Source organism: Plantactinospora endophytica (assembly GCF_016862915.1).
Taxonomy (GTDB): Bacteria; Actinomycetota; Actinomycetes; order Mycobacteriales; family Micromonosporaceae; genus Plantactinospora; species Plantactinospora endophytica.
In genome coordinates, this window is record NZ_BONW01000029.1 from 1 (window position 1) to 83,905 (window position 83,905).

Below are 83,905 nucleotides of genomic sequence, written 5' to 3' on the forward strand. Positions count from 1 at the left end.
AAGGCCGCTCCCGCCGTGAGCCGGTACGTCTCCGATGCGCTTGTCACTGAAGCGATCAGGACGCTTTTGTCGTCCCGGTCGACCGTCGAGCGTCAAGAATACGGACCATTTCCCTTACAGGTAAAGTCGTCGATGGCGCTGGAGTTCGGACCACCATCTTGCTCTCCGTCTCTGATTTGCGGAGCATCTAACTCTTCAGGCCGTGCCGGCGAATGACCATTCCTTCGAGATCGAACCGGGCGCAGCGGGCAACGTCGGCGGTCTTCCGGGCGCGCATCGGGAAGCACCGCCGGCGATCATGCGACGCCTGAGTTATAGGTCCTTTATCAGGACTCAAAGGAGCCATTTCAGCACCTGCTGACTCGCGACGGGCAGGTTGCGCATGACGATCATGTCATCGACCGAGTGTACCGGCACGCTGCCCAGTTCCTGGGCATCCCACAGCTCACGGGTGGGCGGAACGTCGCGGGTCAACGGGCTCTGGATATAGAAGATCCAGTCCCGTCCCTTTGCGTTTGCGAGGATCGGAGCGATGATCGTTCCAATGCCGGCGACCTCGACAGGCTCGTTCTTCCTGAACTCGATCCCCTCAATATCTCGGCTCTGTAGGTCGGCCAGCAGCTTGTCGATCGACTGGTTTACCCGCACGTCGTCGAGGGCCGGCATCGTGCCGTTCAGGACGTACTTCAGCAGTGCCGCACCGATCTTTCGGTCAAGTAGGCCGTGCTCGAATCGGTTACGGAAGCTCCGCAGACACCGATAGCAAGACGCGTCACAGTCCGCAGGGCACTTCTCCAACCGATCGAGCGCCTTCTCGAAGATCGATCGACCGTACCCGTGGACGCGGCGGGTGAACCCGGCGCCGCCGGCCAAGGTGTCGTAGACATAGATCTCAGCTTCCAGACCGTTGTTGCCGGCCTGAGTTAGCGCAGGGCGGTACTCAGCCTGAAGCTCGGTGGCATCGACATCGAGTTCGCCCGTGGCCGCGATGGTGAGGGCTTCGGCAATCGTTCGCAGCGCTACCTGGGTGGACAGCAAATCCGGTCGTAACGTGATCGGCTTCTCGACTTGGAGTCGAACCAGCAGCACGTCGGAGATGAAGTCGGTACCGAGCACCAGGCCGCGCGATGACGCCGACCCTTGACATTCCGGCTCACGCTCATCGGGATATGGCTTGGGATGGGTGCCAGTCACAATGCCGGTCGAGCCCTTCGTGGGCTCGATTAGGCCACAACGGGTGCAATAGTTGTAGCCCTCGCTTCTCGGCCCCGTGTTCGTGACCAGCAGGGTGTCGCGCCGGTAGGTCTGCTCGAGGCGATCCGTGACGTGATCCCAGGCGTCCTCCTCCTCTGGGCCCTCCGCTACCAGTTTAGCTCTCGTTGCGTAACTGTTTGCTGGCGCATCATCTGGGCTCGTGCCGGGGTCATCGCTCACGCGGTGGGCAAACCCGGGTGGACGCATCCAGTTCATCGCCTTGCCGAACTTGCCGACAGCACCGCAGGCCGGGCAGTCACGTTCTTCGCCGCGTTCCGCTTGATCATACGGGAAGTGCTTTGCATAGTGGCAAATCTGACACTCAAAGTAGAGCCATCGGTCACGCCATGCCTGGAAAAGCTCCTTGCGGACAGGTGCATAGATGGCGCCCGAGGTCCACTCCTTATTGTCGATCCATACCACCTTGCCCGGAGCGTATTGACTGAGCGCAATCGGCAGCCCCTGGCTGGGTTCGTAGCGGAACGCTGTGCGGAACGGTTCTGACTTGTCCCGATCGAAGACATGGAATGAGACCACGTCCGTGGGAAAGGCATATCGCGGCAGCACACCTTTGTAGAGCAGTCGGTCGAGCAGATTGGCCCGGCTGCGTTGTTCGGTCGGCAGTTCCGCTCCGTCTCCGGCAAGGCCCCGATCGTCGACCTCCTGTTCGGCAGGCGCCGCGTCTCCCTCTTCGGCCTGCGGAAGGCTGCCATCGTGCTCAAGGTTGAGAGCTGCGTCGATATCGTTCAAGGTTTTGGTGACCAAACCGTCGAGGACAGCCTCACGGCCAATCGGCGTCAGCTCGGACGGTAGCCAAGAGTCGACATCGCGACGCAGAGTTGCTTCGTGCTGCTTCAACCAATCCTCGAAATCAGTGCGGTTGAGAGGCGAGGTTGTCCCGGTGAACCCGCGCACCGTGCCCAGCACCTCGAACAATTGCGGTTGATCCTCGGGATCGATGGCGGGTAGCCGGTCTTGGTTGTAGCGTTGCAGTAGATAGGCGGTCGCGTGGCGTCGCGCAATCTCATCGTTGTCCAGTGTCAGGATCGGGTCGTCGACCTGCCCTCGGATCATGAGGTCGGGGTTGCGAAAGTAGTGGTCGTCGTGGGTGTCGGCGCTGCCAAACGCGATTACGGTCGCCACAGCGTTCCCGCGACGCCCCGCACGACCGGCGCGTTGCTGATAGTTGGCACGTGAGGGCGGCATGTTCCGTAGAGCGACCCCGGAGAGGCTGCCGATGTCGATACCGACCTCCATCGTGGTCGTACACGAGAGTACGTCGATGGCAGCCCGTTCTGGCTCACCCGGCCGTGGCAGGCCTACATTCACATCCTGGAACAGCAACTCGTATTCCTCGGCCCGGGAGAAGACGGCGTCGGACTGCGAAGCGTTGAGCTGTGCGGTGTGCTCGGCCGCGATGATGCTCATTGGTGGGTCGGGCGGCGTCCGCAGGGCGCGAGAGGTACTAGCCCGGTAGTAGCCCTTGCGCGCTTGGAAGACGCCGTCGGTCTCCGGATCGAGGGTGCGAACTTTTTCCGCGCCGCAATTGATGCACCTTTCCGATCCGGGAAATGGCCGTTGCGTGAACCGGCAGCGTTCGCAGTAGCCCCACTGGCCACCGGGCTCCAGCGCGACGTTGCCAGCCAACAGACGGAACTTCTGACCGCTGCGCTCGCAGAACTTGGTCTGGAGGGTCGGGAGCCAGGCTTGCTTGAACGTCTTCTTCGCTGCGGAGGTGCCGAGCCAACGCTCGATCGCCTGGAAACTTCCCGAGTGCGGTTTTACACCACCCTTCTGGCGCCACCATTCCTCGGTCATCGACGGGAACCAAATGCCACGGGCGGGGGTGCCCCACTGCGCCAACCACATGCGTAGCAGTGCAAGCTTCTCCTCATCGGTGGCCGCGATGCCGTCGATACGTGGAAGCTCTGCGAGCAATTCGCCAGTTAAGGTCGTTTTCTCGCGTAGGGATGCCAGCCCAAGCGATGTCAGGCCGTAGTACTTGTCGGTAAGGGCTGAGTACATGGCGCGCAGCAATGCCTGCGGCGGTGCTGCCGTCAGCATAAGAAGTTCCATTGTCGCAGCGAGGTTCCCAGTGAGTGCACCCTTATCGATGGCGCTGCCGACGTCTCGGAGGACGTGGAGTGACTCGGCCTGTCGGAGCTCAGGTCGCAGCCGCACTTTGAGTTCCTTGGCGCCAACCATGACGGCTAGGTAGAGCCGTTCTAGGCTAAACTGCGGCCCGATGCCCGGCTGTGCTACCAGGTCAGTCCATCCTCGAAGGATCAACGGACGAATTACGTCCCGCATCGAGTATGCCTGCAGATTTGGCGCCAAGCGCGCTGCAACTTGACGCGAGTCGGAGAACGCCAAGACCTTGCGACCGCGTAAGGGCGCAAAGTCGGTGTACGGCGCGCTCGGCGGCTGCACCTCGATCTGCCGGGCGACGAGAGCCTGGAACGGCTGGTCGCCCTTGGTCTGGTGATCCTGAACGGACGAACGACCGAAACCGGCAAGTTGGCCACAGACGCCGCACGGTTTGAACTCTCCGTTTGCCTCAGCCTGATCACCACCGTCGTCATCGTCGTCGTCGCTCGTAACCGCCTCGCCGCTCCGTAGCTTCGGGATAAACACGACTCGCCCGCGAGTCGGAGCCTTCGATGGGTTAAGGCAGCCTGTCACGAGGTCGATCTCGGCGACTTGTACCTGACCGGCATTGGGTTCCTCAAGCAGCAAGTCGAGCGCGGATAACTCCGGGATCGAGCCGGCAGTGCTGTGAAAGGCGCCCCCTTGCTCGTGCCAAAGGAACGATGGGTCCGCCAAGTCGTCGGTGTAACCACGGGCATATGCCGAGCCGCAGTGACGGCAGGTGTAGAACTCGAACACCCGAGCGCCGCAGTCGCACGTCGCCTGCGGCTGGGCGTAAAGCTTCCCGATCGGCCCAAACCCAGGTGGCAACGTACTCCGGTTGACGGCGTCGCACTCAGGGTCGAGGCATGCCCAGAGCCCGGGAAGCCCACGGAAAAATGCGTGGATGCGACACGGGAGCAGGCCCGGCTCGTCAGCTGCCCTCCGCGCGGCACTTCCCAGGGCGACGAGCGTCGTCACGGCTCGGTCGGCAACCGATGGCGCAACACCAGGGAAGATCGCCTGACCAAGCTCGCTGACCGGCTGCGCCTTCTGCATGGTCTCGTTGACCAGCAGGCACATCGGTCCGAACGACGTAAGTGCTTCATCGAGCAGCACACCGACGCCGCGATCACGGTCGCGGACTGCTCGGTACGTCAGAAGACCGGTGATCGCCTCGGTGCGTTGTGCGTCGGTCTCGCTGTTGTAGAAGTCGTCGAGCGGAACGGCTGCGAGCGTTTCGGCATCCGTACTGGTGCCCGCGCTGGCGCCAGCCCGGAGTGCCCACTTGCTGGTGACGGTGCGGAAGTCGCTTGCGTCCTTGCCGCTGAGCTGGGCCGCAAAGTCACGGGCATACTCGGGACTCGTGAAGCTAGCACTGGTACAGATCACCTGGAGACGCTCTGCCGGAATCCCTAGCCGAGAGCGGAGTCGACGCAGTAGCAGCGCGACCTCCGCCCCTGCTGCCCCGCGGTAGAGGTGCGCCTCGTCTACGATCAGGAGGAACTTCTCGTCGGGGTTGCCGCCCAGCCACTGGCGAGTGGCATCGAAGATGGGCCGCTCGAGCGGCCGCATCAACATGTACTCCAGCATCGAGTAGTTGGTAATCAGGGCGTCCGGAGGTGCCGTGATTACCTCATGGCGCGTCAACAACTCCGGGTCGTCGGGCTGAGTGACCGCCCGGATAAAGTTTCCATGCTTGTCTTGCCAGCGGGAGCCCTTGGGGCCGTACCATGCTTTGAGGTCCGGCTTGGCGGGCCACTTGCCACGGGCTTCGAGCTTCTGCTTGAGCGCCGCTGCTTGCTCATGCCAGGGCGATGTCGGGTCGCTGGCCTGGTCGATAAGCAGCACATAGAACTCCTCGATCGAGTCGAGGCGCTGTTGGTCCTTCTTCACTTTGCGGACGCCCGGATACAACGTGCGGCTGGTGTAACGCGCGAATCGCGCTGGCCGCCCCGCCCACGCATTGAACTGAGTGGTTACCCGCAGGTCGCCGAGCAGAAGCCGCAGACGACCGAGTTGGTCGTTCACCAGCGCGTTCATCGGATATAGAATCAAGGCGCGGATGGCAGGTGTCTTGAAGGATGATGGTCGATGTGCCGCCTCGGCTGCAAGCTTGGCAAGCATCGGCAAAAGGAACGACTCAGTCTTGCCGGAACCGGTACCGGTCGTGATCGCGAGGCTCATGCCGTCGAGCGAGGCCCACTCCAGCGCCTCAGCTTGATGCGTGTATGGCGGGTCATAGAGCAGCCGGTCGAGATTGCCGACCTTCGTGCTTAGCATTCCGAAGAGTTGGTGTACCACAGGGTCAAGATCCAAATCTGCAAAACGCCGATTCGTCCGGTATCTTGGCGTGCTCTCGATGAACGGCGCCTTGAAAAGCACGCCCTCAGTCTCCAGCAACTGACGACGCTGCTCGATGACTGCGGGGTGCCCGACGTGATACGTCGCCTCGATGTAGTCCCTCAACGCCGTTTGGATCTCAGCGATCGTCTCGGCGATGGTGGGAGCTTCAGACCCCACTTGTTTCCTCCTCTTGAACCATCCACAACATGTCAGCTAGGAACGCCACGACGTCGCCGATTGCGGCATGTGACACCCGATAGGAGAACAGAGCCCCCGGCGTCTTGCCGAGGGAAAGGCCGACCAACTGCATGTAGCGTTCAGCGAATCCAGGCAGCGGCGAGAAGAAGTCGAAGGTGGCGTAAGGCGTCACACCCGGCCGAATTCGGAATCGCTGTGGGGAGCCGCCCAGCGCATCGACGGCGGCTTGGTAGCGCCACGCTTCATCGCGTCCGGGGACGACAGGATTTTCGACCGGCAGTTCGATGAGGCGCTGAGCTACACCCTCCTGGAGGCGGAGCAAGCACCACAGATCGGCACCGTAGGCCTGTGGCCGGCGCGCGATGAAGTCGCGCGTGTCAGAGGACACTGGCGACCGCCAACGCCCCCGGTAGTACCGAACGGACGATGACGGATCGAGGATCGAAAGGGCATCGAGCTGACCGGCCTCGCCCGCGACGTCGAGGCGTGCGCGGTATCGACCGATAAGGTCCGCAGGCGATTCCGATGACGGACTCGCCACCCAGCGGTCCTTCGGAAGGTCCTGAAGTCCGAGCGCCATTAGTCTCAACTTAGCGGTCAATGGATCGAGTTTCAAAATGCGAGCGTGGCCCTCGTATTCGATGTTGAGAGCGAGATCGCCATCGATAAGCGGTGCGTCGAACGGCCGGATGCCCATGAGTAGATAAGTGCCGGAAACCCGCTCAATGTACGACGGAGGAGCTAGGTAGAGCAGGCGAGTTGATCGACCTCTGCCGAGCCGGAGCTCAAGCATATCGCCGGATGCCACCAACAACTCAAGCGCCTCGACGACGTCGTCGCGGCTGAGTTCTTGCCCATGCAGCGGGCGGATCGCGCCAAGTACGGCGTCGACCAGTCGACTGGGACTTGTTGGACACATGAAAGACGCAGCTCGGCGCAGCGATGCCGATACTCCCTCGCGCGACCTGAGATCGACGCTGTGTGCGTCCAACTTCAACATTGTGACGGCGATGCGCGACGCTTCATCGGAAGACAACTTCGTGAGTTTCACTAAAATCCCCGTTGCCCGCCAGCGGCGTCGCTAAGTGCCCGAGTGCCGAGCACCGCGAAGCGTGCCGCCCGGTAGAGGATCGGTGACTGGAGAACGCGATCCAGAACAGATTCCGCCTCCGATGGCTCCCACTCCGTGATTTTGCCCGGGCGGCCGGCGAGCATCAGGAGAAATCGGGACGTCGCTGGTTTGTCGGTGATGCCATGAGCGGCGAGCCTTGGCATGATCACGTGTTCAAAACCGGTCAGCAAACTGTCGGGCGTCAGCCATTTATAGAGACTGGAGGCAATGGTTGACGCGATCGCTTTGTGTGGGCCGAGCACGCCAACGGCGTCCTGCATGGCTTGGAGGTGCTCGGCGGCTTCGCTCGCCGTGGCAAGTCGCCGCTCTAGCCGGGCCCAATGACTGCCACCGATAGAGATACCAATGGATCGAGCGATCGCGTCACCGACGACCTGCTGCTCGTAGGTGGCGAAGATATCGGCCGGGAGATCAGCGCAAAGCCACTGTTGGTGTGCTCGGGCGAGGTGAAGTATTTCATCCGCTGACCGTGAAGGGGACGAAATCGCCGGTTGCGGAGGTAGCCGAAGAACTGCATTGGGGTTCGTCGGCAGGACGACAGCGGCCGTCACATCACCCGCCTTTGCAACTGCGAGGCCACCCCGGGCGGGCACGTCGAACGGTTCAGTCGCCACCTTGGGAACGGAGATCAGCGGCGCCTCGACGTCGAAAAGTTCGACGGTGGTACTTCCCCCATCGGTCCGGTCGACCAGGCTCGCAACGATGTGGTCATCGTGCGACCGCGTGAAGTGCCAGCGAAGTGGCTGAAACCCGCGTTCGCATGTTAGCGTCGCAAACCCGACTCCGTCTTGCCGCACGCTGACGACACATGACTCGGATTGGTCGTATGCATGGCTGAAGCGCCGGTCGGTTCGGATCGACTTCGCCATTGCCTTCCACGAGCCCTCGTCGACAGGCAGGCGGATCGACCGCTTCAATGCGGCCACGACCTTGTCGTCACTGGCACGAAGCTGTATCAGCAACTCAGCGCTGGCTCCCGCCGGACCGTCGATCGTGACGGTTGCGCGCTCATCCCAAAGTTCACTCAACGTCGGACGAGCAGGAGCAGCCAGCATTCGGATGCCCTCACCCACTGACGCACCTTCGCCACGCACCTGCGGATCACGGATCGTGATATCGAGCGAGCCTGCGGCTAGTTTTCGGCCGCCCTCTCCAAGCAGCACAGCACTAAGATCGTGAGTGCCAACGGCAAGGCCCTCTAGTGAGAACAGTAGTTCCATCTCACCGGGCGACCAGTCGAGGAAGTAGGTGGCGCCGTCGACGCTCACTCGGCAGCGTTGGGGGAGGAGATCGGAGCTGACACCGACCATGGCCGGCTCGCCGACGAGCCACTCGACGTCGCCGTCGCCGTCCCAAGCACTTGCGACGACCCCCACCGGGCGGATGTCGACGTGCGACATGACCGTGATACCGCTGTTACGTAGCGCAGCGGCATCGGACTCGCTGATCTGCTCGGGAATCGATAGCTCATATGCGCTGACTCCCTGCACGTCGATTGCGACCTGGGCAGACCAAGGGATGACAGCCGGCGTTGCGGCCTCAGGCCCGACGAGCACATACCGGCGACCAGGATGTACGAGCTTGCCCTTGACCTCAACTGCCAACCCGCCGCCCTGACGGCGGAACAGCCACCAAGGTCCGGGGGTGATGACGCACTGCTCGGCGAGCATACGGTTGGTCTTCTCGTCGCCGCGTTCCAACTGAAGGAACGGCTGGTTAGGCTGCGGCCACTTGGCGAGCCGCACCTCCTGTCCGCTGTAAAGCAAGGCGCTCGGCGGTACAGCCCGGACGGCTCCGTTCACCGTGCCCCGCGATGACCGGAGTTGGTCATACATGGCCGTCTGTCCGGCGGCGAGGGAGGTTAGGTCGGGCAACTCCGCATAGGCGGTCCAAGTAGTCTCGAGCCGCAGATGCAGGAGCGGATCAGTGGCGTGCGACAGGACCTTCATCCTGGTCGGCCCAGTCGTCACGGCACTCCGCTGCTGGAAGCCGCGGACGCGGCTCGCACTTCGTTGGGCCGACTTGAGCCATTGGCGGGCCTGTTGTTCTTCGGACAAGCCTTCGACAATCCGCTCCAGCGTCGATGGCAACAGATAAGGCGTCTGCTCTTCATCGCCTGACAAGAGCGCGGCGGCGACTTGGCCGACGAGCGTCGTGTTCTCGCAGAAAATCCTGAATCTTTCCGTATAAGTCGAGGCGCGATGAGCCAGCCGCGCACCGAGGCTGGCCGGATCACCGAGCAAATCGGACGTAAGCGCGCCTCTGAACTCAAACAACAACTGGGCGAGCTGACGCTGCAAATAGGTCGGCAAGACCGCGTGGGTGATTGGCCACGCGATGATCGTGAAGTTGGACGCGAAGGCCCCAGTTGGAACCGCTCCGCCATACTCGGTGGCGAACCTCTGGAACCAAGTTTTTACCCATGGGCGCTGATCACTGCGCCATCCGGGAGTCGACTGCTCGAAACTTGGCCAATACTCATCGCCCACGTAGCGGTAGCCAGACTCGGCCGCATAGACGACGAACGGGAGCCACCATCGACGGAGGCTTGCGCCGAGGCCCTTCCGCACCTCGAAACGGATGGTCGACGTTAAAAGATCGAGGTCGTCGCCCGACAGGTCGTGTTCCAGCGCGAACACCGGTGAACTTGACTCCAGCTGCTGCCTCGAGTGGTGCAAGTCTCTAAACTGAATGTGAAGCGACTCATGCAGGTATTGCAGTAGTTCGGTGGTGCTACTGGACTCGACGCTATACACAGCTGCACCTCCCTGCAACTATTCCACCCTGCGACATCGGCATGGCAGTGGAGTGGGACTTCCTGGTACGTCTGCGACCACGGGGTGTATGGTTGAGTTGTTAGCGGGCTCTACTTTTGAATCGAAGTATCTCAACGTAAACTAGCGTCAGGCTTTCCCTTCTGATCGTTGAGCATTCCATGCCGACTCGTTCTCGGCCACGCCGGAATGAGTTGCGTTTCGAATGGCAATCAACTCGTCTGTGAGTATCGGGCAAAGCAGCGGGGCGGCGACGGTGGCGAGTTCGGAAAGAAGGTACCGAGTGTTTCCGTTTCCGCCGCCGGTGCAAGAGTCAAAGGAACATCGCACGCTCCGTGAACCATTGCCAATTCGCGCTGTGACGCTGGCGACGAAGCCGTTGCTGAGGAGGGCGGCAATGGCGCTCAGGAAGTCGTCTTGGACGACGTCGGGCCGTTCGGCCGAGGTGTAAGCAACGGTGGCGTCGCCGTTCGATAGGCGCACCTCGGCAACCTCGACCTCCGCGTTTTCTGCTCGCCTCTTTAGTTCTGAAACCGATACTGTTTCGCGAACCGAAGTGCTCTCGGGTAGGTCTATGACCGATCGCGGGGCGAAATGTATGCGATAGCGAGGCGACTGTAACGTAAGAGTGTTTGACGTTATCGACCAGCGCGGAACGTCCTCCATACGGCGCTGCGGGGTCGCGACCACACGGCAAGCTTTGGCGGTTAGGCGATAGGCGCTATGTTGCAGTAGTCTTTGAAGATTGGCGTTGGCTGGGAAGTCGACGAGTTGGCAGAGCCGTTCAGTAGTAAGTCCGAAACCGAGGCCGTGCCAGAAAGTGTCGTCCTCGAGGTCTGGCATTTCAAGAACGAAACGCAGCGCCTCCTCGTCGAGGGTGGCCATCGCACCGGTGGCCCGAGGGAATTCACTCGGAGGAGCGCCTGAGCCAATCCACAGTGCGTGAAGTAGGCGGTTCATCTGGGATGCCCGGTGTGGATCAAGATTGGATTCATTCACGGCCACGGCTGCGCTGGTCGCTTCGTAGGCGGCGTCACGCGCTCCAGAGAAGCCAGCAGCAACCTGGCCGCTAATCTCGCGGGCGCGGCGGGTCGTGATGACCCCACGTCCGCCTTGAAGTATCGCGTGGGTGAGCAGCGCTACGATCGGCGTGGTATCACGTCCTTCAGCGAAGGCCTCTAGTCCATAGGGATTAGTGACGAGAGTGCGGCTTTCTTTAGTACGTTCATGTAGTACGGAGGCGTCTTCGTCCTCCTCTTCACGCATTGGAACCAGCGGCATGAGGATCGGCTGATCGTTGGCGAGGAGGTCGACGTCGCGAAGCAGGTCCCAAATGCGGTACGACGTGCGCAGGTAAATGCGACGATTTTCGTTTTGACCCGGCCACGATAGGATGAGATCCGGCACAAAAGAGTGGTTGAAGTGGTCTGTTGTCTCAATCCTCATTCGACTGTCGGCGGCGCGTAGATTGTCAACAACTGCCGCCTTGATGGCACTGATCCGTTCCCGTGGGCTCTCGCCCACCAAGCCGGTTATGGCGTCATCAAACTGGCTCACATTAGTCCTTTCTCGATGCGAGAGGACACGATCAGAGCACGGTCCTTGTCTGATATGAGGAGTTGTTCCTGTTTCTCGGAAAGAACGACTACCCAGAGGCGATCTGTTAGCTCGTTGACAAGGGATGTATCGATGCACGCCTGTGCCTCGCCTTCGTCTTCGACCCCAAATAGTCGGCGACGGTTAGCAACGCATCCCTTGATGATCGCGTCAGGGTCCCGGAGCTGAGTCCAGCTTTTTATGCGAAACGGGTGCCACGTCAGAAACATGAATTGATTGGCCCAACGAGCGTTTTCCCGCCAGGTGAGGTAGCATTTCGCAAGGAAGTCGTCATAATCGTTGCCGAGGCTGTCGCCAGAATAGTTCTTAACCTCCGCCATGAACGAATGGTTGTCGAAAGGCTTTCCGTAGAGAAATCCCCCGACATCGAAGGAGTAAGGTTCCTGGCCAGCATGCGGCCAACAAAATTCGAGTCGGCCGCCGGCTACTTCGTCCTCGTTGGTCCATGATGCACGAGTCCGAGTGGTCGCGTCGAGCCAGCGCTTGGCGCGCTGCGCCCCGTCAGCACCCTTCTTGTGCATCGCTTCGCCGGGCATGGAGGGAGGTTACCGTGCGACAGGAAGCGACCACAGCTACGGTGGTCCAGCGATGTCGTGCTCGTTGCTCGAGCGCGTGCCGGCCCGCACGCCACCCTGTTCGCCGCGAAGACTGTGGCGACGACAGTGGGAAACATCGGCGTACCGGTCAACGTGTGGACGCGGTCCGCGAAGGTGACCAGCGGCGCGGGTGCATGCTGCGGTGCGGTTCAGCCGCGGGTACCAATGCACGGTACGCGGGCTGCTGACGCTCGTCGCCGGGCTGTCCTCGGACACCGCCGACGTGCACTACCTAGTTGTACTGCCCAGGGTGGTTGGTCGAGATTGTGTGACGACACGATCTGATGTCGTAGGTAGGTGAAGGCCTCCGGTTGTGGAGTGGAGCTGTCTAGGAACCGCTCCGGCAACAGGAGGCCTTCGTGTCACACGCTAACGCCGCTCTGACCCCTTCGCGCACGTCTGCGTCTGGCGCGTCTGATCGTGGATGAGGGCTGGGCGTGCTGCTCGCCGCTGCCGACGAGCCCATGCATGCCGGACGCAAACGAGCCACCGCCATCCTGACGCGCCGCGTCAAGCAGGGTGTCGCCGAGTGGTACGCCTTGGAAGCGATGGAGAAGTCCTGGGACGGCTTCAAGGAACACACCGAGCAGGGCTTCAACATCGGCCGCCCGCCGTACGGCTACCAGGCCGAGAAGATTCCCCACCCGGTGCCGGCTCGCCGCGAGCAGGGCAAGACCAAGACTCGCCTGATCCTGGACGCCATCCGCGCCACCGTCGTCCGCTACATCTACGACCTGTACCTCTACAGCGGGCTGGGACTCCAGCAGATCCGCGACTGGCTCAACGCCAACCCCGATCTGTTCCCCGCCCCGACGCCGCCCGATCCCAAGCGGGCTCTCGGCAGGTGGTCGATCTCCAGCGTGTGGGAGATCCTTCGCAACCCCAAGTACACCGGCTACATGGTGTGGAACCGACGCGGCCGGAAGAGCGTGGGAAACCAGCTCAACCCGCCCAGCGAGTGGATCTGGTCCCCCGAGCCGACCCACGAGCCGATCGTGAGCAGGGACAAGTACCACACCGTGGCCGCTCGCGCGGCGGCCAACGAAGGCTCTCGCCGCCCAGCACTCAGCGGCGAAGAACAGTCCCAGCAACGAAAGTCCCGCGCCGACTACCTCTACCGAGGCCGGCTGCGCTGCGGCATCTGCGACCTCCGCATGGCCGGCAACATCCGCCGCCGCTCCGGCCGCCGCTACTACTTCTGCTACCCCGGCAAGACACGCTCGACCAACATCCCCGCCGAACATCCACCCACCATCTACCTGGCAGAGGACCCCTCCACGAAGCCATCGCCACATGGCTGACCTACACGATCTTCGGTAAGGAAGGACCGCCTCACCTACTGGCGCGAATGCTTCGACGCAGCCAACGACGACCAGAACAACGGCCGCGCCCCGGCAGCCACTCGACTAGCAGAGATCAACAACGACATCGCCGACCTCAACCGGCGATTCCGCCGCCAGGTACTCAACCTGGAAGCCGACGACATCACGCCTGCGGCGAGACGCCAAATCGCCACCCGCATCGGCGAACTCGAAGACATGATCGCTCGCCGGCAGGCCGAAGCCGATCAGACCGAAGCCGAGATCGCAGCCGCGCCACCCGGCCTCGACGAAATCACGGCAGCGCTAAACCGGCTTCCCGAACTGGCCGACACCCTCATCGGTCGGCCGCCCGAGGATCTCCACGCGCTATACGAGGCGTTGAACGTCCAGGTGCGGTACCACCCAGAGGATCGAGTCGCCGACGTAGAGATCACCTTGGCCGACGCGCCGGGGCTAAAACTTCCGCTACCAGCGCCCGCCGACCTACCACAACCGGCGTCGCATATCCGTTTGGTGCCCCCGGCAGGATTCGAACCTGCGACACACGGTTTAGGAAACCGTTGCTCTATCCCCTGAGCTACGAGGGCGTCATGATCCAGGCTAGCTGGCGGCGGCTGTCAGCGTACCGCAGGGAGCCACCAGAATCGTCAGCGCTGGCACCGGCACCAGCGGATCACCGATCCGTACCTGATCAGGGTAGTCGCTGGGAGCAGCGTGCCAGACAGGCAGGTTATCCGGCCCGACCACCCCGAGGCCGGCGCTTGTTACTGGCATCCGCGGTGGCAGAGAAGCTGTGGCTGCGTCCAGCGGAGCGGCTCCTGGGGCGTCGGCCGGGATTCGTACGATTGACGACGGACCTCGCTCCTGCGGCGGCCGACCGCCGATCACGTTGCTGAGAGCATCGGCATCGTGGCCTGCCTTTTTGATGGAGGACTCTGCCAACATGTCGCAAACCGACGCCATCAGCGGCGAACTGCGGTCGATGCGTGCCGGCGTCGACCGGGCCAGGTCGACCGCTACCGCCACCGCACAGGAGGCTGAGCAGGTGGCGACGAGGGCGGCAGCTGCGGGATTCACCGGGATCGTCGCCGGCATGTCGCAGGTACGAGAAGCGATCAGGAACGTCCAGGGTGGCCTGGACAACGTCCACGTCGCAATCGACCAGGCCTCGACCTCCGTCGTCGCGGTACCGAAGGAGGCCTCGCCAGCCGAAGTCATCGAGGCGCTGAATTGTGCGGCAGACAGGGTGGACACCGCGCACGACGGAGTCGGCTCGTCCATCGGCAAGGTCGACGACGCCCGGACCCTCGTCGTCAGGGTGTTGCAGGGTGGCGATCCGGGACCGCTGCTCTCAATGCTCGGGACCATCAAGGAGATCCTGTTGCTGGTCGCGCAGCAGGGCGGCGCGGTCAAGCAGTCACTCGCCTCGGCCGTCCACGACGCACGCCGGACGGGCAGCTCGGGAAACTAGGCCGGGCTGGCGGCAGCTCACCGGCGATGCCACGTTTGACTATCGAATACCGCGTGCCTCTCGCGGGCGACATTCCACTGGATCAGGGGACTGAACTCGCCACATCGGAAGCAACCGAGGCGCTGCCGCGAACAGGCATCAAGAGCTGACGGAGGTTTCGTCTCGAGACGCTGTCGGGATATCTCGTACGACCGGCGGTTTGGATCAGTACGACTCCCGGCCACCAGTCGAGACGGCCACGCCGGCCGTCTCGACGCCGCCCAGGGACCCTGGAACGACTGGTCGGGGTCGGCCGACGCGGCGACGCCGGACCGGCGGTCCCACCGCGAACAGTGTCGACGTCAGGCCGTCACACCGGCTGCCTGGCGCTGCGGGACAGTCCTGCGGCGCGCGCGCTGCCGGTGAGTGCGGCGGCGAAGAGCAGCAGCGCCGCCGGTACGTAGAACAGCCCCAGACCGAGCGAGAACACCAGTACGTAGAGGCCCATCAGCATGGTGGCCAGCCAGGTGACGACGAGACCGGCGGTTTGCCAGCGCCAGGCCACCGCAGCCGCGATGCCGGTGATCGTCACGGGCGGGACGATCGCCACGGCCGCTCCCGACGCACCCCCGTCGTCGAGGAGCAGCGGCAGCGTCGCGATGCTCACCGCCACTGCGGCGGTCAGCGCCGCCAGCAGCAGGGTCAGGGTGCCGTTGCGCAATGGCCGACGCCATAGAGCGAGGCCGATGACGACGGCGAGCAGTACGGCCAGGGTCAGCGCGATGAGCGTCGTGGTCCGCATGGCGACCACCTCCCGAATCTCGGACTCCATCGTGACAGAAGCGGACAGAACAAACTAGTCAACCATTGATGTGCACAACCTGTGGGGATCGAGGCTGATCTCAACAAATGTTGTGTCCAGTCTCCCGGGTGCGCGGAAGACAGCAATGGTGTCCCGGACTTAGTTTTTCCCGACTGTCACAACCAGACCCCCGGGAGGTGAAAGTGTTGATCACAAAAGCGCTCCGTCGCCTGCCCCAGGCAGCCATGGGTATCGGCCTCGGCCTGATCGTGGCGGCGAGCGCACCCACCGCCGTGTTCGCGGAGCAGCAGCAGAGTCCCGCCCCGAACGGAGATCTGACCGTCGAGGTCAGGGACGCCAAGTCGGTGCAGGGCAAGTACGGGCTGGCCGGCTCGCTGGTCGAGTACGACGCGAAGCGTACCGGCACTGACCAGGCCACGGTGACGGTCACGGTCAACGGCGTCGTGCTCACGGCGACCGTGGACTACGCGGCACGGACGGGTTCGTGGAAGGCCGACGGCAAGATCCTCGGCGCCGAGGGCAAGACCGCGCTCGCCGGCATGGAGAAGGCGCTGGCCGGGCAGTTCCGGCCGGGCAAGGCGGTGCTCGGCCCGCACGAGGCGCTGCTGCACCGGGCCGTCAACTACTGGTCCGAGGCCCCGGCCGGGTACGTGCTCACCGGCGACTCCTTCAAGGACGTCAAGGAGTCCGACGTACCCAAGCCGCTCACCGACGCCAAGGGTGCACCGCTGCCGCAGGCAGAGGAGTGCCTCAACCCGGCTACCGGCGAGCAGAGCGCGGCCGCCTGCCAGGAGGCGAACGAGGACGGCATCCTCTACACCGGATGCAGCGGCAGCCACGCTGAATGCCACGACGCCAACGGGCACTGCCACCGGTGCACCGCCGTCGCCGTCGGCAAGTCGGTGAACTGCAAGGGTCGGTGCGGTGGTGGCTGCTGCGTCCCGGACGGGCTCGGCATCTACACCTACGACTGCCTCGACCATGACCAGTGCTGCGGCGACCACGGCGGCTGCCTCAACCCCTGGGACGGCGAATGCGGCGACGAGTACGGGGAAGCCGACGAGGACTTCCTCCTGGGTAGGCAAAACTGTGGTTGGCAATGTTGACCCAGCACGACGACGGGAACTCCTCGCCGGCCGTGACCGGCGGCGAGGAGGGCCCCGTCGCCCAAGAGGAGGCGAAAGCGGAGGGGCCTTCGACGGGTACGGCGGGTCGGGCGTTCCGGTGGACGTTGTCGATGGTCGCGGTGGCGGTGCTGGTCGCCGGCGTGACGATGACAATCGCGAACGCCCGGGTACCGGAGGCACGTGTCGACCCTGGTGACGAGATCGTTGCGACGGTCGACGGTGCGGCCGTCTACGGTCTGGACGTCGGTCCGCACATCCGCACGAAGGCACCGTGGGTGGGTGTCGATCCGCCGGCCGATCCGGTCGACTCGGCGCTGCGCGACGCCGTCATCGTCCGGCTGCTCTCCGCCGAGGCGCGGCGGCAGGGCGTACCGGCCGACGACAACGGCGCGCGGAGCGTGGTGGACGGCCAGTTGAACGTGGCCCTGCTCGACAAGGAGCTGCGGGCACGCGGGCATCACCCGGAGAAGCTCACCCAGCCGGAGGTCCGCGCGTTCTACCAGGCCAATCTGGACCGGCTGTCCCGGTTCCGTGGCGGTACGGTGTCGGCGATCATCCTCACCGACCTCGCACAGGCGCGTGAGGTGCTGGGCAAGGCGGCGACGGCGGACGACCGGACGTTCGCCGAGCTGGTGGCCCAGTACTCGACCGACGTGGCGTCCAAGGCGAAGGCCGGACACGTCGCGGACGTCGACGCGGCGGCCGACGAGGTACCGCTGCCGGTCGCCCGGGTGGTGGTCTCCACCCGGAAGGCCGGCGACGTGGGCCTGGCCGAGACCGACGACGGTCGGTTCTGGGTCATCCGGATGGCGAAGGTCGAACTCCTGCCCGCCCCGTGGAACGCCGCCACGGAACAGCGGGTACGGGAACTGATGGCGAACGAGTGGCGGGGGCAGGTGATCAAGGACCTGGAGGCGCGGCTCCGGCCGGCGGCCGATGTCAGGATCAACCAGGACGCCCTGGACCGGTACCGCGCAGAGGTCGGGGACGAACTGGTGCCGACCGCCCGGGTCACGGCACCTCGCTGACGACCCCTGGCCCGCTGTCCCCATCGGTCACGGTGCGGGTAGCGGGCCAGCCGTCGGCGGCGACGGCGTGCCGGTCCCGTCCACGCCGCCTACCAGCCCGGCCTGGTAGGCGTACACGACGGCCTGGGCGCGGTCCTGAAGGTTCAGCTTGTGCAGCACGTGGTGCATGTGGGTCCGTACGGTGGCCTCCGAGACGCCGAGTTCGGCGGCGATGCGCCGGGTGTTGCGGCCACGGGCCACCATCAGCAGCACTTCCCGCTCGCGCGGGGTCAGCCGGCTGAGCAACTCGGGCGTCCGCTCCGGTACGACGTCCGGCTGACTCGTCAGCAGCCGGAGCCGGGTGGCGAGGCCGGCCGGCAGGAAGACCCCGTCCGCACCCTCCACCACCTGGATCAGCTGTGCCAGGTACCCGATGATGTCGCCCTTCGGCACCACCGCCCGAGCCCCTGCCGACAGTGCCGGAACCGGATCGATGCTCGTCGGGGTGTACGTCACGATCACCTTGGGGGCATGTCCGTTGCCGTTCTGCGCGATGCGTCGGATGACCTCCGCACACCCCCACGGCGGCAGATCACTGTCGACGATGGCCACGTCGGGGCGGAGCCGGGCCGCGAGCGAGACCGCCTGCACCGCGTTCGACGTCTCACCCACCACCCGGATGGTGGCGACCTGGTCGAGAAGCGCGCGGATGCCGGCATTGACGACGGCGAGCCCGTCGCAGATCAGAACGGTGATGGTGTTACCCGAAGAACCCATCGCGAATAACCCCCGTTGTGCCGGTGCGATGCCAGTGGTGTCACCGAGGCGTGCCTGCGGCTCAGCGGCGATCCGTGAAGTCCGCGGTCCGGCGGGCGGGCGGGCCGTCGGATCGTACCCGGGCGAGGTGGTCCAGCCGGGCAGCGTCCGCCTCGGCCAACGGGTGGTGGATCCCGAACCGCTCGTCACCCGGGTCGACGTATTCGTGTCGGTAGTCCATCGCCGAACGCATAGGCCCGCTCCTATCTCTTGTGCTCGCCGCTGGTGACCGTTCGAAACGCTTCGTCGTCGGGTCCGATCCGTCCGCCGTGACGGATCGGGCCGGGCCTCACGCCTCCAGGTGGGTCATGCCGCCGGATGGCGGGATCGAGGTCGGGGTCTGGATCGGGTTCGGGGAGAACATCTCGGGAGCCTCGACATGGGCGGTCAGCATCCGCTCGACCGCCGTGGCCGGACCGGGCGACGGCTGCCGGGTCGGGTCGAGGTGCCGGGTGAGCCGTTCGAGGCAGGCGTTCACCCAGTCACCGGGCGCAGGTCGATGCGCCACGATCCGGAGCGGGTCGCCCGCCGCAGCCACCCCGGCCCAAGCAACGCCGGTTGGTCGATTCGGCGCGCCCCCTGCACCTTGGGGAATCGAGGTCGACCGCCGTCGTACGCCAGTGCTCGAACGTCAGCCGGGACGGGTCGATCGACGCGACGGCCCGGTCGAGGCGATGCTTCAGATATTTCCCGAACATGAGGCGCGGCTGATACATCAGCTCGTCGCAACGCCGGTCGTCGCGGCTGCCACGTAGCCAGTCCGTGAGGTCGCCGGGCGCCCGGGGACCGTTCGACAGTCGATCCGACCGCATGTTCAGGCGGTCCGTGGAATCGAATGCGCAACCCGGCCCCTATTTCCTCGGACAAGTCGACGACCGTCGGGTGAACCAGGATGCCGGGTGGGTACGCGGGTATTTCGTTGACGAACTGCCAGACGCATGACACCCACGTCGGGTCCATCCCGATAACCGCCAGCGTCGTGCCCCCGTTGCCGGTCAAGTTTCGCCTCCCTGCGCTGCTGCTCCACGCAAAGTGCGTCGGCACCCGGCCACGTTGCGGCCCCGCTGAGCACACGAGTGCGCCCAGCAGTCCGTTACGGAGCCACACCATGCAAAGCCGAGGTCAGCGCTGGTGGCCGGCGGCGGGTTGCCGCCCCGGCCGTGCACGCTGGCGACAGGATGCCCGACCCTGCGGGCGACATAGTTCCCGGAGGCTCTCTGCCGCGCTCCTATGTGGCGCGACAGGAGGGATATACGAAGCAACCAACCTCAAACACCCCCGTGTCTGTTGTTGTGCATTCATTTGAGGAATCTGTCGGAGCCCTCGACCAGAGGATCGCAGATTAGGTGCAGTCGATATCAGGATCAGGTGCTCGACACTCGCCATAGCAGATCAACCGACGAGATCGACAGAAGACAGAGTATAGATCGCCATCTGGGCGGTCAACCCCTCGGTATGACTGATCATGAAAGACAGCCATAGGTGCTGGTCGTTGGCTTATTGACCGTAAAGGTCGGGTACGGTGGCGACCGTTCCCGCATGCCCGAACCAGATCCGTGGCGGAGCGGTACGCCGAAGATCGATTCCCCCGGTTCAGCGGGTACACCGGAGGTCAACGCCCGGCCACGAAAGCGTTGACGCCGGTCGACTCGGCGGAGAGTGCCCACAGCCGTGCCGCATCCGCCTCGTCGATCTCGCACCCGACGATGTCGCAGTCCTCGCAGTACAGGCCGCCCCGCCCGGCGAGCAGGGGCGGGGTGGCGGCCCAGACCCGCGTCGCCGCTCCCTGCGCGGCGGTGGTCTGCCAACCGAGCCCGGAGTATCGACCGGTGACGACCGCGAGCCGGCCGGTGAGGTCGATGCCCCGCAGCACCTCGTCGGCGGTGCTTCGAGGGCCGAACCGCGCATTGTCTGCTGTCGCTGCCATCCGGCGAAGCTATTGGCTTGACCGTGGTCGAGGTCAACGCGCGTATGCGCCGCACCGTGCTCGGCATCCCGGCGGAATTCAGCATCGGGCAGGTGGCTCGACGTACCGGCCTGAGCGTGCACACCTTCCGGCTGTACGAGCGTGAAGGGCTGCTCACCGGCCACCTTCGCCGCGATGCCGGTGGCCGTCGTGTTTACCTCGAAGCCGACGTGCAGTGGCTCGACAACTGCACGAAGTTCCGGGCGTCCGGAATGCCGCTGGTCACGATCCGCCGCCTCGCGGAGTTGCTGAGCGAGGGCCTGGGCAACGAGGCGGAACGCCTCGAACTGCTCCGCGAGCACCAGCAAAGGGGCTGGACCGGATCGACAAACTCCACGACTGCCTGGACCTGATCACGAACAAGGTCACCGCGTACGAGGAGGTGGTCCGGCAGGAAACCGCGGACCGCCTCTGGGGCACCCCACCAGCCGACCCCAACCCTAGCCCCGACGGCAGCAGCACAGGCACAGGCAATGTGACTGGCAGCTAACCAGCGCGATGACCGACGTGGGGAGGGCTCCGACGCCGGAACCCTCCCCACTCGGACCGACCGACCGAGACCCCCCCCGGACCAGCCAGCGGCAAACCCGCCCGGACCAGCCGACGGGTAACCCGCCGTGGCCGGCCGACGGGGAACCCGCCCGGACCAGTCGACGGGGAACCGGTCGAGGTCAGCCGACTGGGAACTGATCGAGCCACTCCTGCCAGGCCCGGTGGGCGCCGACCTGGTCTGCCCCGGCGTCGAAGAGGTGGTGGTTGAGGACCAGCGCGCTGCCCCGGTCGGTGCCGGAGTACAGGAACCGGTAGAGCGCGTCGTCGGTGCGTACCCCGAAGTAGGTGGGCAGGCCGGCGAGGTCGACGGTGCCCTCGATCGGCGCCAGCCCGTCGAGGACGAGCCGGGCCGGTGCACCCTCGACGACCTCGCCGGAGATGCCGAACGCCCCGGCCACGGCCGCCCAGACCTGGTCTGGTTCGCCGGCACCGGGCCGGAACGCGGCGACCTGCGCGGCGTGTCGCCCGGGAAAGTGCCGGACGTACGCGGCCAGGGTCCCCAGGTACATGTCCCAGCCGACCTGCATCGCCTCGTACTCGGTCTCCCAGTTGTCGCCGAGCACGCCGCTCTGCACCAGCCGCAGTACCGTACTGCCCTGGTCACGACCCTCGATCAGGTATTCGATGGCCATGAAGCCGCCGTCCGGCCCGGGTTCGGTGCCGTACGCGAACCGCTTGCCGGGCTCCCAGGCCGTCACCGTCGACTCCTCGGTGTGCCCGGCCATGGTGAACGTGTTCCGCCCACCCTCGCGCGGGTCCACCTCGGTCTGGCCCATGAACCAGGAGTCGATGCCGGGGCCGGTGGCGATCGCCGCCCAGACCTGCTCCGGCGTCGCGGCCAGCTCGATCTCCTTGCGCAGCTCGAACTTGTGTCCCACGGTTGGATTCTCCAATTCGCTGACGTGCGGAATCAGCCCGTCGCAACGGGCCTGCGGAAATGTCTCGTCCGCCACGGACGCACGGACGCACGGACGGGCGGGGCGGCGGAAGGTGCGGACGGGCGGAAGGTGCGGACGGCGCGGACGGCGCGGGAGGCGCGGGACCGGTCCGCCCGGGAGTTACCCGGCCGGTGCGGCGCTGCCGGAGTCGGCCGGGACGCTCGGATGCAGCGCGATCACCACGCGGTGGTCACGACCGCCGGACGCGGACTCGTCGTGGTACCTCCCGACCAGCGCCGTCACGGTCGCCGCCAGCTCTTCGGCGAACGCGGCCCGGTCGGCCGCCGAGGCGAACCGCACCTCGGCGTCGACGGCGAACGTCGCGACCCGTTTCCTGGCCCGGTCCGCGCCGGTGATCAGCGTACCCACGTCCTGGACGAGCCGGGCGGCGACGGCGAGCAGCCATCGGGCGGAGAGCCGGTCCGGGGACTGGTCCGGGTTGGGGCGCACGGCGGAGAGCGCGGTCGGGGAGATCACGTACGACGCCGCGGTGGCCCGCATCACCCGCTCGGTGACGTTGCCCTTGCGGCGCTCCTCGACCAGTTCGATCAACCCGTGCTGCTCCAACGCGCGCAGGTGGTAGTTGACTTTCTGTCGGGCCAGGCCGACCCGGGTGGCGAGCATCGTGGCCGATCCAGGCTCGGCCAGCTCGGCGAGCAGCCGCGCCCGGATCGGGTCGAGCGACGCCTCGGCCGCCGCCGGATCCTCGATCACTGCGATGTCGTGCATGGTCCCAGCCTGGCACCGACAACTCTTCTTGTCAAGGAAAGACAGGCTGTCGGTAAGCCGAGCGGCCGCGCGCGACCGGGACGCGACGCTCCCGACGGGGGCGCGGCGTGGTTCTCCCCGAACCGGCGGCACGGCGGGCTGCGACACCGACAACGTCGTCGATCTGGCCGACCTCGATCTGGCCGACCTCGACCGCGTCCCGTTCCAGCCCGTGCAGCGGATCCGGTTCGGCCGCCGCCTACTCGTCGTGGCGCCAGCCGAGCAGCCGCTCCGCCTTCGCACAGTCGAAAAACCCCCGGTTACCCCCGAGGTCGCCACGGATCGGCACGTCCGGATAGTGCCTGCGGCACAACTCCTCGCTCGGGATGCCGCTGGTGGTGCGCGGCGCCACCACGTAGCAGACCTCGTGCCCGGAGAAGTCGGCGGTGAGGGCGAGCAGGAAGGCCCGGGCCGCCGACCGGGCCAGGGTGTACCCCCACAGTTCGCGGGCGGCGAGGTCGGCGTACCGCGCTTCGGGCCGGACCACCGGCCGGGTCGGTCGTACGGCGTGCAGCCGCAGGCTGGCGATGCTCAGGTGGTCGTACCGGCGGGCGAAGCCGTCCGCCTGGACCTCGCCGATCCACTTCGACAGGCTGTACGGGTCCTCGCCGTAACCGGGGTGCCGCTCGTCGACCGGGAAGTAGTCGTAGCGCGGTCTCCGGCTGTACGCGCCGCCGACGGCGTTGACGCTGGAGGCCAGGCAGAGCCGGGAGATGCCGAGTTCGGCGGCGGCCCGCAGCGCGTTGTAGCTGGCGGTGACGTTGAGGTTGTGCACCACGTGGTCGCGCTCGTCCCCCGGCTTCGGGTACGCCGCCAGGTGCACCAGCGCGTCGCAGCCGTCCAGCGCCCGGAGCAGTTCCGGATAGTCGGTCACGTCGGCGCTTCGGCGTACCAGTCCGGCCGGCGGGTCGGTGTCGGCGTGCGGGGCCGACGGCCGATCGATCTCGACCACGGTGTGCCCCTCGGCCAGCGCGTGCGCGACCACCGACCGCCCGACGTGCCCCGCACCACCGGTCACCGCAATACGCATCGCACCATTCTCTGCCCGGGCGGAAAAATCGGCGCGGCTGTCGTTCCGGGCCGGACCCGTTCGTCGTCATGCTGTGCAGCAGGCCGCTGCGCACGACGACAGCGAGGAGAACGGCGTGAAGTACGTGTTCCTGATCTACGGCGACCCGACCGACGACCCGACCGCACCGGAGGCGGTCCAGGCGGAGATCGACGCCTACTGGGCGTACGACAAGCTGCTCGCCGACGCGGGGGCGCTGCTCGACAGCCATGCGTTGCAGGGCACCGAGACGGCGACGACGGTGCGGCTCGGCGGGGGTGGCGAGCGTACCGTCACCGACGGACCGTTCGCGGAGACCCGGGAGATCCTCGCCGGCTACTACCTGGTCGACCTGCCGGACCTGGACGCCGCCATCGGCTGGGCCGCCCGCTGCCCCGGCGCCCTGCGAGGCAAGATCGAGGTTCGGCCGATCCAGGAGTTCGAGGCGCCGTGACCGCAGCGACGACCACCAACAGCCCGACAACCACCAACGGCCCGACAACCACCAACGCCACGACGACCGCGAACAGCACGGCGACCACCAACGCCACGACGACCGCGAACAGCACGGCGACCACCAACGGCACAACGACCGCGAACGGCACGGCACCCGGGAACGGCACGGCACCCGGGAGCGGCACGACACGCGTCACAGGGGCGGCGACCGGGAACAGGGCGGCGACCGGGAAGGGTGGCGGATAGCGGTGTCCGGTGACGAGCGGTCGGCCGTGCACACCGTCGAACGGGTGTTCCGGGAGGAGCACGGCCGGCTGCTCGCCAGCCTGGTCCGGCAGTTCGGCGACCTGGATCTCGCCGAGGAGGTCGCCTCGGACGCGATCGAGGCCGCCCTCCGGCGCTGGCCCGTCCAGGGTGTGCCGAGCCGGCCGGCGGCCTGGCTGCTCACCACCGCCCGGCACCGAGCCGTCGACCGGCTCCGCCGGGACCGTGGCTACGCCGCCCGGCTGGCCGTGATGCAGGCGGAGGCGGTCCGGGACGAGCCGGCGGCAGCCGTTGCGGAGCAGGACGGCGACGTACCGGACGAGCGGCTGCGACTCTTCTTCACCTGCTGCCATCCGGCGCTGCCCGGCGAAGCGCAGATCGCGTTGACCCTGCGCTGCCTGGCCGGGCTCGGTACCGCCGAGGTGGCCCGGGCGTTCCTGGTGCCGGTACCGACGATGGCGCAGCGGATCGGTCGGGCGAAGCGGAAGCTCCGGGCCGCCCGGATTCCGTTCCGGGTGCCGGACGCCGCCGAACTGCCGGCCCGGCTGCCCGGCGTACTCCGGGTGATCTATCTGATCTTCACGGAGGGGTACGCGGCGAGCGCCGGCCCGCGACTCGTCCGGGCCGACCTCGTGGACGAGGCGATCCGGCTGGCCCGACTGCTGCACCGGTTGCTGCCCCGGGAGCCGGAGGTGGCCGGGCTGCTCGCCCTGCTGCTCCTTGTCGACTCCCGCCGGGCCGCCCGGTGCACCGCCGACGGCGCCCTCGTACTCCTCGACGAGCAGGACCGCACGCTCTGGGACCGCGACCTGATCGAGGAGGGACGGCGGCTGGTACCGGCGGCGCTGACCGGCCGACCCGGCCCGTACGCGGTGCAGGCCGCGATCGCCGCGCTGCACGCCGAGGCCATGGACGTGGCCGGTACGGACTGGCCGCAGGTGGTGGCGCTCTACGACGTACTGGCCCGGGTGGCGCCGTCACCGCTGGTGGAGTTGAACCGGGCGGTGGCGGTGGCGATGCGGGACGGTCCGACGGCCGGGTTGCGGCTGCTCGACGTGCTGGACCGGGACGACCGGCTGGCCGGGTACCACCTGTTGCCCGCCGCTCGGGCGGACCTGCTGCGCCGGCTGGGCCGCCGCGAAGAGGCCGCGGTGGCGTACCGCCGGGCCCTCGACCTGGTGGGCAACGAGCCGGAACGGGCGTTCCTGCGCGGACGCCTCGCCGAGATCGCCGCCGAAACCGGCCCACCTGGACCCGGACCCGGACGGCCGGCCGGACCCGCAGCTTCCACCGGACCAGCAGGTTCCGCCGGACCCGACGATCCCGCCGGACGGGATGACTCCGTCGGACCGGAAAATTTCGCCGGGCCGGCCGACCTGTGACGTAGGGTCGGACCTCCGCCGTCTCGCCGACCGGAGAGTCCATGCCGCCCGGACAGCCAACGCCGCCCAGAGAGTCGACGCCGCCCGGAGAGTCGACGCCACCTGCGCCGCCGCTCGCACCGTTGCCCATCCGCACGGACCGCCTGGTCCTGCGGCTGTTCACGCCGGACGACGTCGACGGAATGTATGCGTACCAGGGGTTGGCGAGTGTCGCGCGGTACCTCTACCGGCCGCCCCGGAGCCGGGAGCAGTGCGCGCGGCTCATCACCCGGATCGCCGACGCCACCCGGTGGGAGCGGAAGGGTGACGCACTGGTCCTGGCGGTGCGCCGGCACGACGCACCGGAGATCGTCGGCGAGGTGATCCTCACCCTGGACAACGCCGGCGCGGCCCAGGCCGAGATCGGCTGGGTCCTGCACCCGGCGTACGAGGGCCGGGGCTACGCCACCGAGGCGGCTCGGGCCCTGGCGGCGGTGGCCTTCGACCGGCTCGGCGTGCACCGGCTGTTCGCCCGGCTCGACGTCGAGAACGCCGGGTCGATCCGGGTCTGCGAGCGGCTCGGGATGCGCCGCGAGGCGCACCTGGTCGAGAACGACCGCTACGACGGACGCTGGGGCAGCGAGTACGTCTACGCGGCGCTCGCGCACGAACTCCGCCACTGACCCGCTGCGGAAGAGGCTGACCCGCCCGGGAGAGTTGACCCGCCCGACAAGAAGCTGACCGCCCGGGAAGAAGTTGTCGGAGCCCGCGTACGCACTCCGGCCGGATAGCCGCGATTGGGCACCATCCATCGCGATCGGCGAATACCACTTCAGGCCGGACGATGCCGGCAGGCGTAACCCGTTGTCGAAAAGTTTCGGTGCTGCGTCGCCCCGTACCCACACCGGTACCCATCGCCGTCGAACAGGTCATGACCAGTAGCTGACCCCGGATCCGACGACGGCCGGGCCGCCGGTGACAGCTCAGGCATATCGTCACCGACGTCGATGCGGCTAGAGTGAGCCAGATTGAAGTTTCGGAATCTTTCCGTTAGCCTCCTGAAATCGAGTTCTGTCGATACAGCGGTAAGGTTTGAGTGCCCCGAACGGAGTCCCATGTCCGTGAGACGGGCTAACGCCCCTGCTGGCGCCGTACGTCGTGATCGTCGCTCCGACCACGATGCCCGGCGCCACGCCCACCTCGGCGCCGGGCTTGCCGAGATCGTCCGGGCGCCGGCCGTCCTCGGCCGCTCATCCCCACCACACCGTCCACCGAGCCGGCACCACAGCGGACGGGCGAATCGACGACACCCCACCATCCCTACCCGGATCCGAGAGGCAACAGACCATGAGCAACAAGACCGTCCCTGACCCCAGACGCCTGATGGCGAGACCCGGTCCGCGCGCCGCGCTGGTCTCGCTCGCGGTCGGCGTACTCGCCGCCGGTGCGGCACTCACCTTCGCCTCCTCCGCCAACGCCGCGACGACGCTCGGCGCGTCGGCGGCGGAGCGGGGCGGCCGGTACTTCGGCGCGGCCGTGGCGGCGAACAAGCTCAGCGACAGCGTCTACACGACGGTGCTGAACCGCGAGTTCAACCAGATCACGCCCGAAAACGAAATGAAGATCGACGCGACCGAGCCGCAGCAGAACCAGTTCACGTTCACCAACGCGGACCGGATCGTCAACCACGCCACCAGCCGAGGCTGGAAGGTCCGCGGCCACACTCTGGCCTGGCACTCGCAGCAGCCGGGCTGGATGCAGAACATGTCCGGTAGCGCACTGCGTTCCGCCATGCTCAACCACGTCACCCGGGTCGCCACCTACTACCGAGGCAAGATCGACTCCTGGGACGTGGTGAACGAGGCGTTCGCCGACGGCAACGGCGGTGCCCGCCGCGACTCCAACCTCCAGCGCACCGGCAACGACTGGATCGAGGCCGCCTTCCGGGCCGCCGACGCGGCGGACCCGACCGCCAAGCTCTGCTACAACGACTACAACACCGACAACTGGACCTGGGACAAGACCCAGGCCGTGTACCGGATGGTGCAGGACTTCAAGTCCCGTGGCGTACCGATCGACTGCGTCGGCCTCCAGTCGCACTTCAACAGCGGCTCGCCGTACCCGAGCAACTACCGCACCACGCTCTCCAGCTTCGCGGCACTCGGCGTCGACGTGCAGATCACGGAGCTGGACATCGAGGGTTCCGGCACCACCCAGGCGAACACCTACCGCAACGTGGTGAACGACTGCCTCGCCGTCGCCCGGTGCACCGGCATCACCGTCTGGGGCGTACGGGACTGCGACTCGTGGCGTAGCGGCGGCACCCCGCTGCTCTTCGACTGCAACGGCAACAAGAAGGCGGCGTACGACGCGACGCTGAGCGCGTTGAACAACGGGGTCACCCCGACCAACCCGCCGACCACGCCGCCGACGGGCAACCCGACCAACCCGCCGACGACCGGCCCGCCCACCAACCCGCCGACGCAGGGACCGGGCGGCTGTTCGGCCACGGTGTCGCTGAATTCGTGGAACGGCGGCTTCGTCGCCACCGTACGGGTCACCGCCGGCTCGTCGGGCACCAACGGCTGGTCGGTCGGCATGACGCTGCCCTCCGGCGCGAGCGTCACCAATGCCTGGAGCGCGAACCGCAGTGGCAACAGCGGTGCCGTCACGTTCACGAACGTGAGCTACAACGGCCGGATCGCCGCCGGACAGTCGACCGAGTTCGGCTTCCAGGGCACCGGCAGCGGCAGCGGCATGTCCCCCACCTGTAGCGCGAGCTGACCGACCCACGGCACACCGGTGCGGAGGACCGTTGCGGTCCTCCGCACCCTGCTGTCCGGCTCCGTCCGCCGACCGCGAGGTGGGAAAAGCGGCGGCGGTGGCGTCCGAGGGGTGCAACGATCCCGGGATGCCGATCGACCAACACCTGCTGCTGGCGTTCACCCTGACCACGATCGTCGCCATGGTCACCCCCGGACCGGACATGCTCTTCGTGCTGGGCTGCGGGATGCGCGGCGGCTCCCGGGCCGGACTGCTCGCCACCGCCGGGGTGGCGACGAGCGAGGCCGTACACGTGGCCGTGGCCGCGGTCGGACTGGCCGCGCTCTTCGCGGCGGCCCCGACCGCGTTCGCGGTGGTCCGGATCGTCGGCGCCGCCTACCTGATCTACCTGGGAGTGCAGTTGATCCGGCACCGCCGGGACGCCCAGGCCGAGCTGCCGACCGGGGGCGGGGGGCTGTCCGGCCGCCGGGCGTACCTGAGTGGGCTGTTGACGAACCTGCTCAACCCGAAGATGGTCACCTTCACGATCGCGTTCCTGCCGCAGTTCATCAACCCGGAGCTGGGGCAGGTCTGGCTACAGTTCGTGATCCTCGGCGCCATCCTGGTCGGGTTCGAGTTCCTGGTCGACGGTGCCGTCGGGATCTTCGCCGGCCGGATCGGCGGCTGGCTGCGCCGCCGGGTCGCCGTACGCCGCCGGATCGACGCGGCGACCGGGGGCATCTTCATCGGCCTCGGGGTACGACTCGCCGTCGAACCGTGAGCCGGTCCGGGTCCGGCCCGGCCGTGCCCGGCGGGTTTCCCGCGCTTCCGCCCGGGTAGCTGCCAGGCGAGCGCCGGCTCGCGGGGCACGCTTTCGCCGGCACGGAGAGGAGCCCGGGTGAGGACCGAACCAGGTCGGCCAGGCACGGCCTCGACAGCGGCGCTGCGGGGCGCCGCCCGGGGTGGCGCCGCCGCGATGGCGATGTCCGGCTTCCGGCAGGTGACCACCGGTCTCGGATTGGTCGAACGGGTCCCGCCGGAGGAGGTACTGCGGAAGACCGCACCCGGGCTGTTCCGCCGGATCCCGGTGGACCGCCGGCAGGCCCTGGTCGAGCTGCTGCACTGGGCGTACGGCGCCGGTGGCGGGATGCTCTTCGGCGTGTTGCCCCGGCGGCTCCGCCGGCAGCCCTGGACCGGCCCGGTCTACGGCTTCGCGTTCTGGGCGGTCTTCGAGGCGGGCATCGCACCGCTGCTCGGCGTCGACCAGCGCCGGCACGGCGGTCGCGAACCGCTGGCCCTGCTCGCCGACCACCTGTTGTACGGCGTCGTGGTGGCCGCCTCCCCCTGGCTGCACGCGGACTGAGCCGCCACCCGATCCCCACCGCCTCCACCACATCGAGTCGCCCCCGCTACCGGCGCCCGGTCCCGCCGCTGTCGGCGGCGTCGTGCGGGTGCTGCCCGCTGCCGCCGGGGGTCAGGGCCGGGCGCCGCCGCGCGCACGGCGGCGCCGCCGTCGCCGGAACAGCCACCACGCGGCCAGGCAAATCACCACCAGGGCGGCGAACCCGGCCCCCGCCTCGCCGAGATGGTTCTCCAGCCGTCGCCAGGAGGCGCCGGCCAGGTAGCCGAGCAGCACCACGGCGGTCGCCCAGCCCGCCCCGCCGAGGGCGTTGAAGAGCAGGAACCGGCGGTACGGCATCCGGTTCATCCCGGCCAGCGCCGGCACCAGGGTGCGGAGTACCCCGACCCACCGCCCGAGCAGCACCGCCAGCGGTCCGTGCCGGGCCACGAACCGCTCGGCCCGGGTCCAGCGCTCCTCGCCGATCCAGCGGCCGGGGCGGCTGCGGCGCAGTGGCGGGCCGGTCCAGCGCCCGATTTCGTAGCCGACGCTGTCTCCGGCGATGGCGGCGACGGTCGAGACGACGACCATCGCCGGCAGGCTCACCTGGCCGGTCGCGGCGAGCGCACCGCCCAGCAGCAGTGCGGTCTCGCCGGGCAGGAAGAGCCCGACGAACGCGGCGGATTCGCCGAACGCGAGCGCGCCGACCACCAGCAGCGCGGCCCAGCCGGAGAGGGAGGCGAGGGTGTCGATGACGCCGTCCACCCGGGCCGCCTGTCAGCCGGTACCGGTCGTCGACCGGCGGGCGTCGGGGCCGCACCGGTGGCCCCGGGTCCTGACGGGGGGCACGGGGCGCGGGGCGTGGCGCACCGGGCCGGACCCCGGCCGGCGGCGGGCGGGCGTTCCGGCCGAGGCGAGTCGCACCCGGCCATCGTGCCCGAGGAAATGCCCCGAGATGCCGGAAATGCCCGGACTAGCGCTCCGACCGACCCGCCGAATCGGGGTACCAGCCGACGGCCCGGAGTACGGCCCCGGCGAACCGGCTCAGCGTGAGGGTGCCGAGTTCCGCCCGGTCGAACCAGCCGACGTCGTCGAGTTCGTCGCCGTCCGGCAGCGGTGTCCCGTCGACGATCTCCGCCTGGTAGACGGCGGTCACGTACGCGGCCCGGTCGCCGTGCGGATAGGTCACCTCGAAGTCCGGTCCACCGAGTACGTCGAGTAGCCGGCACAGCCGTACCTCGACCCCGATCTCCTCCCGCGCCTCCCGTACCGCCGCCTCGGCCGGTGACTCGCCCGGCTCGACGGCGCCACCCACCAGTCCCCAGCCGTCGGTGTGCCCACGGTGGCGTACCAGCAGCAGCCGGTCGGCCGGGTCGACCGGCAGCACCGAGGCCGAGGGCAGCAGCAGGAGTTCCGACCCGACGGCGGCACGCAGCCGGGCAACGTACGGCGGCATCGGCATGTACGCCACGGTAGGCGACACCCGGCCCGGGCGCGGTCGGGTCCGGACCGGAGGTACGGACCGGCGGAGGTACGGGCGAGGCCAGGGGTCAGCCGGGCAGGGGCTGGCGGCGGCGCTGGGTTGCCGCGACGGCGGCACCGAGGACGGCGAGTACCGCTCCGGCGCCGACCGCCACGTCGGCCGGGTCGCCGAGCCGGAGCCCGCCGGAGGCGATCGAGACGACCAGGGCGAGGCCGAGCGCCGAGCCGACGTACCGGGCGGTGTTGCTCGCCCCGGAGCCCATCGCCACGTGGTCGGCCGGCACGCTCTCCACCGCCAGCCTGGCCAGCGCGGCGTTCAGCACGCCGCTGCCGACGCCGGCCACGAAGAGCCCCGGCAGCGCCCGCCACCAGGTGCCGGAGGCGGTCAGCCCGAGCAGCGCGAGGTCACCGGCGGCGGCCAGCAGCAGCCCGAGGACGAGTTGCCGCCACAGCGCCCGGCCGGCGCCGAAGCGCCGCATCTGCAACGAGACCACGAACGACGTACCGGCTCAGAGGGCGAAGACCAGTGCGGTGCGCAACGGCCCCAGCCCCATGGTCCGTTGCAGCAGGGTGGGCAGGAAGCTCATCGGGCCGATCACGGCGAGCCCGGTGGCGAGGCCACCGAGGGTGGAGAGCCGGAACATCGGCGAGCGGAACAGCGCCAGTTCCAGCATCGGTTGCCGGCTGCGCCGCTCGACCAGTATGAACGCCCCGAGCAGCAGGACGCCGAGCAGCAGCGGGAGGCCGACTCCGGCACGTAGCCAGCCGGTGCGGGCGGCGGTGAAGGCGACCAGCAGCAGGGTGAGCCCGGACGCCAGGGTCGCGGTGCCGGGCCAGTCGATCCGGCGGGACCGGGCCGACCGCGACTCGGCCAGCAGCCGGGCGCCGAGCAGCACGAGGACCACCGCCGGCACCGCGCCGACGAGGTAGTACACCCGCCAGCCGGCGAGGTCGGTCAGGCCGGCCGAGACGATCGGGCCGAGCGCGATCCCGGCGCCGAGGGTGGCGCCCCACCGGGTGGTGGCCTTCGTCCGGTCCGGTCCGGACCGGAAGGCGTGCCCGAGCAGGCCCAGTCCGGCGGCGATGATCGCGGCACTGGCCATTCCCTGCACCACCCGGGCGGCGGTGAACAGCACCGGGTCCTGGGCGACCGCGCAGCCCAGGCTGCCGACGGCCAGCAGCGCGGTGCCGGCCAGGAAGACCCGCCGCCGGCCGTGGTTGTCGGCCACGCTGCCGGCGACCAGCAGGGTGGCGGCCAGGCCGAGCACGATCCCGTTGAGCAGCCAGACCTGGGCGGTGGGTCCGGCACCGAGGCCGGTCGCCGTCTGCGGCAGCACCGTCATCGGGGCGGTGTAGTTCATCAGGGCCAGCAGCGTGGCGACGCAGACCATGATCAGCGTCGTCGTGTCCCGGGAGCCGGCCCGATTTTCCGGTACGGCCGGAGCCACCGTCGCCATCTCCACCTCCATGGTTGGGCCCGACGCCCATGGTTCAGTCAACGAACCGAAAGACTACCAGCTAGATTCGTTGACCGAACTGACTATCGGATAGCATCGGGGCGTGGCCCTGGGAAAGAACTACGAGCGACAGGACTGCTCGTTCGCCCGCGCGCTGGAGTTGCTCGGCGAGCGTTGGACGCTGCTCCTGGTCCGGGACGCCTTCTACGGCGTACGCCGCTACGCCGACTTCCTCGCCCACCTCGACATTCCCCGGGCCGTACTGGCCGAGCGGCTGCGTACGCTGACCGAGGCCGGCGTACTGGCCCGACAGCGCTACTCGGACAACCCGCCCCGGCACGAGTACGTGCTGACCGCCCGGGGCCGGGAGCTGTGGAGCGTCTTCTTCCCGCTGGTCCAGTGGGGCGACCGGCACCTGTCCACGATCGGTCCCCGACGACTGTTCGCGCACGCCACCTGCGACACCCTGCTCGAACCGACCGGCACCTGCGGCCGGTGCGGCCGGCTCGTGCCACCGGAGGAGATCGAGGTGCGGCCCGGTCCGGGCGCCCAATCCGACCTGCGGGACGACCCGGTCACCCAGGCGCTGCGTACGCCGCGCCGGCTGCTCGAACCGCTGTTCTGAGCCGTCCGGCCGGGTCGGATCGGCGACGAGTCGGCACGACGGGTAGGTATGAAAGGGACTTTGCGGGGCGTGTCCGGCGATAGGCTCGGCGACGTGCGCCCCACCATCCAGGAGAATCCCCGACTGCGCCCGGTGACCGCGATCGACCGGGTCTGCACCGGCGTCACCACCACCGGCGACGGGCGGGTGTTCGTCAGTTTCCCGTCCGCCGACGGGCCCGGGGTCCAGGTCGGGGAGATCATCTCGGACGGCCGGATCGTCCCCTTTCCCGACGCCGCCTGGAACGAGGTCCGCGACCACCTCGACCCCGAGGGCGCCTTCGTGCACGTGAACGGGCTGCGGATCGGGCCGGACGGCAACCTCTGGATCGTCGACGCCGGCAGCCCCGGCCCCGGGCTGCCAGTCGTACCCGGTGGTCCGAGGCTGATCGTCGTGGACCCGGAGTCGGCCACGGTGGTCCGGATCCACGACCTCGGCCCGGCACTGCGGCCGAACAGCTACGTCGACGACGTCCGGTTCAACGGCCGGACGGCCTACCTCACCGATGCCGGCGCACCCGGGCTGATCGTGCTGGACCTGTCGACCGGGGCGTGTCGTCGGGTGCTCGACGGGCACGCCAGCACCGTCGCCCGGCGCCCACTCCGGGCCGACGGCGAGATGCTCCGCGACGCGCACGGCCGGGAGCTGCGCATCCACGCCGACCAGTTGGAGGTCTCGCCGGACGGCCGGTACCTCTACTACCAGCCCGCCTCCGGGCCACTGCACCGGATCGAGACGCGCTGCCTCGACGACCCGGACATCCCGCCGGAGGTCGTCGCCCAGCAGGTCGAGCCGTGGGTGGACACCCCGACCACCGGCGGTACCGCGATCGACGCGGCCGGGATCATCTACCTGAGCGACGTCGACCGGCGACGGATCCTGGCGATCGACCTCGACCGGCGGATCCAGACCCTGGTCGCCGACCCTCGGCTGGTCTGGGGCGACGCGATGTGGCTGGACGGCACCGGCCAGCTCTGGATCCCGGCGGCCCAGCTCAACCGGACCCCGGGACTGGCCGGCGGCAGCTCCAGCGTCGACTACCCGGTGTGGATCTACCGGATGCCGGTCGACGCCGTACCGCCGGCCATCGACCACGCCTGATCCGCTCCGCCGCGCCGACCCCCGGGTACGGGTCGCGCTGACCCCCGTACGGCTGTCACACTGTCCCCCGTCCGGCGGTCACCCTGACCCCCGTTCGGTGGTCGTGTCGTGCCCGCTCGATCCGGCGTCCACACAGGTGGGCGACGCGTGATGACGGAGTTCAATCTGGCATAAACTGGCCGTTATGCCCCTGCTATTCTTCGGCTTCGATGCGTAGGGGCACGGTCCGGTGTCGACGTGGTGCCGTGGCGGCGGGGACGACGGGAGGTGGCACGGATGTCCGTCCCGTCGGCCACCACCCGCCCAGGCTCGGCGACCACCGCCCGCCCCGCCCCGGCCGGTCCGGCGTCGGTCGACAGCGAGCTGCCGGCGGCCAGCGCCCTGGGCTGGGTCTACACCATCTTCCCGGCCCTGCTCCGGCTCACCTGCGGGCTCGCCTGCGCGATACCGGCGCTCGCGGTGCGTACCCCGCCGGTCTCGACGCCGCTGCTGGTCGTCGTGGTGGGCGTGCTGACCGCCTGGTCACTGCTCTTCGCCGCGTTGGTGGTCCGGTGGCGCCGGCCGGCGACCGCGATGGCCGTCGACCTGCTGCTCACCGTCGGCACCTGCCTGCTGATCCGGGACCTGGTCGCCGCCGAGGTGCTGCCCGGCGAGGTGAGCTGGGTGGCGATCCAGTCCAGCACCTCGGTCATCGTCGCCCAGTTCGTCCTACCGGCCGCCCGATCGGTTCCGGCCGGGCTGCTGATCGCCGCCGCGTACGGGATCGGCGCACACCTGGCCGGTGACGACGTCGAGGCGGTCGGCCACGCCGTCACCCTCACCGTGCAGACCGCCAGCGCGGCGGCCCTCGCCGGGGTGGCCCGGCGCAGCAGCCGGCTCGCCGACACCGCGTTCGCCGGCTACCAGGAGACCGCCCGCGCCGCCCTGACCGCGCGGGCGGCCCGGGCCGCGGAGCGCCGGCAGAACCGCGACCTGCACGACACCGTGCTCTCCACGCTCACCGTGGTCGGCCTCGGCGCGGTCGCCGGGCAGTCGCCACTGCTGCGCGAGCGGGCCGCCGCCGACCTGCGTACCCTGGCCGACCTGGCGGCGACGACCGGGCCGGCGGCCGACACCGGGCCGGCGGAGGGTGCCCGGCTGATCGCCCTCGACGAGCGGCTGCGGACCCTGCTCGGCCGGCTGCCCGAGTTGCGGGCCGACGCGGCGCTGGAGCCGTGCACCGTGCCGGCGCCGGTCGCCGAGGCGGTCACCGACAGCACCGGCGAGGCACTGTCCAATGTGCTCCGACACGCGCCGGGGGCCACCACCCACGTCCGGCTGCACCGGACCGGCGACACCGTCGCGGTCGAGGTGGTCGACGACGGGCCCGGCTTCGACCCGGCCACGGTCCCCCGGCACCGGTACGGCCTGCGCGAGTCCGTACACGGCCGGATGGCGACGGTCGGCGGCCGGGCCGAGGTGGAGTCCGCCCCCGGCCGGGGCACCCGGGTCCGGCTGGAGTGGCCGGATGTCCACTGACCTGGCCGGCGGTGCCGAGGGCACGGTCACCGCCACCGTCGAACGGGGTCCCCGAATCGCGGCCGTGGTCATCGCCTTCGGCTGGCACCTGGCCATCAACCTGCCGGCCGTGCTCGGCACCTGGTCGCAGTACCGGCTGCCCTGGGTGGTCGGCGCCGGCTGGCTGGTCTTCACCGCCGTCGGTACCCTCGCCGCGGTCAACCTGCTGCGCGGCGCACCCTCGCCGACCTGGCCGCTGGTCGGGGTACTGCTCCTGGTCGACGTGGCCGTCTTCGCCTGCACCCCGGGGCCACTGGTGTTCGACTCCGCCAACTTCGGCTGGGCGACGCTGGGCTGGTTCGTCGTACTCCTGCTCTGGGGTCGCCGGATCCCGGCGCTGGTCGCGGTGCTGGCGGTCGGCGCGGCGATCGCGCTGGTCGGCGTGCTCGCCCTGCGCGGCGGTGGCGCCGCCGACCTCAGCCGGTACGCGATGGCGGTCTACGGCAACGCCACCCTGCCGATCGCGATGATGATCGCGGTCAACCTGCTCAGCACGCTCGCCGGCAGCACCGCCCGGACGGTGGCCGCCCGGACGGCGATCGAGACCGAGCGGGCCGCCGCCGGCCGGATGCACCAGACCCGCCGGGACCGGCTCGCCGCGCTGGACCGGACCGCCGGGGCGATCCTGACCGAACTCGCGCAGGGGCGGGCCGATCCGGCGGACCCGGCCGTGCAGCGGCGCTGCGCGCTGGAGGCGTCCCGGCTGCGCCGGCTGATCGCCGAGTCGGACGACGTGCCGGATCCGCTGCTGCACGAACTGCGCGCCTGCGTCGACGTGGTGGAACGCAACGGCCTGCCGGTCGACTTCGTGGCCGTCGGTGCGCTGCCCCCGCTGCCGGTGGAGATCCGTCGCCAGCTCGCCGAACCGCTCACCACGACCCTGGCCGCCGCGACCCGGTGGGCCCGGCTGACCGTGGTGGGCCAGCCCGACGAGGTGGTGGTGAGCCTGACCACGCCCGGCACGTCGATGATCATTACTGAGCCGGCCGGCAACACCGGTGACGCCATCGGAAGAGCCGGCGACGACTCCTCCGGTGCCGGGGGCGAGGTCGAGTACGTCTACGAGGAGAACGAGGAACTGGTATGGGTGCAGACCCGGTGGCGGGCGACATGACTCCGGGCGGATCGCGGATCACCGTCGCGATCGTCGACGACCACCCCGTGGTCATCGAGGGAGTCCGCTCGTGGCTGGCCACCGAACCACGGCTGGCGGTGGTGGCGACCGGCGAGGACCCGGACACGGTACTCGCCGCCGCGCGGCCACCGGCCGACGTGGTCCTGCTCGACCTACGGCTGCGCGGCCGGATGGTGCTCGACAAGGTGGCCGAGCTGAGCGGTGCCGGCCGACGGGTGGTGGTCTACTCCGAACACAGCGACTCCGAGACCATCCTGGCCGTACTCGACGCGGGCGCGGTCGCCTTCCTCGCCAAGCACGAGGGCCGGGAGCACTGTGTGGACACCGTACTCGCGGCAGCCAGCGACCGGCCGTACGTGCCACCGGCGCTGGCCGGGGCGATCGTCGGCGACCGGCGCACCGGACGGCCCGTACTGTCCGACAAGGAACGCGAGGCACTGCTGCTCTGGTTCCAGTCGATGTCGAAGGCGTCGGTGGCCCGCCGGATGAACATCAGCGAACACACCGTCAAGCAGTACGTCGACCGGGCCCGGATCAAGTATGCCCGGGCCGGCCGGCCCGCCGCGACCAAGGCGGCCCTGCTCGCCCGGGCCATCGAGGACGGTCTGGTCCGGGCCGACGAGATCGGCAACTGATCGGATTCGGCCAACGGGCGGTGTCCCCGGCGCACGGGCGGCGGCTGCGGCTGCCGGGTTCGCGCGACGGCCGGGCCGTAGATCCAGGGCCGACCGCCCAACGGCCGCCCGCGGGTCAGCCGAGCGTCCGACCCCCCAACAACCGTCGTGACAGCGGACCGGAAGTCCGCCAGCCTAGGAGGTACGACGTCCCGTACCCGGGAGGCCTTTCGCAATGACCGAGAACGCGTCCCCGTTCTTCATCCGGCCCTACCGGTTCGATGACCCGGACCAGGACGACACCTACTTTCCCCGGCTCGACTGGCACCGCCGGCTGGTGCTGGACACCGACGAGCGGGTGCTGTGGCGCGACCGGGTGGACGTCGCCGGGTACCTGCTCGCCGCCGACGCCGGTCCGGACGAGCTGGCCTGGGCGCTGCCCCGGCCGGCCGAGGTGACCGTGACCGACCGACGGCTCGCCTTCGTGTGCGTGGACTGCCAGCTCGGGCCGGCACCCGGGCCGCAGGGCGACCCACGGCACCGCCGCCGGACCGGGCCGCTCGGCAGCCGGGTGGTGACCGGGCAGATCCGCTGGCAGTGGCCGGCCGGGCTGCGCATCCTCCCCACCTGCACCGGCCCGGACGCCGCCCAGGGCAGCGCCGACGAGCGGCTGCTCGTGGTCTGCGACGCGGTACGCGCCACCGGCCGGCCGGCACTCGCGCTCTCCGGCGGCCCGCTCGACTCGCCGCAGAGCGTACGCCGGCTGGCCACCGTGATCCGACGGGCGGTGGCCGGGTTCCGGCTGGCCAATCCGGCCATGGTGGAGCTGGCCCCGCCGGAGTGGGACGCACTGCTCACCCGGGCCGGGCTGGCGCTCTTCGCCGACGCCCTCGCCGACCCCCGGCGCGGTGTCGACCTGCCCGGATCGCTGCCGGTCGAGTTCGCGCACCGGGACGACTACTACCGCCGTTCGCTGCGTCGCCGCAACGCGCCGACGCCGAGCCGGAGTTCGGCGCCGCCCACCGGCAACTCGCCGGCACCGGGTACGGGCGCTTCGACACCGGCCCGGAACCTGTCGCCGTCGGGCCGGAACTCGCCGACACCGGGCCGGACTCCGGCCGTTCCGCCGAACCGCTGGTCCGAGCGGCAGCCCGGCTCGGCCTCCTGACCGCACCCGACGTCGGCCCGGGACCATCCCCCGGGCCTCCTGACCGTGCTCCCGTGCCCGTGCTTCGCGGCGGCGGCGGGTGGCCGGACGACGGCGTTCCGCCGAACCGTTCATCTCCACGCAGAGCGGCAGGTGTCGCTCGGGCATCGGGCGGGTAACCGTGACGCCGAGGTCGACAGGAGGCGGACATGGGCAACGGGGTCGACCGGTCGAACGGGTACGCTGCGCGCTCCGGCCAGTTCCTGGACCGCCTCCCCTGGCTGGTGCGCTGGGCGGTGATAGCCAGCGTCTGCCTGCTGATCGTCACCGCCGGGGCGTACGTCCTCGCGCAGATCGCCACCCGGCTCGGCCCGCTCAGCATCGCGCTCGCCGCGACCCTGTTCCTGGCCGGGCTGCTCGACCCGGTGGCCACCCGGCTGCGCCGATGGCGGCTCCCGCCCGCGCTGGCGGCGCTGCTCACCGTACTGCTGCTGTTGGGGCTGCTCGGCGGTGCCGTACTGCTCATCTGGCGGCTGACCGCCGACCAGTTCTCCGACCTGACCCAGCAGCTCGACCAGGGGCTGGAGCGTACCCGGGACTTCCTCACCGGCACGCTGCCGATCAGCCGGGAGCAGCTCGACCAGTGGACCCGGCAGGCGGTGACCGGGGTGCAGAAGTCGGCGCCGGATCCGATCAGTGGCGCGGCGACCGTCGCGGAGGCGGTCGGTGGACTCCTGCTGGTCCTGGTACTGCTGTTCTTCCTGTTGAAGGACGGCCGCCCGATGTGGCGCTGGGTGCTGGGCTGGGTCGCCGACGGCCCTCGGGAGCGGACTGCGGCGGCCGGGCGGGCCGGCTGGCGGACGTTGGGCGCGTACACCCGGGGCACGATGATGATCGCCGCGATCGACGCGATCGGGATCGGGATAGCGCTGGTGGTGCTCCGGGTTCCGCTGGCGCTGCCGCTGGCGGTGATCACCTTCCTCGGCGGCTTCGTACCGATCATCGGCGCCACCGTGGCCGGCAGCATCGCGGTACTCGTCGCGCTGGCCGCGAAGGGGCCGACGACCGCATTGCTGGTGCTGGCGGCCGTCATCGCCGTACAGCAGTTGGAGGGCAACCTCCTCGAACCGCTGATCATGAAACGGCAGGTGCGGCTGCATCCGGTGGTGGTGCTGCTGGTGGTCACCGCCGGTACGCTGCTCGGCGGCATCGTCGGCGCCTTCGTCGCGGTACCGATCGCCGCAGTCCTCTACAACGTGGTCAGCACGGTGGCAACGGACCGCCGCGACCGGGCCGCCGGCCAGGGCGAACGAGCGGACCAAGGCGACCCAGCGAACCAGGGCAAACCACCGGACCAGGGACCAGCCGGCCAGGGCGGACCGTCCGGCCAGGCGACGGCAGGTCCGCCACCCGCCGACGGGCGCCGGGAGCAGCCGGAGACCTGACGTGTGGTCTCTTCCGGGCCGACGTCTCGGACGGGAGCTCTTCCTGGCCGACGTCTCGGACGGAAGCGGTCAGGGTGTGCCGAGCTGGGTGTGTAGTTCGGCGCCGCTCAGGTCGGCGAGGTAGACCGGGCTGCCCGGCTGGTGCCGACGTCCCTCGGCCAGCCGGCCGGCGTCCACCGGCTCGTAGCCGACCTGTTCGATCAGGTCGGAGACCCGGCGTTTGGCGTCGACGTCGTCGCCGGAGACCGGGATGCCGTAGCGCCGCTGCGCCGAGGACTGCCGGCCGAACTCGCGCAGGTGGTCCCAGCGCATCGTGTTGAACGCCTTCACCACCCGGGCCTGCGGCAGGTGCCGCTGGAGCAGCTCGCTGGAGGTGGTCCGGTCCTGGTCGAGGTCGGGATGGTGGCCGTCCCGCTCCGGGTAGTAGTTCCCGGTGTCGATCACCGTCTTGCCGGCCATCGGGTCGGCGGGCAGTCCGTCGTACCGGCCGACGGGCATGGAGACCACCACGACCTCGCCGAACCGGGCGGCGTCCTCGACAGTCGCCGGACGCGCCCGCTCGCCCAACTCGTCGGCCAGCCCACGCAGGGTGTCCGGGCCCCGCGAGTTGGCCACCGCCACCTCGTGGCCCGCCTTGGCGAACAGCCGGGCCAGTGTCCCGCCGACGTGTCCCGTTCCGACGATGCCGATCCGCACGGTTCTTCCCCTTCCCACCGCCTGGGCCGGGCTACCCGACCGGTCACCGGTCAAACACCCGACCCGCACCCGGGCGCGGACATAGGCTGGCCGGACCCGGGCCGGTCGGGCCGGGGCAGCGGTCCGAGCGGAGGCGACGGGATGACTACCGGGCCCAGGTCGGAGTTCGTCGGCCGGCGTGCGGCGCCGGCGCTGCGGCAGTACCTCGCCGGGTACGTCGGCTACCGGGAAAGCGGGTTACCGCCCGGGCGACACCGGGGCCTGCCGTCGCCGTACCTGACGCTGATCGTCACCCTCGACGACCCGCTGGTGGTGCTCGCCCACCCGGATCCGGCCACGCCCCCCGGGCGGTACGACACGCTGCTCGGCGGCCTGCACACCGCACCCGCGCTGATCGCACATCCCGGCCGGCAGTCCGGGATCCAACTGTTGCTGCACCCGCTCGGCGCCCGGGCCCTGCTCGGCCTGCCGGCCGGGGGACTCGCGCACGCCGACGTGGATGCCGGCACCGTCCTCGGGCCGTTCGCCGCCGAACTCCGGGAACGGCTCGTCGGCACCGACGGCTGGGCCGGGCGGTTCGCACTGCTCGACCGGTTGCTCACCGAGCGGCTCGCCCCGGACACCCGACTCCCGCCCGAACTCCTGCACGCCTGGCGGCGCCTGCTGACCACCGGCGGCGGCGTGCCGGTGGCCGTACTGGCCGAGGAGACCGGCTGGAGTACCCGCTACCTGAGCCGCGCGTTCGGGGTCGAGATCGGGCTGGGTCCGAAGCGGGCCGCCCGGGTGGTGCGGTTCGACCGGGCCCGCCGGCTGCTCCGGCGCCCGCCGGTCGCCGGTCGGCCCGGATGGCTGGCCGAGGTCGCCGCCGCGACCGGCTACTACGACCAGGCGCACCTCGACCGGGACTTCCGGGCCTTCGCCGGCTGCCCGCCCAGCCGCTGGCTCGCCGACGAGGGTGCGGTCGCGCCGGGCGCCGGGCGATCGGAGCGGGTCGCCGAACCGGCCGGGGTCGGCACGTCGACCGGTGCGGCCCGACCGGTTCGCGGGGCGGGCACGTACGGTGCGGGCCGGCCGGGTCGCGGGGGATCGCCAGCGGGGTCAGGGTCAGCGACACCAGCGTCGCCGTCCAGGGTCACATCCATGCCAAAAAAGATCAGCTTCCCCGGGCACGTGACCCGGTCGGCGGACCGGGGCGAGGAGTTCCGAAACGTCCAAGCCGGGGCGGGGACCGGGCCGGCAGACTCGCCGGCATGACAGCGAACTCGCCTCCACCGCCGCAGGTGTGGCCCACCCTGCGGGCCCGGGACGCCCGGAGACTGATCCGGTTCCTCGTCGACGCGTTCGGCTTCGAGGAGGTGGTGGTCAGCGCCGACGGTGACGTCGTACACCACGCCCAGCTCCGCTGGCCGCCGGGCGGCGGCATCATGCTCGGCTCCGTCCGGGACGATCCGGCGGACCGCTGGCCGTTGCGGCCGGGCACCTTCGGCGCGTACGCCGTCGCCGAGGACCTGGACACGTTGTATGCCCGGGCGGTCGCGGCCGGTGCCGAGGTGGTCCAGGAGGTCCGGGACACCGACTACGGGTCGCGCGACTTCCTGGTCCGGGACCCGGAGGGCAACCGGTGGTCGTTCGGCACCTACCGGGGCGAGGCCGCGCCGGCCTGACCTCCAGGGGACGGCGGCACGGGGGCGGCGGCACGGGGGGCCGTCCAGGTGCACGTCGACGGCACCGCCACCCTGCCGGTCTCCAGGTGCGACAGTGCGGCGGAACCCGCTGCGGTCGACGGCGGTCAGATCCGCTCGACGGCCGGGCGGCCGGCCCGGCCGGGACGGTGGTCGCACACCGTCCCGGCCGGCGGCCGTCACGCGGCGCTGTAGGTCAGGCAGCGGTCCAACCGGACGCTGTCGTCGTGGCTCCAGTACTCCACGATCCGGTCGCCGTCGACCCGCAGGATGTCGACGCCGGAGCAGGCCACGATGATCCGATGTGGACAGAGGTTGGCCGGGTCGTCACCGGCCCGGGTGAGCATCCACCGGCCGGCGATCAGGTCGGGGCCGATGATCGGACCGACCTCGACGGCGAGCCGTGCGTCCGGGCAGCCGGCGTGCCGGCCGGACACCCAGGCGACCAGCGCCTGCCGACCCTGGACCTGCTCCGGGGAGCCGCCGGGCACCGGCAGGTGGGCGAGGACCGTGGGCGCGAGGATCTCCTCGACGAGCGAGCGGTCCCCGTTGCGCAGCGCCATCCAGTTCTGCCAGAGCATCGGCCGGGAGTCGACCGGGACCACGACCGAGCTGTGGTTGGTGTTGATGGTCATCGCGAGAGTCCTCCCGTGGGCGGTGAACCGGCCCGGTGCCCGTCGATCGCGTCGGCGGCACCGGGCCGGCCTCGTCACCCACCATTCTCGGCGCTGGTCAGGACAGCATCCTGTCCGCTTTTTTCGACGAATCCGCTCGTCCGGGCAGTTGAAGCCGGGTCGCCGGCACGTCGAGACCACCCCGCCAGGCGGGCTCGATCGACCGGGGCGGCGCGGTCTCGTCGGTGGGCGCCGCCCGGCGCATCCGGTCCAGCCGGAAACCACGTACCTCCTGCCGGAGCCGGCACCAACCGACCAGATACCACTGGCGCCCGGCGCCGAGCAGTTCCACCGGCTCGATCAGCCGGTGCGAGATGGCGCCGTGCCGGTCGACGTACTCGATGGAGAGCACGGTGCGGCTCAACAGCGCGTCGCCGGCGGCCCGGAGCACCTGCCGGGCCGGCGCCGCCACCGGCTCCGGCGCCAACTCCGCCAGCCGGATCCGGCCGGCAGCCTCGCGTACCGCGTCCACTCCGGACGGTGGCATCACGGCAAGGATCTTGTGCAGCACCGAGCGTGCCGCGTCGAGGAACGGGGTGTCGGCCATCGTCTCCAGGGCGACGGCGGCGGCGACCGCCTCCCGAGGGGTGATGTTCACCGGCGGCAGGGTGTAGGCCCGGTCCAGCACGTAGCCGCCACCCCGACCCAACTCGGGGTAGATGGGCACGCCGGACTCCTGTAGGGCGCCGATGTCCCGCCTGATCGTGCGCGCGTCGACCTCGAATCGGTCGGCGAGCCAGCGTGCGCTGCGCGGTCGGGGTGCGACCGCGCGCAACTCCTCCACCAGGGCGTAAAGCCGATCGGTACGGTTCACCTGCCAAAACTACCGGTCAGGTACGACATTTCCGGCCGACCGGCGACCCGCCGCCGACCGGTTCCGGGTCGGTCAGGAGCCGCTGCCGACCAGCCCCGGCGCGTCGGCGAGCCGCAGTACGATGCCGGCCAGTGCCGGAGTCCGGGTGTCCCGGGGATCGGTGAGGATCCCCGCCCAGAACCGGGCGTCCCGGGCGCCCTCCCGGTCACCTGTCTCGTCGTACGCCCGGGCCAACATCTGCAACGTGGCTGCCTGGGCCGACGGCATGCTCATCTCCTCGAACGTCCGGGCGCACCGGCGCAGTACCCCGACCGCCGCCACGGCCCGCCCCTCGCCGATCCAGCTCACCGCCAGGTCCCGGGCCAGCCCGGTGGCCCAGGGCCGGTCACCCAACTGCACCGCCAGGTCGTGGCTCTGCTGGAGCCGGTGCACCGCCTCGGCCCGCCGGCCCAGGCAGACCGCCGCCGAGGCGAGATGCCGCAGCGCGGCCAGCAGGACGTACCGGTCGTTCACCGTACGCAGCAGCGCCACGGCCCGCTCCGCGGCGGCGTACGCCAGCGCCGGCTCGTCACGGAGCAGTCGGGTCACCGCCAGCGCGTTCAGGCAGCGGGCGGTGACAATCTCGGCCGCGCCCAGCTCACCGGCCTCGGCCACCGCCGTCTCGTCCACCGTCAGCGCCTCGTCCAGCCGGCCCAACCCACGGTAGGCGGCGGAGAGCACCGGTGCGGCCAGCAGGGCACCGAGCGGGTCGCCCTCGGCCCGGAACAGCGCGACCGCCCGCTCGGCCGTCGACGCGGCGTCCTCGGCGCGGTTCTGGTAGTCGTACAGCACCGCCTGGTCGCTGAGCAGGCAGGCCAGGCCGTGCCGGTCAGCGAGCCGCTCGTACCGGTCCCGGCCGTCGCGCAGCCGCTCGGCGGCGCCCGCCAGGTCACCCCGGGCCAGCCGCAGCACACCGCTGACGAAGTCGGCCCGGGCGATCGTCCGGTCGTCCCCGATCCGCTCGGCGGCCTGCCGGGCGAGCCGCTGCACCGCCTGCAACTCCGTCCAGTGGCCGTGCACCCAGAGGAACGGGGCGAGCCGCTCGGCGAGGTCGATCGCGGCCCGCTCGGCGGCGCACTCCCCGGCCAGCCCGAGCAGGCCGGTGAGGAAGTCGAGTTCGGCGGTGAACCAGCCCAGCGGGTCGGCGGCGACCCGCTCGGCGGCCCGGGACGGGCGTACCGGCTCGGGCCGCTCCTCCAGGCGGGCCCAGGTCAGGGTGCGGGGCAGCCGGCGGGCGGCGCTGCCGGCCAGCGCGGCGGCGGCCACCACCAGCCGGCGGCGGGTCGCCGCGCGTCGTCGTACCGCCGGGGTTTCCGGTCGGGCGGGCCCGGCCGGTGCGTCCGCCCCGGAGGCCGGCCGGTCCGGGGCGGGCCGGTCGTCGACGACGAGTTCCTCGGCGTAGACCCGGAGCAGGTCGTGCAGGCGGTACCGGGGTTCGCCGCCGTCGGCCGGCCGGGCCACCTCCAGCAGGCTCGCCTCGACCAACTCGTCCAGCACCCGGTCGGCGTCGGCACTGTCCAGCAGTTCGGCCACCGCCCAGGCCGCGAAACTCACCGCGCCGAGCGAGCCGAGCAGGCCGAACGCCTCCCGGGTCGGCGCGGAGAGCGCCTGCACGCTGAGCGCCAGGCTGGCCCGGACCTGCTGGTCACCGGCGGCGAGTTCGTCGAGGCGCTGCCGCTCGTCGTCGAGGCGGTCGGCGAGGATCGCCAGCGGCCAGGACCGGGTGGCCAGCCGGGTGCCGGCGATGCGTACCGCCAGCGGCAGGTTGCCGCAGGCGGCGGCGATCCTGGCCGCCTGACCGGGCTCCTCCGCCACCCGCTCCGGCCCCACCACGTGGGCGAGCAGGGCTCGCGCCTCGTCGTCGGTCAACGGGCCGACCGGCAGGTGCCGGGCGTCGATCAGCCCGCTCAGCCGGCGCCGGCTGGTGGTCAGCACCGCACTGCCCGGCGTACCCGGGATCAGCGGCCGGACCTGGGCGGCGGTCGCGGCGTCGTCGAGCACGACCAGCACCCGCCGGTCCGCGAGCCGGGCCCGGTAGGCCGCGGCCAGCGCGGCGAGGTTCTGCGGCAACGCCGATCCTGGTACGCCGAGCGCCCGGAGCAGGTCGGCCAGGACCGCGGCCGGATCCCGGGGCGCGGCCGAGGCCCCGGCCAGGTGTACGAAGAGTTGCCCGTCGGGAAACCGCTCCCGGATCCGGTGCGCCACCGTCACCGCCAGGGCGCTCTTGCCCACGCCTGGCTGTCCGGAGACCGCCACCACCGGCACGGCGCCGCCGTCCGGCTCCAGCGACCGCTCGATCCGCTCGATGGCACCGGTCCGGCCGACGAAGCCGGACAGGGCCGGCGGCAACTGGCAGACCGGGAACGGCGACCGGGTCTCCGCCGCCGGCCGGTTGCCGGGCCGGGCGACCGAGGGCTCCTCGCCCCGCAGGATCGCCTGGTGCAGCCGGCGCAGCTCGGGCCCCGGCTCGACGCCCAACTCGGTGACAAGGATCTCCCGGGCCCGCTGGTACGCGGCCAGCGCCTCGGCCCGGCGCCCGGCGCGGAAGAGCGCCACCATCAACTGACCGTACGGCCGCTCCCGCATCGGGTGCTCGGTCACCAGTTGGTGCAGCTCGGACAGGACGGTGGCGAGCTCGCCGTCGGCGTCGAGGTCGGCGTCCACGCAGTCCTCCTGCGCACCGATCCGTTCCAGCTCCCACTGGGCGAGTTCGGGCTCCAGCGTCGGCACCGTCAGGTCGGCGAGCGGCCGTCCGCGCCACTGCCGCAGCCCGCGCCGGAACCGCTCGGCCGCCAGCACCGGGTCACCGGCGGCCAGTGCCGCCCGGCCGGTGGCGATCTCCCGCCGGAACACCAGCACGTCGACGTCGTCGGCGCCCACCCGCAGCAGGTAGCCGTCGCTGCGGTGCTCGATCGTCAGGCCGGGCAGCCGCTCCCGCAGCCGGGAGACGTAGGTCTGCAGGTTGGAGGCGTACGAGGCCGGTGGGCGGTCGCCCCAGAGCGTCTCCACCAGCCGGTCGACGGTGACGAGCTGCCCGGCGTTCACCAGCAGCGCGCCCAGCACGGTGCGCTGGTGCCGGCTGCGCAGCACCACCTCGGCACCCGAGTCCGCGCAGACCCGCAGCGGCCCGAGCACCCCGAACTTCACGTGCCGTCTCCCCGAACCCAGCCGGCCAATCACGGACATGAAACCGTACTACGGTGTCTGCCCAGGATGTGGCCGCGTACCGGCCGTCGGGCGGCGCGGCGTCGGGCAATCGTGTGGCAATCGTGTGGCGGGCATCCCCAAGCTGCTAGAGGCCCGTGGGGGGCGGGCCGGTCACGGGGGTCGGCGTTCGGGGGCCCGGCGCCAGTATCTCTGGCACCGGATCGGGCGCCGGGCACCCGGACCATCCGATGTGTACGGCAGGTCGGCTCTCCACCGGCCACCAAGTCCGAAGAAGTTCACGGGAAGTGGGCGTGCCTACCAGTCGCTGGCCAGCGGAGCGATCGTCGGTGCGGCTGCCCTGACCGTTCCGGCCCGGCCGTCCCCACCGCCGGAGTTGACCGGTGCGACTTAGATGATGCCGGCCGACCGTCCGCCGGACGGCCGCGGCCATCCGTTCTCCTTCGAAAGGCAACGATGTCCACATATCCACCGCCGGGCTACGGCCCCGGCGAGCCGCCGCACGACCCCCGGCAGGACACCGGCTACGGCAACCCGCCCGGGTACGGCGCCCCGACGAGTGGCGGATCCGGCTACCCGCCGCAGTCCCCGGGCCCGTACCAGTCGTCGCCGGGCTCCTACCCGTCGTCGCCCGGCCCGTACCAGTCGGCCCCGGGCTCCTACTCGTCGTCGGCCGGCTCGTACCCGCAAGCGTCGGAGCCGTACCCGCAGGCGTCGGGCTACCCGTCGCAGCCGGGCTCACCGGCCGGGCCGGTTGCGCCGGCTTCGTTCGGCGAGCCGGTTCCGCCGAAGAAGAGCAAGGCGCCGCTGATCATCGGGATCGTGCTCGGCGTCGTGCTGCTCTGCTGCGGTGGCGGCACGGCGGCGGTGCTCTGGGCCGGCGACGACGGCGACCCGGCCAACGTGGCCGGCGAGCAGAGCCCGAGCCCCAGCCCGAAGGCGAGCGGCAAGACGACGCCGCCGAAGGGCAAGCCGTCGCCGACGCCCGGCGAGGAGACCATCGAGGGCAACCTCGACCAGTTCAAGAAGGGCGACTGCCTCACCATCGACGAGGCGACCGACGAGGTCGAGGAGTCCAGTTGCGGCGCCAAGGGCGCGCTGAAGGTGCTGCTGCGCAAGGACGGCACCATCAAGGAGTCCGCCTGCGAGTCCACCGACTACACGCAGTACCTCTACCAGGACGGAACCATCGGCACGCTCCAGGACTTCATCCTGTGTGTGGGTCCGGCCCGCTGACGGCGGTGCCGGGGTACGACCCGTGCCCGCGCGGCGGCCCGTGAGGGGGCAGGCCGCCGAAGGTGTACGGGGCACGGCCGGCCGCCCGGCGCGGCGGGCCGACGGAAGCTGACCAACGGGGGGTGCGGTGGTCCGGGGCGGAAGCGCCCGGGGCCACCGCACGGTCGCTTCCTTAGCCGCCAACCAAGCGATTCTTAAGAGTGAACTAAGCCGGCCGCTCGGGCTTGGTATCCGGGCTGCCGAACCGGTACATATTCTTCGTGACTCGTCGTCGGGATGTCGATACGGCCGAGCCGCTCACCGAATGGGTGACCGGCCTGCTGCCAAGGGTGCCGTCCGAGGACCCCTACGACCGGCCGCCGCCCCGGGGGCGGGACCGGGAGGCGTACGACGACGTCGACCGGTACGGCCCGGCCGAGCCGGCACGTACGGACGACGCCTGGTCGAATCCGTCCCGTGGCCGCGAGCCGTCCCGTGGCCGCGAGCCGTGGTCGTACGCCGAGGACGCGCCCGCGTACCGGCCCAACCCGATCAGCGGGGCGACGGAGGCGGCCCGGCACCGGGAGACCGCCGAGGTCGAACCCTACGACCGCAGCGGCCGGCTCTTCTTCCACATCGTCTTCTGGTCGGCGCTGGCCACCAGCGTCTACCTGTGGTGGCTGAACACCCCGGCCGAGTCGATCCGGACCACCGCCGACATCCTGATCGCCGGTGGCCGGCTCACCGGCATGGTCGGCGGGTTCCTGCTGCTCGCCCAGGTGCTGCTGATGAGCCGGGTCGGCTGGCTGGAGCGCTGGATCGGCGCGCACTCGCTGCTGATCTGGCACCGGGAGCTGGGCGCCTTCCTGCTGCTGGCCATCCTGGCGCACGCCGGACTGATCGCGGTCGGCTACAGCAAGCTCACCAACACGCCGGTGGTCGAGGGCACCTGGCGGCTGCTGAGCACGTACGAGGACATGATCAGCGCGACGGTGGCCACCGGCATCCTGGTCGGCATCGCGCTGCTGGCGATCCGGGCGATCCGCCGGCTGATGAACTACGAACTCTGGTACTACCTGCACCTGAGCACCTACCTGGTGCTGCTGTTCAGCTACGGCCACCAGTTCGCCGCCGGCCAGGAGCTCTCCAAGCCCGGCTTCGGGCAGTACTTCTGGGCCGGGCTGTACGTCTTCGTCGTCGCCTGTGTCCTCTGGGGACGGATCATCGCTCCGCTCAAGTTCAACCTGCGGCACCGGCTGCGGGTCGAGGACGTGGTCCCGGAGGCGTTCGAGATGGTCTCCATCTACATCTCCGGCAACCGGCTCGACGAGTTGGACGCCCGGGCCGGGCAGTACTTCCGGTGGCGGTTCCTGACCAAGGGCGCCTGGTGGCAGGCGCACCCGTTCTCGCTCTCGGCGGCGCCGAACGAGCAGTGGCTGCGGCTGACCGTCAAGGTGGTCGGCGACCACACCGAGTCGCTGCAATACCTGGAGCCGGGTACCCGGATCTTCGCCGAGGGGCCGTCCGGGGTGTTCACCGCCGACCGGGCGATCCGGCCCCGGGCCCTGCTGATCGCCGCTGGCAGCGGCATCGCGCCGATCCGGGCGCTGCTGGAGGACCTGCCCGAGCAGACGGTGGTGATCTACCGCTGCCGCAGCGAGGAGGAGTTGCTCTTCCGCGACGAGCTGGACTTCCTGGCCCGGTCCCGCAACGCCCAGGTGTGGTACGTCATCGGTTCCCGCGACGATCCGGCGCCCCGGCACCTGTTCACCGCGAAGGGCATGCGCGAGCTGGTGCCGGACGTACGCCGCCGGGACGTCTACCTCTGCGGGCCGCGTGGTCTGGTCGACGTCTCGATGCGGACGATGCGCAAGCTCCGGGTGCCGCGCCGGCAGATCCACCTCGACCCGTTCGAATTCTGATCCCCCGCACCCCACCCCTACGGAGGTAATTCCCGTGCGTCGCGCCGCCTTCGCCGTCCTCGGCACCGCCATCGGCGCCAGCCTGCTGATCGGTGCCAAGCTCGGCACCTCGTCGACCGCGAACCCCGACACCCAGGTGGCGTTGGAGGAGGAGACCGGCGCGTCGGCCGCCCCCAGCGCCTCCGCCAAGGCCCCGGCCGGCGGGAAGAAGACCACCGCGCCTCCGGCGGCGGCCAAGAAGCCGCCGGCCAAGCCGGCGGGCGGGCTGAAGGACGGCACCTTCGCCGGGGCGACCGCCAACTACGACTACGGCGCCATCAAGGTGACCATCACGGTCGCCGGTGGCAAGGTCACCGACGCCGACGCGACCTACCCCGACGAGGACCCGACCAGCGCCAGCATCAACGAGGGCGCCATTCCGAAGCTGCGCCAGCAGGCCCTCGCCGCGACCAGCGCCAGCAAGGTGAACACGGTCTCCGGGGCGAGCCTGACCAGCGCGGCCTACAAGGCGTCGCTACAGTCGGCGCTCGACAAGGCGAAGGCCTGAGTTCGATGGCCACCGCCGGGCTGCGCCGGGTCGAGCAGATCATGGGTACGCCGATCAGCGTGCATCTCACCGACCCGCTGCCGGCCCGGCGTCTGGCGGCGCTGGCCGACGAGACGTTCGACTGGTTCCGCGAGGTGGACGAGCGGTTCAGCACCTTCAAGGAGCACAGCGAGGTCAACCGGTTCGACCGGGGCGAACTGTCCATCCAGGACTGTTCCGCCGACCTGCGGCTGGTGGTCGAGGCCTGCGCCGACCTGTGGCGGGACACCGACGGCTACTTCGACGCGTACGCGACGGGCCGGTTCGACCCGTCCGGTTACGTCAAGGGCTGGTCGGTGCAGGTCGCCTCGGATCGGCTGCTGGCCGCCGGCTGCGAGTCGCACTGGATCAACGCCGGTGGGGACATCCGGGCCCGGGGCGGTCCCCGGCCCGGTGAACCGTGGCGGATCGGCGTCCGGCACCCGTGGCAGGAGGACAAGATCTGCTGGGTACTCGGCGGCAACGACTTCGCGGTCGCCACCTCCGGCACGTACGAGCGCGGCTTCCACGTGATCGACCCGTACCGGAGCGCGCCAGCCACCGAACTGACCTCGGTCACCGTGGTCGGCACGGACCTCGGCCGCACCGACGCGTACGCGACGGCCGGGGTGGCGATGGGCCAGTCCGGGCTGCGCTGGCTCGCCGACCTGCCGGACCACGAGGTCGGGATCATCACCTCCGACGAGCTGTGCTTCCGCTCGGACGGCTTTCCGGTGCTGCCCACCGAACCGGCGCAGCGCACCTCGGTGACCCGGTCCGACCTGACCGGGCAGCCCGCGCCCCGACTGGGCTGAGCCGCCCTGGGCTGAGCCGCCTGGGCCTCAGATGTGCCCCGGGGCGCTGTCCCCCGACGTCCCGCCGCTCGGCTGGGAGTCACCGAGGAAACGTGACCAGGTTCCGCCGTCGAGCAGTCCGCCGTCCCGGGCGAACAGCCGCACCGTCGCCAGCAGCCCGACGCTGCCGTACAGTGCCGCCGCCAGCCCCGGATCGAGCCCGATCGGCTGGTCGACCGGTTCGCCGTCGGGGCCGATCGGCAGCGGATGCCGACGCCGGGCGTCCCGGAGCGTACGCCCGCCGGAGAGGGTACGCCGGGGCAGAAACCAGCCGGCCAGCCCGACGAACGCCAGCACCACCAGCAGTCCCACCCCGACACCGAGCAGGTCGGCCGCGACCAGCCGGGCGACCATCATCGGCAGGACCAGCACCAGCATCGCCGGCAGCAGGAACCGGCGCCAGGCCGGACGGAGCAGTCCCAACCCGATCAGGCTCTCCCGCTGCTCGGCCAGGGCCTGCCGGACCCGCCGCTTGCCGGCCACCTCCCGGGGCGCCATCGATCCGTAGAGCGCACCGAACAGGGCGCGTTCCAGTGGTTCGCCGTCCGCCGGCATGCTGCCCGTCCGGGCGATCCCGCCGGCGCGGTCGGCGGTCACCCTGCCCCGGCCGTGCAGCAGCACCAGTCCGGCCCGGACGGCACCCCACGCACCACCGTTGAGGTAGCCGAGATCCGTCGTACTCAGGTCGCGTGGCGCTCTCATGTCTCCGAGTATGGGAAACCCACGCACGCCGGCCCGGCGGACGGTTGCCGGCCGGGCGGCGACCACTACCGGCCGGGCGGGAAGTTCAGTCGGGCAGGTGGCCGAGAAACCAGCACGCCGCCTCCTCGGCGACCTGGTCCAGGGTGCCGGGCTCCTCGAACAGGTGGCTGGCGCCGGGCACCACCCGCAGTTCCGCGTGGGCGTCGAGGTCGGCCAGGGCCTGTTCGTTGAGCCGCAGCACCTCGTCGTCCAACCCGCCGACCAGCAGCAGCGTCTCGGCGCGTACCCGACGCAGGTCGGCGCCGGCCAGATCCGGGCGGCCACCCCGGGAGACGACCGCGTACACCTGGTCGGGCCGGTGTGCGGCGGTGGAGAGCGCGGCGGCGGCTCCGGTACTGGCGCCGAAGAGTCCGACCGGCAGCCGTCCGGCCGGCTCCCCGGTCGCCAGCCAGTCGACAATGCCGACGAGTCGCCCGGTGAGCAGGCCGATGTCGAAGCGCAGCTCGCCGGTCCGGTCGTCGACCGCCTCCTCGCCCCGGGTCAGCAGGTCCACCAGCACGGTGGCCAGGGCGCGCCGGTGCAGCGCCTCGGCCACCATCCGGTTGCGCGGGCTGTACCGCGAACTGCCGCTGCCGTGCGCGAACAGCACGATCCCGCGCGCGTCGGCCGGGACGACCAGGTCACCGGCGAGCTGTACGTCTCCGGCCGGAATCGTGGTCTCGGTACTCCGGACGTCCATCCGCCTGCCTCCCCTGGCTGCTCGCGGCGCTTCCCGGCGCGGCGCCCGGCGCCGTGCGTGCCCCATTCGCCGTTCTGTCGGGCTTACCCGGCGGCGCCGGAGTCAACCCCGCACGAGACCGGCCGGCCCGGCGGCCGGGTTTGCCGGTCCGCAGCCGGGGAAGGCCGCGACGTCCGACCAGGCACCGGACGGCGGCAGGCCGACCGGCAGACGAACGTGAGGGACATGATGGCCCGCCACAAATCCGGCAAGGCGAAGTCCGGCCCGGCCCGCGCCGACGAGGCGGAGCAGCAGAATCCCGACCGGAGCGAATGGGCGGACGAGGCCGCCAAGGCCAGGTCGCTCGACGACCCGCGCCGGATGCCACCGCGCGACGCGGTCGGCATGCCGTCCAGCGGCGAACGGTACTCCGAGGACCCGCGCGACCGTTGACCGTCCGGACTCCGCGCCTCGCTCGGCAGAACAGGGTTCAGCCGCCACGCCAACGGCGGAGGCGGCGTCGACGGCGAGCGAGACGTTCGGGAGACCGGGCGGGGCAGCCGAAGACGGCCGCCCCGCCTGGGAACTCACGGTACGACGTCGAAGGCGTCGCGGTTCAGGACCCGGTTGTTGACGTAGAAGCGGTTCAGTTCGTTGCCGCCGCTGCTGTTCTCGAAGGCCGGGATGTAGCAGACGCTCCACCCGTCGGCGCCGACATGACGGACCGGCACCCAGTCGATCTGACAGCCGTCGAAGGTGTACCCCTGCGGCCACCCGCCGGTGTAGGCACCCTGGGACGTGGACTGGAACGGGTACTCGTCACAGCTGTACCCGCCGGGGGGTTGGTGCATGCCGGGGCAGGCGCGGCGGTGGTTCTGCGTCTGGTCGAACTCCTCGGTCGTCCGGTTCAGGGTCCGGGGCATGTTGTAGTGGTTGATCGCCAACTGGAGGTGCCGCAGGTAGCTGCCGTTGGCCGGGCTGGGCCGGTACGCCGGCCGGATCAGCGGGTACACGCAGCCCGGCTCGTTCAGGCCGGGTACCGCGTTGTCGCAGCGGAACCGTGGGCTCGACGCCCCGACCGCGTTGGAGTACTGCGGCGTCCAGGCGACGTTCGCGAACCAGTAGTAGAGCATCATCGAGGCGTCGTGTACCGCACCGGGCGCGGTGGCGGTGGTGCCGGCGTTCAGGATGAAGTTGGCCGACGCTCCCGCGTAGTCGACGAGGCGCGGGCTGCCGCCGGTGAAGCCGCTACAGCCGTACTCGCAGTAGCCCTCGTGCAGGATGAAGGTGCCGATCACCGCTCCGGCGAGGGCGGTGACCCGGACCGTCACGTTGTACCGGGGCCGCCCGTCGATCCCACCGAGGTCGACCATGAAGCTGGTGGTCATCACGATCACGCCGATCGGGGTACCGGACGGGATGTGGTAGACGGTCAGCGTGAGGCCTGCGGTGGCGCAGGCGCCTCTGCGGTCGTACTCCCAGGCGGAGGCGCCGCAGTTGACGGCGAGCGAGTTGTCCTCGGCCGCCGCGGTCGGGGTGGTCCGGGTCAGCGTCTCCATCTCGACGCAGGGCGCCGTACCGGCCCTGCCCCTGGCCGCGCCGGCCGCCCTGCTGAGCGTCGCCGCGCAGCTTTCCGAGGGCTTCTCCGGTGCCAACCTGAGTACGGCGGGGTCGACGGACGGCGGGGCCGCCGCCGCCGGCTGTCCGGGCAGCAGGGCCACGGCGCAGGCCACGGTCGCGGCCAGCGCGAGTAGCCGCCTTCGTACGGTGGAATCGGGCATCTGTCCTCCTCCAGTTCGGTCCCGGCCGCCCTGCGGGGGATGGGACGGCCGGCTGGCCGCAACCTACGGAGTTCCGCTGGACGGCGACTGGAGCCCAACTGGACGGGCCGACCGGCCCGCCGGGGCGGCGCGAATTTTCCACGCCGGATCACCCCGAAATCCACCTGACCAGCACAGTTGATCAGGTAGTCTGACCCCGGTTCCGCCTGGTGGCGCCCCCTCCGCGCCGGTGTGACCGCCGCCGAATCACCTTCGGGTGAACCGGGGACCCAGGTAGGTGGGGTGAGTCCGCAACCGCGGTAGGGACTTGTTCCGTCCCGAACCCGTCAGCTAACTCGGTAGGCGGGCGACGGAGGGACATGCATGACGGGATCCACACGTCGGCGGTTGCCGCTGGCCCTGGCCCTGCTCGCCACGTTCGGCGCGCTCACCGGGGCGGCGCTCCGGCCCGGCGTGGCGGAGGCGAACAGCCCCGCCGTCCTCGGCGACGAGGGCGACACGCCGCTCCTGCGTGACGTGCTCGAATCGACCGGTCGCGGTTACCTACAGGCCAGGAACGCGCTGGCCAACGCCCAGGCCCGGCAGGCGAGGATCGCCGCCGAACTGCGTCGGGTGGAGGGCCGGATCGCGGAGTTGCGACCCCGGGTGGAGCAGGTGGCCCGCGCGGCGTACCGGACCGGCAGGATCGGCCCGGTGCTGGTACTCCTGCACAGCGGTTCGGCCGACGAACTCCTGGAACGGGCCCGTGGGCTGGAGGCGGTGGCGCTGCGGGACAACGACGCGCTGCGCGACCTCGGCCAGGCCCGGCAGCGGGCGGCGCGGGCGAAGCAGGCGCTGGACGCCGAGGTCGCCGAGGAACGCCGGCAACTCGCCATCATGCTGCGGCAGAAGCAGGCCGCCGAGCGGGCGCTGGCCCGGGTCGGCGGCGCCTCCACCGGCGGTTTCGTCGTCGCCAGCTCACCGGTGGCCCGACCCGCGCCGCGCGCGGCCGACGGCTCCTGGCCACCGCAGTCGTGCAGCCAACCCGACCCGACCACCACGGGCTGCGTCACCCCGCGCACCCTGCACGCGTACGGCGAGGCCCGGAGGGCCGGCTTCACCCGGTTCACCGGGTGCTACCGCTCCGGCGGCCCGTACGAGCACCCAAAGGGGCGGGCCTGCGACTTCTCCGCCGAGGCGGGTGGCTTCCACGGTGCCGCCGAGGGGGCCGACCGGACCTACGGCAACAACTTGGCCGCGTACTTCGTCCGCAACGCCGACCGGCTCGGTGTGCTGTACGTGATCTGGTACCGGCAGATCTGGTTGCCGACCACCGGCTGGAAGTCGTACGGCGGAGCACACGGCGACCCGTCCAGTGACCACACCAACCACGTACACCTGTCGCTGATCTAGCCGCGACACCTCGGGCGGCGGTCACCGCGCCGAGGCGTTGCGGCGGTCAGCTCGGTTCGCTCTCCGGGGTACGCCGCACCGGCGCCCGCCCGGCCGGCTGGGCCGGCTGTGGTCCGGCGCGGTGTGCCGGCGGGATCGGCCGGGTCACCGCGTCCAGGCAGGTCACCCGGAGCGTCTCGCCGTGGTGCAGCAACTCCAGCGCGTCGTCCGGCTCGCCGTCGCGCAGCGAGTACGTCGCCTCGTGCGGCCGGACGTCCACCCGCAGGTGCACGCCCCGGTAGCGGAGCGAGAACTCCAGCCGGTCGATCCGGCTCGGCAGCCGGGGTGCGAAAGCGAGCGTCGGGGTGTGGTCGCGCAGCCCGCCGAACCCGGCCACCAGGGCGATCCAGGCGCCGGCCAGCGAGGCGACGTGCACGCCGTCCCGGGTGTTCTGGTTGAGGTCGTGCAGGTCCATCAGGGCCGCCTCGCCCAGATAGTCGTGCGCGAGTTCGAGGTGCCCGGTCTCGGCCGCCAGCACCGCCTGGGTGCAGGCCGACAGCGACGAGTCGCGCACCGTACGCCGCTCGTAGTAGGCGAAGTTCGCCGCCTTCTCCTCGTCGGTGAACGCGTCGCCCCGCCAGTGCATCGCGAGTACCAGGTCGGCCTGCTTGATCACCTGTTTGCGGTACAGGTCGAAGTAGGGGTAGTTGAGCAGCAGCGGGTACTGCTCCGGTGGGGTGCCGGCGAAGTCCCACTCCTGATAGCGGGTGAAGCCCTCCACCTGCGGGTGTACGCCCAGCTCCGGGTCGTACGGGATGTGCATGTCGTGCGCGGCGTCCCGCCACGCGGCCATCTCCTCGTCGTCGACGCCGAGTTTCCACGCCTCCTCGCCGTGCCGGGTCGCGGCGTCGGCGGCGGCCAGCAGGTTCCGCTGGGCCATCAGGTTGGTGTAGACGTTGTCGTTCTTCACCGCCGTGTACTCGTCCGGCCCGGTCACCCCGTCCAGGTGGAACCGGCCGTGCCGGTCGTGGTGCCCGAGCGAGCGCCACAGCCGGGCGGTCTCCACCAGCAGTTCCAGCCCGACCTCGCGTTCGAACTGCTCGTCCTCGGTCGCCTGCACGTACCGGCGTACCGCGTCGGCGATGTCGGCCGCGATGTGGAACCCGGCCGTGCCGGCCGGCCAGTACGCCGAGGTCTCCTGGCCCCGGATGGTCCGCCACGGGAAGGCGGCGCCGTGCAGCCCGAGCGTCCGGGCCCGCTCCTGGGCCAGGTGCAGGGTGGAGTGCCGCCAGCGCAGCGCCGAGGCGACCGCCGACGGCAGGGTGTAGGTAAGCACCGGCAGCACGAAGGTCTCGGTGTCCCAGAAGGCGTGCCCGTCGTAGCCCGGCCCGGTCAGCCCCTTCGCGGCGATCGGCCGCAGCTCGGCCCGGGCGCCGGCCTGGAGCACGTGGAAGAGTCCGAACCGGACCGCCTGCTGCACCTCCGGGTCGCCCTCGACCCGCACGTCGGAGTCGTCCCAGAAGGTGTCGAGATAGCGCCGCTGCTCGGTGCAGAGACCGTCCCAGCCGGAGAACTTCGCGCCGGCCAGCGCCGCCGCCACCTGGTCGCGCAGTGCCGGGCGGGACCGCCGGCTCGACCAGCCGTACGCGACGAACTTCACCACCCGGAGCTGCTCACCCGGCTTGATCACGGAGGTGACAGTGGTCCTGGCCCAGTCCTCGTACGCCTCGGTGCCGACCAGCTTGCGCTCCGGCCCGTGCACCTCGTGGCTCATCGAGACGGCCAGCCGCAGCCCGCTCGCCTTGGTCCGGTGGATCAGCAGCGCGCCGTCGCTGTGCACCAGGTGCTCCTCGGACTGCAACGGCGACTCCAGCACCGCCGCCACCCGGGGGTCCCGGCTCTGCGCCGGCAGTTGCTCGTTGGCGACCAGTTCGGACTGGACGATCAGCCGCATCGGGCCGTCGACCGGCTCCACCCGGTATTCGATCGCGGCCACCGAGCGCTGGGTGAACGAGACCAGCCGGGTCGAGCAGATCCGCACCGTACGCCCGGCCGGGGAGCGCCACTCGACCGACCGTTGCAGGGTGCCGCCGCGCAGGTCGAGCACGCGTTCGTGGCTGAGCAGTTCGCCGTACCGGACGTCGAACGGCTCGTCGTCGACGAGCAGCCGGATCGGCTTGCCGTTGGTGACGTTGACGATCGTCTGGCCGGACTCGGGAAAGCCGTACCCGGCCTCCGCGTAGGGCAGCGGACGCAGCTCGTAGAAGGAGTTCAGGTACGTCCCGGGCAGGCCGTGCGGCTCGCCCTCGTCCAGGTTGCCGCGCAGCCCGATGTGCCCGTTGGAGAGTGCGAAGACCGATTCGGCCTGGGCGAGTACGTCCAGGTCGAGCCGGGTCTCCCGGACGTGCCACGGCTCGACGGGATAGGCCCGTTCCCGGATCATCGGCGCCTCCTCGCAGTCACCGGACCACCCCCGGCCCGGCGTCCGCCGCTCCGGCACCACCCCGGCCGGCCTCCGCCGGTTCGCCGCCGCCGGCCTCGGCACCGCGCGGTTCCGCGTCGCCGAGCAGCTCGGACAGGTCGCGCACCACGATGTCGGCGCCGTGCTCACGTAACGCGTCGGCCTGGCCCACCCGGTCCACCCCGACCACGTAACCGAAGTTGCCGGCCCGGCCCGCCGCCACACCGGCCAGTGCGTCCTCGAAGACCACGGCCTGGTCGGGGCGGACCCCGAGCAGTTCGGCGCCGGCCAGGAAGGTGTCCGGGTGCGGCTTGCCGCGCAGTCCGCGTTGCCGGGCGACGACTCCGTCCACCCTGGCCTCGACCAGCGGTTCGAGCCCGGCGGAGGCGAGCACGTCGCCGGCGTTGGCGCTGGCCGAGACGACGGCTCGGCGCAGTCCGGCCGCCCGCGCCGCGTGCAGGTAGGTCACCGATCCCTGGTACGGCAGCACACCGTCGTCGTGGATCCGCTGGAGCAGGATGACGTTCTTCCGGTTGCCCACCCCGTTGACGGTGTCGGCGCTCGGCGGGTCGTCCGGTTCCCCCTCCGGCAGGGTGATCTGCCGGGAGGCGAGGAACGTGCGTACCCCGTCGGCCCGGGGACGGCCGTCGACGTACCGGTTGTAGTCGTCGCCCGGGTCGTACGGCCGGAACGGCTCACCGGTGCGCTCGGCGCGGCGCCGGAGGAAGTCGTCGAAGGTCTGCGCCCAGGCCGCGTTGTGTACGCGGGCGGTCTGGGTCAGCACGCCGTCGAGGTCGAAGAGACAGGCGGTCACGTGCGCGGGTAGGCCCAACACGCCTATCAACTTAACCGGGGTGATCCCGACCGGCACGGTTTACGCCCCGGCCACGCCGATGCGTCGAAGGGCTTCCCCGGCGACCGTCGCCGCCGGGGAAGCCCCGCGGCTCACCGGTGCTCGGCGTGCCCGTGCCCGCTCGGTGGCCGGCCCGCCCGCTGGCCCGGCTCGACCACCACGAACTGCCCCATCATCCCCTGGTCCTCGTGTAGGAGCAGGTGGCAGTGGAACATGTACGGCATGTTCGGGTCGGCGTGGTCGGCGAACCGGGCGATGATCCGGATCTCCTCGCCGCCGGTGACGAGGATGGTGTCCTTCCAGCCCCGAAGCTCCGGCGGCGGTTGGCGACCGTCCACCGAGAGCACCTGGAACTGCACGTCGTGCACGTGGAAACTGTGCGGCGTGGCGTCCTGCTTCTCGATCTCCCAGATTTCGGTGGCGCCCCGGGTGACCGCGAAGTCGATCCGGTCCAGGTCCATCTTCCGACCGTTGATCTCGCGTCCGTTGAGCCGGAACCGCCGGGTCTCGGTGGCCGTGGCCGGGTCGAGCCGCTCGACCGGTGTCAGCCGGTCCGGCACCTCCGGTGACGGCGCGAGCCGGTTGCCGGCCCGCAGTTCGAGGACGTCGAAGGTGTCGTCGCCGCCGGTGAACCGGCCGCCGAGGAATTCGAGACCCTGGTTCGGCGGATAGCTACGCAGCACCGCCCGCTCGGCCGGCCGCACCGTCACCACGATCTCGGCGCGCTCGCCCGGCGAGAGCCGGATCCGCCCGGTCCGGTGCGGGCGTTCCAGCAGCCCGCCGTCGGTGCCGACGAGGGCGAAGGTGCGGTCGTCGGCGAACCCGAAGTCGTACGTCCGGGCGTTCGAGCCGTTGAGCAGCCGCAGCCGGACCCGTTCGGTGCTGACGTCGAGATACGGTCCGACGGTCCCGTTGACCAGCAGCGTGTCGCCGAGGATGCCGGTACCGCCGATTCCGCCCTGGTCCGTGTCGAGCCGCCCGTCCGACTCGAACTTGCGGTCCTGCACGATCACCGGGATGTCGTCGACGCCGTACCGGCGGGGCAGCGGCAGTCCGGCCGACGGCTCGTCGTCCAGCAGGAACATTCCGGCCATGCCCCGGTAGACGTGCTCGGCGGTCCGGCCGTGCGGGTGCGGGTGGTACCAGAGCGTGGCAGCGGGCTGGTCGACGGTCCAGTGCGGCGACCAGGTCGCGCCGGGCCGGACCATCTGGTGCGGGCCGCCGTCCATCGCCGCCGGCAGGTGCATGCCGTGCCAGTGCACGCTGGTCGGCTCGCCGATCCCGTTGACCACGTTGACCACCACCTGCTCACCGCGGTTGGCCCGCAGCGTCGGGCCGAGGTAGTCGCCGTTGAAGCCCCAGGTGTCGGTCGGCCCGCCCTGGCCGAAGTCACGCCGGCCGGGCTGGGCCCGCAGGTCGAAGACGCGGCGGCCACGGTCGTCGATCCGCGACTGCGCCAGCGGCGGTACGGCGAGCCGGTTGACGAAGTCCACCTTCCCGCTGGTGTCCACGGCGTTGCTGGTCCAGACCCAGGTGCCCACCGCCGTGCCGACCCCGCAGAGCAGCAGCAGCACCGAGCAGACTCCGAGCAGCACCGCGAGCCACCGTCGTGATCCCCCGCCGGCCATTCCGACACCTCCCATAAGTCAGGTCACTACATGTAGCCTGACTTCATATGGGAGCCGCGTCCATGCCGGACGACGGAACTCAGGGGAGGTTCAGGGAGACCCGGACGCACCCTCCGGGGACCGCCCACCGAGCCACCGCTGTTCGACCAGCCGGCGTACCCGTCGGCGAGGACGCTTCGGACCGGGTGGCCGGGTTACCTCGGCTTGCGGGTGTGGCCGGGTTACCTCGGCTTGAGCGTCCAGTGCACCGTCATCTCGGTGGTCGGCGCACCGTCCTCGGTGCCGATCTCGACCGACACCGGGAACTCCGGGCGGTCTCCGGCCTCGAACTCGGCCAGCACCTCGGCGGCCGGCCGACCCAGCCGGGCGGTCGCGCGTACCGCGCCCATCGCCAGCCGCCGGTAGCGGATCTCCGCCCCGGTGGCCAGCGGTACCGCACGCTCGAAGAGCTGCCCGAACGCGGCCAGCACCACCGCACCGGAGGCGGTCTCGCCGAGCGTGAACAGCGCTCCGGCGTGCGGGCCGCCGACGTGGTTGTGCGTCGGCGGCGAGTCGGGCAGCCGGACGACGGCCCGCATTCCGTCGGCGCCGTCCGGCGTCACCTCGACGAGTTCGAACCCGAGGGTCCGGGCGAACGGCACGGCCTGGAGCAGTCCAACGGCGATCTGCCGTACGTCGGGAGCCATGGCCGTACGCTACTTGCTGGTAACTTCCGTCGGCAAGGCCCGTACTACCTCAGAAGAGGTCGCCCAGGCTCCGCAGGATCTCGGCGTAGAAGTTGCCGTCGATGCTGCGGAAGAACGCGAACGGCTGGTGCGGGCTGCCGAAGAACGGCCGCAGCGTCCAGGCCAACTGGGTACCGACGAACCCGAACAGCAGGATCCAGATGTAGAGCAGCGTCATGCTGGCCGGGCGCTGACCGCTCGACGGGGAGTGCGGCGCACCCGGGTGCCCGGTCGAGTACGGACCCACCGGGCGGTAGCCGGCGTACTGCGGCGCGAACTGCCCCGGCACCGGCTGAACCTGGGCCGGCACCATCTGCACCGGAGCCGGAGCCGCCGGTACGAGAGCCGGAGCCGCCTGCGCAGGTGCCGGAGCCGCCGCCTCGACCGGTGCCGGCGGGGTGACGGGGGTCGGGGCGGCCGGCGTCGGGCCGTCGCCGTTGACGGTGGTCGGCGGGGCGGTCGCCGCGACCGGGGTCTCGCCGTTCACCGCGCCGACCGCGACCGGCACCGGCTGCGGCGTCGCCACCTGCGCGGGCGCCGCCCGGCCGTTGCCGTGGACCGGTACGGCCACCGCCGGCTGGCCGGCGACCGTCGCCAGGGCCGGCTGGCCGGCGGCGACCGGGGTCGGGGCGAGCAGTCCGTGCGCGTTGAGCACCTGCATGCCGCCGGTCAGGAAGCGCAGTCCGACCAGCGCCGACAGGGTCAGGATCGCCACGTTGAGCAGCTTGAAGAAGGCGTAGTCCGGCGCGGTGATCAGGAAGAACAGGCTGATCGGCGCGAACGCCACGGCCAGCATCGAGGTGACCGTGATCGCGACCATCACCATCGAGATGGCCTGCCGTACCGACAGCCGCGCCCCGAAGACCAGGTTGAACAGGTAGAGCGTCGGCAGGCAGATGGCCAGCGTGACCAGGAACAGCAGCGGCAGCTTCACCGCCGAGGTCAGCGCCATCAGGAAGCTGTGGAAGGCACCGAGCACGGCGCCGTAACAGGCCAGCGCGATCGCCGAGCTGGCCAGCATGTGGCCGGTGAGCGAGTTGAGGTCGCGCTCCTCGACGATCTGCTGCCAGATGCTCTGCCGGTCGCGGAGAATCCGCTCGATCACGAGCAGGCCGGGTCTTTCCTGGGACACGAGCGACTCTCCTAACAGGACCACCACGGATGTGAATCGACTGACGCTAGAGGACGTGGGGCGCTCAGCGCCACCCCACGTCGATCCGGTCGCCGCGCTCGTCGAAGAAGTGCAGGGCGTCCATGCGTACCGAGACGGCCATCGGGTGGCCGGCGGTGACCGCCGGGTACGGCGCCAGCCGTACCGCGAGTTCGGCCGGGCGGCGGTGGTGCCGGCCCGGATCGTTCAGCACGCTGGTCCGGGAACCCCGGGGACTCCGGACGTCCAGGCTCGACTGGTCCGGCCCGCCGGTACGCCCGGTCAGCCGCTGCATCACCTGGCCGAGCCGCCGCAGCCCCCGGCCGGCCCCGGTCGGCCGCTCCTCGGTCACCGGCCCGCCCAGGTCGTCGACGACGATCGCGGTCGCCCCGACGTCGAGGAACGCCAGCGACTCGTGCCCGTGGTGCTCCAGGTAGCGGATGCGCCCCTGCAAGACGTCGCCCGGGGAGTCCGGGGCCACCGGGGTCAGCGCCTCGGCCCGCATCCCGACCACGATCCGCTCGCCGTGGTAGTGCGCCACCGCCCGCGCCCGGATGTCGTCCCAGGGCAGATAGAGCGCCTGCTCGCCGAGGTTGAGCGTGACGTACCGGTCGAGGTGCACGTAGACGGTCGCCTCCAGCAGGTTCATCCGGGGGCTGCCCAGGAACGCGGCGACGTAGAGGGTGGCCGGCCGGCCGTACACCTGGGTCGGGGTCCCGACGTCCTGGAGGACGCCCTTGCGCATGATCGCCACCCGGTCGGCCATGGTCAGCGCCTCGGCCTGGTCGTGGGTGACGTAGATCGTGCTGACCCCCAGCTCGCGGACCAGCCCGGAGATCTCCGCGCGCAACTCCGCCCGGAGTCCGCTGTCCAGGTTGGACAGCGGCTCGTCCATCAGGAACAGGCCGGGACGCCGGACGATGGCCCGACCCATCGCGACCCGCTGGCGCTGCCCGCCGGAGAGTTGGCTGGGCTTGCGGCCGAGCACGTCGCCGATGCCGAGCGCGCTCGCCACGTCGGCGACCCGCTCACCGCGCGGGCCCTCCTCGACGCCGGAGAGCCGCAGCGGGAAGGCGATGTTCGCCCCGACCGACATATGCGGATACAGCGCAAAATCCTGGAAGACCATGGCAATTCCGCGTTCCCGCGGCGGCAGGTCGTTCGCCAGTTCGCCGTCGAGCATCACCGCGCCGGTGGTCGGGTCCTCCAGGCCGGCGACCATCCGGAGCACGGTGGACTTTCCGCAGCCCGAAGGCCCGAGCAACACCATGAACTCGCCGTCGTTGACGTCGAGACTGACGTTGTCGACCGCCACCGTCCCATCCGGGAATACCTTCGTGACGTCTTTGAGCGCGACGGTGGTCACCGTCACCTCCCCGCAGCGTTTTGGCCGGCCCCGGAATGACTGTGACGAGGATCATCGGAGAAGCCCATCGGGTAAACGTGCCATGTTCACGTTGTGACATGACGGTTACCAGACTCGATTCGATCCGCGTTGGTGAAAGTTCCACCCGCGCGGACGGCCGTGCCGAACTCGGCGTGCCGGGGCAGCCCGGCCCACTGCGCGCCGCCGTCCCGGAGGAAGTACTCCAGCCCGGGGTCCCAGGTGTGCCCGGCCGGCCGGCGCTGGTAGACGTAGCCAAGCGGATGGGTCCGGTAGACCAGCCCACCGGCCCGGCGTACCCGGTCGAGCAGCCCCCGGTCGACCGACCGGGGCACCGGGCGCCAGCCGCCGACGTCGGCCAGATCACCCCGGCCGACCAGGATCGTGCCCCCGGCGACGACCTGGGCGAAACTCTCCGGCGCCCCCGCGTCCCGCCGGACCGTGGTGTCCAGCGCGCCGAGATAGACGAACTCGGCCGCCTTGCCGACCAGGGTCGCGCCGGAGTGGTGCCGGGCCAGGACCAGGTCCCAGACGTGCTCCGGCCCGTACGTGTCGTCGTCGTCGAACTTGGTGACCAGGGTGCCCCGGGCCCGGGCGGTGGCCGCGACCATCGCCTCGCCGAAACTCTGCCGGGCCGGCACCTCGACGATCTCCAGCGGCCGACCGCAGTCGGCCAGCCACCGACGCAGCCCGGCCGGCAGGCGCACACCGTGCAGGCAGAGCACGATCTCCAACTCGGGATAGGTCTGCGCCGCGACGATCCGGACCGCGTCGACGACGTGCTCCAGCCGCCGGGTCACCAGCAGCGCCGAGACCGACGGCAGCGCGCCGAGCCCGGGAAAGGTGGCCGCCGCCAGCCGGGGCAGGGCGAAGCCCCGGGCGTGCCGGCGGAGTACCGCCCGGCGCTGGCGTACCGCCCGGGCCTCCCAGTCCAGGTCGGTCTGCGGGTCGGGGCGGCCGGCGGGGCGGTCGGGCAGCGGGGCGCAGAGCAGGGCGACCACCTCGTCGGCCAACTGGGCCCGGCAGGACGGCGGCAGGCCGGGGGCGTGCACCAGTACGCCGGCCAGCACCAGGTGCAGCAGCAGGGCGGCTTCGGCCCGTGGTCGCCAGCCGGGTACCGAGCGGCAGTCGAGCACTCCGACCTCGGCAAGTGCCGACCAGGTCCGTTCGGGCAGCCACGGCCGGTCGAGCCGACCCCGGCAGTCCAGTCCGGCCGGTCCCCGGATCCGCCAACTTCCGCCGTCGGGGCCGGGGGCGAAGGTCAGCTCCGCCCGGGGCGCGTCCGGCCCGAACGGCCCGTACCGGCCGACGGGTACCGCGTGTTCGGCGTCGAGCAGTACCGGCCCGGTCCGGCCGTCGCCGTCGGTGTCCGGCACACCCAGCCGGTCGACGGTCAACCGGCTGCGGTACGCCATCGCCCCGGACCCGTCGCCCGTCACCTGCGGCGCCCGGTCGTCCGCCCGCAGCACCAGGTCGTACGGCCGTACGGCCGAGCTGTCCGGCAACTCCCCGGCGACGACCGCGAGCTGTGGTCCCGCCCCCAGCCAGCCGGGGAAGACGTCCTGGGCGGTCACCTCCGGGCTGCCCGGACTCGGCAGTGGACGGATCGGGGTGAGCAGCGGCAGCACGGCCACCAGCACCGATCGGAGCGGTACCGACCAGCGCAACTCCAGCTCGACCACCACCCGGCCCCGGTCGTGCCGGGGCAGTACGACCCGCTGGGCGAGCAGGTGCGGCACCGGGCCCAGCCGGCCGGACCAGCCCCGCTGCGGGATCTCCCAGTCCTGCACGACGACGGTGACCCGGCGTACCCGGGCCAGCGTGACGGGATGGTCGAGCAGGTGCCGCAGCCAGGTCACCGACCGGGCGGCGACGGCCATCCGGCCGACGAAGATCCGGTGCCACGCCGGCCCGGCCCGGTCGGCTCCGGGCGGCGGCTCCACTCCGGACGACCACTCCGGCCCGGCGGTCCCGTCCGCTGCCGACCGCCCGCTCTCCTCCGACCAGCCGGTATCCGCTGCCCACCCGGCCTCGGCTGCCCACCCGGTCTCCGGTGGCGAGCAGCCGGGGTCCGGTGCCGACCAGCCGGTGTCCGGTGCCGGCTCCGACCCGCCCTGTGCCGGTATCCGGGCCGGCGTGGGGAACTCCGGAAGCTCGGTCAGCCGGGAGCCGAGCATCGCCAGTGGCCACCGTCGCCGGCCGGTGAGGTCGCCGACGGCGACCCGCCAGCGGAGGTACTTCTCCGGGTCATCCCTGCCTGACACGCCGATCCCTTCGTCGGCCGGTGACGTACGCCGACCTACGCGGCGCTATCATGAGGGCACTTACAGTAGTCGACGGTCCGACCGATTTCGACCGACATCCGCCACGCGGCGTGCGGTTATCAGCTCTGCGCAACTGGATCGTTACACTGTGCCGCGTGTCCAGCCGCACCCGGGCCACCGTGCCCGCCTCCCCGGTCCGGTTGTTCCGCAACGACTGGAGCCGACTCCGCCCACCCGAGCTGGACGGCTGGCAGCCGAGCCGGTCCGTCTCGCTGGTCGTCCCGGCCCACGACTGCCAACCCTCCCTCGACCTCACCCTGGCCGCGCTGCGCGCCCAGACGTACCCGTCGGGGTTGTTGGAGGTGGTGGTGGTCGACGACGGCAGCGACCCGCCGATCACGCTGCCCCGGATCCGGCCCGACAACTGCCGGCTGGTCCGGGTCGCCGACCACTTCGCCGGCTGGGGCCGGTCCGCCGCGCTGCACGTCGGCGCGGAGCAGAGCGAGGGCGAGATCCTGCACTGGCTCGACGCGGACATGCTCGTCTTCCCGGAACACGTGGCGGCGCAGGCCCGCTGGCTGCACGTCAGCGACGAGGTGGTCACGCTCGGCTACAAGCGCTTCGTCGACGCCGACTGGCCCACCGCCGAGCAGGTCGCCGAGAGCTGCGCGGCCGGCACCGCCGACCGGCTCTTCCGGCTCGACGAGACCGAGCCGCACGAGTACGTCGAACGGCTCATCGACGACACCGACCAGTTGCGCGGCGGCGACCACCTGAACTTCCGGGCACACGTCGGCGCCACCGCCGCCCTGTCCCGAAGCCTCTACCAGGAGACCGGCGGGCTCAACCCGGAACTGCGGCTCGGCGAGGACACCGAGTTCGGCTACCGGCTGGCCCAGGCGGGTGCGGTGTTCGTGCCCGAGCCGCTGGCCCGGAGCTGGCACCTCGGGCCGTCGCACATGATGACCCGGGGCGAGGCGCTGCGCCGGTACAACCGCCCGTACCTGGCCGACCTGATGCCGCAGCCGCGCTACCTGCGCTCCGCCGCGCAGCGGAGCTGGGCCGTACCGCTGGTCGTGGCGGTGGTCCGGGCCGACGGGCCGTACGAGATGGTCCGCACCTGTGTGGACCGGCTGCTGGCCGGCGACCAGACCGACCTGCGGGTGGTGTTGGTGGCGGACTGGGCCGAGCTCACCGAGGAGCGGCGGTCCGTGCTTGTCGACCCGGTACTGGACCGACGGCTGCTCGCCGCGACGTACCGGTCCGAGCCCCGGGTGGAGTTGGCGCGGCAGGCGCCGGTGACGGCGTACCCCGCGCCGTACCTGCTGGAGATCGGGCCGCACCTCGGGGTGGACGCCGACACCGTACGCCGGCTGGTGGCGGTCGCCGACCAGTGGCGGGTGGGCCTGGTCCGGCTGCTGCCGGTCGGGGCGACGGCACCGGAGGACGGGCTGTCGCTGTGGCGTACCGCCGCGCTCAGCCGCGCGTTGCGGGTACGCCGTCCCGCCGAGCCGCTGGACGAGGTGGTTGCCGAGGTGGCCGGCAAGCGCTGGGTGAGCGGCGACGACTTCGGAGTGGTCGACCTGCGGCTGCTGCCGGAGAACCGGTGGGTGTCGCCCCGGCCCCGGCTGGTGGTCCGGCCGGACAAGCGGGCTCGACGGGCCGCCCTGGCCGGAGTCGAGACGATCCCGGTCGGCGGGATCCGCTCCCTCGCCTCGGCCACCCGCTTCGTCGCCGGCCGGTACGCCGGGCTCGCCGCCGACCGGGTCCGGCAGCGGGTACGCCGTCCGGCCGGACCGGTCGACTGAGCTTCCGTCGTACACACGTTCTATCCACAGGCTGTGGATAGAACGTGTGTACGAGTGTTCAGTTGCTGGTGGGATCGGCGTCGAAGAGCGCCGCGTACATCTCGACCAGCATGCTCCGGCCCTTGATCCCGGCCGCCGCCTCCGGGCCCTTGATGCCGTCCGGCATCTGCCCGGCGCCGCCCTCGGGACCGAGCGGGACGATGATCACCGGCGGCATCGGCTGGTAGTCGGCGGGTTCGGCCTCCCCGGTGATCAGCGCGCGGATGTTGGCCGCGATGAGCTGTCCCTGCATGCTCGCCCGGCCGGCCATGTTCAGGTCGGCGTCGGCCATGTCGCCGAGCGCGTAGACCCGGTCCTGGCCGTCGACCCGCAACTGCCGGTCGACCCGGAGGTAGCCGCGCTCGTCGCGGGCCTGGGCGAGCGCCCCGCGCAGGTAGCCGGTGGCCGGGCTGACCCCGAAGCAGCGGTACCAGACGTCGGCGGTCAGCTCCTCGCCGTCGCCGGTGCGGACCGAGATCGCCGCCCGGGTGGCCGGCTCGGCGGCAGGCAGGTCCAGCGGGCTGCCGAGCCGGAGTTCGACGCCGAGCTTGTCGAGCTGGCGGCGCAGCTCCTCGCGCAGCTCCGGCGCGTACGGGCCGGGCAGGATGTCGGGCCCGGCGTCGGCGACGGTCACGTGCTTCTCCGGGAAGAACGCCTTGATCTCGCCGGCCAGTTCCAGCCCGGACGGGCCGGCGCCGACCAGGAGTACCCGCTCGGCGCCGCGCAGCGCGTCGTGCGCCGCCCGTACCCGGTCCCGGGCGGTGGCCAGGTCCGGCTCGTCCACCTTGGCCGGGAACGGGTACGACGATCCGGTCGCCAACACCAGGTAGTCCGGGGTGAGCCGCTCGCCGGAGCCGAGGGTGACCTCCCGGCCGTCGGCTGCCACCACCCGGTCCCGGACGAAGCGCCCGCGCTTCAGCAGCCGGTCGTACGGGAAGAAGATCCGGTCCAGCCACTCCGGCTCGACCAGCGCCCGCCAGGCCGCCACGTTGTGCGTGAACGCCTCGGTCGGGTCGACCAGGGTCACCTCGGCGACGTCGTCGAGCGCCTTCGCCGCGTTGATCCCGCCATATCCGCCGCCCACGACGACCACGCTCGGCCGTGGGCTGATCCGCTCGCTCATTACTCTCCTCGAAGTAGTAGCACGGCCAGGGCTAGCCACTTCGGAAATGCTAGCGCCATCGGAAGCGATAGTATTCCGGCATGCCGACGCCCGAGGTGCACCGCTCGGAGCGGTGCGCGCCCGCGGACGCCGCGCTGACCCGGGCCTTCACGGTGCTCGGCAAGCGCTGGACGGCCAGCGTGCTGGGCACCCTGCGATCCGGCCCGGCCGGATTCCGGGAGATCTCCCGGGCCGTCGGCAAGGTCAGCGACTCGGTACTCTCCGACCGGTTGGCCGAGCTGACCGAAAACGGGCTGATCGTCCGGACCGTCCAGGAGGGGCCGCCGATCGCCGTCTCCTACCGGCTGACCGACCGGGGCCAGGCGCTGATGCCGGCCCTGGAGCAGATCGCCCGCTGGGCCGCCGAACACCTGCCCGCCGAAGAGGACTCCTAGCCCGCCGCCCCCGGCCCGCGTCGCGTCGGCGTCGGGCACTCAGCCGCGCTCTGCCGACTTGTCGAAGAAGGCGCCGTTGTCGTAGCGGCGGGCGTCGGTCGACGCGCTCGGTCCGCTGTCGGCGCACTCAGCCGGGTCGGCCGGCGGCGCGCTCGGCCGCTGTCGGCGCGCTCAGTCGGGCTCGCCGAGGAAGACGCGTCGGACCACCCGCTCGGCCGCCCGGCCGTCGTCCAAGGCGCAGAAGCGCTGCCGGAAGCCCGCCCTGGCCCGGCTCGCGGCCGGCCCCTCGGCGGCACCGGAGCGGAGCGACGCCAGCAGCTCGGCGAAGTCCGTCACCGCCACCCCCGGCGCCTCGGCCAGCACGTCCAGGTACACCCCGCGCTCCTGCCGGTACTCGGCCCAGTCCGGGGCGTAGACCACGATCGGGCGGTCCAGGGTGGCGTAGTCGAACATCGCCGACGAATAGTCGGTGACCAGCACGTCGGCGGCGAGGTAGAGATCCTCCACCGAGGGATGGTCGGTCACGTCCAGCACCCGGTCCGACCCGTCCGAAGCCGAGGACGGAGCAGGGGCGTCGCCGGGCCGGGCCTCCGGGTCGAGGTAGTGGCCCCGGACCAGCAGCCGGCCGGCTGGACCGAGTACCTCGATCACCGCCTGCGGGTCGAACGGCGGCGAGTACCCCGGCCGGTGCTCCCGGTGCGTCGGCGCGTACAACAGCACCCGCTCGTCCGGGCCGATGCCGAGCCCGCGCCGGACGGCCTCGACCTCGGCGGGCCCGGCGTCCACCAGCCGGTCGTTGCGCGGGTAGCCGACCTCCAGGGTCCGGTACTCCGCCGGATAGGCCCGCTCCCACATCTGCGTGGAGAACGTGTTCGCGGTGACGCTGTAGTCCCAGCGGTCGATCCGGCGCAGCAGGCCGGGAAAGTCCAGCCCGGCCGCGCCGCGCGGATAGCGCTGCTGGTCCAGCCCCATCACCTTGACCGGGGTGCCGTGGTGGGTCTGCACGTGCACCGCGCCGGGCCGCTTCACCACGTAGTCGGGGAAGTTCACGTTGTTGACCAGCCACGACGCCCGGGCCAGCGCCCGGAAGTACGACCGGCTGCCGGCCACCACGTACGGCACCCCGGGCGGCAGACTCGACACCAGGTCCCGGCGTACCACCCAGACGCCCCGGACCTCCGGGGCCAGTTCGGCGGCTTTGCGGTGCACCGCCGCCGGGTTGCAGGCGTAGCCCCGATACCAGTACGCGGCGTACAGGGCCAGGGTCGGATCCAGCGGGCGGCGCAACTGCGCCTGGTAGTACGCCCGGAGCAGCCCCTCCCGAGCCACCCCGGCGACCCGGGCCACCGGCGCCGGCAGCCGGGCCAGGTACGCCGGGCCGGGCAGCCGGGTTGCCGCCGACGCCGGACCGGGCAACGGCAGCGCACCCCGGGCCAACCGCCGGGCACCACCTCGGCGGGAGTGGTGCAGTGCCCGCAGCACCGCGTACGTCCGCCAGTGGCCGCCGGCCACCAGCCGGTGCTTCAGCCCGTCGATCCCACCCGGCAGCCGGTACCCGCCCGGCGGCAGCCAGCGCCGGTAGTCCGCCGCCACCCGGGCGAAGAAGGTCCGGCGCAGTTCCGGAGAGAGCCGCCGCCCGTTGCCGAGCACGATCAGGTAGTGCCAGACCATCCGCTCGAAGATCAGCGGCCGGAGGTCGTCGTACTCCGGTCCCCAGCGGGCCATCAGCGCGAAGACCTGGTGCCAGTGCGGGAACACCTCGAAGTGCCGGTCGTCCCGGGTCCGGGTGATGGCGCCGGACCGCCGCTGCCGGTAGTTGACGCAGACCACGTCCAGCACGCTGATCCGGCAGGCGGCGAGCAGCACCGGATAGCTGAACGACACGTCCTCGTACCAGCCGGGACCGAAGCGCAGGCCGGCGTCGAGCAGGAACTCACGGCGCACCACCTTGTTCCAGGCGGTGTGCAGTATCTCGAACACCTCCGGCCGGTCCCGGACCCCGAACACCTCGTCGCCGGTGTCCGGCATCGTCCGGTCCAGGCCGCTGGCCAGCACCCGGTCGTCCCAGTACGCCCGTACGTGGTCGACGACCAGCACCTCCGGCTCGACCCGGCGCAGCCGCTCGGCAACCGCCGCGAGGCAGCCGTCGACCAGCCAGTCGTCGCTGTCCAGGAACCAGACGTACTCGCCGGTGGCCAGGGCGAGGCCGGTGTTGCGGGCCTCGCCCAAGCCGACGTTCCGGTCCAGGGTCACCACCCGGATCCGGTCGTCCCGGTCGGCGTACTCGGCGATGATCTCGCCGCAACTGTCCGGCGAACAGTCGTCGACCACCAGCACCTCGACGTCGGTCACCGGCTGGCCCAGGATCGAGTCGAGGCACTCCCGCAGGTAGCCCTGCACCCGGTAGACCGGTACGACGAAACTGATCAGCGCCATCGGCGCCGCGTCCCCGCTGGCAGCGTCATCCGTCCCTTCCCCGTCGCGCCGCCGACGGGGTGTCCGGTCACCCCACCAGCGGCGTCATCCGTCCCGCTCCGGCCGCTCCGCCGTCCCGGCCGCCCGGTCCGGTCCGCCGGGGGTCGCGGCGTGGCCCTCCCGGACCCCGGCGCCGGCGAACGTCTCGCGGGCGGCGGGCCGGCCACCGGCCCCGACGGCGTCGTCGGCCGGCTGCCGGGGCGCCGGAATGTCCCTGGGTACCCAGCCACGGACCGCGTTCACAACGAAAATCGCCGATAGGTAGCCGGTGAGCACCAGCAGCGCCAGCCGGCCGATCCCCGGGCCGGCGAGGACGGCGACGGCGAGCAGGATCAGCCGGCCGTCCCAGCCCAGGCCGAGCGCGTGCCACAGGGGCGCGTTCTCCCGCTTCTCCAGCCGGGCGGTGAGGTCGTAGTGCCGCAGTGCCAGTACGAAGAGCAGTGCGAAGATCACCGCGCCGTCCGCGTCGACCAGCAGCCCGGCCCCGATCACCGTCAGGTATTCGGCGGCCCGCAGCGCGGCCGGCACCAGCCAGTCCAGCGCGCCGCCGTGCGGGGTCGCGGCCGGCAGCCCGGCGACGAGCACCACCAGCACCGCCAGCGGTACCAGCCAGCGGGCCGGGCCGGTGCCGATCCCGGCCAGCCCGGCACCGAGCAGGGCCACCCCGGCCACCGCCCCGAGCAGGGCGAGCGGGAGCGGGCCGGGCAGCCCGGCACCCCGGCCGAGGGCGGTGAGCCAGCGGACCACCGGCCCGTCGTCGCGGTGCAGCGAGGTGTCGACGCCGGTCAGCACCGCCACCCGCATCGACCGGGCCCGCAGGGTACGCAGCGCCAGCGTGTACAGCGCCGCCAACCCGCCCCAGACCAGTACGGCGACCAGGCTGACCAGCGGGTTGAAGATCGCCACGGTCAGCGCGATCAGCGCCCAGCGCTCGCCGATCGGGAAGACCACGGTCCGCTTCGCCCAGTACGTGAACGAGCCGGTGTCGGCCTGTACCCGGTTCGACGCCTGGCTGAGCCGGTCGCCGAGTCCACCGGCAGCCGGCTGCCCGGCCGGCTTGGGGCGCTTGGCCGCCTCGTCGTGCAGGGCGCCGTACCAGGTGTCGGTCATGTGCCGGACGGTTTGCAGGGTGATCGCCGCGATCGCCAGTGCCCAGCCGGGGCCGCCGGCCCGCTCGACCCCGATGCCGAGGCCGGCGTAGACCAGGTATTCCTTGGCCCGGTCGGCGATGGTGTCGAGCCAGCCGCCCCACGGGCTGAAGTGCCGGGTGTACCGGGCCAACTGCCCGTCGACACAGTCCAGCATGAAGCCGAGGTAGAGCAGGATCGCGCCGCCGACCAGGGCCGGCCGGCCGCCGACGGCGAAGAGCACCGCCGCCGCCAGCGCGAAGGCGACCGAGATCGCGGTGACCCCGGTCGGGGTGAGCCGGAGCCGGGCGCAGACCTTGGTCACCCACGGGGACCAGGTGCTGACGAAGTAGGTGGTGAAGAAGTCGTCCTTCTCCTTCACCGAGAGCCGCAACTCGGCCCGGTCGGAGTCGACCGCCGCCACCTCGGCCTCGGCGGCGGCCAGCGCGGCCGGGTCGGCGACCCGACGGGCGACGAGCAGGCGTACCCGGTGGGCGAAGATCGTGATGCCGGACCCGGTGGTCGGGCTGCCGGGCGCGGTGGTCGGGTCGGGGCTGGTCAGTGCGGCGAGCAGGCGGTCCAGCAGCGGGATCGGGTCGGCGGGGCCACCGGCGGGCGTGTCGGCGGCGGCCCGGGCGGCGGTGACCAGGGCGGGCAGGTCGGCCACGCTGACGCGTACCGCTCCGCCGGAGGCGCCGGTCGGCGCGACGGTGAGCGTCCCGACGGGGCCGGCCGCGACCACCTGGTTGCGGTCCTCGACCACGCCGACCGGGCCGGCGCCCGGCTCGGGCAGCACCAGGGCGACCGTCCCGGGCATCGGGCTGGTGGCCAGGTGCCGGAGTACGGCGGTGTGCGCGACCAGGTCGCCGGAGCAGAGCAGTACCGGCTCCCGGGCGGTGCCGGCCAGCACGGCGACCTCCCCCGGGTCGTCGGTGAGTACGACGTCGCGGGCGCCGGTCGCGCGCAACTGCTCGCGGAGTACGGCGGCCAGCGGGACGCCGTCGGCGCGGGTCAGCGGCGCGCCCGGCCGGGTGGGGGTGAGCAGGATCGCCAGCATCACGGCCTGACCACGTCGTGGTATGCGTCAAGTGCCTCGCGTATGGTGCCGTCCACCCGCAATCGTCCTCCGTCGAAGTAGAGTCCCCGGCTACAGAACCGGGTGAGATCGTTTTCGTTGTGCGAGACCAGCATGACGGTACGTCCCTCGGCGATCAGCCGGTCGATGGTGTCGTAGCACTTCTTCCGGAAGTCGGCGTCGCCGACCGCCGTCACCTCGTCCATCAGCAGCACCGGATGCTGGAGCTGGGCGATCACCGAGAAGCCCAGCCGCACCTTCATCCCGGACGAGTAGTGCCGGACCGGGGTGTCGATGGCCTTGGCGATCTGCTCGCCGGAGAACTCGATGATCTCGTCGAAGTGCCGGCGCAGGAAGCTCGCGCTGAGCCCGTGCAGCGAGCCGACCAGGTGGACGTTCTCCCGCCCGGTCAGGTCGTTGGAGAAGCCGGCCGAGAGTTCCAGCAGCGGTGCGACCGCCCCGCCCACCCGGATCCGGCCCTCGTCCGGGATCAGCACCCCGGCGATCAGCCGGAGCAGGGTGCTCTTGCCGGTGCCGTTGCGGCCGATGATCCCGACGGTGTCGCCGGGGGCGACCGAGAACGAGACGCCGCGCAGCGGCCAGAAGACCCCGGCGGCGGGCTGCCGGTTGCCCCGGTGGATGAACATCTCCCGCAGCCGCAGGTTGCGCCGCCGGTTGCGGACGAACCGGATGCCCAGGTTCTCCGCCTCGATCATCGCCCCGCCCACTACAGCTCCTTGAGTACGGCGGGTTCGAGCCGGCGGAACACCCACCAGCCGGCGAGCAGCACGAGCAGGCTGCCGCCGACCGCCACGCCGAGCAGTCGGGCGTCGGGGAACTCGTCCGGGTACCAGACCGCGTGGTGGAGCTGGAAGATCCCGACCAGCGGGTTCAGCTCGTACACGATCTTGACCCAGTCCGGCAGCGAGGAGTCCCGGACCAGGGTCAGCGGGTAGATGATCGGGGTGGCGTAGAAGAGCACCCGGGTGACCAGCCGCATCAGCCGCTCGATGTCCCGCATCAGCACGTTGAGCGAGGAGAGCAGCAGGGCGATCCCGATCAGCAGGGTCGCCTGGATCAGGATCGCCAGCGGCAGCGCCAGCAGCGACACCCCGAACTCGATCTTGTCGAGTGAGGCGTAGACGATCGCCACGCCGACCAGGATCGGCAGCCCGGCGAGGTACTCGGCGAACCGGCCGGCCACCCGGCCGATCGGGAAGACCTCGCGGGGCAGGTTCATCGTGGTGATCAACCGGGCCTGCCCGGTGAGCGCGGCGGTCGCCTCGCCGATCGCCGAACTGGTCCACATCCAGGCGAAGATGCCGGTGATCAGGAAGAGCGGGTACGACTCGGCGGCGTCCCCGAGGTGCCGGTCGGTGGCCGACCGGTAGAGCACGCCGAAGACGAAGAAGTAGATGACGCCCATGCCGAGCGGCTCGATCAGCGACCAGAGATAGCCCAGCACCGACTGCTGGTATTTCACCGCGAGGTCGCGCCGGACGAGCAGCCGGAGCGTGTTGCGGTGCGACCACACCGCCGCCACGCCAGACGTCACAGCCGCCTCCCGGGCTCGTACTGGTCCGACCGCTCGGGCCCGACATAGGGTATCAGTCGGGAAAATCGCCTCAAATAAGGATTGACCGGGCTACCAATCCTCGCCCCGGTATCGCGCCAACGCTACCCGACGGCCGTTCGCCCGCCACCTCCGCGACGCCCGCCGTACACCGACCGGTACGCGGACCGGGGCCACCCGCGTGGTGCGGATGGCCCCGTCGGCGCCGACCCGGCCCCGGTGCCGGAACATCCCCCGTGTCCGGGTCGGGCCAAGCGACTCGTTGTCAGGCCAGCGACTCCTTCTGGTGGAAGACGGACGTGCAGGGGTCCCAGATGTTGTCGCAGAGCAGCGGGCCGCTGCCGCCACTGCCCTCGTTGTTGTTGTCGTAGTACTGGTAGATCTCCGAGGGTCCGTAGCCGTACGGGTTGTCGAAGTTGCCCTCCCAGTCGACCCCGTACGCCCCGGGCATCCAGGAGTACTGCTGCGGCGGCCGGTAGGTCATCGAACCGCCGCCGACGCTGTTCTTCGGCAGCAGCGTGTAGCGGTTGCCGGTCAGGTCGCCGCCGTACTCGACCATCATCCAGTCGCCGTTGTCGTCCTGGTAGAAGTAGACGCTCCGGCCGCAGCACGGGGTGACCGGGGTGACCGGGTTGTTGCCGCCGGGAGTACTCGCGTCACCGGTGCCGGTGGTGGTCGGATCGCTGCTGCCGGTGATCGAACTCTCCGCGACCCACATGCCGAGCCAGAGTTCGAAGAGCGAGCTGTCCGGCGGCGGGTACGCGATCCCCGGCGGCACCGGCCCGCCGCCGCCACCGCCGGACCAGCGACGGCAGGCCCAGCGGCTGTAGTTGTTGTCGCAGGCGTCGTCCATCGTCTCGAAGAAGGCCGCGTGCATCTGGTCCGGTGTCGGGGCCGACCGGCCCGGCTGCGGCTTGGTGACCACCTGGTGGAAGGTCGGCGCCTTCGGCCACAGCCCCGGGCACTTCGCCTGGAGCCAGCTCGCCATGGCCTTGCCGAGGGCGACCGAGCCGGCCCGGTTCGGGTGGTGGCTCTCCTGGAACGCGTGCAGCTTCTCGCCCCCGGCCAGCAGCCCGAAGTCGGCCAGCCACGGGTTGAAGTAGCTGTCCGGCTGCCCCGCCTCGTGCCCGGCGACGACGCTGGCGCCGCCCGACCCGGCGGTGTTCGGGTCGAAAATCTCGATCTTCGGCTGGTTCGGGTGGTTGGTGTTGTACTGGTTCACCGCCGCCCGGATCGTGTTGTTCAGCGCGACCGCGTACCCGTGCATGGCGTCCAGGGCCGGGCCGCCGAGGAACGGGGTCTGCGGGTTGCCGCTCGGCTTGACCCCGACCGGATAGAGGGTGACCACGATCATCGCGTCCGGAGCCGAGGCGTGGGTGGTGGCCAGCGAGCCGTAGACCTGCTGCTGCACCTGGGGCAGGTTGGCCGTCTCCCGGGCGATCGCACCGCGTACGTCCGCCGCCTGCCGGTTGGTCCAGGGCCTGATCAGGTTGCCGCTGAGCAGCGCCGTCGCGGCGGCCTTGATGTAGGAGGCGAGCGCCACCTCCAGGATGTCGGCGTAGTGCGCGTCGTTGCCGCCGAAGCCGTAGATCACCACGTTTGAGTCCTGCCGGATGCCGTCGGCCTGCGGCTGGTTGCGCGGCCGGCCGGTGTCCGGGTCGACCTGTGGCAGCACGAGATGCTTGGTCTGCGCCCCGGACGAGGCGAGGAAGGCGAGCCGGTCCGGGCCCCACTCGGTGTCGATCTGCCCGTCGATCACCGAGATCGAGGGCGCCAACTGCCGGTTGCTGGTCTCCAGGTAGAGCCAGGCCAACGCGCCGGGGGCGTACGGCGAGCGGTGCCGCCAGAACGTCGAGTAGCCCTCGCCGGGCTCGTAGGCACCGGTGCCCTCGCCGGAGGAGAAGCTGTCCCCGACGACGCTGGTGATCCGGGGCGTGGCGGCGGGCAGCACGGTGGAGCCGGCACCGCCGCAGCCGGGGACCGTCGGCGGGGCGGCCGAGACGGGCGGGGCGGCGCCCAGCACACCGAGACCACTGGCGACGAGTACCGCCACCAGCAGTCGGGAGGTCACGGCACGGTGCCGCGCCTCGGAGACGAGCAGCATCGATCTACTCCTGTCTTCGCGGGGAAACGGGGGTTGTTTCACTGGACGTACGGCCAGTCAATGGAAAAGAGTGTTCGGGTCCGGACGCGGTGGTGTCAATCGATTGACATCAGCTCGTGCAACGGTCCGGAGACCTGCGGGTGGGTACCGGTGGGTTCCGCGCCGCGCCCTGCTCGACCATGGCCCGGATTTTCGGCGGGGCCGGTGGCCTCGACTCCGGACGCACCGGCCGGCCGGGCCGTCGGGCACGGGCTAGGGTGGTGGCTTCATCGCCGGCCCGAGGTGGGAGGGGTTCCGTGTCGCCGCGCTCAGAGCGGCTCAACCAGGAGCTTCGGGCGCGATCCCGGGAACGGATCCTGGCCGCGGCGCTGGAGGTCTTCGCCGAGCACGGGTACGAGAGCGCGACGATCTCCCAGGTCACCGAGCGGGCCCAGGTGTCCCGGGGACTGGTCTCGTACTACTTCCGGACCAAGGAGGAACTGCTCGCCGCGATCCTGGACCAGTGGCTGAGCAGCGTCTTCACCCTGCTCGACGGGCTCGATCCGGCGGCCGGCCCCGACCAGCGGCTGCGTACCGTCATCGACCGGGTGCTGACCACTGCCCGGGAACGCCTGGCCGAGCAGCGGTTGATGCTCTGCCTGATGGTCCAGCCCAGCACCCGCACGACGTACGCCCGGGTGGAGCGGAGCCGGGCCGCCGAGGCGACCGCCTTCGAGAACTCACTCCGGGAGATCTTCGCCGACCGGGGCGCCGCCGATCCGGCCGTCGAGGAGGTGCTCTGGCGCAGCATGATGGAGGGGGTGCTGTTCAAGCTCGCGGTCTACACCGACAGCTATCCGCTGGACGCCGTCCGTACCCGGCTCTACCAGCTCTACGGCCTCACCGAGACCGACCCGGCACCGACCGCCGCCGACCAGGCCGCGCCGATCCGGCTCCGCATCCCGTAGCGCCCCGGGCCGGCCGCGCCCGCCGGTGGGCCGGGCTCAGCACTCGATGACGTTGACCGCGAGCCCACCCCGGGCGGTCTCCTTGTACTTGACCTTCATGTCGGCGCCGGTCTCCCGCATCGTCTTGATCACCTTGTCCAGCGAGACCGTGTGCTCCCCGTCGCCGCGCAGCGCCAGCCGGGCGGCCGTGATCGCCTTGACGCTGGCCACCGCGTTCCGCTCGATGCACGGAATCTGCACCAGACCGCCGACCGGATCGCAGGTCAGCCCCAGGTTGTGCTCCATGCCGATCTCGGCGGCGTTCTCCACCTGGGCCGGCGTACCGCCCAACGCCTCGGCCAGCCCGGCCGCCGCCATCGAGCAGGCCGACCCGACCTCGCCCTGACAGCCGACCTCGGCGCCGGAGATCGAGGCGTTCTCCTTGAACAGCACACCGATCGCGGCGGCGGCGAGCAGGAACCGCACCACCCCGTCCTCGGACGCCCCCGGTACGAACCGGGTGTAGTAGTGCAGCACCGCCGGGATGATCCCGGCCGCGCCGTTCGTCGGGGCGGTCACCACCCGACCGCCGGCCGCGTTCTCCTCGTTGACCGCGAGCGCGAAGAGCGTCACCCAGTCCATCACCCGCAGCGGGTCGGTCGAACCCGGATCCGCCTCCAGACCCCGGCGCAGTTCGGCGGCGCGGCGCCGGACCCGCAGCCCGCCCGGCAGCGTGCCGTCCCGCCGGCTGCCCCGGTCGACGCACTCCCGCATCACCCGCCAGATCTCCAGCAGCCCGGCCCGGACCTCCGCCTCGCTGCGCCAGGACCGCTCGTTGGCCAGCATGATCCCGCTGATCGGCAGCCCGGTCTCGGTGGTCAGTGTCAGCAACTCGGCGCCGGTGCTGAACGGATACCGGACCCGGGTGCTGTCCGGCTTGATCCGGTCCGCGCCGGTCGCGGTCTCGTCGACCACGAACCCGCCGCCCACCGAGTAGTAGGTCCGGGTCCGCAGCGGTTCACCCGCCGGGTCGTACGCGGCGAAGGTCATCCCGTTCGGATGGAACGGCAGCGACCGGCGGCGGTGCAGCACCAGATCCCGGTCGGCGTCGAAGTCGACGTCGTGCGCGCCGAGCAGGTTCAACCGGCCGCTCGCCCGGATCCCGGCGACGGTCTCGGCGACCCCGTCCGGGTCGACCGTCTCCGGCGCCTCCCCGAGCAGCCCCAGCAGTACGGCCGGTCCGCTGCCGTGCCCGTGGCCGGTGGCGCCGAGCGAGCCGAAGAGTTCGGCGCGTACCCGGGCGGTGCCGGCGAGCAGCCCGTCGGCCTTGAGCCCGGCCGCGAACGTACGGGCGGCCCGCATCGGGCCGACGGTGTGTGAGCTGGACGGCCCGATCCCGACCGTGAACAGGTCGAAAGCGCTGATCATCGACATCCCTTCCACGCCGGCGTCGTTGCCGGATCGCCGCCCTGTGACCTGCTGGTTCTTCCCCAGCATCGCCCCTGACCTGCCGATGCGCGAGCCTACCCGGACCTCGGGCGAGCGATGTTCGCCCACCGACCCGCCCGGGTACACACCTACGGGTACGGCGTGTCCGAATCCGCCTCCGGACCGAGGGCGGCGGGAACCCGCGTTCCTACCGTGGAATCAGCCGCCGTGGAAGCCGACGAGGTGACCGGCTTCCGGCGTCGAGTGAGGAGAAGACGACAATGAGTCGCAGACTGGTCCGCCCCCGGGAGAACCGCATGATCGCCGGCGTCTGCGCCGGCCTGGCCCGCCGTTTCGGCATGTCCGCCGGGATGATGCGGCTGCTCTTCATTCTCTCGCTGCTGCTGCCGGGTACGCAGGTGGTGATCTACCTGGCGCTCTGGATCATCATGCCGAACGAGGACCGCTACCTCGCCAACGCCCACTGACCCGACCAGCCCGGGGCCGGCCCGGCCGGTCAGGTGGACTGGCCGGGTGCCAGGCCCAGTCGCTGTTCCGTGATGCGTCGGCGGATGCCGGCGGCGGTCCGCGCGACCTCGTCGGCCAGCAGGGCGCACCGGTGACGGCTCTGCCGGCGCAGCACGGTCAGCAGCCCGGCCTGGATACCGAGGACGACGACCGCGAAAGCGGCGACGACGGCGAAGGTCCGCCCCGGCGGCCCGTCGAACCCGGTCACCACCGCGACCCCGACCGCGATCAGGGTCGACCCGCTCCACACCGCGAGCCCGACGGCGACGACGAGGTGGTCGCGCAGCCATCGCCGCAGCGTACGGTCACGTCGGGCGTACAGCGCCGGAACGGTTTCGTCGGACAGTCCGGTCAGTACCTTCCCGAGCCGGTCCAGGTCCCCGGGCGGCAGCCGGTCGAGCCGCTCCGCCTCGGCGCGTACCCGGCGCAGCACGTAGCGGACCTTCACCCGGTCGTCGACCGGTACCGTCTCCGGTGGCCAGACCTGTTCGAAGTCGGCCTGCCGCACCGCCCGGACGCCGGTCCAGGTGACGATCGCCAGCGGCAGCGGCAACGCCATCAGCAGGCCGAGGTAGGCCAGCAGCGAGGCACTCTCCCCGGTGACGACGTTGATGCCGTACCCGCTGGTGGCCGCGACGACGACGGCCGCGGCCGGCCCTCGGACGTGGGTGAGGTAGATGTCCTGGCGAGCCCCCTCCACCAGCCGGTCGAGGGGGCCGAACCAGGGCCGCAGCAGGTGGACGACCAGGTTCGCGACGAGGACGACCGCCATGACCAGGATGGACCAGATCGCGGCTTCGAAGAGCAGTGGCGGCTCGTCGGCGGATGGTGCCGCCAGCGCGGTCAGGTCCACTGTCGGAGGATAGTCCGCGGCCGGCCCCGAGGGTCAGGGCCGGCGCGGTCCCGTCCGGCGGTCAGGGTTGGACGTAGGTGATGGTGACCTTCTCGTAGCCGAGCGAGCGGAGCAACTGCTCCAGCATCTTGCGGGTGTTCTCCTGGGCCCGCTCGCCCAGCCCGCTGCTCTTGGCGGAGTCGGCGATCTTCTGCTCGGCCTTGAGGTAGACCTCGCGCTGCCGGTTGGGGTCGCCGCCGAACACCTCGCCGAGCTGGTTGAGGATGCCCCGGTTCTCCGCGAAGACGTAGCTCCGGTCGAGGTCGAGGTTGACCTGACCGAGCTGCGGGGCCGGCAGCCGGATCTCCACCGACTTGCGGTCCGCCGACTCGGTGACCGCGCCCTCGCCGATCTTTCCGAAGTCGACGTACGCGTCGACGGTGCCGGCGCCGACGAACAGGGTGCGCTCGCCGAGCAGGAAGTCCGGCACGTACTTGCGGTTGCGCTCCAGGTCGACGACGACCTCGAAGTTGCCCTCGGCCGCCACGTAGCGGCTGAGGTCCTGGATCGACTTCAGCAGCGGCGGCTGGCTGCGGTCGGTCTCCTCCTTGGCGAACGGGTTACGCCACTCCGGCAGGATCCCGCTGACCTGCACACCGAGCACCAGCACGGCGACCACGCCGATGATGCCGACCAGGACGAAGAGACCGCGCCCCCACCCGCCGCCACTGCCGGCCGGCAACGGTCCGGGCTGGTCGGGCCGGGCCTCGTCCCCGTCGAACGGCCGGGTGCCGTCGTCCGCGCCGTCGGCCCAGGGATCGGCCGGGCCGGGCGGGCTGGCCTGCCCCTTCGCGTAGCCGGGGAACTCACGCGTGGGCTGGTTGACATCGCCTTCTCGGGACATCCGCCCTCACCGTCCTTGTCGAAAGAGCACCTGAGGAAAACGGTACGGCCCCGGTACGACAGCCGCGAGTCGAGCCGTACCGGCCCGGCAAGGACTCACGTTTGCCCAGCTCAGGGCGGCATCGAGCCGGGGAGAACCCGGGTCGGCCTCACCGCCGGGGCGATGACGCCCCGGGTCGGCGGGGTCGGCACGACCACCGTGGCGATGCTGTTCCGCAACG

The 83,905-nt window shown here is 70.7% G+C and carries 69 protein-coding genes, 1 tRNA gene, 2 pseudogenes and 1 riboswitch; of the genes and pseudogenes, 30 read left to right on the forward strand and 42 right to left on the reverse strand.

Annotation, left to right across the window (positions count from 1 at the left end):
- Positions 1–333: 333 nt before the first annotated feature.
- The 5 genes from Pen02_RS28160 to Pen02_RS28180 form a co-directional block, all read right to left on the reverse strand.
- Positions 334–5,904, reverse strand: coding sequence for a DEAD/DEAH box helicase (locus Pen02_RS28160; protein WP_203869152.1), 5,571 nt, complete (start codon positions 5,902–5,904; stop codon positions 334–336).
- Positions 5,894–6,976 (reverse strand): hypothetical protein, encoded by a 1,083-nt coding sequence (locus Pen02_RS28165; RefSeq protein ID WP_203869153.1) that lies wholly within the window; start codon positions 6,974–6,976, stop codon positions 5,894–5,896. Before Pen02_RS28165 ends, Pen02_RS28160 begins: the two co-directional genes overlap by 11 nt.
- The gene (locus Pen02_RS28170) at positions 6,976–9,696 is read right to left on the reverse strand and encodes a hypothetical protein (protein WP_203869154.1); all 2,721 of its coding nucleotides are present in this window, start codon (positions 9,694–9,696) and stop codon (positions 6,976–6,978) included. Before Pen02_RS28170 ends, Pen02_RS28165 begins: the two co-directional genes overlap by 1 nt.
- 264 nt (positions 9,697–9,960) lie before the next feature.
- Positions 9,961–11,388 carry a hypothetical protein gene (locus Pen02_RS28175; RefSeq protein ID WP_203869155.1) on the reverse strand — a complete coding sequence of 476 codons (1,428 nt, stop codon included), beginning with the start codon at positions 11,386–11,388 and terminating at the stop codon, positions 9,961–9,963.
- Positions 11,385–11,984, reverse strand: coding sequence for a hypothetical protein (locus Pen02_RS28180; protein ID WP_203869156.1), 600 nt, complete (start codon positions 11,982–11,984; stop codon positions 11,385–11,387). Before Pen02_RS28180 ends, Pen02_RS28175 begins: the two co-directional genes overlap by 4 nt.
- A gap of 497 nt (positions 11,985–12,481) precedes the next feature.
- On the opposite strand from Pen02_RS28180, the gene Pen02_RS28185 reads away from it, so the two are divergent.
- Positions 12,482–13,345: a recombinase family protein gene (locus Pen02_RS28185; protein WP_203869157.1), complete on the forward strand. Its 864-nt coding sequence runs from the start codon at positions 12,482–12,484 to the stop codon at positions 13,343–13,345.
- A 532-nt stretch (positions 13,346–13,877) separates the two neighbouring features.
- Here the strand turns inward: Pen02_RS28185 and Pen02_RS28190 are convergent.
- A tRNA-Arg gene (locus Pen02_RS28190) sits at positions 13,878–13,953 on the reverse strand.
- Between the two features lie 338 nt (positions 13,954–14,291).
- Here Pen02_RS28190 and Pen02_RS28195 point away from each other — a divergent pair.
- Positions 14,292–14,837: a DUF6244 family protein gene (locus Pen02_RS28195; RefSeq protein ID WP_203869158.1), complete on the forward strand. Its 546-nt coding sequence runs from the start codon at positions 14,292–14,294 to the stop codon at positions 14,835–14,837.
- A 349-nt stretch (positions 14,838–15,186) separates the two neighbouring features.
- Here the strand turns inward: Pen02_RS28195 and Pen02_RS28200 are convergent, their stop codons facing one another.
- Positions 15,187–15,618: a hypothetical protein gene (locus tag Pen02_RS28200; protein WP_203869159.1), complete on the reverse strand. Its 432-nt coding sequence runs from the start codon at positions 15,616–15,618 to the stop codon at positions 15,187–15,189.
- A 203-nt stretch (positions 15,619–15,821) separates the two neighbouring features.
- On the opposite strand from Pen02_RS28200, the gene Pen02_RS28205 reads away from it, so the two are divergent.
- A complete protein-coding gene (locus tag Pen02_RS28205; protein WP_203869160.1) occupies positions 15,822–16,745 on the forward strand; it encodes a hypothetical protein in 924 nt (307 codons plus the stop codon).
- Positions 16,739–17,794: a peptidylprolyl isomerase gene (locus Pen02_RS28210; RefSeq protein ID WP_203869161.1), complete on the forward strand. Its 1,056-nt coding sequence runs from the start codon at positions 16,739–16,741 to the stop codon at positions 17,792–17,794. Before Pen02_RS28205 ends, Pen02_RS28210 begins: the two co-directional genes overlap by 7 nt.
- 27 nt (positions 17,795–17,821) lie before the next feature.
- On the opposite strand, the gene Pen02_RS28215 is transcribed toward Pen02_RS28210, so the two are convergent.
- The 5 genes and pseudogenes from Pen02_RS28215 to Pen02_RS28235 form a co-directional block, all read right to left on the reverse strand.
- Entirely contained in the window at positions 17,822–18,550 is a 729-nt protein-coding gene (locus Pen02_RS28215; protein ID WP_203869162.1) for a response regulator transcription factor, read from the reverse strand.
- 61 nt (positions 18,551–18,611) lie between these two features.
- Complete coding sequence (locus Pen02_RS28220; RefSeq protein ID WP_203869163.1) at positions 18,612–18,782, reverse strand: hypothetical protein; 171 nt, start codon at positions 18,780–18,782, stop codon at positions 18,612–18,614.
- A 96-nt stretch (positions 18,783–18,878) separates the two neighbouring features.
- Complete coding sequence (locus Pen02_RS28225; RefSeq protein WP_203869164.1) at positions 18,879–19,097, reverse strand: hypothetical protein; 219 nt, start codon at positions 19,095–19,097, stop codon at positions 18,879–18,881.
- Positions 19,072–19,413 (reverse strand): annotated as a pseudogene (locus tag Pen02_RS43070) (FAD/NAD(P)-binding protein); the annotation flags it as partial. The pseudogene Pen02_RS43070 and the gene Pen02_RS28225, both read right to left, overlap by 26 nt.
- A gap of 788 nt (positions 19,414–20,201) precedes the next feature.
- Entirely contained in the window at positions 20,202–20,516 is a 315-nt protein-coding gene (locus tag Pen02_RS28235; RefSeq protein ID WP_203869166.1) for a hypothetical protein, read from the reverse strand.
- A gap of 23 nt (positions 20,517–20,539) precedes the next feature.
- On the opposite strand from Pen02_RS28235, the gene Pen02_RS28240 reads away from it, so the two are divergent.
- Positions 20,540–20,908: a MerR family transcriptional regulator gene (locus Pen02_RS28240; RefSeq protein WP_239141427.1), complete on the forward strand. Its 369-nt coding sequence runs from the start codon at positions 20,540–20,542 to the stop codon at positions 20,906–20,908.
- 318 nt (positions 20,909–21,226) lie between these two features.
- On the opposite strand, the gene Pen02_RS28245 is transcribed toward Pen02_RS28240, so the two are convergent.
- The 3 genes from Pen02_RS28245 to Pen02_RS28255 all read right to left on the reverse strand — a co-directional run bounded on the left by Pen02_RS28245 (position 21,227) and on the right by Pen02_RS28255 (position 23,843).
- On the reverse strand, positions 21,227–21,985 hold the full coding sequence (locus Pen02_RS28245) for an SRPBCC family protein (RefSeq protein ID WP_203869168.1): 759 nt from the start codon (positions 21,983–21,985) through the stop codon (positions 21,227–21,229).
- Between the two features lie 180 nt (positions 21,986–22,165).
- Positions 22,166–22,774, reverse strand: coding sequence for an ArsR/SmtB family transcription factor (locus Pen02_RS28250; RefSeq protein ID WP_203869169.1), 609 nt, complete (start codon positions 22,772–22,774; stop codon positions 22,166–22,168).
- A gap of 238 nt (positions 22,775–23,012) precedes the next feature.
- Complete coding sequence (locus tag Pen02_RS28255) at positions 23,013–23,843, reverse strand: NAD-dependent epimerase/dehydratase family protein (RefSeq protein WP_203869170.1); 831 nt, start codon at positions 23,841–23,843, stop codon at positions 23,013–23,015.
- 115 nt (positions 23,844–23,958) lie between these two features.
- Here Pen02_RS28255 and Pen02_RS28260 point away from each other — a divergent pair, with 115 nt between their 5' ends.
- From Pen02_RS28260 to Pen02_RS28285, 6 genes are all read left to right on the forward strand, one after another.
- Entirely contained in the window at positions 23,959–24,315 is a 357-nt protein-coding gene (locus Pen02_RS28260; protein WP_203869171.1) for a YciI family protein, read from the forward strand.
- 250 nt (positions 24,316–24,565) lie between these two features.
- On the forward strand, positions 24,566–25,963 hold the full coding sequence (locus Pen02_RS28265) for an RNA polymerase sigma factor (RefSeq protein ID WP_203869172.1): 1,398 nt from the start codon (positions 24,566–24,568) through the stop codon (positions 25,961–25,963).
- 122 nt (positions 25,964–26,085) lie between these two features.
- Entirely contained in the window at positions 26,086–26,625 is a 540-nt protein-coding gene (locus Pen02_RS28270; RefSeq protein ID WP_203869173.1) for a GNAT family N-acetyltransferase, read from the forward strand.
- Positions 26,626–27,325: 700 nt separating this feature from the next.
- Positions 27,326–28,726, forward strand: coding sequence for a glycoside hydrolase family 10 protein (locus Pen02_RS28275; RefSeq protein WP_203869174.1), 1,401 nt, complete (start codon positions 27,326–27,328; stop codon positions 28,724–28,726).
- 127 nt (positions 28,727–28,853) lie between these two features.
- Positions 28,854–29,486: a LysE family translocator gene (locus Pen02_RS28280; RefSeq protein ID WP_203869175.1), complete on the forward strand. Its 633-nt coding sequence runs from the start codon at positions 28,854–28,856 to the stop codon at positions 29,484–29,486.
- Positions 29,487–29,603: 117 nt separating this feature from the next.
- The gene (locus tag Pen02_RS28285; protein ID WP_203869176.1) at positions 29,604–30,068 is read left to right on the forward strand and encodes a hypothetical protein; all 465 of its coding nucleotides are present in this window, start codon (positions 29,604–29,606) and stop codon (positions 30,066–30,068) included.
- A 111-nt stretch (positions 30,069–30,179) separates the two neighbouring features.
- Here the strand turns inward: Pen02_RS28285 and Pen02_RS28290 are convergent, their stop codons facing one another.
- The 4 genes from Pen02_RS28290 to Pen02_RS28305 form a co-directional block, all read right to left on the reverse strand.
- The gene (locus Pen02_RS28290; protein ID WP_203869177.1) at positions 30,180–30,809 is read right to left on the reverse strand and encodes a DedA family protein; all 630 of its coding nucleotides are present in this window, start codon (positions 30,807–30,809) and stop codon (positions 30,180–30,182) included.
- A gap of 208 nt (positions 30,810–31,017) precedes the next feature.
- The gene (locus tag Pen02_RS28295) at positions 31,018–31,506 is read right to left on the reverse strand and encodes an NUDIX domain-containing protein (protein WP_203869178.1); all 489 of its coding nucleotides are present in this window, start codon (positions 31,504–31,506) and stop codon (positions 31,018–31,020) included.
- Between the two features lie 88 nt (positions 31,507–31,594).
- Positions 31,595–32,005, reverse strand: coding sequence for a hypothetical protein (locus Pen02_RS28300; protein WP_203869179.1), 411 nt, complete (start codon positions 32,003–32,005; stop codon positions 31,595–31,597).
- Between the two features lie 30 nt (positions 32,006–32,035).
- Complete coding sequence (locus Pen02_RS28305) at positions 32,036–32,983, reverse strand: MFS transporter (protein ID WP_203869180.1); 948 nt, start codon at positions 32,981–32,983, stop codon at positions 32,036–32,038.
- 103 nt (positions 32,984–33,086) lie between these two features.
- Between Pen02_RS28305 and Pen02_RS28310 the strand changes: the two genes are divergently transcribed.
- From Pen02_RS28310 to Pen02_RS28340, 7 genes are all read left to right on the forward strand, one after another.
- Positions 33,087–33,608, forward strand: a complete 522-nt coding sequence (locus tag Pen02_RS28310) for a winged helix-turn-helix transcriptional regulator (protein WP_203869181.1) — start codon at positions 33,087–33,089, stop codon at positions 33,606–33,608.
- A 93-nt stretch (positions 33,609–33,701) separates the two neighbouring features.
- Positions 33,702–34,748 carry an SMP-30/gluconolactonase/LRE family protein gene (locus Pen02_RS28315; RefSeq protein WP_239141419.1) on the forward strand — a complete coding sequence of 349 codons (1,047 nt, stop codon included), beginning with the start codon at positions 33,702–33,704 and terminating at the stop codon, positions 34,746–34,748.
- 276 nt (positions 34,749–35,024) lie between these two features.
- Positions 35,025–36,266: a sensor histidine kinase gene (locus Pen02_RS28320; RefSeq protein WP_203869183.1), complete on the forward strand. Its 1,242-nt coding sequence runs from the start codon at positions 35,025–35,027 to the stop codon at positions 36,264–36,266.
- Entirely contained in the window at positions 36,256–37,419 is a 1,164-nt protein-coding gene (locus Pen02_RS28325) for a hypothetical protein (RefSeq protein ID WP_203869184.1), read from the forward strand. Before Pen02_RS28320 ends, Pen02_RS28325 begins: the two co-directional genes overlap by 11 nt.
- On the forward strand, positions 37,389–38,075 hold the full coding sequence (locus tag Pen02_RS28330) for a response regulator transcription factor (protein WP_203869185.1): 687 nt from the start codon (positions 37,389–37,391) through the stop codon (positions 38,073–38,075). The genes Pen02_RS28325 and Pen02_RS28330 overlap by 31 nt, the downstream gene beginning before the upstream one ends.
- Positions 38,076–38,289: 214 nt before the next feature.
- The gene (locus Pen02_RS28335; protein WP_239141421.1) at positions 38,290–39,222 is read left to right on the forward strand and encodes a hypothetical protein; all 933 of its coding nucleotides are present in this window, start codon (positions 38,290–38,292) and stop codon (positions 39,220–39,222) included.
- Between the two features lie 188 nt (positions 39,223–39,410).
- Entirely contained in the window at positions 39,411–40,646 is a 1,236-nt protein-coding gene (locus tag Pen02_RS28340) for an AI-2E family transporter (protein ID WP_203869186.1), read from the forward strand.
- A gap of 69 nt (positions 40,647–40,715) precedes the next feature.
- On the opposite strand, the gene Pen02_RS28345 is transcribed toward Pen02_RS28340, so the two are convergent.
- Positions 40,716–41,342, reverse strand: a complete 627-nt coding sequence (locus Pen02_RS28345) for an NADPH-dependent F420 reductase (RefSeq protein ID WP_203869187.1) — start codon at positions 41,340–41,342, stop codon at positions 40,716–40,718.
- 141 nt (positions 41,343–41,483) lie between these two features.
- On the opposite strand from Pen02_RS28345, the gene Pen02_RS28350 reads away from it, so the two are divergent.
- Positions 41,484–42,596, forward strand: a complete 1,113-nt coding sequence (locus Pen02_RS28350) for a helix-turn-helix domain-containing protein (RefSeq protein ID WP_203869188.1) — start codon at positions 41,484–41,486, stop codon at positions 42,594–42,596.
- Positions 42,593–43,006, forward strand: coding sequence for a VOC family protein (locus Pen02_RS28355; RefSeq protein ID WP_203869189.1), 414 nt, complete (start codon positions 42,593–42,595; stop codon positions 43,004–43,006). Before Pen02_RS28350 ends, Pen02_RS28355 begins: the two co-directional genes overlap by 4 nt.
- A gap of 197 nt (positions 43,007–43,203) precedes the next feature.
- On the opposite strand, the gene Pen02_RS28360 is transcribed toward Pen02_RS28355, so the two are convergent.
- The 3 genes from Pen02_RS28360 to Pen02_RS28370 form a co-directional block, all read right to left on the reverse strand.
- Positions 43,204–43,659: a nuclear transport factor 2 family protein gene (locus Pen02_RS28360; RefSeq protein ID WP_203869190.1), complete on the reverse strand. Its 456-nt coding sequence runs from the start codon at positions 43,657–43,659 to the stop codon at positions 43,204–43,206.
- Between the two features lie 97 nt (positions 43,660–43,756).
- Positions 43,757–44,512: a helix-turn-helix transcriptional regulator gene (locus tag Pen02_RS28365; RefSeq protein WP_203869191.1), complete on the reverse strand. Its 756-nt coding sequence runs from the start codon at positions 44,510–44,512 to the stop codon at positions 43,757–43,759.
- A 72-nt stretch (positions 44,513–44,584) separates the two neighbouring features.
- The gene (locus Pen02_RS28370) at positions 44,585–47,698 is read right to left on the reverse strand and encodes an AfsR/SARP family transcriptional regulator (protein WP_203869192.1); all 3,114 of its coding nucleotides are present in this window, start codon (positions 47,696–47,698) and stop codon (positions 44,585–44,587) included.
- A 474-nt stretch (positions 47,699–48,172) separates the two neighbouring features.
- On the opposite strand from Pen02_RS28370, the gene Pen02_RS28375 reads away from it, so the two are divergent.
- The 4 genes from Pen02_RS28375 (at position 48,173) to Pen02_RS28390 (ending at position 52,233) form a co-directional block, all read left to right on the forward strand.
- Positions 48,173–48,952: an LppU/SCO3897 family protein gene (locus Pen02_RS28375; protein WP_203869193.1), complete on the forward strand. Its 780-nt coding sequence runs from the start codon at positions 48,173–48,175 to the stop codon at positions 48,950–48,952.
- A 260-nt stretch (positions 48,953–49,212) separates the two neighbouring features.
- Positions 49,213–50,853 (forward strand): ferredoxin reductase family protein, encoded by a 1,641-nt coding sequence (locus Pen02_RS28380; protein ID WP_239141423.1) that lies wholly within the window; start codon positions 49,213–49,215, stop codon positions 50,851–50,853.
- 34 nt (positions 50,854–50,887) lie between these two features.
- A complete protein-coding gene (locus Pen02_RS28385; RefSeq protein ID WP_203869194.1) occupies positions 50,888–51,400 on the forward strand; it encodes an FMN-binding protein in 513 nt (170 codons plus the stop codon).
- 41 nt (positions 51,401–51,441) lie between these two features.
- Positions 51,442–52,233, forward strand: coding sequence for an FAD:protein FMN transferase (locus Pen02_RS28390; RefSeq protein ID WP_203869218.1), 792 nt, complete (start codon positions 51,442–51,444; stop codon positions 52,231–52,233).
- A gap of 27 nt (positions 52,234–52,260) precedes the next feature.
- Here Pen02_RS28390 and Pen02_RS28395 read toward each other — a convergent pair whose 3' ends face one another.
- Both Pen02_RS28395 and Pen02_RS28400 read right to left on the reverse strand, forming a co-directional pair.
- Positions 52,261–53,040 carry a TIGR04222 domain-containing membrane protein gene (locus tag Pen02_RS28395; RefSeq protein WP_275413617.1) on the reverse strand — a complete coding sequence of 260 codons (780 nt, stop codon included), beginning with the start codon at positions 53,038–53,040 and terminating at the stop codon, positions 52,261–52,263.
- 19 nt (positions 53,041–53,059) lie between these two features.
- Positions 53,060–53,713, reverse strand: a complete 654-nt coding sequence (locus Pen02_RS28400; RefSeq protein ID WP_203869196.1) for a dienelactone hydrolase family protein — start codon at positions 53,711–53,713, stop codon at positions 53,060–53,062.
- Between the two features lie 225 nt (positions 53,714–53,938).
- Here Pen02_RS28400 and Pen02_RS28405 point away from each other — a divergent pair, with 225 nt between their 5' ends.
- Positions 53,939–54,145, forward strand: coding sequence for a hypothetical protein (locus Pen02_RS28405; RefSeq protein WP_239141425.1), 207 nt, complete (start codon positions 53,939–53,941; stop codon positions 54,143–54,145).
- A gap of 134 nt (positions 54,146–54,279) precedes the next feature.
- On the opposite strand, the gene Pen02_RS28410 is transcribed toward Pen02_RS28405, so the two are convergent.
- Positions 54,280–55,473, reverse strand: a complete 1,194-nt coding sequence (locus tag Pen02_RS28410) for a NucA/NucB deoxyribonuclease domain-containing protein (protein ID WP_203869197.1) — start codon at positions 55,471–55,473, stop codon at positions 54,280–54,282.
- Positions 55,474–55,702: 229 nt separating this feature from the next.
- A riboswitch (cyclic di-AMP (ydaO/yuaA leader) is annotated at positions 55,703–55,833 on the forward strand.
- 3 nt (positions 55,834–55,836) lie between these two features.
- Between Pen02_RS28410 and Pen02_RS28415 the strand changes: the two genes are divergently transcribed.
- Entirely contained in the window at positions 55,837–56,865 is a 1,029-nt protein-coding gene (locus Pen02_RS28415; protein WP_203869198.1) for a coiled-coil domain-containing protein, read from the forward strand.
- A 46-nt stretch (positions 56,866–56,911) separates the two neighbouring features.
- Here Pen02_RS28415 and Pen02_RS28420 read toward each other — a convergent pair whose 3' ends face one another.
- The 7 genes from Pen02_RS28420 to Pen02_RS42650 form a co-directional block, all read right to left on the reverse strand.
- On the reverse strand, positions 56,912–59,287 hold the full coding sequence (locus tag Pen02_RS28420; protein WP_203869199.1) for a glycoside hydrolase family 65 protein: 2,376 nt from the start codon (positions 59,285–59,287) through the stop codon (positions 56,912–56,914).
- Between the two features lie 16 nt (positions 59,288–59,303).
- Complete coding sequence (locus tag Pen02_RS28425; protein WP_203869200.1) at positions 59,304–60,140, reverse strand: beta-phosphoglucomutase family hydrolase; 837 nt, start codon at positions 60,138–60,140, stop codon at positions 59,304–59,306.
- A gap of 110 nt (positions 60,141–60,250) precedes the next feature.
- Positions 60,251–61,786: a multicopper oxidase family protein gene (locus Pen02_RS28430; protein ID WP_203869201.1), complete on the reverse strand. Its 1,536-nt coding sequence runs from the start codon at positions 61,784–61,786 to the stop codon at positions 60,251–60,253.
- 221 nt (positions 61,787–62,007) lie between these two features.
- The gene (locus Pen02_RS28435; RefSeq protein WP_203869202.1) at positions 62,008–62,472 is read right to left on the reverse strand and encodes a DUF4442 domain-containing protein; all 465 of its coding nucleotides are present in this window, start codon (positions 62,470–62,472) and stop codon (positions 62,008–62,010) included.
- 49 nt (positions 62,473–62,521) lie between these two features.
- The gene (locus Pen02_RS28440) at positions 62,522–63,643 is read right to left on the reverse strand and encodes a hypothetical protein (protein ID WP_203869203.1); all 1,122 of its coding nucleotides are present in this window, start codon (positions 63,641–63,643) and stop codon (positions 62,522–62,524) included.
- Between the two features lie 64 nt (positions 63,644–63,707).
- Positions 63,708–65,027, reverse strand: a complete 1,320-nt coding sequence (locus Pen02_RS28445; RefSeq protein ID WP_203869204.1) for an ABC transporter ATP-binding protein — start codon at positions 65,025–65,027, stop codon at positions 63,708–63,710.
- Positions 65,028–65,113: 86 nt separating this feature from the next.
- The gene (locus Pen02_RS42650; protein ID WP_203869205.1) at positions 65,114–67,309 is read right to left on the reverse strand and encodes a glycosyltransferase family 2 protein; all 2,196 of its coding nucleotides are present in this window, start codon (positions 67,307–67,309) and stop codon (positions 65,114–65,116) included.
- A 155-nt stretch (positions 67,310–67,464) separates the two neighbouring features.
- On the opposite strand from Pen02_RS42650, the gene Pen02_RS28455 reads away from it, so the two are divergent.
- Positions 67,465–69,117, forward strand: coding sequence for a glycosyltransferase family 2 protein (locus Pen02_RS28455; protein WP_203869206.1), 1,653 nt, complete (start codon positions 67,465–67,467; stop codon positions 69,115–69,117).
- Between the two features lie 58 nt (positions 69,118–69,175).
- On the opposite strand, the gene Pen02_RS28460 is transcribed toward Pen02_RS28455, so the two are convergent.
- Positions 69,176–70,279, reverse strand: coding sequence for an NAD(P)/FAD-dependent oxidoreductase (locus tag Pen02_RS28460; RefSeq protein WP_203869207.1), 1,104 nt, complete (start codon positions 70,277–70,279; stop codon positions 69,176–69,178).
- 80 nt (positions 70,280–70,359) lie between these two features.
- Here Pen02_RS28460 and Pen02_RS28465 point away from each other — a divergent pair, with 80 nt between their 5' ends.
- On the forward strand, positions 70,360–70,713 hold the full coding sequence (locus Pen02_RS28465) for a winged helix-turn-helix transcriptional regulator (protein ID WP_203869208.1): 354 nt from the start codon (positions 70,360–70,362) through the stop codon (positions 70,711–70,713).
- Positions 70,714–70,884: 171 nt separating this feature from the next.
- Here the strand turns inward: Pen02_RS28465 and Pen02_RS28470 are convergent, their stop codons facing one another.
- The 5 genes and pseudogenes from Pen02_RS28470 to Pen02_RS28490 form a co-directional block, all read right to left on the reverse strand.
- Entirely contained in the window at positions 70,885–73,149 is a 2,265-nt protein-coding gene (locus tag Pen02_RS28470) for a bifunctional glycosyltransferase/CDP-glycerol:glycerophosphate glycerophosphotransferase (protein ID WP_203869209.1), read from the reverse strand.
- A 189-nt stretch (positions 73,150–73,338) separates the two neighbouring features.
- A pseudogene (locus Pen02_RS28475) lies at positions 73,339–75,375 on the reverse strand (DUF5941 domain-containing protein); the annotation flags it as partial.
- Positions 75,372–76,106, reverse strand: coding sequence for an ABC transporter ATP-binding protein (locus tag Pen02_RS28480; protein WP_372445686.1), 735 nt, complete (start codon positions 76,104–76,106; stop codon positions 75,372–75,374). The gene Pen02_RS28480 and the pseudogene Pen02_RS28475, both read right to left, overlap by 4 nt.
- An 11-nt stretch (positions 76,107–76,117) precedes the next feature.
- Positions 76,118–76,945, reverse strand: a complete 828-nt coding sequence (locus Pen02_RS28485; RefSeq protein WP_203869211.1) for an ABC transporter permease — start codon at positions 76,943–76,945, stop codon at positions 76,118–76,120.
- 283 nt (positions 76,946–77,228) lie between these two features.
- Positions 77,229–79,067, reverse strand: a complete 1,839-nt coding sequence (locus Pen02_RS28490; RefSeq protein WP_203869212.1) for an SGNH/GDSL hydrolase family protein — start codon at positions 79,065–79,067, stop codon at positions 77,229–77,231.
- Positions 79,068–79,363: 296 nt separating this feature from the next.
- On the opposite strand from Pen02_RS28490, the gene Pen02_RS28495 reads away from it, so the two are divergent.
- On the forward strand, positions 79,364–80,014 hold the full coding sequence (locus Pen02_RS28495) for a TetR/AcrR family transcriptional regulator (protein ID WP_203869213.1): 651 nt from the start codon (positions 79,364–79,366) through the stop codon (positions 80,012–80,014).
- A 36-nt stretch (positions 80,015–80,050) separates the two neighbouring features.
- Here the strand turns inward: Pen02_RS28495 and Pen02_RS28500 are convergent, their stop codons facing one another.
- Positions 80,051–81,421, reverse strand: coding sequence for an L-serine ammonia-lyase (locus tag Pen02_RS28500; RefSeq protein WP_203869221.1), 1,371 nt, complete (start codon positions 81,419–81,421; stop codon positions 80,051–80,053).
- A gap of 281 nt (positions 81,422–81,702) precedes the next feature.
- Between Pen02_RS28500 and Pen02_RS28505 the strand changes: the two genes are divergently transcribed.
- Positions 81,703–81,909: a PspC domain-containing protein gene (locus tag Pen02_RS28505; RefSeq protein ID WP_203869214.1), complete on the forward strand. Its 207-nt coding sequence runs from the start codon at positions 81,703–81,705 to the stop codon at positions 81,907–81,909.
- 29 nt (positions 81,910–81,938) lie between these two features.
- On the opposite strand, the gene Pen02_RS28510 is transcribed toward Pen02_RS28505, so the two are convergent.
- On the reverse strand, positions 81,939–82,802 hold the full coding sequence (locus Pen02_RS28510) for a hypothetical protein (protein WP_203869215.1): 864 nt from the start codon (positions 82,800–82,802) through the stop codon (positions 81,939–81,941).
- A gap of 61 nt (positions 82,803–82,863) precedes the next feature.
- Complete coding sequence (locus Pen02_RS28515) at positions 82,864–83,685, reverse strand: DUF4230 domain-containing protein (protein ID WP_203869216.1); 822 nt, start codon at positions 83,683–83,685, stop codon at positions 82,864–82,866.
- Between the last annotated feature and the right edge of the window lie 220 nt (positions 83,686–83,905).

Excerpts from the sequence above, each read along its gene's own strand:
- Pen02_RS28220 (WP_203869163.1), bottom strand. The coding sequence starts at position 18,782 with ATGCGTTCGGCGATGGACTACCGACACGAATACGTCGACCCGGGTGAC.
- Pen02_RS28460 (WP_203869207.1), bottom strand. The coding sequence starts at position 70,279 with ATGAGCGAGCGGATCAGCCCACGGCCGAGCGTGGTCGTCGTGGGCGGC.
- Pen02_RS28470 (WP_203869209.1), bottom strand. The coding sequence starts at position 73,149 with ATGGCGCTGATCAGTTTCGTCGTACCGGTCTACCGGGTGCAGGGCTAC.
- Pen02_RS28210 (WP_203869161.1), top strand. The coding sequence starts at position 16,739 with ATGTTGACCCAGCACGACGACGGGAACTCCTCGCCGGCCGTGACCGGC.
- Pen02_RS28200 (WP_203869159.1), bottom strand. The coding sequence starts at position 15,618 with ATGCGGACCACGACGCTCATCGCGCTGACCCTGGCCGTACTGCTCGCC.
- Pen02_RS28180 (WP_203869156.1), bottom strand. The coding sequence starts at position 11,984 with ATGCCCGGCGAAGCGATGCACAAGAAGGGTGCTGACGGGGCGCAGCGC.
- Pen02_RS28275 (WP_203869174.1), top strand. The coding sequence starts at position 27,326 with ATGGCGAGACCCGGTCCGCGCGCCGCGCTGGTCTCGCTCGCGGTCGGC.
- Pen02_RS28195 (WP_203869158.1), top strand. The coding sequence starts at position 14,292 with ATGGAGGACTCTGCCAACATGTCGCAAACCGACGCCATCAGCGGCGAA.
- Pen02_RS28435 (WP_203869202.1), bottom strand. The coding sequence starts at position 62,472 with ATGGCTCCCGACGTACGGCAGATCGCCGTTGGACTGCTCCAGGCCGTG.
- Pen02_RS28400 (WP_203869196.1), bottom strand. The coding sequence starts at position 53,713 with ATGGACGTCCGGAGTACCGAGACCACGATTCCGGCCGGAGACGTACAG.
- Pen02_RS28500 (WP_203869221.1), bottom strand. The coding sequence starts at position 81,421 with ATGATCAGCGCTTTCGACCTGTTCACGGTCGGGATCGGGCCGTCCAGC.
- Pen02_RS28305 (WP_203869180.1), bottom strand. The coding sequence starts at position 32,983 with ATGGCGACGGTGGCTCCGGCCGTACCGGAAAATCGGGCCGGCTCCCGG.
- Pen02_RS28255 (WP_203869170.1), bottom strand. The coding sequence starts at position 23,843 with ATGCGTATTGCGGTGACCGGTGGTGCGGGGCACGTCGGGCGGTCGGTG.
- Pen02_RS28215 (WP_203869162.1), bottom strand. The coding sequence starts at position 18,550 with ATGGGTTCTTCGGGTAACACCATCACCGTTCTGATCTGCGACGGGCTC.
- Pen02_RS28340 (WP_203869186.1), top strand. The coding sequence starts at position 39,411 with ATGGGCAACGGGGTCGACCGGTCGAACGGGTACGCTGCGCGCTCCGGC.
- Pen02_RS28420 (WP_203869199.1), bottom strand. The coding sequence starts at position 59,287 with ATGATCCGGGAACGGGCCTATCCCGTCGAGCCGTGGCACGTCCGGGAG.
- Pen02_RS28490 (WP_203869212.1), bottom strand. The coding sequence starts at position 79,067 with ATGCTGCTCGTCTCCGAGGCGCGGCACCGTGCCGTGACCTCCCGACTG.
- Pen02_RS28375 (WP_203869193.1), top strand. The coding sequence starts at position 48,173 with ATGTCCACATATCCACCGCCGGGCTACGGCCCCGGCGAGCCGCCGCAC.
- Pen02_RS28465 (WP_203869208.1), top strand. The coding sequence starts at position 70,360 with ATGCCGACGCCCGAGGTGCACCGCTCGGAGCGGTGCGCGCCCGCGGAC.
- Pen02_RS28350 (WP_203869188.1), top strand. The coding sequence starts at position 41,484 with ATGACTACCGGGCCCAGGTCGGAGTTCGTCGGCCGGCGTGCGGCGCCG.
- Pen02_RS28515 (WP_203869216.1), bottom strand. The coding sequence starts at position 83,685 with ATGTCCCGAGAAGGCGATGTCAACCAGCCCACGCGTGAGTTCCCCGGC.
- Pen02_RS28415 (WP_203869198.1), top strand. The coding sequence starts at position 55,837 with ATGACGGGATCCACACGTCGGCGGTTGCCGCTGGCCCTGGCCCTGCTC.
- Pen02_RS28295 (WP_203869178.1), bottom strand. The coding sequence starts at position 31,506 with ATGCCGATGCCGCCGTACGTTGCCCGGCTGCGTGCCGCCGTCGGGTCG.
- Pen02_RS28320 (WP_203869183.1), top strand. The coding sequence starts at position 35,025 with ATGTCCGTCCCGTCGGCCACCACCCGCCCAGGCTCGGCGACCACCGCC.
- Pen02_RS28505 (WP_203869214.1), top strand. The coding sequence starts at position 81,703 with ATGAGTCGCAGACTGGTCCGCCCCCGGGAGAACCGCATGATCGCCGGC.
- Pen02_RS28480 (WP_372445686.1), bottom strand. The coding sequence starts at position 76,106 with ATGATCGAGGCGGAGAACCTGGGCATCCGGTTCGTCCGCAACCGGCGG.
- Pen02_RS28335 (WP_239141421.1), top strand. The coding sequence starts at position 38,290 with ATGACCGAGAACGCGTCCCCGTTCTTCATCCGGCCCTACCGGTTCGAT.
- Pen02_RS28250 (WP_203869169.1), bottom strand. The coding sequence starts at position 22,774 with ATGCACGACATCGCAGTGATCGAGGATCCGGCGGCGGCCGAGGCGTCG.
- Pen02_RS28330 (WP_203869185.1), top strand. The coding sequence starts at position 37,389 with ATGGGTGCAGACCCGGTGGCGGGCGACATGACTCCGGGCGGATCGCGG.
- Pen02_RS28300 (WP_203869179.1), bottom strand. The coding sequence starts at position 32,005 with ATGCGGCGCTTCGGCGCCGGCCGGGCGCTGTGGCGGCAACTCGTCCTC.
- Pen02_RS28355 (WP_203869189.1), top strand. The coding sequence starts at position 42,593 with ATGACAGCGAACTCGCCTCCACCGCCGCAGGTGTGGCCCACCCTGCGG.
- Pen02_RS28410 (WP_203869197.1), bottom strand. The coding sequence starts at position 55,473 with ATGCCCGATTCCACCGTACGAAGGCGGCTACTCGCGCTGGCCGCGACC.
- Pen02_RS28280 (WP_203869175.1), top strand. The coding sequence starts at position 28,854 with ATGCCGATCGACCAACACCTGCTGCTGGCGTTCACCCTGACCACGATC.
- Pen02_RS28390 (WP_203869218.1), top strand. The coding sequence starts at position 51,442 with ATGGGTACGCCGATCAGCGTGCATCTCACCGACCCGCTGCCGGCCCGG.
- Pen02_RS28360 (WP_203869190.1), bottom strand. The coding sequence starts at position 43,659 with ATGACCATCAACACCAACCACAGCTCGGTCGTGGTCCCGGTCGACTCC.
- Pen02_RS28235 (WP_203869166.1), bottom strand. The coding sequence starts at position 20,516 with ATGGCAGCGACAGCAGACAATGCGCGGTTCGGCCCTCGAAGCACCGCC.
- Pen02_RS28430 (WP_203869201.1), bottom strand. The coding sequence starts at position 61,786 with ATGGCCGGCGGGGGATCACGACGGTGGCTCGCGGTGCTGCTCGGAGTC.
- Pen02_RS28325 (WP_203869184.1), top strand. The coding sequence starts at position 36,256 with ATGTCCACTGACCTGGCCGGCGGTGCCGAGGGCACGGTCACCGCCACC.
- Pen02_RS28405 (WP_239141425.1), top strand. The coding sequence starts at position 53,939 with ATGATGGCCCGCCACAAATCCGGCAAGGCGAAGTCCGGCCCGGCCCGC.